General features: G+C 74.1%; 87 protein-coding genes (2 of these 87 running past the window's edge). 52 read left to right on the top strand and 35 right to left on the bottom strand.

Annotated elements, in window-relative coordinates; all coding sequences use genetic code 11:
- From AC0OLQ_RS10850 to AC0OLQ_RS10835, 4 genes are all read left to right on the top strand, one after another.
- On the top strand, positions 1-223 hold the 3' end of the coding sequence (locus tag AC0OLQ_RS10850; RefSeq protein WP_484531208.1) for a 4'-phosphopantetheinyl transferase family protein. 443 nt of this gene lie to the left of the window's left edge; only the last 223 of its 666 coding nucleotides appear in the window; its start codon lies off the left edge, out of view; the stop codon is at positions 221-223.
- 82 nt (positions 224-305) lie between these two features.
- Entirely contained in the window at positions 306-1,397 is a 1,092-nt protein-coding gene (locus AC0OLQ_RS10845) for an L-dopachrome tautomerase-related protein (protein ID WP_484531207.1), read from the top strand.
- Positions 1,398-1,489: 92 nt separating this feature from the next.
- Positions 1,490-3,868 (top strand): galactose-binding domain-containing protein, encoded by a 2,379-nt coding sequence (locus AC0OLQ_RS10840; protein WP_484531206.1) that lies wholly within the window; start codon positions 1,490-1,492, stop codon positions 3,866-3,868.
- Positions 3,869-4,026: 158 nt separating this feature from the next.
- Positions 4,027-5,406 carry a glycosyl hydrolase family 18 protein gene (locus tag AC0OLQ_RS10835; RefSeq protein WP_484531205.1) on the top strand — a complete coding sequence of 460 codons (1,380 nt, stop codon included), beginning with the start codon at positions 4,027-4,029 and terminating at the stop codon, positions 5,404-5,406.
- A 52-nt stretch (positions 5,407-5,458) separates the two neighbouring features.
- On the opposite strand, the gene AC0OLQ_RS10830 is transcribed toward AC0OLQ_RS10835, so the two are convergent.
- The 3 genes from AC0OLQ_RS10830 to AC0OLQ_RS10820 form a co-directional block, all read right to left on the bottom strand.
- The gene (locus AC0OLQ_RS10830; RefSeq protein WP_484531204.1) at positions 5,459-6,439 is read right to left on the bottom strand and encodes a DUF2804 domain-containing protein; all 981 of its coding nucleotides are present in this window, start codon (positions 6,437-6,439) and stop codon (positions 5,459-5,461) included.
- Between the two features lie 38 nt (positions 6,440-6,477).
- Complete coding sequence (locus tag AC0OLQ_RS10825; RefSeq protein ID WP_484531203.1) at positions 6,478-6,891, bottom strand: hypothetical protein; 414 nt, start codon at positions 6,889-6,891, stop codon at positions 6,478-6,480.
- 87 nt (positions 6,892-6,978) lie between these two features.
- Positions 6,979-8,865 carry a P-loop ATPase, Sll1717 family gene (locus tag AC0OLQ_RS10820; RefSeq protein ID WP_484531202.1) on the bottom strand — a complete coding sequence of 629 codons (1,887 nt, stop codon included), beginning with the start codon at positions 8,863-8,865 and terminating at the stop codon, positions 6,979-6,981.
- A gap of 162 nt (positions 8,866-9,027) precedes the next feature.
- On the opposite strand from AC0OLQ_RS10820, the gene AC0OLQ_RS10815 reads away from it, so the two are divergent.
- The gene (locus AC0OLQ_RS10815) at positions 9,028-9,594 is read left to right on the top strand and encodes a snapalysin family zinc-dependent metalloprotease (protein ID WP_357333181.1); all 567 of its coding nucleotides are present in this window, start codon (positions 9,028-9,030) and stop codon (positions 9,592-9,594) included.
- Positions 9,595-9,653: 59 nt separating this feature from the next.
- Here AC0OLQ_RS10815 and AC0OLQ_RS10810 read toward each other — a convergent pair whose 3' ends face one another.
- Positions 9,654-10,412, bottom strand: coding sequence for a peptidylprolyl isomerase (locus AC0OLQ_RS10810; protein ID WP_484531201.1), 759 nt, complete (start codon positions 10,410-10,412; stop codon positions 9,654-9,656).
- 152 nt (positions 10,413-10,564) lie between these two features.
- Here AC0OLQ_RS10810 and AC0OLQ_RS10805 point away from each other — a divergent pair, with 152 nt between their 5' ends.
- Both AC0OLQ_RS10805 and AC0OLQ_RS10800 read left to right on the top strand, forming a co-directional pair.
- Positions 10,565-10,891: an STAS domain-containing protein gene (locus AC0OLQ_RS10805; protein ID WP_357333183.1), complete on the top strand. Its 327-nt coding sequence runs from the start codon at positions 10,565-10,567 to the stop codon at positions 10,889-10,891.
- Between the two features lie 30 nt (positions 10,892-10,921).
- On the top strand, positions 10,922-11,311 hold the full coding sequence (locus tag AC0OLQ_RS10800) for an ATP-binding protein (protein WP_357333184.1): 390 nt from the start codon (positions 10,922-10,924) through the stop codon (positions 11,309-11,311).
- A gap of 6 nt (positions 11,312-11,317) precedes the next feature.
- Here AC0OLQ_RS10800 and AC0OLQ_RS10795 read toward each other — a convergent pair whose 3' ends face one another.
- Positions 11,318-12,877 carry a PP2C family protein-serine/threonine phosphatase gene (locus AC0OLQ_RS10795; protein WP_484531200.1) on the bottom strand — a complete coding sequence of 520 codons (1,560 nt, stop codon included), beginning with the start codon at positions 12,875-12,877 and terminating at the stop codon, positions 11,318-11,320.
- Between the two features lie 219 nt (positions 12,878-13,096).
- Between AC0OLQ_RS10795 and AC0OLQ_RS10790 the strand changes: the two genes are divergently transcribed.
- From AC0OLQ_RS10790 to AC0OLQ_RS10755, 8 genes are all read left to right on the top strand, one after another.
- A complete protein-coding gene (locus AC0OLQ_RS10790; RefSeq protein WP_484531199.1) occupies positions 13,097-14,269 on the top strand; it encodes an RNA ligase RtcB family protein in 1,173 nt (390 codons plus the stop codon).
- Positions 14,266-14,943: a peptide chain release factor H gene (gene prfH, locus AC0OLQ_RS10785; protein WP_484531198.1), complete on the top strand. Its 678-nt coding sequence runs from the start codon at positions 14,266-14,268 to the stop codon at positions 14,941-14,943. Before AC0OLQ_RS10790 ends, prfH begins: the two co-directional genes overlap by 4 nt.
- A 68-nt stretch (positions 14,944-15,011) precedes the next feature.
- On the top strand, positions 15,012-16,295 hold the full coding sequence (locus AC0OLQ_RS10780; protein WP_484531197.1) for an erythromycin esterase family protein: 1,284 nt from the start codon (positions 15,012-15,014) through the stop codon (positions 16,293-16,295).
- Between the two features lie 181 nt (positions 16,296-16,476).
- A complete protein-coding gene (locus tag AC0OLQ_RS10775) occupies positions 16,477-17,517 on the top strand; it encodes an ATP-dependent DNA ligase (protein ID WP_484531196.1) in 1,041 nt (346 codons plus the stop codon).
- The gene (locus tag AC0OLQ_RS10770; protein WP_484531195.1) at positions 17,514-18,017 is read left to right on the top strand and encodes a DUF421 domain-containing protein; all 504 of its coding nucleotides are present in this window, start codon (positions 17,514-17,516) and stop codon (positions 18,015-18,017) included. The genes AC0OLQ_RS10775 and AC0OLQ_RS10770 overlap by 4 nt, the downstream gene beginning before the upstream one ends.
- Before the next feature lie 87 nt (positions 18,018-18,104).
- Positions 18,105-18,263, top strand: a complete 159-nt coding sequence (locus AC0OLQ_RS10765; protein ID WP_357333190.1) for a hypothetical protein — start codon at positions 18,105-18,107, stop codon at positions 18,261-18,263.
- A gap of 266 nt (positions 18,264-18,529) precedes the next feature.
- Positions 18,530-19,522, top strand: coding sequence for a GGDEF domain-containing protein (locus AC0OLQ_RS10760; RefSeq protein WP_484531194.1), 993 nt, complete (start codon positions 18,530-18,532; stop codon positions 19,520-19,522).
- A 117-nt stretch (positions 19,523-19,639) separates the two neighbouring features.
- The gene (locus AC0OLQ_RS10755) at positions 19,640-20,467 is read left to right on the top strand and encodes a DUF72 domain-containing protein (protein WP_484532321.1); all 828 of its coding nucleotides are present in this window, start codon (positions 19,640-19,642) and stop codon (positions 20,465-20,467) included.
- Between the two features lie 15 nt (positions 20,468-20,482).
- Here the strand turns inward: AC0OLQ_RS10755 and AC0OLQ_RS10750 are convergent, their stop codons facing one another.
- From AC0OLQ_RS10750 to AC0OLQ_RS10740, 3 genes are all read right to left on the bottom strand, one after another.
- Positions 20,483-21,907 carry an ATP-binding protein gene (locus AC0OLQ_RS10750; RefSeq protein ID WP_357333192.1) on the bottom strand — a complete coding sequence of 475 codons (1,425 nt, stop codon included), beginning with the start codon at positions 21,905-21,907 and terminating at the stop codon, positions 20,483-20,485.
- A gap of 114 nt (positions 21,908-22,021) precedes the next feature.
- A complete protein-coding gene (locus tag AC0OLQ_RS10745) occupies positions 22,022-23,680 on the bottom strand; it encodes an NAD(P)/FAD-dependent oxidoreductase (RefSeq protein WP_484531193.1) in 1,659 nt (552 codons plus the stop codon).
- A gap of 58 nt (positions 23,681-23,738) precedes the next feature.
- Complete coding sequence (locus tag AC0OLQ_RS10740; RefSeq protein ID WP_484532320.1) at positions 23,739-24,269, bottom strand: DUF3152 domain-containing protein; 531 nt, start codon at positions 24,267-24,269, stop codon at positions 23,739-23,741.
- 385 nt (positions 24,270-24,654) lie between these two features.
- On the opposite strand from AC0OLQ_RS10740, the gene AC0OLQ_RS10735 reads away from it, so the two are divergent.
- From AC0OLQ_RS10735 to AC0OLQ_RS10715, 5 genes are all read left to right on the top strand, one after another.
- Positions 24,655-25,158, top strand: a complete 504-nt coding sequence (locus AC0OLQ_RS10735; protein WP_357333193.1) for a SigE family RNA polymerase sigma factor — start codon at positions 24,655-24,657, stop codon at positions 25,156-25,158.
- Complete coding sequence (locus tag AC0OLQ_RS10730; RefSeq protein WP_357333194.1) at positions 25,155-25,883, top strand: hypothetical protein; 729 nt, start codon at positions 25,155-25,157, stop codon at positions 25,881-25,883. Before AC0OLQ_RS10735 ends, AC0OLQ_RS10730 begins: the two co-directional genes overlap by 4 nt.
- Before the next feature lie 81 nt (positions 25,884-25,964).
- Positions 25,965-26,432 carry a DUF5709 domain-containing protein gene (locus AC0OLQ_RS10725; RefSeq protein ID WP_484531192.1) on the top strand — a complete coding sequence of 156 codons (468 nt, stop codon included), beginning with the start codon at positions 25,965-25,967 and terminating at the stop codon, positions 26,430-26,432.
- A 138-nt stretch (positions 26,433-26,570) separates the two neighbouring features.
- Positions 26,571-28,643, top strand: a complete 2,073-nt coding sequence (locus AC0OLQ_RS10720) for a phosphocholine-specific phospholipase C (RefSeq protein ID WP_484531191.1) — start codon at positions 26,571-26,573, stop codon at positions 28,641-28,643.
- 179 nt (positions 28,644-28,822) lie between these two features.
- Positions 28,823-29,578 (top strand): alpha/beta fold hydrolase, encoded by a 756-nt coding sequence (locus AC0OLQ_RS10715; RefSeq protein WP_357333197.1) that lies wholly within the window; start codon positions 28,823-28,825, stop codon positions 29,576-29,578.
- A 14-nt stretch (positions 29,579-29,592) separates the two neighbouring features.
- On the opposite strand, the gene AC0OLQ_RS10710 is transcribed toward AC0OLQ_RS10715, so the two are convergent.
- The 10 genes from AC0OLQ_RS10710 to AC0OLQ_RS10665 form a co-directional block, all read right to left on the bottom strand.
- Positions 29,593-30,402, bottom strand: a complete 810-nt coding sequence (locus AC0OLQ_RS10710) for a class I SAM-dependent methyltransferase (RefSeq protein ID WP_484531190.1) — start codon at positions 30,400-30,402, stop codon at positions 29,593-29,595.
- Positions 30,383-31,207, bottom strand: a complete 825-nt coding sequence (locus tag AC0OLQ_RS10705; protein WP_484531189.1) for an ABC transporter ATP-binding protein — start codon at positions 31,205-31,207, stop codon at positions 30,383-30,385. Before AC0OLQ_RS10705 ends, AC0OLQ_RS10710 begins: the two co-directional genes overlap by 20 nt.
- Entirely contained in the window at positions 31,207-31,950 is a 744-nt protein-coding gene (locus AC0OLQ_RS10700) for an ABC transporter ATP-binding protein (protein WP_484531188.1), read from the bottom strand. The genes AC0OLQ_RS10705 and AC0OLQ_RS10700 overlap by 1 nt, the downstream gene beginning before the upstream one ends.
- On the bottom strand, positions 31,947-32,957 hold the full coding sequence (locus AC0OLQ_RS10695) for a branched-chain amino acid ABC transporter permease (RefSeq protein WP_484531187.1): 1,011 nt from the start codon (positions 32,955-32,957) through the stop codon (positions 31,947-31,949). The genes AC0OLQ_RS10700 and AC0OLQ_RS10695 overlap by 4 nt, the downstream gene beginning before the upstream one ends.
- Positions 32,954-33,847, bottom strand: coding sequence for a branched-chain amino acid ABC transporter permease (locus AC0OLQ_RS10690; protein WP_484531186.1), 894 nt, complete (start codon positions 33,845-33,847; stop codon positions 32,954-32,956). Before AC0OLQ_RS10690 ends, AC0OLQ_RS10695 begins: the two co-directional genes overlap by 4 nt.
- Positions 33,844-35,037, bottom strand: coding sequence for an ABC transporter substrate-binding protein (locus tag AC0OLQ_RS10685; RefSeq protein ID WP_484531185.1), 1,194 nt, complete (start codon positions 35,035-35,037; stop codon positions 33,844-33,846). Before AC0OLQ_RS10685 ends, AC0OLQ_RS10690 begins: the two co-directional genes overlap by 4 nt.
- Before the next feature lie 52 nt (positions 35,038-35,089).
- Positions 35,090-35,494: a roadblock/LC7 domain-containing protein gene (locus tag AC0OLQ_RS10680; protein ID WP_121398599.1), complete on the bottom strand. Its 405-nt coding sequence runs from the start codon at positions 35,492-35,494 to the stop codon at positions 35,090-35,092.
- Positions 35,495-35,510: 16 nt separating this feature from the next.
- Positions 35,511-37,931, bottom strand: a complete 2,421-nt coding sequence (locus tag AC0OLQ_RS10675) for a sensor histidine kinase (protein WP_484531184.1) — start codon at positions 37,929-37,931, stop codon at positions 35,511-35,513.
- A gap of 202 nt (positions 37,932-38,133) precedes the next feature.
- Entirely contained in the window at positions 38,134-38,583 is a 450-nt protein-coding gene (locus AC0OLQ_RS10670) for a helix-turn-helix transcriptional regulator (protein ID WP_357333205.1), read from the bottom strand.
- A 161-nt stretch (positions 38,584-38,744) separates the two neighbouring features.
- Positions 38,745-40,028: a cytochrome P450 gene (locus tag AC0OLQ_RS10665; protein WP_484531183.1), complete on the bottom strand. Its 1,284-nt coding sequence runs from the start codon at positions 40,026-40,028 to the stop codon at positions 38,745-38,747.
- A 436-nt stretch (positions 40,029-40,464) separates the two neighbouring features.
- Here AC0OLQ_RS10665 and AC0OLQ_RS10660 point away from each other — a divergent pair, with 436 nt between their 5' ends.
- Positions 40,465-41,514, top strand: a complete 1,050-nt coding sequence (locus AC0OLQ_RS10660; protein WP_484531182.1) for a zinc-dependent alcohol dehydrogenase family protein — start codon at positions 40,465-40,467, stop codon at positions 41,512-41,514.
- A gap of 66 nt (positions 41,515-41,580) precedes the next feature.
- On the opposite strand, the gene AC0OLQ_RS10655 is transcribed toward AC0OLQ_RS10660, so the two are convergent.
- Positions 41,581-44,820, bottom strand: a complete 3,240-nt coding sequence (locus tag AC0OLQ_RS10655; protein ID WP_484531181.1) for a phage tail protein — start codon at positions 44,818-44,820, stop codon at positions 41,581-41,583.
- 249 nt (positions 44,821-45,069) lie between these two features.
- Positions 45,070-45,975 (bottom strand): NAD-dependent epimerase/dehydratase family protein, encoded by a 906-nt coding sequence (locus AC0OLQ_RS10650; RefSeq protein WP_484531180.1) that lies wholly within the window; start codon positions 45,973-45,975, stop codon positions 45,070-45,072.
- 717 nt (positions 45,976-46,692) lie between these two features.
- Between AC0OLQ_RS10650 and AC0OLQ_RS10645 the strand changes: the two genes are divergently transcribed.
- The 7 genes from AC0OLQ_RS10645 (at position 46,693) to AC0OLQ_RS10615 (ending at position 71,052) form a co-directional block, all read left to right on the top strand.
- Positions 46,693-58,560 carry an amino acid adenylation domain-containing protein gene (locus tag AC0OLQ_RS10645; RefSeq protein ID WP_484531179.1) on the top strand — a complete coding sequence of 3,956 codons (11,868 nt, stop codon included), beginning with the start codon at positions 46,693-46,695 and terminating at the stop codon, positions 58,558-58,560.
- Positions 58,557-61,736: an amino acid adenylation domain-containing protein gene (locus AC0OLQ_RS10640; protein WP_484531178.1), complete on the top strand. Its 3,180-nt coding sequence runs from the start codon at positions 58,557-58,559 to the stop codon at positions 61,734-61,736. The genes AC0OLQ_RS10645 and AC0OLQ_RS10640 overlap by 4 nt, the downstream gene beginning before the upstream one ends.
- A complete protein-coding gene (locus tag AC0OLQ_RS10635) occupies positions 61,729-62,793 on the top strand; it encodes a TauD/TfdA family dioxygenase (RefSeq protein WP_484531177.1) in 1,065 nt (354 codons plus the stop codon). The genes AC0OLQ_RS10640 and AC0OLQ_RS10635 overlap by 8 nt, the downstream gene beginning before the upstream one ends.
- Positions 62,790-63,806, top strand: a complete 1,017-nt coding sequence (locus tag AC0OLQ_RS10630; RefSeq protein ID WP_484531176.1) for a TauD/TfdA family dioxygenase — start codon at positions 62,790-62,792, stop codon at positions 63,804-63,806. The genes AC0OLQ_RS10635 and AC0OLQ_RS10630 overlap by 4 nt, the downstream gene beginning before the upstream one ends.
- Positions 63,803-69,079, top strand: a complete 5,277-nt coding sequence (locus AC0OLQ_RS10625) for an amino acid adenylation domain-containing protein (RefSeq protein ID WP_484531175.1) — start codon at positions 63,803-63,805, stop codon at positions 69,077-69,079. The genes AC0OLQ_RS10630 and AC0OLQ_RS10625 overlap by 4 nt, the downstream gene beginning before the upstream one ends.
- Complete coding sequence (locus AC0OLQ_RS10620) at positions 69,076-70,248, top strand: trans-sulfuration enzyme family protein (protein ID WP_484531174.1); 1,173 nt, start codon at positions 69,076-69,078, stop codon at positions 70,246-70,248. Before AC0OLQ_RS10625 ends, AC0OLQ_RS10620 begins: the two co-directional genes overlap by 4 nt.
- Positions 70,249-70,335: 87 nt before the next feature.
- Complete coding sequence (locus tag AC0OLQ_RS10615) at positions 70,336-71,052, top strand: DUF1223 domain-containing protein (protein WP_484531173.1); 717 nt, start codon at positions 70,336-70,338, stop codon at positions 71,050-71,052.
- A 14-nt stretch (positions 71,053-71,066) separates the two neighbouring features.
- Here the strand turns inward: AC0OLQ_RS10615 and AC0OLQ_RS10610 are convergent, their stop codons facing one another.
- Positions 71,067-71,954 (bottom strand): redoxin family protein, encoded by an 888-nt coding sequence (locus AC0OLQ_RS10610; RefSeq protein WP_484531172.1) that lies wholly within the window; start codon positions 71,952-71,954, stop codon positions 71,067-71,069.
- A gap of 163 nt (positions 71,955-72,117) precedes the next feature.
- Between AC0OLQ_RS10610 and AC0OLQ_RS10605 the strand changes: the two genes are divergently transcribed.
- Entirely contained in the window at positions 72,118-73,308 is a 1,191-nt protein-coding gene (locus tag AC0OLQ_RS10605) for an MFS transporter (protein WP_484531171.1), read from the top strand.
- A gap of 185 nt (positions 73,309-73,493) precedes the next feature.
- Positions 73,494-75,689 carry a catalase/peroxidase HPI gene (gene katG / locus AC0OLQ_RS10600; protein ID WP_484531170.1) on the top strand — a complete coding sequence of 732 codons (2,196 nt, stop codon included), beginning with the start codon at positions 73,494-73,496 and terminating at the stop codon, positions 75,687-75,689.
- 36 nt (positions 75,690-75,725) lie between these two features.
- Here katG and AC0OLQ_RS10595 read toward each other — a convergent pair whose 3' ends face one another.
- Positions 75,726-77,366 carry a glycoside hydrolase family 10-like protein gene (locus AC0OLQ_RS10595; protein ID WP_484531169.1) on the bottom strand — a complete coding sequence of 547 codons (1,641 nt, stop codon included), beginning with the start codon at positions 77,364-77,366 and terminating at the stop codon, positions 75,726-75,728.
- A 161-nt stretch (positions 77,367-77,527) separates the two neighbouring features.
- The gene (locus AC0OLQ_RS10590) at positions 77,528-78,730 is read right to left on the bottom strand and encodes a S1 family peptidase (RefSeq protein WP_484531168.1); all 1,203 of its coding nucleotides are present in this window, start codon (positions 78,728-78,730) and stop codon (positions 77,528-77,530) included.
- A gap of 483 nt (positions 78,731-79,213) precedes the next feature.
- On the opposite strand from AC0OLQ_RS10590, the gene AC0OLQ_RS10585 reads away from it, so the two are divergent.
- Together AC0OLQ_RS10585 and AC0OLQ_RS10580 are read left to right on the top strand one after the other, a co-directional pair.
- Positions 79,214-80,560, top strand: coding sequence for an MFS transporter (locus AC0OLQ_RS10585; protein WP_484531167.1), 1,347 nt, complete (start codon positions 79,214-79,216; stop codon positions 80,558-80,560).
- Positions 80,499-80,939: an ATP-binding protein gene (locus tag AC0OLQ_RS10580; RefSeq protein ID WP_484531166.1), complete on the top strand. Its 441-nt coding sequence runs from the start codon at positions 80,499-80,501 to the stop codon at positions 80,937-80,939. Before AC0OLQ_RS10585 ends, AC0OLQ_RS10580 begins: the two co-directional genes overlap by 62 nt.
- Before the next feature lie 127 nt (positions 80,940-81,066).
- Here the strand turns inward: AC0OLQ_RS10580 and iolD are convergent, their stop codons facing one another.
- From iolD to iolC, 4 genes are read right to left on the bottom strand one after another with little or no spacing between them, the layout of a single operon-like run.
- Entirely contained in the window at positions 81,067-82,911 is a 1,845-nt protein-coding gene (iolD, locus tag AC0OLQ_RS10575) for a 3D-(3,5/4)-trihydroxycyclohexane-1,2-dione acylhydrolase (decyclizing) (protein ID WP_484531165.1), read from the bottom strand.
- Positions 82,911-83,807 carry a 5-deoxy-glucuronate isomerase gene (gene iolB, locus AC0OLQ_RS10570; protein WP_484531164.1) on the bottom strand — a complete coding sequence of 299 codons (897 nt, stop codon included), beginning with the start codon at positions 83,805-83,807 and terminating at the stop codon, positions 82,911-82,913. Before iolB ends, iolD begins: the two co-directional genes overlap by 1 nt.
- Entirely contained in the window at positions 83,804-84,691 is an 888-nt protein-coding gene (locus AC0OLQ_RS10565; protein ID WP_357333225.1) for a Cgl0159 family (beta/alpha)8-fold protein, read from the bottom strand. Before AC0OLQ_RS10565 ends, iolB begins: the two co-directional genes overlap by 4 nt.
- Complete coding sequence (iolC, locus tag AC0OLQ_RS10560) at positions 84,688-85,671, bottom strand: 5-dehydro-2-deoxygluconokinase (protein ID WP_484531163.1); 984 nt, start codon at positions 85,669-85,671, stop codon at positions 84,688-84,690. The genes AC0OLQ_RS10565 and iolC overlap by 4 nt, the downstream gene beginning before the upstream one ends.
- Positions 85,672-85,861: 190 nt before the next feature.
- On the opposite strand from iolC, the gene AC0OLQ_RS10555 reads away from it, so the two are divergent.
- The 9 genes from AC0OLQ_RS10555 (at position 85,862) to AC0OLQ_RS10515 (ending at position 97,116) form a co-directional block, all read left to right on the top strand.
- On the top strand, positions 85,862-86,599 hold the full coding sequence (locus AC0OLQ_RS10555) for a GntR family transcriptional regulator (RefSeq protein ID WP_357333227.1): 738 nt from the start codon (positions 85,862-85,864) through the stop codon (positions 86,597-86,599).
- A 154-nt stretch (positions 86,600-86,753) separates the two neighbouring features.
- Positions 86,754-88,151 (top strand): extracellular solute-binding protein, encoded by a 1,398-nt coding sequence (locus AC0OLQ_RS10550; protein ID WP_484531162.1) that lies wholly within the window; start codon positions 86,754-86,756, stop codon positions 88,149-88,151.
- Positions 88,126-89,073, top strand: a complete 948-nt coding sequence (locus AC0OLQ_RS10545) for a carbohydrate ABC transporter permease (protein ID WP_357333229.1) — start codon at positions 88,126-88,128, stop codon at positions 89,071-89,073. Before AC0OLQ_RS10550 ends, AC0OLQ_RS10545 begins: the two co-directional genes overlap by 26 nt.
- Positions 89,070-89,948 (top strand): carbohydrate ABC transporter permease, encoded by an 879-nt coding sequence (locus AC0OLQ_RS10540; RefSeq protein WP_484531161.1) that lies wholly within the window; start codon positions 89,070-89,072, stop codon positions 89,946-89,948. Before AC0OLQ_RS10545 ends, AC0OLQ_RS10540 begins: the two co-directional genes overlap by 4 nt.
- A complete protein-coding gene (locus AC0OLQ_RS10535) occupies positions 89,948-91,114 on the top strand; it encodes an ABC transporter ATP-binding protein (RefSeq protein WP_484531160.1) in 1,167 nt (388 codons plus the stop codon). The genes AC0OLQ_RS10540 and AC0OLQ_RS10535 overlap by 1 nt, the downstream gene beginning before the upstream one ends.
- Before the next feature lie 2 nt (positions 91,115-91,116).
- The gene (locus AC0OLQ_RS10530) at positions 91,117-92,325 is read left to right on the top strand and encodes a CehA/McbA family metallohydrolase (RefSeq protein ID WP_484531159.1); all 1,209 of its coding nucleotides are present in this window, start codon (positions 91,117-91,119) and stop codon (positions 92,323-92,325) included.
- A complete protein-coding gene (locus tag AC0OLQ_RS10525) occupies positions 92,316-93,227 on the top strand; it encodes a sugar phosphate isomerase/epimerase family protein (RefSeq protein ID WP_484531158.1) in 912 nt (303 codons plus the stop codon). The genes AC0OLQ_RS10530 and AC0OLQ_RS10525 overlap by 10 nt, the downstream gene beginning before the upstream one ends.
- Positions 93,224-94,369, top strand: coding sequence for a Gfo/Idh/MocA family protein (locus AC0OLQ_RS10520; RefSeq protein ID WP_484531157.1), 1,146 nt, complete (start codon positions 93,224-93,226; stop codon positions 94,367-94,369). Before AC0OLQ_RS10525 ends, AC0OLQ_RS10520 begins: the two co-directional genes overlap by 4 nt.
- Positions 94,369-97,116 carry a glycoside hydrolase family 38 N-terminal domain-containing protein gene (locus AC0OLQ_RS10515; RefSeq protein WP_484531156.1) on the top strand — a complete coding sequence of 916 codons (2,748 nt, stop codon included), beginning with the start codon at positions 94,369-94,371 and terminating at the stop codon, positions 97,114-97,116. Before AC0OLQ_RS10520 ends, AC0OLQ_RS10515 begins: the two co-directional genes overlap by 1 nt.
- A gap of 19 nt (positions 97,117-97,135) precedes the next feature.
- On the opposite strand, the gene AC0OLQ_RS10510 is transcribed toward AC0OLQ_RS10515, so the two are convergent.
- The gene (locus tag AC0OLQ_RS10510; protein WP_484531155.1) at positions 97,136-98,062 is read right to left on the bottom strand and encodes an SCO6745 family protein; all 927 of its coding nucleotides are present in this window, start codon (positions 98,060-98,062) and stop codon (positions 97,136-97,138) included.
- A 440-nt stretch (positions 98,063-98,502) separates the two neighbouring features.
- Here AC0OLQ_RS10510 and AC0OLQ_RS10505 point away from each other — a divergent pair, with 440 nt between their 5' ends.
- Positions 98,503-99,300 carry a zinc metalloprotease gene (locus AC0OLQ_RS10505; protein WP_357333237.1) on the top strand — a complete coding sequence of 266 codons (798 nt, stop codon included), beginning with the start codon at positions 98,503-98,505 and terminating at the stop codon, positions 99,298-99,300.
- An 86-nt stretch (positions 99,301-99,386) separates the two neighbouring features.
- Here the strand turns inward: AC0OLQ_RS10505 and AC0OLQ_RS10500 are convergent, their stop codons facing one another.
- Complete coding sequence (locus AC0OLQ_RS10500) at positions 99,387-99,566, bottom strand: DUF397 domain-containing protein (protein ID WP_357333238.1); 180 nt, start codon at positions 99,564-99,566, stop codon at positions 99,387-99,389.
- Positions 99,567-99,786: 220 nt separating this feature from the next.
- Between AC0OLQ_RS10500 and AC0OLQ_RS10495 the strand changes: the two genes are divergently transcribed.
- The 3 genes from AC0OLQ_RS10495 (at position 99,787) to AC0OLQ_RS10485 (ending at position 102,617) form a co-directional block, all read left to right on the top strand.
- Positions 99,787-100,203, top strand: coding sequence for an SCP2 sterol-binding domain-containing protein (locus tag AC0OLQ_RS10495; protein WP_484531154.1), 417 nt, complete (start codon positions 99,787-99,789; stop codon positions 100,201-100,203).
- Positions 100,204-100,207: 4 nt separating this feature from the next.
- Positions 100,208-102,277, top strand: coding sequence for an amylo-alpha-1,6-glucosidase (locus tag AC0OLQ_RS10490; protein ID WP_484531153.1), 2,070 nt, complete (start codon positions 100,208-100,210; stop codon positions 102,275-102,277).
- Between the two features lie 97 nt (positions 102,278-102,374).
- A complete protein-coding gene (locus AC0OLQ_RS10485) occupies positions 102,375-102,617 on the top strand; it encodes a CPCC family cysteine-rich protein (protein WP_357333240.1) in 243 nt (80 codons plus the stop codon).
- Between the two features lie 108 nt (positions 102,618-102,725).
- Here the strand turns inward: AC0OLQ_RS10485 and AC0OLQ_RS10480 are convergent, their stop codons facing one another.
- The 3 genes from AC0OLQ_RS10480 to AC0OLQ_RS10470 are packed head-to-tail and all read right to left on the bottom strand — an operon-like array spanning position 102,726 to position 104,495.
- Positions 102,726-103,409, bottom strand: coding sequence for a DUF3618 domain-containing protein (locus tag AC0OLQ_RS10480; protein ID WP_484531152.1), 684 nt, complete (start codon positions 103,407-103,409; stop codon positions 102,726-102,728).
- 22 nt (positions 103,410-103,431) lie between these two features.
- Positions 103,432-103,827: a phage holin family protein gene (locus AC0OLQ_RS10475; protein WP_484531151.1), complete on the bottom strand. Its 396-nt coding sequence runs from the start codon at positions 103,825-103,827 to the stop codon at positions 103,432-103,434.
- Complete coding sequence (locus tag AC0OLQ_RS10470; protein WP_484531150.1) at positions 103,824-104,495, bottom strand: hypothetical protein; 672 nt, start codon at positions 104,493-104,495, stop codon at positions 103,824-103,826. The genes AC0OLQ_RS10475 and AC0OLQ_RS10470 overlap by 4 nt, the downstream gene beginning before the upstream one ends.
- A 581-nt stretch (positions 104,496-105,076) precedes the next feature.
- Here AC0OLQ_RS10470 and AC0OLQ_RS10465 point away from each other — a divergent pair.
- Positions 105,077-107,284 carry a hypothetical protein gene (locus AC0OLQ_RS10465; protein ID WP_484531149.1) on the top strand — a complete coding sequence of 736 codons (2,208 nt, stop codon included), beginning with the start codon at positions 105,077-105,079 and terminating at the stop codon, positions 107,282-107,284.
- Positions 107,285-107,374: 90 nt separating this feature from the next.
- Here AC0OLQ_RS10465 and AC0OLQ_RS10460 read toward each other — a convergent pair whose 3' ends face one another.
- Entirely contained in the window at positions 107,375-108,115 is a 741-nt protein-coding gene (locus AC0OLQ_RS10460; protein ID WP_484531148.1) for an SDR family oxidoreductase, read from the bottom strand.
- Positions 108,116-108,246: 131 nt separating this feature from the next.
- On the opposite strand from AC0OLQ_RS10460, the gene AC0OLQ_RS10455 reads away from it, so the two are divergent.
- Positions 108,247-108,756 (top strand): RrF2 family transcriptional regulator, encoded by a 510-nt coding sequence (locus tag AC0OLQ_RS10455; protein WP_484531147.1) that lies wholly within the window; start codon positions 108,247-108,249, stop codon positions 108,754-108,756.
- Positions 108,757-108,796: 40 nt separating this feature from the next.
- Here AC0OLQ_RS10455 and helR read toward each other — a convergent pair whose 3' ends face one another.
- Positions 108,797-110,941, bottom strand: coding sequence for an RNA polymerase recycling motor ATPase HelR (gene helR, locus AC0OLQ_RS10450; RefSeq protein ID WP_484532319.1), 2,145 nt, complete (start codon positions 110,939-110,941; stop codon positions 108,797-108,799).
- Between the two features lie 428 nt (positions 110,942-111,369).
- Here helR and AC0OLQ_RS10445 point away from each other — a divergent pair, with 428 nt between their 5' ends.
- From AC0OLQ_RS10445 to AC0OLQ_RS10435, 3 genes are all read left to right on the top strand, one after another.
- Positions 111,370-111,996, top strand: coding sequence for a TMEM175 family protein (locus tag AC0OLQ_RS10445; RefSeq protein ID WP_484531146.1), 627 nt, complete (start codon positions 111,370-111,372; stop codon positions 111,994-111,996).
- Between the two features lie 61 nt (positions 111,997-112,057).
- Positions 112,058-112,768 (top strand): DNA alkylation repair protein, encoded by a 711-nt coding sequence (locus tag AC0OLQ_RS10440; RefSeq protein WP_484531145.1) that lies wholly within the window; start codon positions 112,058-112,060, stop codon positions 112,766-112,768.
- 153 nt (positions 112,769-112,921) lie between these two features.
- Positions 112,922-113,416 carry a nitroreductase family deazaflavin-dependent oxidoreductase gene (locus tag AC0OLQ_RS10435; RefSeq protein WP_484531144.1) on the top strand — a complete coding sequence of 165 codons (495 nt, stop codon included), beginning with the start codon at positions 112,922-112,924 and terminating at the stop codon, positions 113,414-113,416.
- Here the strand turns inward: AC0OLQ_RS10435 and AC0OLQ_RS10430 are convergent.
- Positions 113,372-114,622: a YbfB/YjiJ family MFS transporter gene (locus AC0OLQ_RS10430; RefSeq protein ID WP_484531143.1), complete on the bottom strand. Its 1,251-nt coding sequence runs from the start codon at positions 114,620-114,622 to the stop codon at positions 113,372-113,374. The genes AC0OLQ_RS10435 and AC0OLQ_RS10430 overlap by 45 nt on opposite strands.
- Positions 114,623-114,706: 84 nt before the next feature.
- Here AC0OLQ_RS10430 and AC0OLQ_RS10425 point away from each other — a divergent pair, with 84 nt between their 5' ends.
- Both AC0OLQ_RS10425 and AC0OLQ_RS10420 read left to right on the top strand, forming a co-directional pair.
- Positions 114,707-115,306 carry a TetR/AcrR family transcriptional regulator gene (locus AC0OLQ_RS10425; protein ID WP_484531142.1) on the top strand — a complete coding sequence of 200 codons (600 nt, stop codon included), beginning with the start codon at positions 114,707-114,709 and terminating at the stop codon, positions 115,304-115,306.
- On the top strand, positions 115,303-115,343 hold the 5' portion of the coding sequence (locus tag AC0OLQ_RS10420) for a serine hydrolase domain-containing protein (protein ID WP_484531141.1). Its footprint extends 1,102 nt past the window's final position; the window shows 41 of its 1,143 coding nt (coding positions 1-41); it begins with the start codon at positions 115,303-115,305; the stop codon falls past the right edge of the window. Before AC0OLQ_RS10425 ends, AC0OLQ_RS10420 begins: the two co-directional genes overlap by 4 nt.

Below are 115,343 nucleotides of genomic sequence, written 5' to 3'. Positions count from 1 at the left end.
CAAGGAGTCGGTCTACAAGGCGTGGTACCCGCTGACCGGGCGCTGGCTCGGTTTCGAGGACGCGGAACTGGCGGTCGACCCGGCCGCGGGGAGCTTCACGGCCCGGGTGCTGGTCGACGCCACCCGCGCGGACGGCGGCCCGCCGCTGGCCACGCTGCACGGCCGCTGGCTGGTCGCCGACGGGCTGGTGGTCACGGCCGTGGCCGTACCCCGGAAGCCCTGAAGCCGCTCCGCGCCGCGCCCGGGCCGACGTTTGCGACCGGCGGAGCCGGGAACGACGCTGGCCTCACGGTCAGGAGCAGCGGATGAACGGGCCCATGGGCGACGAGCCGATCGGCGACCTCGAACTCGTGCACACCTTCACCGGGCCGATGCCGACCGGGGTGAGCGTGTCGCACACCGGCCGGGTCTTCGTGAACTTCCCCAAGTGGGGTGACGACGTGTCGGCCACCGTCGTCGAGCTGCGCGACGGCCGGGAGGCGCCCTTCCCGGACGAGGCCTGGAACAGCCCGTCCGGGGACGACGACCCGAACGCCTTCGTCTCGGTGCAGAGCGTCGTGGTCGACCCGGCCGACCGGCTCTGGGTCCTGGACACCGGCAGCCCGATGTCCCGGCCGACCCAGCCGGGCGGGCCGAAGCTGGTCCGGGTCGACCTGGACAGCGACAGGGTCGGTCAGGTGATCACCTTCCCGGCCGACGTGGCGCTGCCCACCACCTACCTCAACGACGTCCGCTTCGACCTGCGCCGCGGTGACGGCGGCATCGCCTACATCACCGACTCCGGGTCGAACGGCATCGTCGTGGCGGACCTGGCCACCGGCGCGTCGTGGCGGCGGCTGCACGACCACCCGTCCACCAGGCCCGAGCCGCTGGGCTCCTTCCGGCCGGTGGTGGAGGGCCGGCCGTTCCTGGAGCGCCCGCCCGACGGCCCGCCGAAGCCGGTGGCCAGGGGCTCGGACGGCATCGCCATCTCCGCCGACGGCGCCCGGCTCTTCTACTGCCCGCTCGCCTCCCGCCGCTGGTACAGCGTGGCGACCGAGGCCCTCGCCGACCGGACGCTGAGCGAGGAGCAGGTCGCGGCCACGGTGGTGGACGAGGGCGACAAGGGCGGCGGCTCGGACGGCCTGGAGACCGACGACTCGGGGGCGTTCTACCTGACCTCCTACGAGCACAACGCCGTGCTGCGCCGCCGGGCGGACGGCGAGTTCGAGACCGTGCTGCACGACCCGCGGCTGCTCTGGCCCGACACGATGTCCGTCGCCGCCGACGGTCACCTCTACGTCACCGCCAACCAGCTGCACCGGCAGGCGAAGTACCAGGGCGGCCGGGACCTGCGGCGCAAGCCGTACGCCCTGTTCCGCACCCGCATCGACGCCGGCCCGGTCCGGCTGCGCTGACTATTTCATTGATTTGTTTAAGTATTGCGATCGCATGTCCGACACTGCCATGATGACCGTCAATTTCTTCCTTCCCCGAAGGAGCGGTCGTCATGGCGCTCACCCGCCGTACCCTGATCCGGTCCGTGGCGGCGGGGTCCGCCCTCGCCGCGCTCCCCGACCTGGTCCCCACCCTCACCCGGGCCGCCGCGGCGGCCAGTCCCCCCGGCGACGTGGTCGGCAAGGTCTCCGTCGGCTACCAGGGCTGGTTCAGCTGCCCCGGTGACGGCGCGCCGATCGGCGGCTGGTGGCACTGGAGCCGGGACCGGTTCCAGTCCCCCTCCCCGACCAACACCACGATCGTGTCCTGGCCCGACATGCGGGAGTACGCCCGCGGCTACCCCACCGCCTACCCGAACCTGGGCAACGGCCAGCCGGCCACGCTCTTCTCCTCCTACGACCAGCAGACCGTGGACACCCACTTCCGCTGGATGCAGGAGTACGGCTGCGACACCGCCGCGCTGCAACGGTTCAACCCGTTCGGCGACGAGGGCCCGACCCGCGACGCGATGGCCGCGAAGGTCCGCTCCGCCGCCGAGCGCTTCGGCCGCAAGTTCTACGTCATGTACGACGTCACCGGCTGGACCGCGATGCAGTCGCAACTCAAGGAGGACTGGACGACCCGGATGTCGGCGCACACCGCCTCACCGGCGTACGCCCGGCAGAACGGCCGGCCGGTGGTCTGCGTCTGGGGGTTCGGGTTCAACGACGACGGCCGGCCGTTCACCCCGGCGGCCTGCCTGGACGTCGTGCAGTGGCTCCGGGCGCAGGGCTGCTACGTCATCGGCGGGGTGCCCACCTACTGGCGGCAGGGCATCAACGACTCCCGGCCCGGCTTCGCCGACGTCTACCACGCCTTCCACATGCTCTCGCCGTGGATGGTCGGGCGCACCGGCACCCTCGACGGGCTGGACTGGTTCTACACCAACGTCAACGTCCCCGACCTGACCGACTGCGTGGCGCACGGCATCGACTACCAGCCCTGCGTGATGCCCGGCGACCTCTCCGCCGGCCACCGCCGGCACGGCGACTTCTACTGGCGGCACCTCTACAACATGGTGCGGCTCGGCGCGCAGGGCCTCTACGTCTCGATGTTCGACGAGTTCAACGAGGGCAACCAGATCGCCAAGACCAGCGAGACGGCGGCGACCACCCCGGCCGGCGTGGGCATCCGGGCGCTCGACGAGGACGGCACCCTCTGCTCGGCCGACTACTACCTGCGGATCACCGCCGACGGCGGCCGGATGCTCAAGGGCCAACTGGCGCTGACCGCGGTGCGGCCGACCCCGCCGGTCGCCGAGAGCGGGCAGCCGCCCGGCGGCAACCTGGCCGCCGGCCGGCCGGCGTCGGCGAGCAGCCAGAACGGCCCGTTCGTCGCGGGCAACGCCGTCGACGCCGACCGGGGCAGCTACTGGGAGTCGGGCAACAACGCCTTCCCGCAGTGGTGGCAGGTCGACCTGGGCGCCGCCCAGCCGGTGGCCCGCGTCGTCCTCGCCGTACCGCCGGGCTGGGAGGCGCGGACCCAGACGCTGTCGGTGCAGGGCAGCACCGACGGCAGCACCTTCACCACCCTGGCGGCGCCGGCCGCCGTCCGGTTCGACCCGGCGTCCGGCAACACCGCCACCGTCGCCGTGCCGACCACCACGGCCCGCCACGTCCGGGTCACCGTCGCCGGCAACACCGCCTGGCCGGCCGCCCAACTCGCCCAGGTCGAGGTGTACGCGGGCACCGCCACGAGTGCCCCGCCGACCGCTCCGGGCAGCCTGACGGTGACCGGGCGGACCGCCACCAGCGTGTCGCTGGCCTGGACCGCGGCCACCGACGCCGACGGGATCGCCGGCTACCAGGTACGCCAGGGCGGCGGCACGGTCGTCTCGGTCATCGGCACCTCGGCCACCGTCACCGGGCTCAGCCCCGCCACCACGTACACCTTCACGGTCGTCGCCCGGGACACCACGGGCGCCGTCTCGGCGCCCTCGAACGCGGTCACGGTGACCACCGACCCGGCGGCGCAGACCGACCTGGCCCGGGGCCGGCCGACCACCGAGAGCAGCCACACCCAGAGCTACGGCAGCGGGAACGTGGTCGACGGCAACCCCGACACCTACTGGGAGAGCGCCAACAACGCCTTCCCCCAGTGGGTCCAGGTGGACCTCGGCGCGGCCAACCCGGTCGGGCGGGTGGTGCTCCGGCTGCCGCCGTCCACGGCCTGGTCGGCGCGGACCCAGACCCTCTCGGTGCTGGGCAGCACCGACGGCGGAAGCTGGAGCACCCTGGTCGCCTCCGCCGGCCGGGTGTTCGACCCGGCGACCGGCAACCAGGTGGCGCTGGCCTTCGCCGCCACCCCGGCCCGGTACGTGCAGGTCCGCTTCACCGGCAACACCGGCTGGCCGGCCGGCCAGCTCGCCCAACTGGAGGTCCACTCCGGCTGAACCATCGAAAGACATCGTTGACGGCTTAGTTAATGCTCTTTAATATTTGGCCTACCTCGAGGAAGACCGTCCCTGTCCGACCCGTACGCCCGACCGCCGCTGGCCCCTGACCAGCGCGGTCGGGCGGCACGGCGCCCCCTGCAACGGGAAGGCCCTCGATGTCCGCACCGCACCCCCGCCGCCGTTCCTCCGTGGCCGCCGGCCTGCTCGCGCTGGCCACCGCCACCGCGACACTCGCCCTCACCCCGACCGCCGCCGAGGCCGTCGTCCTGCCCAACAACTTCAAGAGCGTGGGCTACATGCCGTCCTGGAGCGGGAGCGTCAACAGCATCCAGTACGGCAAGCTCACCCACATCAACTACGCGTTCGCGCTGCCCAACAACGACGGCAGCCTGCGCCCGGTGGAGAACCCCAGCAAGCTCTCCTCGCTGGTGTCGCTCGGACACGCCAACAACGTCAAGGTCTCGATCGCGATCGGCGGCTGGAACGACGGCGACGACTCCGCGTTCGAGGCGCTCGCCGCCAACTCCGGCGCCCGCGGCGCGTTCGTCACCAACGTGGTCAACTTCGTCAACCAGTACAACCTCGACGGCGTCGACATCGACTGGGAGTATCCCGACCCGGGCGCCTCGGCCAACAACTACACCCTGCTGATGCAGCAGCTCGGCAGCGCGCTGCACAGCCGCGGCAAGCTGCTCACCGCCGCCGTGGTCTCCGAGGGCTACTACGTCGACGGCGTGCCACCGGCGGTCTTCGGCTCCGTCGACTGGCTCAACATCATGGCGTACGACGGCGGCAGCCCGCACGCCAACTATGACTGGTCGATCAACAGCGTCAACCTGTGGAAGTCGCGCGGCCTGCCCGCCGCCAAGGCGGTGCTCGGCGTGCCCTTCTACAGCCGGCCCGGCTACTACACCTATGCCGCGCTGGTCGGCATGGACCCGGCCAACGCCAACCGCGACTGCACGACGGTCAGCGGCGTGCAGCAGTGCTACAACGGCGTACCGACCGTCAAGCGCAAGACCCAGTGGGCGCTGGCCAACGCCGGCGGGATGATGAACTGGGAGCTGTCCCAGGACACCACCGGCGCGACCTCGCTGGTCAGCGCGATCTACGACACCGTCATGGGCGGCGGCACACCGCCGCCGAGCGGGCGTACCGGCCCGATCACCGGCATCGGCGGCAAGTGCGTCGACGTCGCCGCCGCCAGCACCGCCAACGGCACCGCGATCCAGCTCTACACCTGCAACGGCACCGCCGCGCAGAGCTGGACCGTGGCCGGCGACGGCACCCTCCGGGCGCTCGGCAAGTGCGCCGACGTGACCAGCGGCTCCACCGCCAACGGGGCGAAGGTGCAGCTCTGGGACTGCAACGGCACCGGCGCCCAGGTCTGGCAGGCCCAGTCCAACGGCACGCTGCGCAACCCGCAGTCGAACAAGTGCCTGGACGCCACCGACAACAGCTCCGCCAACGGCACCCGGCTGCAGATCTGGGACTGCTTCGGCGGCGCCAACCAGGTCTGGCGACTGCCGGCCTGACCGCCGGGCGTGAACCCCGCCGCGCCGGCCGGGCGCGGCGGGGGCTCCGCCGTCACCAGCGGTTGCGGGCCGCCTCCGCCCAGCCGACCAGGCCGTCGAGGTCGACCCGCTCGCCGTCGTCGGTGGCGGCCCACCCGGTGAAGTGCCCGAAGCACTGGTGGGTCTCGCCGGCCAGCACGCCGAGATTGGTGCGCGCCACGCGCTCGTGGAACGGGTGGAACGTCACGTCCACCCGGTCACCGGTGATCCGCCACGGCCGCAGCCAGTCGGCGCGGTCGTAGCTCCAGGCCAGGTCGGCGCCGATCTTGTGCAGCCGCCCGTCGACGAAGACCGCGTTCTCGGTCGAACCCGTGCCGTCGGTCCACTTGCCACCGAGCTGGACGGCCCGGCCCGGTCCGCTGCCGGCCGCCCAGTTCCAGCGCACCGCGTACCGCCACTTGCCGCGACCGTGGTCGAGCACCGCGAACGACTCCCCCGTGTCCACCGGGTACGCCGTGCCGTCCACCCGCAGCGTGCCGCGCACCGGCCGGCCGACGTCCTTGACCGTGTACTGGAACCGGCGGGTGCTCCACGGCACCACCACGCCCAGCGACTCGTGCCCGGGCCGCAGCGGCGCCACCAGGTCGACCTCGACACCGGGCGCGGTGGCCCGGATGGTGCTGCCGTCGGGATGCTGGTCGACCTGGACGACCAGGCCGCCGCCGCGGGCCCGCACCGCGCCCGCGCCACTGACCGGCGGGAGCACCGCGCCGCGGGCGAACGGGACCACCGCCTCGGTGGTCCGGTCGACTCCGGTGCGGCGGTCGAGCAGGTAGACGCTGTGCACGCCGGCGTAGTCCAGCGACGAGGCGACCAGGCCGACGATGTGCGTCGGGGTGACGATGCCCCAGTGCTCCCAGCGCTTGGCCCGGCCCCAGCCGCGCAGGTTCGCCCGGTGCAGCGGCCGGCGGCTAAAGCCCACCGCCGCCGGGTTCAACCGCCCGTCCGGCCGGCACAGGTCGACCGGCTCGGTGATCTCCCGCTCGTGCGTCATCGCGGCAGGCTACCGGCTGGGGCGCGGCGCGTGCCCCGTCAGCCGACCCGGCTCATGTTCGGCCGGCCGGTGCGGGTCCGCTGCCGGTCCGCGGGCACCCGCGGGCTGTCCGTGGCCAGCAGCCGGTCGGCCGCCGCCAGCCCGGTCAGCGCGGCGCCGTAGGCGGCCAGCTCGCGCTGGAAGTGCTCCACCTTGGCGTACCAGAACTTCAGCTGCGGGTTCATGGCCTTGGCGTTGATGTAGCCGACGATGTCGGTGTCGGGGGTGATGCCCCGGCGGGCGTAGCAGCGGTCGAACCCGGCCTTGGTCCGCTCGTACCTCTCGGTCATCGCGGTCAGGCCCGCCTCGGCCTCCAGCAGCCGCTCGCGCAGGTAACGCACGTACATGGGCGGGACGCCGGTCGGCGCGCAGGTGGCCGTCCGTCGACCGTCCGGTCCGTTGGGGGACGCCATGACCGCCTCCTTCCTGCGGTCGGAAGTGCAGAGACGTTCTTCTACCCCGGATCGGCCCCGAATATGCCGGGAGCAGGACGATCGGCGTCAGGTGTCGCTGGAGCGGGACACCGCGCGGCGCACCCGGGTCGCCTCGTCCCGCAGGGTGCGCACCAGGGCGGCGCCGGTCGTGCTGTCGGCCAGCCCGTTGTCGGTGACGGTACGGGCGATCTGCTCGAAGAAGTCGGCGACCTCGTTGGCGGTCCCGATGGCCCGGGCGACGTTGGACGGCGTAGCCGCGTACTCGATGTCGGACAACCGCTCGGAGATCTCCCGACGGGCGCTCTCCGGCAGCTCCGCCGCGCCCAGCGCCGCCCGGACCCGCTGGTACGCGAGCCGGACCTCGCGGATCACCGCGATCTCGCGGCTCGGCCGGGCGCCGACCACGTTGCCGATGACGCCGAGCTGGTAGCCCACGTTTCCGGTGACCGACCGGGTGCGCTGCGGCGGCACGAAGTGGCCCAGGTTCACCGGTGCCTGGGCGTTGAGCCCGGCCCGGAAGCACGGGTGGACGTGGAACTCGTTCTCGTGCGGCTCCAGCACCTCCCGCCGGGTGCCGCCGTAGACCGTGTCGCCGCCGCGCCGCACGCCCAGGAAGCCGAGGCCGAACAGGATGTCGATCACCGTGTCGGCGTCCAGCACGTGCGCGTACTCGGGGAACTGCTCGACCAGGCTGTCGCGCACCTCGGCGAAGCGGGCCCGCAGCGCCTTGCGGGTGACCAGGTAGCCGGTGTTCTGGAACAGCGCGTAGAGCCGGGTCAGGAAGGGATAGCTGACGAGGTATTCGTTGCCGAGGTCCTGAAGCTTCCAGCGGGAGAAGTCGCGGGCCGCCTCCCGGACGTCCGTCGTCCAGATCGTCGGGTGGCTGTTTCGCAGCGCCGTGTCCCGGCACAGCGTGACGAACTGGATGACGTCGCGCGGGCGCAGCAACGTCCGCGAGGTCAGGTAGTCCAGGATCGGCTCCCCGTCGACTTCCTCCGGCAGCACCCGTCCCCACAGCTCATCGGCCGGCACGGGGCGGCCCAGCGACGCCGAGGCGCGCCGCAGCAGCACCTCGCCGAGCAGTTCCGGGGTCCAGTCGATGCGCTCCTCCTCGCCGCGGAACTTGTCGCTCTCGGTGAACTGGAGCGAGTCGTAGATGTCGCTGCGCAAGAAAAGCGTGCAGCGGACCGTGCCACCGAACAGGCTGCGGACCTGCTTGCTGGCCAGCAGCAGCCCGACCACCATGGCGTCGGAGGCCGGGTCGTTGGACCAGATCTGCTCCACCTGGTCGACGGCGAGCAGCAGGGCCGGGTGGTCGGCCGGGCAGTCCAGTTCGGCGATGGCCCGCCCGATCACCTCCTCCAGCACGTCGAGCTGCCGCGCGGCCCGGGCCCCCTCGGACGCCTGCACCTCGACCGAGCCGTTGACGCCCAGCGCCCCGACCGCGATCGACGAGGCACGCAGCCGGCCCATGCCGGACAGCACCCGGTCGTAGAGCCGCTGGTCGCCGCTCTCGTGGTGCCGGCGGAGGAAGCGCCGAAGCCGGCGGACGTTCGCGGGCGCGCGGCGCAGCCGGCGCCGGTGCTGCTGCCGGGCGTGCCCGACCAGGTGCCGGCTGACCTGCACGGCGAAGACGTACCGCCAGACCAGGGACTTGGCCGTCTCCGGGTTCAGCCCCTGCAGCTCGAATCGGCGCAGCTCCTCGCCGGTCGCGTCGTCCGGGGTGATCAGGCTGGTCACCACGCCGCCGTCCGGGCCGCCGTCGAGCAACCGGCAGATGGCGCTCTTGCCGGCTCCCTTGCGGCCGATGACCAGGCTCTTGCGCCCGTGCAGGGCGGCCTCGTACGCGGCGGTCGGCAGGAAACCCTGCCGGAGCAGGCCGCTGGCGATGTCGGACTCGGCGTCGTCGCGGCCGAAGGCCAGCCGGGTCAGGTCGATCGGCGAGTCGTCCATCGTGGAGCTCCCCTCAGCCCGGCCACGTTCCGTCCGTCACGGCACACGGTAGGCAGTCGACGCCGGGAGCGCCAGGTCGCCGGGAGCGCTTGATATCGATGTATCTAAATACTTAAGCTGGGCCGGTCCCCGCTCGACCCCGCCCCACAAGGAGAGTGAGCGATGCGTCTGCCCAAGGTCACCCGGTTCCTCGCCACCGTCGCCACCGCGGCACTGGCCGCGCTGGGCGCCGTCACCGTCGACGCGGCACCGGCCGCCGCCGCCGTCCGCAACGTCTGCTACAACACCAGCCAGGCCGGGCCGTTCGCCAGCTACGCCGTCCAGGCCGCCTCGATCTGGAACAACGCCACGAACAACATCAACATGGCGCAGTGCGGGTCGAACCTGATGATCTACTACACCTACGGCGGCGGCTCGTACGCCCAGCGCACGAGCCTCGGCAACGGCCGCGTCGTCATCGACTACTACCAGGCGCAGCAGTACTCGCCGCTGCGCATCATGACCCACGAGATCGGGCACATCCTCGGCCTGCCGGACAACTACAACGGCAACTGCGCCATCCTGATGTCCGGCGGCAGCGCCGGCACCAGCTGCACCAACCCGTACCCGAGCTCCACCGAGGCCGCCCGGGTCGACTCGCTGTTCGGCTTCGCCGCCCGCAGCGCGACGACGCCGCAGGTCTTCACCGGCAGCTGGCCGGCCCCCGTCACGGCGGGCGCCCAGCGCTGACCGGCGCGAACGACGGCGCCCGGCCGGGCCGGCGGAGACGCCGACCCGGCCGGTGCGCGTCAGCGGCCCCGGGTGGCCCGGCAGATCACCACCGGCAGGGCCGGTGCGCCGTCGACCGGCGCCGGGTCCTCCGGCGTGGCGGCGATCCCGCCGGCCGCGATCCGGTCCAGGGTGGCCAGCCCGGCCTCGTCGATCGTGCCGAAGACGGTGTAGTTGGGGCGCAGCGCCGAGTCGGACTGCACGAGGAAGAACTGGCTGCCGTTGGTGTCCGCACCGGCGTTGGCCATGGCCAGGGTGCCCCGGGCGTAGAGGCGGCGGACCCCGGTCGGGTCGGTCGGCGCCGGGGGCAGGTCGGTGGGCAACTCGTCGGCGTACCGGTAGCCCGGGCCGCCCTCGCCGGTGCCGGACGGGTCACCGCACTGGAGCACCTTCAGCGTCGGGTACGCGGTGAGCCGGTGGCAGGGGGTCCGGTCGTAGAACCGGTGCCGGGCCAGGTGCAGGAAGCTCTGCACGGTGCACGGCGCCTGCTCGCGGTCGAGGGTCAGCCCGATCGGGCCCTGGTTGGTCCGCAGCGTGACCCGGACCGTACCCCGGTCGGGCGTGTGGCGGGGGTCCGGCGGCAGCGGCACCGGCCGGGCGGCCGGCTCGTCCGGCGTCGGCGTGTACGCGCACGGGCCCTTCGTCGGCCCCGGCTCGGCGGCGGGCGCCGCGGTCGCGGCGGCACCGCTGGCGGCGACCAGCGCGGCGGAGACCAGCGCCACCCCGGCGAGGCGGGCCAGCAGCGGCGGTGCGGCGTGCGGTCGGGTTTCGCTCGGCACGTGGGTCCTCCCTGGACTCGTGGTACCAGAAAGACCGGAGTCTATGGATGCGGTGACCGGATGTCGATGCGCACGTTCCCGTCGTGCGCCCCGCAAGGTGACATGATGGCGCCACCAGGCCGGTGCTCCAGGTGAGAAAGTGTGGGCTGCCCATGGCGTCCTTCCAGGCGAGGACCTCCCGCGAGCCGGGACGGACGATGATCCGGCTGGCCGGCGAGTGCGATCTCGCCGCCCGGGAGCGGCTGACCGGCACCCTGCTGGCCGCCGTGGACGCCGCGCCCGTGGTGGTGGTCGACCTGGCCGCGGTCGAGTTCCTCGACTCCACCGGCATCCATGCCCTGGTGGCCGCGCACCAACGGGCCCGGGCGGCGGACGGCCGGCTCTACCTGGTCAACGCCACCGGCGCGGTGGCCGCCCTGCTGGAGCTGACCGGCGTCGGCGACCTGCTCCGGCACCCCGGGGACGGGGCCGGCTCATGACCGCGGCGCCCGACGCGCGGGAGCGGTCCCGTGACTGACCACCTCGCCGTTCCACCCGACACCATGCCCTACCTGCGCGCGGCGGACCTGGCCGCCGTCCGGGCGTTCGTCTCGGCCCGCGCGCTGGCCGGCGGGCTGGCCGCCGCCCGGGTGGCTCTGCTCGCGCTGGTGGTGAGCGAGCTGACCACCAACACGCTCCAGCACACCGAGGCGGGCGGCTCCGTCCGGGTGTGGGTCGAGGCCGGGCAGCTGTGCTGCGACGTCGTGGACCAGGGCGGACCGCGTCCGGTGGCCGGCCCGATGCCGGCGGCCGAGGCCGTCCGGGGCCGGGGGCTGGCCATCGTGGCGACGTTCTGCGACGAGGTCGACGTCCGGCCGGGTCCGGCGGGGACGGTGGTGCGCGTCCGGTTCGACCTCTGAGGACGGTCAGGGCAGCACGCGGACGGCGAGGGTGCAGGTGTCGTCGTACGGGCTGGGCCGGTGCAGCGCGTGGCGCAGCCGGGCCAGCGGTCGCGCCCCCGGCTGACCGGAGAACTCCGACAGGGCCGACCGCACCGCCGCCAGCTCGTCCTCCGGGTTCCCGGCGCGGCGTTCCACCAGCCCGTCGGTGTAGAGGAGCAGCACGTCGTCGCCGCGCAGCTCGGTGGTGACCACCGGGTAGCAGGTGGCAGGGTCGGCGCCCAGCAGCATCCCGACGGGCCGGCCGAGGTCGCCGGTCCCGCCCGCCCGGGACAGCAGCGGCACCGGGTGCCCGGCCCGCGCCCAGGTCAGTCGCCGGGTCGCCGGGTCGAAACCGGCGATCACGGCGGTGCCGGTGATGGCCAGCTGGCCGCAGAGCCGGTTCATGTGCCCGAGCAGCGCCGCCGGGTCGCGAAGGCCGATCGAGAGCCACGCGACCAGCCCGAAGCGCAGGTGGGCCATCCCGCTGGCCGCCTCCAGCCCGTGCCCCGCGACGTCGCCGACCGCCAGGACCACCGAACCGTCCGGCAGCGTCTCGGCGTGGTACCAGTCGCCACCGACCCGCAGCGCGCTCTCCGCCGGCTGGTAGCCGACCAGCACCTCCAGGCCGGCCAGCGGCACCGGCTCGCGCGGCACCGGTTGGATGAGGTTCTGGAGCTGGGCGGCGAGGCGGTGCTCGGCCAGCGCCGTCGTCTCCCGGGTGCGCAGCCGGTCACTGAGCTGCTGGATGGCGCTGCGGGAGTCCTCCCGGGCGGTCACGTCCTGGACCACCGCGTAGACCTTCACCGGCGCGCCGCCCTCGTCGCGGGCCGCGTCCGACAGGACCCGCAGGTACTTGACGGTCCCGCCCGCGCGGAACCGCACCGTGACGTCGGACGCGGCGCCGCTGTCCAGCGTCTGCCAGGCCGCCTCGCGCAGGCCCTGGTCGTCGGGGAGGAGCGCGGCGGACTGCTCGGCCCGGGACATCGGCCCCAGCGCCGGATCGCGCTCGAAGATGCGGTACATCCCCGGGGACCACTCGCTGCGGCCGGTGACCAGGTCGTACTCCGCCCAGCCGAGGCTGCCCAGCAGCTCGGTACGCGCCAGCCGGCGCCGGTTCTCGTCCAGCCGCTCCCACCAGACCAGCAGGCCGCCCAGCACCCGGTACACGCTCACGTCGAAGACGGAGTCGGCGACGACGCCCGCGCCGTGACCGGCGTACCGGAAGTCGGGCAGGCGGGCGGGCTCCCCGGTGGCCAGCGCCTCCTGGTACGCCTGCCACAGCGGGCCGGCGACCATGCCGGGATACAACGTGCTGAGCAGTTGCCCGACGCGCCCGGCGCCCCGGCCGTGGACGTCGCGCCCCTCCGCGCTGGCGGCGGCCACCAGGAAGTCGACGACCGCGCCGTCCGGAGCCCGTACCGGCAGCAGCCAGGTGCAGCCCGCCGGGATCACCGCCAGCACCTGCCGGATCGCCGCCACCATCGGGTCGGCGGCCGACGGGGACGCCACGTCGGCGGGCGCGTCCGGCACGGCCTCGTCTGCCATGCCGGCAGCCTAGCCATCCCCGGTCCGCCGCGGCGGGCCCGCTGGCGGCCGTCGCCGGGAGCGGATCGGCGGAAAGTCGGTTGCCGCCCACCGTGGACTCCGGGAGGGTGTTGCCCATGACGTTCTGACGGACCGCACCAGAAGCTCCTGAGGGCCGCGCCGCACCGACCGCGCCGCCCTGCCGTCCGCCCTTGCCTCCTTCGCGAGAAACGAGCGTCCTTGTCCGCGCACCTCTCCCGGCGGGAGTCCCTGCCGCCGGCCACCGTCTCCGTCTTCGCCTCCCCCGGCAGCTGGATCGAGTCCGCCGCCGTCGACCAGTGCCGCCAGGTCGCCGACCTCCCCGGCATGGTCCACGTCGCCGGCATGCCCGACCTGCACCCGGGCAAGGGCGCCCCGATCGGCGCCGCCATGGCGTCGACGGTGCTCTACCCGTTCCTGGTCGGCTCCGACATCGGCTGCGGCATCGCCGTGTTCCCCCTCGCGCTACGGCGCGCCGTACCCGAGCGGCTCGCCGCCCGGTTCCCGGACCTGGACCGGGCGCTGGACCCGGAGCGTGACGCCGACGACCCGGCCTGGGCCGTGGTGGCCGGCGAGATCCCCGCCGGCCACCTCGAGGGCCTCGGGACGGTCGGTCGGGGCAACCACTTCGTCGAGCTGGCCCGGATCGGGACCGTGCTCGCGCCGGACCACGCGGCCCGGCTCGGGCTCGACGCCGGCGACCTGGTCCTCGTGGTGCACAGCGGCTCGCGCGGGCTGGGCGAGCAGATCCTGCGGGCACACACCGAACTGCACGGCCCCGGCCCCGCCCCCGACCCGGCCGCCTACCTGACCCGGCACGACGCCGCCGTACGCTGGGGTTCGCTCAACCGGCGGCTGCTGGCCGCACGGGTCGCGCACGCCCTCGGGGCGGAGCCCACCGCACCGATCGTCGACCAGTGCCACAACCTGGTCGAGGTCCGCGACGGCCAGTACCTGCACCGCAAGGGCGCGGCACCGGGTGACGGCCGGGACGTGCTCGTCGCCGGCACCCGGGGCACCCTCTCCTATCTGGTGGCCGCGCACGCCGGGCCGGCGGCCAACCATTCGGTGGCGCACGGCGCGGGCCGGAAGATGTCCCGTGCGGACGCGCTGCGCCGCGGCCGGGCCAAGCACACCGTCGAGGAGCTGCGGCGCACCCCGCTGGGCTCGGTCGTGGTGTGCGGCGACCGTCAGTTGCTCTTCGAGGAGGCGCCCACCGCCTACAAGCGCATCGAGCAGGTGATCGGTGACCTGGTGGCGCACGACCTGGCCACCCCGGTGGCCACCACCGTCCCGCTGGTCACCTACAAGACGCCCGACCTCGGCACCCGGGCGGGGCGCCGGGACGACCGCCGCGGGCGGGGCCGGCCGTGAGCGTCCACCTGCTCGTCTCCGCCGGGCGGGGCCCGCAGGAGTGCGCCTGGGCGCTGGGCCGACTGCTGCCCCGCCTGGAGGCCGACGCCGCCGGGCGGGGTCTGACCACGCGCCGGGTCGAGACCGTGCCCGGTGACCGGCCCGGCACCTACCGGTCGGTGCTGGTGCGGATCTCCGGCGCCGACGCCGCGGCGTTCGCCGCCGGCTGGACCGGCACCCTGTGCTGGCAGGCGCCCAGCCCGTACCGGGCCGGCAGCGGGCGCAAGAACTGGTACGTCACCGCCCGGCCGTGCCGGGTCGACGTCCCGGCCTCGACGTTCAGCGAGGCGGACGTCGAGGTGGTGGGCGTGCGCACCGGCGGCCCGGGCGGCCAGCACCGGAACAAGGCCAGTACGGCGGTCCGGGCCACCCACCGCCCCACGGGCAGCGTGGTCGTGGTCGACACCGAGCGGCAGTTCAGCCTGAACCGCCGGATCGCCGTCGAGCTGCTGCGCCGGCGGGTCGAGCAGGCCGACGAGGCGGCCAGCCGCGCCCTCACCGCCGACCGGTGGCGGGTCCACGACGAGCTGGTCCGCGGCAACCCGACCCGGGTCGAACGCCCGGAACAGTCCGGGCCGGAGCCGGCCTCCCCTCGGCGACGAGGGCGGGGCACCCGGCCCCGGGCCGTGCGGTAGCGCCGCCGACGCCGGTCCCGCTCCCCCTCGGGCGGCATGCCGACCGCGGCAACGGGTACCGCGCCCGGATGGGACGCTACGACGACGAGGTGACCGCGCTGGCGACGCCGCTGACCGGCCCGGACAGCCTGGATGCGCTGCTGGAGCGGGTCGGCGACGCCCGGGTGGTGATGCTCGGCGAGGCCACCCACGGCACGCACGAGTTCTACACCTGGCGGGCGGCCATCACCCGCCGGCTCGTCGAGGAGCGGGGCTTCTCGTTCGTCGCCGTGGAGGGCGACTGGCCCGACTGCGACCGGGTGGACCGCAGCGTCCGCCGCCGCCCCGACGCCCCGGCGGACCCGCGCGCGGCCCTCGCGGCGTTCGAGCGGTGGCCGACCTGGATGTGGGCGAACGAGGAGGTCGCCGACTTCACCCGCTGGCTGCGCGACCACAACGCGCGGGTGGACGAGGCCGACCGGGTCGGGTTCCACGGCCTGGACGTCTACTCGCTCTGGGAATCGCTCCGCGAGATCCTCACCTGGCTGCGGGAGCACGACCCTGACCAGGTGCCGGCCGCGCTGGCGGCGTACCGCTGCTTCGAGCCGTACGACGAGGACCCGCAGCAGTACGCGCTCGCCACCCGTCTCGTCCCGCACCGCTGCGAGGACGAGGTGGTCGCGCTGCTGGCCGGGCTCCGGGAGCGGGCCGCCGCCGACGGGCCGGGCCGCTTCGGCACCTGGCAGAACGCCGAGGTGGTGGCCGGCGCCGAGCGCTACTACCGGGCGATGGTCAGGGGTGGACGGGAGTCGTGGAACGTCCGCGACCGGCACATGGACGACACCCTCGACCGGCTCCTGGACCACTACGGCCCAGGTGCCCGGGCGGTGGTCTGGGCGCACAACACGCACGTGGGCGACGCCCGGGCCACCGACATGACGGACGCGGGCGAGGTGAACATCGGCCAACTGGCCCGGGAGCGGTACGGCCCGGAGCGGGTGGTGCTGGTGGGATTCGGCACCCACGCGGGCACGGTGACGGCCGGCGCCGCCTGGGGTGCGCCGATGGAGACGATGACCGTGCCGCCGGCGCACCGGCACTCGCTGGAGGAGGCCCTGCACGCCGCCGCGCCGGACCGGGCGCTGCTGGTCTTCCCCCGCGACGAGCGGCCCGACCTGCTGGCCCACGAGATCGACCACCGGGCCATCGGCGTGGTCTACCGTCCGCAGCCCGAGAGCCGGGGCAACTACGTGCCCACCGTGCTCGGGGAGCGCTACGACGCCTTCTGCTGGTTCGACACCTCCCGGGCGGTCCGGCCGCTGCCCACCCGGCCGGTGCCCGCCGAGCCCGAAAGCTGGCCGTCCGGCGTCTGATCCGCCGCAGCGGGTGGTTCCGGCCGGGCCGTCCCGGGCCGTCCGGTGAGGTGGGCCCGCCGGCCGCGCCGGACGTTCGCCGGGCCGCCGCCCGGGTAACCGCGCCGGAGCCGACCGGGGGTCCGCACGGGCCCCCCGCCCGGGCCGACCGCCGGGGCCGGAGCCGCGCCACGGAGACCCCATGCTGCGTCCACCGCTCAGCCCGATGCTCGCCGCGCCGGTGGCGGACCTTCCCACCGGCCGGCAGCTGGCGTACGAGCCGAAGTGGGACGGCTGGCGGACCCTGGCGTTCCGTGACGCGGACGGGGTGCACCTGCAGTCCCGCGCCGGCCGGGACCTCACCGGCTACTTCCCCGACGTCACCGCGACGCTGCGGTCCCTGCCCGCCGGCACGGTGCTCGACGGCGAGCTGATCGTCTGGGCCGAGGGCCGCACCGACTTCGCCCTGCTCCAGCAGCGGGTGACCGCCGGGCGTCGGCTGGCCGCGCTGGCGGACCGCCATCCCGCGCACTTCGTGGCCTTCGACCTCCTCAGCGCCCCGGACGGGGAGCCGCTGCTCGACCTCCCGCTGGCCGAGCGGCGGCACCGGCTGGCGGGACTGCTCAGCGACGCGCCCGCGGGACTCGTCCTCTGCCCGCAGACCGGGGACCCGGCCGAGGCCCGGGAGTGGCTCCGGACCTGGACCGACGCCGGTGTCGAGGGGATCGTGGTCAAGCGGTGCGACGGCCGGTACGAGCCGGGACGGCGGGGCTGGCAGAAGCTGCGCGCCCACCGCACCGTGGAGACCCTCGTCGGCGGGATCACCGGCCCGGTGACCGACCCGGACACCCTCCTCGTCGGACGGTGCGACGACCGTGGCCGCCTGCGCTACCTGGGACGCACCCACCCGCTGCACCGGCAGCAGCGCCGCGAACTGGCCGGGCTGCTCCGGCCCACCACCGCGCCGGAGCACCCGTGGCCCCAGCCGCTGCCCGGCGGGTGGACCGGCCAGCTGAACCCGGCACCGCCGCTGCCGTACACGCCGGTGCGCCAGGACCTCGTCGTCGAGGTGGAGGCCGACACGGCGTACGAGCACGGGCGCTGGCGGCACCGCGTCCGGCATTTGCGGCCCCGGCTCGACCTGGCCCCCGACGACCTGCCCGTGCTGACCGACGGGCCGGAGGCGCTGGGCGGTGGCCCCGGCCGTGTAGCCGCGGACCGCCCGGGTAGGCGCACCGGGTGAGCGACTGGCAGAAGCTGTTCGTCCCCGACACACCCCTGTGGGAGATCGTGGTGCGGGGCAGCGTGATCTACCTGGCGCTGTTCTTCCTCCTGCGGGTGCTGCTGAAGCGGGAGAGCGGCAGCACCGGCGTCACCGACCTGCTGGTCATCGTGCTGATCGCCGACGCCGCGCAGAACGGCATGTCGGACGGCTACACCTCGATCACGGACGGCGTGCTGCTGGTCGCCGTGATCATCGGATGGGCGTACCTGCTCGATCTGCTGTCGTACCGCTGGGCCGCCGTCGCCCGGATCATCCAGCCGGGCTCCCTGGTGCTGGTTCGCGACGGCCGCATGCTGCGCCGCAACATGCGCCGCGAGCTGATCACCGAGGAGGAGCTGTACAGCCAGCTCCGTCAGCAGGGCGTCGAGGACCTCACCGACGTCAAGGAGGTCCGGATGGAGTCTCAGGGCCAGTTCAGCGTGATCACCCGCGCGGGTGGCCGGTCCCGTCGGAGCTGAGCCAGTTTGCTCCCGGCCCGCCCGGGAACGCGAGGTGGGAAGTGGCGCGCGGAGCCGCCCGCGCCATACCCACGAGGGGAGCTCGACATGGGTGACCGCGATCGGTTGCACGAGATGCGGCAGCAGGCCCACAACGCGGGCATCGAGGGGAACTCCAAGATGTCCGAATCCCAGCTGCGCGACGCGCTGCGGCGGGTCGGCAAGGGCGAGAAGCCGGAGATGGCCAAGCAGAACGCCAGGCGGTGACCAGGCACGGTTCGGCGTCGGCGCCCATCGGTGCCGGCGCCACCGTCAGCTCATCGTGACCTGGGCATTCCCCACGGTGATATGAACAGATGGTTAACGACTCCTCTCTTGACTGCCGGTTGATACGCGCCATTGAATTTCGACGTGGTGAGCTGCCTCATCCGAGTGGCGTCCACACCGGCGGTCGGCGCGATCGCGCCGGCTGAACGACGTCGTGCCCGCACCGGCGCGCTCGACCGAGGGTCGGGGGCACGGTGGACAGTGGGATGAGGGAGCGCCGCCGCCGCACGCTGGTCAGCGCAGCCCTGCACGCCGTCTCGCACGCCGTCGCCGTCGTCTACTGCCTCCTGTCCCTCGCCGGGCCGAACCGGCCGCTGATGCTCACGGGATACTGCTGCGGCCTGGCGGCGGGCGTCGCGGGTTCGTGGGCGGCGACCCGGGTGACCACCAAGGCGTCCGGCTACCGGGTCTCGTTCACCCTCCTGATGATCACGCTGGTGGCCGCCGCGCTCGGCGCGTACTGGGACGGCGGCGTCACCTCGCCGGCGGCGCTTGGTTTCGTCACCACGGCCGTTTTCGTCGCCGGCTACACTCCGCACCCGAGGCTGATGTGGGGGCTGGAGGCGCTCACCCTCGGGTCGTACGTCGTCGTCGCCGTCGCCGGTCCGCCGGCGCCCGCCGGTCACGTGTTCGTCTACCTGGCCGGCATGCTGATCCTGGCCTCGGTGTGCTCCACGCAGACACGCACCCTCGCCCGGCAGCGGTCCCAGCTACGGGCCCTGGCATCCCTGGACCCGCTCACCGGCGCGTTGAACCGGCGCGGCCTGGCCGAGCTGGCGACGTTCCTGTTCCACGCCGGCTGCCGCCCCGGCCCCTCCCTGCTCTGCCTCGACCTGGACGACTTCAAGCTGGTGAACGACCGCCTCGGGCACGCCGCCGGCGACGACCTGCTCCGCCGGGTGGTCGCGGTGACCCGGGACGTGCTGCGGGCCGAGGACGCCATCGCCCGGCTCGGCGGCGACGAGTTCGTGGTGGTGCTGAGCGACGCGGACCGGGAGTCGGCACGGGCCGCGGCGGCCCGGATCGAGGCGGCGGTGCGGGCGCTGGCCGGCGTCAGCGTCGGCTCGGCCACCGCCCCCTACGACGGCGACAGCCTCGACCGGCTGCTGCACGTCGCCGACCAGCGGCTCTACCTCGTGAAGCAGCAACGCCGCCGAACCGCCGGCCCGCTGCTCGCGGACGGCACCGGTCGCGGCTGACCGGGCGGCCGCGGCGGTAGCGGCCCGGCCGGGATACCGTGGCCCCGGCGCGCGCGGGGCCGCGCCGGGCGGTCGAACGGTGGGAGGGGTCGGATGCACCTGCACGTGGGCTGCGCCATGTGGACGCACCGGGCCTGGCAGGGGCGGTTCCTGGCGCACCCGCTGCCGGCCCACGAGCGGCTGCGCGCCTACGCCGAGTGGTGCACCGCGGTCGAGGGGAACACCACCTTCTACGCGACCCCGACCCGGGAGACGGTGGCGTCCTGGGCCGGGCAGACCGACCCCGGTTTCCGCTTCGTGCCCAAGCTGCCGAAGGTCGTCACGCACGAACGCCGGCTCACCGGCGCCGACGCGGAGCTGCGGGCCTTCCTGGACGCCGTCGAGCCCCTCGGCCCGCGGGCGCACGCCCTCTGGATCCAGCTGCCGGGCTCGTTCGGCCCCGGCGACGTGCCCGTGCTGGCCCGCTTCCTGCGCGGGCTGTCCACCACTCACCGGTACGCCGTCGAGGTCCGCCACCCCGCGTTCTTCACCGACCCCGGCGCGGTACGCGCCCTGGAGGACACGCTCGCCCGGGTCGGCGCGGAATGGATCCCCTTCGACACCACCGCGTTCTTCCGCACCCCGCCGACCAGCGACGCGGAGCGGGAGGCGTGGCTGAAGAAGCCACGCACCCCGCTGCGGACCCGCGCGCTGACCGACCGGCCGATCGTCCGCTACCTCGGCCGGGACGATCCGGCGCGGACGGTCGAGGGCTGGCAGCCGTGGCTGGACGTGGTGACCGGCTGGCTGCGCGAGGGCCGTTCGCCGACCGTGTTCGTGCACACCCCGGACAACGCCGGGGCGCTGGACCTCGCCCGCCGCTTCCACGACCAGGTCCGGGCCCGCCTGCCCGAGGTCGCGCCGCTGCCCGAGCCGGCGCCGGTCGCCCCGTCGACGCTGTTCTGACGCGACCGCGCCGGGTCACGCCGGCGTCAGTGGCAGCAGCACGACGAACCGGGTGTCGCCCGGCTCGGACTGCACCCGGATGTCCCCGTGGTGCTTGTTGACCACGATCCGGTAGGAGATGTCCAGCCCGAGGCCGGTCCCCTCGCCGACCGGCTTCGTGGTGAAGAACGGCTCGAAGATGCGCGGCCGGATCTCCGGCGGGATGCCGGTGCCCGTGTCGCGGACCTCCACGATCAGCCGGTCCTCCTTGCGACCGGTCCGGATGGTCAGCGTGCCGCCGTCGGCCATCGCGCCGAGCGCGTTGTCGATGAGGTTGGTCCAGACCTGGTTCAGCTCGGCGGCGTACGCGGGAACCGGCGGCAGGGCCTGGTCGTACTCCTTCACCACCCGCACGCCGGGCGGGATCTTCGCCTGGAGCATGACCAGGGTGGCGTCGAGCAGGTCGTGCACGTCCACCGTCTGGTAGGGCGCCCGGTCCAGCTGGGAGTACTGCTTGGCGGCGCCGACCAGCCCGGAGACGCGGGTGACGGCGTCGTCGATCTCGCCCATCAGCAGTTCGGTGTCGATGCTGTAGGTGATCCAGTGGATCGCCGACTCCAGGTCGTCGGCGCCGACCGCGGCGTCGACCTGGCTCAGCCACCCACTGTCGATGCCCCCGGCGATCAACGTCGGGGCCAGCTCCCAGGCGCCCCGGACGCCGCGGTCGTCGAGCCAGTCGGCCAGCTCGTCCTCGGCGTCGCTGGCCGCCAGTGGGCTGAGCTGGGGCGCGGCGGCGGCCCGCTTCACCGCCTCCTCCTGCAACGCCACGAGATCGTGCAGGCGCCGGCCGTCGAGCCGGCCGTCGGCGATCATGGCGAGCTTGTGCCGCATCTTGGCGACCCGGCCGCGCAGCGCCGAGGTGGCCCGCACGGCGGCCGCGGCCGGGTTGTTGAGTTCGTGGGTGAGCCCGGCCGACAGGGCGCCCAGGGCCAGCAGCCGTTCCCGCTCACCGACGATCGTCTGGCTGTTGCGCATCCCGATGAACAGCCCCTCTAGCAGGTGGGTGGCCATCGGGAACCAGCTGCGCATCGCGTCGGCGATGATCTGGGCGGGGAGCGCGAAGACGGCGCAGTCGGTCACCGCGAAGAGGCTGTTCAGGTAGCGCTGCTCGGCCAGGTCGCCCACGTACGCCTGCATGGCGCCGCCGTAGACGCCGGGCTGGCTGGTCCGGCTGATCTCCACCTCGTCGCCCTGGACCCGGCGGTGCAGGGTCACGGTGCCGTCGAGCAGCACGTAGAAGCAGCTCGCCGGCTCGCCCTCGACGTAGACCGCCTCGCCGGCGGCGCGCCGCTCCACCCGGCCGTGCTCGGCCAGGTGCGCGAGCTGCTCCGGGCTCAGCGACTCGAAGAGGAAGAGGCGCCGCAGGTCGTCCGGGGTGAGCCGGTCGGGTTCGGTGGTCACTGCGCCTCCCTGGTTCGCGACTGCGGGGCTCGCAAACCCGGCTCACTCCTCGCGCTCACTGTGCCTCCCTGGTTCGCGACTGCGGGGCTCGCAAACCCGGCTCACTCCTCGCGCTCACTGCGCCTCCAGGTAGCGGTGCACGAGCGAGACCGCCATCGCGCCCTCGCCGACGGCCGAGGCCACCCGTTTCACCGATTCGGCCCGCACATCACCGGCGGCGAAGACGCCGGGCATGCTCGACTCCAGGTGGTACGGGTCGCGGGGCAGCGCCCACCCGGCCGGCCGGCGGCCCCCGCGGGTCAGGTCCGGCCCGGTGAGCACGAACCCCCGGCTGTCCCGGGCGACGGCGCCGTCGAGCCAGTCGGTGTACGGCTCCGCGCCGATGAACACGAACAGCCACGAGGTGTCGACGCACCGGGTCTCGCCGGTGCGGGTGTCGCGCAGGGTCACCTGCTCCAGGTGCTCCTGCCCGGCCCCGCCGACCACCTCGGTGTGCGGGTGGACCTCGATGGTGTCGATCCGGGCGATCTGCTCGATCAGGTAGCTGGACATCGAGCGGGTCAGGTCGGCCCCGCGGATCAGCAGGTGGACCCGGCGGGCGTACCGGGAGAAGTGCACGGCGGCCTGCCCGGCCGAGTTCGCCCCGCCCACGATGTAGACGTCCTGCCCCGAGCAGCTCGGCGCCTCGCTCGCCACCGAGCCGTAGAAGCAGCCCCGGCCGGTCAGCTCGGCCAGCCCCGGCGCGGGCAGCATCCGATAGGACACGCCCGTCGCGAGCACGACCGTGTGCGCGGCGACGCTGCTGCCGTCGGCGAACCGCAGCACCCGCGCCGCCCCGGCGTCCTCCAGGGACACCACCTCACGGGCGCTGAGCAGCTCGGCGCCGAACCGCAACGCCTGCCGGCGGGCCCGGTCGGTCAGCTGGGCGCCGGAGACGCCGTCCGGGAAACCGAGGTAGTTCTCGATCCGGCTGCTCTGCCCGGCCTGGCCACCGGTGGCCCGCCGCTCGATCAGCACCGTCCGCAGCCCCTCCGAGGCCCCGTAGACGGCGGCGCCCAGCCCGGCCGGGCCGGCACCGACCACCACCAGGTCGTAGAAGTCGGCGGCCGGCGTCGTGGTCAGCCCGACCTGCGCGGCCAGGTCGGCCGTCGTCGGCTGCACCAGCGACTTGCCTTCGGCCGTCACGACCAGGGGTACGTCGTTCGCGGTCACCCCTGCCGCCGCCAGCAGCTCGGCGCCCTCCGGCTCGTCGGCCGGCACCCAGCGGAACGGCACCAGGTTGCGGGCCAGGAAGTCGCGCGCGGCGAACGACGGGGCCGACCAGCGGTGCCCGACCACGCGCAGCTCGGCCGTGGCGGTGGCCGCGCCGGCCGTCCACGCCTCCAGCAGCTGGTCCAGCACCGGGTAGAGCTTCTCCTCCGGCGGGTGCCACGGCTTGAGCAGGTAGTGGTCGAGGTCGACCACGTTGATCGCGTTGATCGCGGCGTCGGTGTCGGCGTACGCGGTGAGCAGGACCCGGCGCGCCGTGGGGAAGAGGTCCATGGCGGCCTCGAGGAACTCGATGCCGTTCATCTGCGGCATCCGGTAGTCGGCGATCAGCACCGCCACCTGCTCGCCCCGGAGCTTCAGCTCGCGGAGCGCCTCCAGCGCCGCCTCGGCGGAGTCGGCCCGCACGACGCGGTAGCGGTCGCCGTAGCGGCGCCGGATGTCGCGGGCGACCGCCCGGGAGACGGCCGGGTCGTCGTCGACGGTGAGGATCGCGGGGTTGGGCATGGCGTCTACTAAAGCACCATCGCCCGTCGACCCCCACCACGCGCCGTCCCCGCCCGGCTCAGTCGGGCCGGCCCCGCTCCCGGGGCGGCACCGGATCGGCGTACGCCCCGGGCGATCCCGCGTACCGCCGGCCGTGCGGGTACGGCAGCGCGTTCGGCGTGCAGCCGTGCAGGCCCAGGGTCTGCTGCTGCATCACCGGCGCCGGCCGGCCCCGCCCCGGGCACCGTTCGTGCCCGTGGCCGAGCCGGTGGCCGACCTCGTGGTTGACCATGTACCGGCGGTAGGTGGCGAGGCTCGCCCCGTAGCCCGGCACGCCCTCGACCCAGCGGGCGACGTTGAGCACCACCCGGTTACCGGAGCGACACGAGGTGTAACCGTCCGGCGCGTCCCCGCACAGCTCGTCGCGGGTGCCGGGGGTGGCGAGGTAGACGGTGAAGTCGGCCGGTTGGTCCCGCCCGACCCGGCGCAGGGCGATCGTCCCGTCCGCGGTCCAGCCCTGCGGGTCGGCCAGCGTCCGGGTGACCTCCGCGGCGAAGTCGGCCGCGGGCAGCCCGCGGATGTCGCGCTCCACCGCGACCCGGTAGCGCAGCAGTCGGCCCGTACCCCTCGGGGTGGCCGGCCCGGGGGCGGCGAACCCGCCACTGGTTGCCGCCGTCCGCGGGATAGCCGATCGGGGCCGGCCGTTGCCGGGCGGGCGCCGGCGCCGGCGCGGCGGCGGCCGGGCCGGCGGACGGGGTGGCGGGCCGGCCGGCGGCGGGCGCCGCGCAGCCGGACAGCAGCGCGGCCAGCAGTAGCATCGTCCCGCCGCCGCGCGCCCGGCCCACGGTCGTCGTCATCTCCGTCTCCCCTCGCCGTCGCTGGTGGTGCGGCAGCGAGGAGGACGGGTGACCCGGTGACAAAGTTGGTCCGGCGGCGACTCAACCTTTCACCCGCCTCACCCGTCCTGACCCAGGTGGGATGTGGAGAGGGCGGGCATGGCCCGGGGTGACGCGGAGTTCGTCGAGTTCGCCACGGCGGCGTCCGCGCGGCTGGTGCACGCCGCCTTCCTGATGACGGGCAACCATCACCAGGCCGAGGACGCGGCCCAGACGGCGCTGGTCCGCACCTACGCGTCGTGGTCCCGGATCCGCGGCGGCGACGCCTACGGCTACGCCCGGTCGGTGCTGGTGAACCATCTCGTCGACAACTGGCGGCGGCCGATCCGGGAGTACCCGACCGAGGACCTCCCGGAGCAGCGTCGCGGCGACGTGGCCGACGAGGTGGCGACCCGGCGCTGGCTGCTCGGCATCCTCGGCACGCTCACCGCGCGCGAACGGGCCGTCGTCGTCCTGCGCTACTACTTCGATCTTCCGGAGGCACAGGTGGCCCGCGAACTCGACGTCTCGGTGGGGACGATCAAGAGCACCGGCTCCCGCGCCCTGGACAAGCTGCGCACCGCGGGGCTCGCCGCGCCGGAGCCGCAGGGGACGCGCCGATGAACGAGGTGGACGAGCTGCGCCGGGCCATGCGGGCGACCGAGCGGGCCGACCGGAACGGTCTCGACCTGGCCGGGATCATGCGGGAGGGCAGGCGGGTGCGTCGCCGCCGGCGGGTCGCCGGGACCGGCGCGGTGGCGGTGGCGGTGGCCGCGTTGCTCGTCGGCGTCGGCGGGATCGTGGCGCGGACCCGTCCGCCGGAACCCCCGGCGGCGGTGGTCACCGTGCCCGCCGTCACCCCGGCGGCGACCGCCGACCCCGCGACCCCGCCGGAACCCCGGCCCCGACCGGTCGGTGCCGTGGTGGGCAGCGGCATCCGGTACGGCGCCGACGAGCGGGTGTTCTACCTCGTCCCCGTCGACGTGCCCGAACTGCCCGGGGTGGCGATCGGCCTGGCCGCCGGCCGGCGTTCCCCCGCCGGCGAGCTGACCACCGACTATCTGGTCAACGACGTGACCGGCAGCGACCGCCGGCCGGGGTTCCACCAGATCGGCTACGACCAGCACGGACGGCTGCCCGCCGACGCCCCGGTGCCCACCTTCGGGTACTTCGTCGGGCCGGCCGCACGGATCGTCGGCACCGTCGACGGCCGCCAGGTCGAGGCCCGGCTCGCCCGGTGGAGCGAGGATCCCCGACTGGTGATCTTCTGGTTCGACCCGGCGGTGCTCGCCCCCGGGACACCGCTGGACGGGATCGTCGCCCGCGACGGCCGGGGGCGGAGGCTGTGACCGGTCCCCCGCGGTTGTCGTCGGCCCGGGCGGCTCTAGGCTGGGGTGGCAGTGCCGGGCGTTGACCAGGGAGGAATCGCCATGAGCCAGACCGAGCGGACCGACTTCGCGGACGAGTGGAACGTGGCCGAGGACGACGGTGTCCTGGACGCCTCGGACACCCTCGACGACGACCGGACCGGTGATCCTCTCGACACCGGCATCGTCGCCGCGGACCACTGGACGGCGGCGAACCGGTTCGGCACCACGGCCGCCGAGGAGCGGGCCGGCGAGTCCCTCGCGCAACTGCTCGCGCAGGAGGAGCCGGACATCGACCCGTACGCCGAGGTGGCCGACGACGAGGACGAGGACGAGCTGACCCGCCGGGGCTACGACCGGGAGGCCCGGACGGGACGTCTGGTCGCCGACGACGAGGGCCTCGGCGAGGACCAGCAGGCGGAAGCGGTCGCCTGGGACGTCGGCATCGACGGGGGCGCGGCCAGCGCCGAGGAGGCCGCCATCCACCTGGTCGACGACCCGAACGGCCCGGGAGACGGCCCGCTGCGCTGACGACGGGCGGCCGAACGGCACCACCACGGCTCGACCGGCGTTGGGGCGACGCTCGCGTTCCGGACACGTCCGGTCCATCTGGCGCCGATAGCGTGCACCCGCCAGTTGTTCGGCGTCAGTCAGGTGGTGCTCTCTGTCATGGCAAGTGTCGACCGTCGAAAATTCCTGAAGATGATGAGCGTTCCGGTGGCGGCGGCCGCCCTGCCGGTGGACTTCAGCAAGGCCCTCGCCATCCCGGCGAACAACCGGACCGGTTCGATCGAGGACGTCGAGCACGTCATCTTCCTCATGCAGGAGAACCGTTCCTTCGACCACTTCTTCGGCACCTTGCGCGGTGTCCGGGGCTTCGCGGACCCGCACCCGGTGACGCTGCCCTCCGGCCGCAGCGTCTGGCACCAGCCGAACGGCTCCGCCGACCTGCTGCCCTTCCGGCCCGAGGTGCCCGACCTCGGGCAGACCTTCCTGCCCGACCCGCCGCACGGCTGGGCCGACACCCACGGCGCCTGGAACGGCGGCCGGTACGACCGGTGGGTGCCCAACAAGGGCGTGGTCACCATGACCCACCACACGCGCGCCGACCTGCCGTACCACTTCGCCCTCGCCGACGCCTTCACGGTCTGCGACAACTACCACTGCTCGGTGCTGGCCTCGACCGACCCCAACCGCTACCACCTGTGGACCGGCTGGGTCGGCAACGACGGCAGGGCCGGCGGCCCGGTGATCGACAACGCCGAGGCGGGCTACGACTGGTCGACGTACCCGGAGCGGCTGGAGCGCGCCGGGGTCTCCTGGAAGGTCTACCAGGACGTCGGCCTGGGGCTGACCGCCGAGGGCTACTGGGGCTGGACCGGGGACCCGTTCATCGGCAACTACGGGGACAACTCGCTGCTCTACTTCCACCAGTACCAGAACGCCCGGCCCGGCACCCCGCTGGCCGACCGGGCGAAGACCGGCACCGAGATCTCGAAGCAGGACCGTTCCCCGGAGGCGCTGCTGGCCGACTTCCGCCGGGACGTGGCGAACGGAACGCTGCCGCAGGTGTCCTGGATCGTCGCGCCGGAGGCCTACAGCGAGCACCCGAACTGGGGTCCCGACTACGGCGCCTGGTACATGTCGCAGGTCGTCGACATCCTGGCCAGCCACCCCGAGGTCTGGAGCAGGATGGCCCTGTTCATCACGTACGACGAGGAAGGCGGCTTTTTCGACCACCTGGTGCCACCGACGCCGCCGCAGAGCCGTGCCGAGGGCCTGTCCACCGTGCCGACGACCAACGAGGTCTTCCCGGGCGACGCCCGCCGCGCCGCCGGCCCGTACGGCCTCGGCATCCGGGTGCCGATGATCGTCGTCTCGCCGTGGACCCGGGGCGGCTGGGTCAACTCGCAGGTGTTCGACCACACGTCGCTGATCCGCTTCCTGGAGGCCCGGTTCGCCAAGGGCAACGCCGACCTGGTCGAGTCCAACATCACGCCGTGGCGCCGCGCGGTGGTCGGCGACCTGACCACCGCGTTCGACTTCCGGACCCCGAACGCCTCGCCGCGGGTGACGCTGCCGGACACCGCCGACCTCAAGCCGGTCGACCTCACCCGCCAGCCCGACGAGGTGCCGGTGCCGCCGGCCGACCCGCGCCTGCCCGGCCAGGAGCGCGGGGTACGGCCCGCGCGGGCCATCCCGTACACCCTGCACGTGGACGGCCGGGCCGCCGGCACATCGTTCCAGCTCGACTTCCGCAACTCCGGGGGCGCCACCGGCGTCTTCCAGGTCCGCTCGGCCGACCCGGCCCAGCCGCCCCGCACCTACACGGTCGAGCCGGGCACGCAGGTGAGCGACACCTGGGACGCCACCGCCGGGTACGACCTCGAGGTGCACGGCCCCAACGGCTTCTTCCGCCGCTTCACCGGCGGCGCGGGCGCCGGTGTCGACGTCCGGGCGCGGTACGACGAGCGCGACCACGAGGTCGGCCTGGCCCTGGTGAACCGGGGCGCGAAGCGGGTCGAGGTGACCGTCGCCGACCGCTACTCGTCGCGGCGGACCCGGCTGTCGTTGAAGCCGGGCGAGACGAAGTCGCCGTCGTGGTCGCTGTCGCGGGCGCACGGCTGGTACGACCTGACCGTCACGGTCTCCGCCGACGCCGCCTTCGCGGCCCGGTACGCCGGTCACGTCGAGAACGGCAGGCCCAGCATCAGCGACCCGGCCATGGGTGGCCTGGTCTGATCCGTTCCGCTCGAACGGCCCGAGGTGACCGTCCACCCCCAAACCGGGGGCGGGCGGTCACCTCGGCGCGCGCCCGGCGACCCGCCGGTCCGGGTCGCCTTTCCGACGCCGATGTTCCCCTGGTGGGCCGTCAGGCCGTTCACTGTCGCCACACCGAAGCAGCGGAAGGGGTCGCCGTCATGACGATCAGCCACGTCAGCGTGGGTCACGGGCCGCACCGGGTGCTGGCCCTGCACGGCTGGTTCGGGTCGGCGCACGGCTGGGGCTGGCTGCCGGAGCTGATCGACGTCGAGCGCTTCACCTGGGCGTTCCCGGACTACCGGGGCTACGGCGCGCGCACCGGCGTCGCCGGCGAGCACACCATCGCCGAGATCTCCCGCGACGCCCTGGCGCTGGTCGACTCCCTCGGCTGGGACACCTTCTCGGTGGTCGGGCACTCCATGGGCGGCAGCGCCGCCCAGCGCGTCCTCGCCGACGCGCCCGGGCGGGTGGCCCGCCTGGTCGGCATCAGCCCGGTCCCGGCCGGCGGGGTGCCGTTCGACCTGCAGGGCTGGACGCTGTTCGACGGCGCCGCCGCCAACCCGGCCAACCGGCGCGCGATCATCGATCTCACCACCGGCAACCGGCTGTCCGGCCGCTGGCTCGACGAGATGGTGCGGTTCTCCCTGACCCACTCCACCCCGGAGGCGTTCGGCGCGTACCTCACCGCGTGGGCGCGGACCGACTTCACCGACGAGGTGAAGGGCAACCCCGTGCCGGCGCTCGCCGTGGTCGGCGAACACGACCCGGCGCTGGGCGCCGACACGATGCGCGAGACCTGGCTGCGCCACTACCCCAACGCCCGGCTGGAGGTCCTCGCCAACGCGGGGCACTACGCCATGTACGAGACCCCGGTGCGGTTGGCCACCGTGGTCGAGGAGTTCCTCGGGCAGTGAGGCAGGGCCGGCCCTCAGCGCGCCGCAGGCCGCCGGCCCCGGGTCGACACGAACTGGTACGACATCACGGCGAACCCCGGGTCCCGCAGCAGCTTGCGGAACGCCTCCAGCTGGCCCGGCGACAGCCCCGCGTCGAGCAGCTCCGGCTCCAGCTGCCGGGAGTTCGTCCCGTACAGCGACGCCCCGAGGGAGCCCCCGGGCCAGCTCTGCGAGTGGGTGACCGTGTCGACCTCGACCAGCCCGGCCGCCACCAGCTCCCCGTGCACGTCCTGCGCCCAGGCCAGGTCCGCGCCGTGGCTCTGCAGGATGTCGAGCATCGCGTCCGTCACCTGGGCGAAGAGCTTCGCCGCGTCGTCGCTCGGCGCGGTCAGCACACGCAGCGGCGCGGTGCAGTCGAACTCCTCGACCAGCAGCCACCCGCCCGGGGCCAGCGCGCCGGCCAGCGAGGCCAGCACGCGCCGCCGCTCCGGCAGGTGCACCAGCACCAGCCGCGCGTGGATCAGGTCGAAGGCGTCGCCGGGCGGCGGCTCGGTGCGCACGTCGTGCCGGCGTACGTCCAGGTTGCCGGTCGGGGTGAGCTGCGTGGTGTCGAGGTCGGTGGCCAGCACCCGACCGCCGCGGCCGACCGCGCGGGCCAGGCTGCGGGCGACCGAGCCGCCACCGGCGCCGACCTCCCAGCACACGCCGCCCGGGGCGAGCACCGGCGGGGCCATCCGGCGCGCGGTGATCGGATCCAGGAAGGACTCCAGCGCCCGTAGCTGGGGCACGGCCTCCGGGGAGCCGGTGTCGAAGGCGTAGTCGGTGTCAGGCACGTGGGTCGGCATCGTTCCTCATCCCTGTCGCAGCGGGTCGGGTCAGGTGCCCGGCGTCGGACCAGAGCCCGGGCACCGGTCGGGGAGCCGGCGGCTCCGGGACCGCGGCGACGCTGAGCATCGCCGCCAGGACGTCCGGGTCGGCCCGGACCTCGTGCACCGGCCGGTCGTAGACCACCCGGCCGTACTCCAGCACCGCGATGCGGTCCGCCACCTCGACGGCGTGCCGGAGCTGCTGTTCGACGAGCAGCACGGTCAGCCCGGACCGGGCCAGCGTGCCGATCAGCTCCCGCACCCGGGCCGCCAGGTCGGGGGCGAGCCCCTCGCACGGCTCGTCGAGCAGCAGCAGCCGGGGCTGGCCGAGCAGGGCCCGGGCGATGGCCAGCATCTGCTGCTCGCCGCCGGACAGCTGGTCGCCGCGGTGGCGCAGCCGGGACCCCAGGCGGGGCAGCAGCTCCAGGATCCGGGCCACCGTCCAGCCCTCGCCGCCGGGCGTCGCGGCCCGCCACGGCGCGGCCGCCAGGACCAGGTGTTCGGCCACCGTCAACCGGGAGAAGACCCGCCGGCCCTGCGGGACCAGGCCGACGCCGGACCGGGCGATCCGGTGCGGCTGCCGCCCCGCCACCTGCACGCCGCCGATCTCGATCCGCCCGGCGTACGGCCGCACCAGGCCGGCCACACTGTGCACCAACGTGCTCTTGCCGGCGCCGTTGCGGCCCACCACCGCCTGGACGGTGCCGGCCCGCACCTCGAGGCTCACCTCGTGCAGCACGGTGCCGCCCGCGTAGCCGGCGCGGAGCCGGTCGATCCGCAGCATCAGGCCACCCCCTCGGCGTACGCCTCCCGGACCGGGCCGGAGGCGCGGATCTGGGCCGGCGTCCCGGTGGCCAGCGTCCGGCCGTCGCGCAGCACGGTCACCGCGTCGCAGAGCGCGTAGACCAGGTCCAGCCGGTGCTCGACCAGGAGCACCGCGACCGCGCGAGGCAGCGTCCGCAGGAACTCCACGAGCCAGCCGACCTCGACGGTGGACAGCCCGGCGGCGGGCTCGTCGAGCAGCAGCAGCCGCGGCCGGCCGGCCAGCCCCATGGCGATCTCCACCTGCCGGCGCTGCCCGTGGGCCAGTTGCCCGGCGGGGATCGCGGCGATCTCGCCCAGGCCCACCCGCGCCAGCAGCGCGTCCGCCGTCCGCTCGGCCGCCCGTCGCCGTGCGGACGGGTGCCACCGGCCCGGCCGCACCGCCCGCGGCAGCGCGGCGACCAGCACGTTCTCCCGCACGGTCAGCGTCGACCAGACGGCGGGGCGCTGGTGGACCCGGCCGATCCCCCGGCGGGAGCGGGCGGCCGTGCCCAGCCGGGTGACGTCCCGGCCGGCCAGCAGCACCCGGCCGCCACCGGCCCGGGTGGACCCGCCGAGCACGTCCAGCAGGGTCGTCTTGCCGGCGCCGTTCGGCCCGATCAGCGCGTGCCGCTGGCCGGATTCGATCCGCAGATCGACGCCGTCCAGCGCGGCCAGCGACCCGTAGCGGACGGTGATCCCGTGGGCGGACAGCAGCGGGGTCATGCGCGTACTCCCGTCGGCGTCGGTCGGTCCGGGGCGGGACGGCGGGCCGGGACGGCCGGCAGCAACCGGCCGCGTACCGGTGGGCGGCGCCCGCCGTCGGGGAGCAGGTACACGGCGGCGACGAAAGCCAGCCCGAGCACCAGGGGCGCCTGCCCGGGGAGCACGCCGAAGAGCCAGTCCCGGGCGGCCACCACGAGCACGGCGCCGACCAGGGCGCCGCCGACCGAGGCGGTGCCGCCGATCACCACGCCGAGCAGCAGCAGGGCGGAGGCGTCGAAGCCGAAGTCGGCCGGTGAGGCGTACCGCTGGGCCACCACCAGCAGGGAGCCGGCGGCGCCCGCGACCGCCCCGGCGGCGACGTGCACGCCGGCGACGTGGACCGGCACCCGGTGGCCGCTGGCCCGCAGCCGGGCCTCGTCGTCCCGGCCGGCCCGCAGCAGCAGCCCGACCCGGGTACGCAGGACCAGCAGCACCACGCCAACCAGGGCCGCGACGACCACCAGGGTGTACAGGTAGCGGGCCCGGTCGGTGGCCAGCACCGGCAGCCCCCACAGTGGACGGGCCGCGGCGACGCCGGCCAGCCCGTCGGTGCCGCCGGTCACCGACCGCCAGCGCCCGACGACGGTCACGGCGAGTTCGCCGACCGCCAGGGTGATCATGAGGAGCACCACTCCCCGCGCGGAGACCACCAGCGGGACGGTCACCGCGGCCAGCGCCGCCCCGGCCGCCGCCGCGACGCCCAGGTGCACCAGGCCGACGTCGGAAAGGTGGCCGCCGACGACGGCGCTGGCATAGGCACCCGCCGCGTAGGGGGCGGTCTGGCCGAGGGTGGGCAGCCCGGCGACGCCGGTGAGCAGGGCGACGCTCACCGCCACCAGGCCGAGCGCCAGGGTGCGGGCGAGCAGCGCGACGGTGTAGTCGTCGACCGCCCACGGCGCCAGCACCAGGGCGGCCACGACCACCGCGGCGACACCGCGACGCAGCGCGCGGACGGCTCGCTGCCTCATGTCGTCTTCCGGGCCGTGGCCAGGCCCCGCGCCCGTACCGCGAGCACCGCCGCCATGGCGGCGAAGAGCAGGAACGGGGCGGCCGACGGGGCGAGCGCGACGCCCAGGGTCTGGATCTGCCCGACGGCCAGCGCGGCGAGCAGGGTGCCGGTCATCGAGCCGAGGCCGCCGAGGACGACGACCACCAGGGAGAGCAGCAGCACGGCGTCGGCGGTGTCCGGCCCGGGACCGATGATCGGCGCGCCGAGCACGCCCGCGGCGCCGGCCAGCGCCCCGGCGGCCGCGAGCACGCCGACCCGGATCCGGGCCGGGCTCACTCCGAGGACGGCGACCATCTCGGCGTCGTCGACGGCCGCGCGGACCAGCATCCCGGCCCGGGTGCGGCGCACCACGAGGTGGAGCAGGCCGGCGAGCAGCGCGGCCACGACGATGAAGACCAGCCGGTACGCCGCGTAGCGGTGGCCGGCGACGGCCACCGACCCGTCCAGCGCGGCGGGGACACGCACCGGCGGGTCGTCCGGCCCGAAGGCGCCCACGAGCAGGCTCCCGCCGGCCAGCGCCACCCCGAAGGTCAGCAGCGCCTGGGTGAGGTGGCTGCGCGCGGCGACCCGGGTGAGCAGCCCGGCGACCAGCGCGCCGGAGGCGGTGGCGGCGACCACGCCGACGGCCAGCGCCAGCGCCAGGCTCGGCCAGCCGCCGTCCAGCAGCGCCGCCGCGGTGTAGCCGCCGATCGCGTAGAGGGTGCCGTGCGCCAGGTTCAGGATGCCGGCGACGCCGAAGCAGAGCACCAGCCCTGCGGCGGCGACGAAGACCAGCAGCCCGTAGGCGACCCCGTCAAGGGCGGGGACGACGTACGGGTCGAGCCGGAGGCCGGCGGCCACCCCGATCATCCGCCGACGGTGGCGAGATCGCCCACCACGGTGTTGGACAGCGCCCGGCCGTCCTGGCGCACCTGGCGCAGGTACCACTTCTGCACGGGTGCGTGGGTGGTCGGCGAGAACTGCCAGGTGCCGCGCGGGCTGGCGATCTGGCCGAGCTGGCCGATGACCGCGTTCACCCGTTCCGGGGTCGGGTCGTCCCCGGCCGCCGCGATGGCCCGGTCCAGCACGGCCGCCGCGTCGTAGGAGGCCATGGCGTACGTGGTCGGGGAGCCGTCGTGCTCGGCCTTCCAGGCGGCCACGAACGCGCGGTTCTCCGCGTTGTCGAGGTCCGGGGAGTAGTTGAGCACCGAGTAGATGTTCCGGGCGGCCTCGCCCTGCGCGTTGAGCACCCCGCCCTCGGTCAGGAAGCCGGCCGCGTAGAGCGGCAGGTCCTTCACCTCCGACTGGGCGTACTGCTTGACGAAGTCGACGGCCGCGCTGCCGGCGTAAAACGTGTAGACGGCGTCCGCCCCGGAGGCCTTGATCCGCGCGAAGTACGGGGTGAAGTTGGTGGTCGTCGGGAACGGCGTGAAGGTGGTTCTCCCGTCCGGGTTGGCCAGCTTGCCGCCGACCTTGGCGAAGGCCTCGGTGAAACCGCGCAGCTCGTCCCAGCCGCCCTGGTAGTCCGGGCCGATGGCGTAGACGCTGCCCTTGACGTCGTCGCGCACGTGCTGGGCGACGGCCTCGCCCGGCTCGTCGGACAGGTAGGAGGTGTGCCAGACCCGGGACACGTCCTTGAGCTCCGGCCGGCCGTTGGAGCCGACGAACGGCACCTTCGCCTCGTTGAGCAGCGGGTAGACCGCGGCCACCGAGCCGCCGCCGACGACGCCGGTCAGCGCCACCACCCGGTCCTGCTTGAGCAGCTTCGTGGCGGCCGGCACCGCGGTGGCCGCCCCGTTGCCCTCGTCGGCGACCACCAGTTCCACCCGCCGGCCGCCGAGCCTGCCGTCGTGGGTGGACAGGTAGAGCTGGAAACCGTCGCGGATGTCCTTGCCGACCGCCTGGTACGTGCCGGAGAGCGACGCCAGCAGGCCGATCTTGACGGATCCGCCGGAGCCGGCGGCGCCCTGGTCGTCGGCGCACGCGGGCGCGGCGAGCAGGACGAGGGCGAGCAGCGCCGCGGTGCGGGCACGGCGGCGCCGGGGCATGGTCAGGGACATGTTCGCTCCTACGTGAGGGGGTGGGGGTGTTCGGCGTGGGGGCGCCGGGAGGTCAGCGGCTGCGGCTCAGGGCCGCCCGCGCCGCGGGGGTCAGGGCGTCGCCGATGCGGTTCGCCAGCTCGGTCATCTCGTAGGAGACCTTGCCGACGTCGCACTGCGGGTCGGCGAGCACGAGCAGCGAGGCGCCGTCGTTGAAGGCCATGGAGAACATGAACCCGCCCTCGAGCTGGGTGACGTTGGAGATCACCGCGCCGGCGTCGAAGAAGGCGGCCGCGCCGCGGAGCAGGCTCACCAGGCCGCTGCCGGTCGCCGCCAGCTGGTCGGCCCGGTCGGGCGGGAGCCCTCGGGTGGCGGCCACCATGAGGCCGTCGCTGGAGATGGCGATCGCATGGCTGACCTCGGTGGCGCGCTCGGCGAAGGCGTCCAGCAGCCAGCCGAGATCCTGGTGGTCGGTCACGTGCACTCCCTGTCGATCAGTTGTTGATCAGATTGGGCCGGCGGCCGGCGACGCCCCGGGCGTACGCGGCCATCGCGGTGGCCACCCGGGCCGGGTCGCGGTGCTCGGAGCGCTGCCGCGGCACGGTGACGCCGCCCGGCACCAGGTGCTGCTGCGGCTGGCGCATAGGCAGGCCGGAGGTGGTGGTGCCGGCGACCTCGGGCGCGTCGGCCCGGGCCGCCGTACGCCAGGCGTCGTCGGCGGGGCCGGCCCACGGCGTACCGTTCCCGCCGTCCGGCCGGTCGGCCTGGAACCAGTGGTTGACCTGGTGGAAGATGACGAGCTCCTCGGCGGGCGCGGCACCGCGGTCCGGCGCGGGCGCGGGCCGGTAGACCGGCGCCACCGGCAGCACCGGCTCGGCCGGCGGGCTGCCCGCCCAGGGCTCCGGCGCCGCCCGGTACGGCGTCGCCACGGCGGTCCGCGCCGCCCGCCGGGACGGCCGGGCGGCGGTGAGCAGGAACTCCTCCGGCGGCAGCGGCCGGATGATCGTCCCCGGCAGCGCCACCTCGGCGATGGTGCCGCGGCGCGGGCCGGGGCGGAGCTGCACGGCCACGCCGAGCCGCGCGGCGAGCTGTCCCACCACGACCAGTCCCATCGCCCGCACGGCGGCGACGTCGACGGCGGGCGGGCGGGCGAGCAGGTCGTTGAGCTGTTGGCGGCGCTGCGGGGACAGCCCCACGCCCTCGTCGCTGATCTGGACGATCACCCGGTCGCCCAGGCTGCGGCCGGTCACCCAGGTCTCGGTCGCCGGCGGCGCGTAGCCGGTGGCGTTCTCCATCAGTTCGGCCAGCAGGTGCACGACCTCGTCGACGGACTCGGCGGCGACGGCGACGTCCCCGTCGATCAGGCCGAGGCGGATCCGGGCGTAGTGCTCGATCTGGCTCTGCGCCGCCTGGAGCACCTGTTGCAGCGGCACGTCGTGGTGGCGGACCCGCCCGACGCCGACCCCGCCGAGCACCAGCAGGCTCGCGTTGATCCGCCCCATCCGGGTGGCCAGGTTGTCCAGCGTGTAGAGCTGGTGCAGCCGGTCGGGATCGGTCTCGTCCCGCTCGACCTTGTCGACCTGGGCCAGCACCGCGTCGACCAGCCGCTGCTCCCGGCGGCTGAGGTGGATGAAGATCTCGGCGGTGTTGGCCCGCATCACCGCCTGCTCGACCGCCGTCCGCACCGCCGCCCGGTGCACCGCGGTGAAGGCCTGCCCCACCTCGCCGATCTCGTCGTCGCTGGAGGGCTCCAGCGCGTCGGCGGCCTGTCGCCGGGCCAGCTCGTCGGGGTCCACGGAGGAGCTGTCCGGCTCCTGGAGCCGGGCCACGACCTGCGGCAGCCGCTCGAACGCGACGGCGTTGGCCGCGTCCCGCAGCCGGCGCAGCCGCCGGGTGATCTGCCGGGCCACCGCCCAGGTGACCAGCGTGGTCAGCAGCAGGGCCACCACGGCGGCCGCCGCCTCCACCGCCGTGCGCCGCCGCTGGTCCGCGTGCGCGGCGCGGACGTCGTCGAGCACCGCCGCGTCGACCCGCTGGCGCAGCTCGGCCAGGCGCACGGACCACTGCCGGGTGGCGGTCACCCAGGTGTCGAGGTCCAGCTCCAGCCGGCTGCCCGCGACGCTCCGGGACACCTGGTCCTGCATCCGTTGCAGCAGCAGCGCGCTCTCGCCGCTGCCGGCCTGCTCCCACCAGCCCCGCCAGGCGGGCCGGGCGAGGGCCAGGAAGGCGAGGCTCGACTCGGTGAAGCCGGTCCGGGCGGCGGTGATGTCCTGCTGCATGGCGGGCGTCAGCTGGTCGGCCGCGACCGCGCGCAGGACGGCGACCTGCTGCTGACCGACCGCCTCGGCCACCTTGGACAGCGCCGCCGAGGCCCGGATCCCGTCGGCGATCCGGGCGTTGACCACGCCCAGGGTGACGCTCTCGCGGAGGCTGAGCAGGTCGGCGATCGCGATCCGGTAGCTGAAGGTCATCGCCGACACCGAGGCGCGCTCCGCGGTGCGCACCTGGGCGCGCAGCGGCGGCAGGCCGGCCAGCGCCGCGTCGATCCGCGGCAGGACGGCCTGGCCGGCGGCGGAGCCGGCGGGCAGCTTCGCCCGCTGCCGGCGGTAGTGGGCCACGGCCGCGTCGGTGGCGGTGGTGGCGTCGGCGAAGGCGTCCTGCTGCTCCGGTGCGCCCCGGGTGAGCAGGTCGGCGGCGACGATGCGCTCGTTCTGCAACCGGTGGGCCAGGTCGCCCGCCTCGGCGCCGAGCTGGGCCAGCAGGCCGAGGTCGCTGGCGCGGGTGGTCTGCCGGGCGCTCTCGGTCAGCGCCAGGCCGGCGAAGCCCAGCACGGCGACCAGCGGCGCCGCGACGATGAGACGCATCCGGGCGGCGATCTTCCAGCCGCGGCGGCGGGTCGGGTAGGGTCGGGCCACGTGGGACCTCGTGCTCGACGCCAAGGCTGACTCCCCGCACTCATCTACAAAGGTCATCTGCATTTGCGGATTGCACGTCTCATTGCGCCGGAAGCCGTGCGCCCAGACCAGCCCTCGCGGTGGTACAAACAGGCCGTACCAGCATCTGTACCCAGAGTTGCCAGCACCGACGGGCCGCGCCGGCCGGTGCGGGCCGCGGCGGTCAGGACCGGCCGGGCGACGGCGGGTGGCCGTCCACCTCCGGCTGGCCGAGCACCTGACCGATCAGCTCCCGCAACTCGTCGATGGCGGCCACCACCGCCTCCGGATCGCGCGCGTCGCGCCGGGCGGGCGGCACCGCGTCCAGCCGCGCCACCTCGCCGAACCGGGGACCGCGCCGACCGTCCGCGGCTAACTGCTCCGCCGCCACCTGGGGCCACAGCGCCGCCAGCCGGCCACCCGTGCCGAGCACCTCGTCGCATCGGACGGCGAACTCCTGGCTGCCGAACCGGCGACCGGACTCGACCGCGGCGACCGTCTCCCGGCTGAACCGCACCCGCTCCGCCAGCGCCCGCTGGGTCAACCCTTGGCGCGTCCGCCACCGGCGCAACTCCGCACGGAACCGGTGACTGGCAGCGCAGTGAGCGGCGCTCGACGGGGGCGTGCGATCCATGTGCTCACCTTCGCGACGCCGGGTCGGCATCGTCATCAGATCGGGGTGGGGTGATGACTGGGCATTCGCAAGGGACAATTCTTAACCCATCGGCCGACGGGTGTGAAGACATGACTCCGCTCTGTGACGGCGTCCGCAGGTCAACGCCTCGCATGGCGCGGTCAGGCCGCCGGTCGCTCGACGGCGGGGGCCGCCCGGCCGCCGGACGGCACCTTGGTGTCGATGACCACCGGTAGGCCGCGGTGCGCCCGGAACGCCACGTTGGCTTGGTAGGACCGGCGGTGCCCGGGGGCCAGCCGCAGCCCCGGTACGGCCACGGCGAGCCGGGTGAGCGCCATCCCGGCCTCGAGCCGGGCCAGTGCCGCGCCGATGCAGAAGTGCGGCCCGTGCCCGAAGGAGAGGTGTTCGTTCGCGTCGGTCCGCCCCGGGTCGAACCGGTCCGGGTGGGCGAACACCGCCGGGTCCCGGTTGGCGGCGCCGATGAGCAGCAGGCAGCGCGCCCCGGCCGGGATGGTGACTCCGCCCAGCGTGATCGGCCGTTTCGTCACCCGCAGCCACCCGTCGATGGCCGGCGCGAAGCGCAGCGTCTCGGTGAGGAACGCGGGCACCCGGTGCGGCTCCGCCGCGATCATCGGCCATCGGCCGGGGTCCGAGAGAACCTGGTCCAGCGCGTGGGCGAGCAACCCGGCCGTGGTCTCGTGCCCGGCGACCAGGAGGTTGAACACGATGCTCGACACCTCGGCGACCGTGAGCACCTCGTCGTCGCCACCCCGGTACGCGAGCAACTGATCGACGTAGCCGTCGCCGGGCCGGCCACCGTCGAGCCGGTCCCGCACGAGGTCCTGGCAGTAGCGCCAGAACTCCAGCAGGCCCCGGGCCAATCGGACCTGTTCCGCCGGATCCGGCCGCCCCCAGACGAGGGCGATCTGGCCGTCCGCCCAGGCCCGGACGCGGCCGATGTCCCGCTCCGGCACGCCGAGCAGGTCGAGCAGGACCAGCAGGGGCAGCTCGGTGGTGAACTCCCGGACGAGGTCGACCTGTTGCCCGGCACGGGCGGCGAGGCGGGACACCAGTTCGTCGACCCGCCGCCGGACGATCGCGCCGTACCGCTGCTCGACCCGGTCGGCCGTGTTGGCGAAGGTGGCCCGCAGCGCCCGGCGGGTCCGCGGATGCACCGGCGGATCGGCGGCGGCGGTGGTGGGCGGGGCGTCGATCTGCATGATGACGGCCAGCGCCTCCGGGCAGACGTCGTAGACCGGCGCGAGGGTGAGGGCGTTGCCGAAGCTCTCGGTGTCGCCGAGAGCGCGCCGCACGTCGGCGTGCCGGGTGATCAGCCACAGCCCGAGGTCCTCGTCGTGGTGCACCCCGCCCGGGGAGTCGAGGAGCTGCCGCCACACCTGCGCCGGGTCGGCGAGATACGCGCCGGCGAACCGATTCCACCGCATGACCGCCTCCTGAAATGGCGACCCGGCGACCCCTCGGGTGCCGGCACCTTTCACGGTGCGCCCCTCGACGAATCAAGTCAAGATTTGCCGACGTCAATGGGATTGGCCTGGTAATTGCATTCTTGCGGTCTCGTCAATTCCTGGCTCATATGCAACTTGCGGCCCGCTCATTGCGCACCGATTCTCGCGATGAGCAGCGTGAACGACCTTACCGTGAGACGTGGCTAAAGATGTTTGCCACCCGCTCATTCCATTTGCGCTCTCGAAAATACGCTGACCGGCCGTCAAGAGCGCGGAGCAGTCCCACGCCGCCCGCACCAGATACCAGCCGGGCGCTGTCACGCTCCCATCGTGGCAACCTTCGCGCGCCGAAGCGGTGGTATGCGCCGGCCGGCCCGGCTCCGGACGGAACCTCGCCCGTGTGAGGATGCGGGTCATGCGTGCGGTGATCTTCGACCAGTTCGGTGCCCGACCCGAGGTCCGTGAGGTGCCGGACCCGGTGGCGCCGCCCGACGGCGCGGTCGTCCGGGTCGAGGCGACGGGGTTGTGTCGCAGCGACTGGCACGGCTGGCAGGGACACGACCCCGACATCCGCCCGCCGCACGTCCCCGGGCACGAGTTCGCGGGTGTGATCGCGGCGGTCGGCGCGGACGTCCGTGGCTGGCGGCCCGGCGACCGGGTCACCGCGCCCTTCGTCTGCGCCTGCGGGCGGTGCCCCGCCTGCCTCGCGGGCGACCAGCAGGTCTGCGAGCGGCAGACGCAGCCCGGCTTCACCCACTGGGGCTCGTTCGCCGAGTACGTGGTGGTGCGGCACGCCGACGTCAACCTGGTCGGGCTTCCCGACGAGTTGGACCACCCGACGGCGGCGGCGCTCGGCTGCCGCTTCGCCACGGCGTTCCGGGCCGTGGTGGGCCAGGGGCGGGTGGCCGCGGGCGAGTGGGTGGCGGTGCACGGCTGCGGCGGCGTGGGCCTGTCGGCCGTGATGATCGCGGCAGCCTGCGGGGCTCGGGTGGTGGCGGTCGACATCTCCCCCGGCGCGCTGGAACTCGCCCGGCGCTGCGGGGCGACGGTCTGTCTGGACGGCGGCTCGCTCACCGGGCCCGGCGCGGTGGCTGCGGCCGTCCGGGAGGCGACGGGCGGCGGCGCCCACCTGTCGCTCGACGCGCTGGGCAGTCACGCCACCTGCGCGGCGTCCGTCGAGAGCCTGCGGCGGCGCGGCCGGCACGTGCAGGTCGGCCTCCTCCCCGTCGCGCAGGGCCGTCCGGCGCTGCCGATGGAGCTGGTGATCGCGTACGAGCTGGAGTTGCGCGGCAGCCACGGCATGGCCGCACACGCCTACCCGGAGCTGCTCCGGCTGGTCACCGCCGGGGTGCTGCGCCCCGGCGAGCTGATCACCCGCACCATCGGCCTCGATCAGGTGCCGGACGCGCTGACCACGATGGACCGGCCCGCAGCGGCCGGAATGTGCCTCATCGAGCCGCGCTGAGCGGACCGCCCGACCGGCCGCGGACCGATCCGCCCCGAGGGCTGGACCGGTCCGCGGCCGAGCCGCTCAGCTGACGGTCACCGAGACGGTCCGCGGCGGCTGCTGGAGCTGCCCGTAGTTGTCGACGCCGCGGATCGAGACGGTGTAGGTGCCCGCCGGAATCACCGGCGAGGTGTACGCGAAGTTCGATCCCGGGGAACCCGGGCTGGTCAGGAAGGACGCGATCCACGGGAAGTTGCCGGGGGTGCCCGGCGTGCTGAAGGTGCCGGCGGCGTTCATACCCTGACCCGCGCTGTTGGAGATCTGGATCTCCACGCGGAGCATCCCGAGGTCGTCGACGGCCCGTCCGCTGACCACGATCCGGCCGCCGGTGTAGGCCTGACCCTCCACCGGGGTGATGCTCGGCTCCAGCCGCGGATCGAGGTCACCGGGGTACACGAGGTACCGCGCGGTGGCGCCGGAGGTGGAGCCGTCCTGCTGGCCCGCCGTGTCGACGGCCCACGCCTCGACGCTGTACTCGCCCTTGGTCGGCAGGTCGATCGACAGGCTGAACGCGGTGCTCGTCGCGCCCGGCGCGGCCAGCGTGGCGTTGACCGTGGCGAAGGCGGCGGCCATGGTGCCGTTCGGCTGCACGTACCGGCCGGTGTCCAGGTCGCGCAGCGCCACCCGGACGCTCTGCACGCCCCTGTCGTCGGTCGCCGTGCCGGCCAGGTCGAGGTGCAACCGGTCGACGTTCTGGTCCACCCCGGTGAAGCTCAGCAGGCCGTTCGGGAACGCGTCGCCGGGCACCTGCGCGGTGACGCTGAGCCGGCCCAGGTTGGTGCTCGACGTGGTCAGGCCCAGGCTGTCGGTGGCCCGTACCCGGAAGTCGTAGACACCGGGGGTGAGCGGCACGGTGGTGAAGGACCACGAGTAGGACGCGGCGTCGAGGTTGGTCGGCGAGATCCGGTGGTAGGCCGCGACCGAGTCGGCGCCCCAGATGCCGTCGGCGGCCAGCGCCTCCCGGGTGGTGTTGTTGCGCAGGTAGATCTCGACCGACTTCAGCGCGTCGTCGTCGTTGGCCGTGCCGGCGAAGGTGATCGCGGCGCCGGGCGCGACGGTGATCGGCGCGGCCGCGGTCGGCGGGGTCATCGGTACGGGCGCGCTGATGGCCACCGTCGGCGGGACACCGGTCGACGAGACGGTCCAGTCCCGGGTGTCGCCGCGCAGGTCGCTCTGGCCGGCGGTGTCGACCGCGGTGGCGCTCATCTTCCACTGGCCCTCGATCGGCAGGGCCACCTCGAACTGCCAGGTGGTCGACAGCGCGCCGATCACGTCCGGCTCGCCGCGGAAGGTGTTGTAGACGGGGGCGACCGTCCCGTCGTCCTGGAGGTACCGGTTGTCCGAGGTGCGGAACGAATAGATCAGCGAGCCGACGCCCTTGTCGTCGGTGGCGGTGCCGGTGGCGACGAAGCTCTTCGTGGCCAGCAGGCCGCCGGGCGGCGAGTCGATCCGCGTCGACGGCGGCAGGTCGTCGAAGCGGAAGGCCTCGATCTTCTTGACGGCCTTCGTGGCGTCACCGACGCCGTCGCGGCCGAACGTCTTCGCCTGGATCTGGTAGACGCCGGAGGGCAGCGACACCGGCAGCGTCCACGTGGTCGAGGCGGTGTTCACCGCGGCGACCGTGGCGTTGATGGTGTTGGCGGATCCCCAGGTCTTGAGGTCGTCCTGCAGGTACTGCTTGGTGTTCCGGTTCTGAATCTCGATCTGGACGCGGCTGACCCCGGCCGGGGTGAGCGCCTGGCCGCCGAGCGTGAACGACTCGTTGGCCGGCTTCACGGCGCCCTCGATGGGCGTGACGATGGTGGTGTCCACCGCCGCCGGCGCCGGCGCCTTGGACAGGTCGAAGAAGCCGACCCGGCCGACCGTCTTGCCGCCCTTGACGTTGCCGTCGCCGCCGACGAGGAGACCGCGGGAGGTGGCCAGCATGGCTTTCTCGCCCTCGTACGAGTTGGAGCCGGGGTTCCACTCCAGGGCGGTGCCGGTCTTGGGGTCGAGCGCGCCGAGGTGGTCGCGGCGGACCACCTGGTCGCCGAGGCCGTAGCCGCTCAGGCCCTGGCCGGTGCCGTACCCGACGTTGTCCAGGCCGGGCCAGGGCACGTTGGAGGTCGGCGACTCCTGCCAGCTGAAGTGGCCGCCGACGTACACCGCGGTGGCGGTGATGGCGACCGAGTAGACGCTGTCGAAGTGCCGCGACACCCAGAGCGGCTGGACGTTGTCGGCACCGGTGAGCGGATACGCGATGGCGGTGTCGTTGATCGGCGGGCGGTCGCCGCCCGAGCCGCTGGTGACGACGAAGTAGGAGTCGTCCGGCGCGATGTCACCGGCGAACACCCGCTGGATGCCGCCGACGAAGGAGAGGTTGTCCTCCCACAGCCGGGTACGCCACGGCAGCAGGGCCTTGGTGGCGGTGTTGACCAGGGCGACGCCGTAGCGGTCCTGACCGGCGATCTGCCGGCCGGTGTGGACGACGAGCAGCTTGCTCCGGTCGTGGGTCAGCTTGAGCTGCTGCACGGTGAGCATGCCGCCGACGCCGATGCCGCCGGTGAGCGGCAGGTTGAAGCCGGTGTCCACCGCGCCCGTGGTCGGGTTGAGCGCGACCAGGCCGCTGCGACTCACCCCGTTGACCGTGCTGAACTGGCCGCCCACGTAGACCGCGGTGCTGCTCACGGCCAGCGCGGTGGCGCGGGCGTTCGCGGTCGCGGTGAACGCCGCGATCGGCGCGCCGGTGGTCGGGTTGAGCCGCACGATCTTCCGCTTGGTGACGCCGCCGACCGTGTTGAAGGATCCCGCGACGTAGAGCGACGACCCGTCGGGCGACGCCTCGACGGCCTCGACGGACCCGTCGAACGTCGGCTTGAAGCCGGTGTCGACCTTCCCGGTGTCCAGGTTGTACGAGGCCAGCGACTTCTGCCCGATCGTCGTCCCGCCGACGTTGGCGATCGAGGTGAACGTCCCGGCGATGAAGACCCGGTTGCCGATCACCTCCAGGTCCTTGATCTCGCCGTTGGTGATCCTCGGCGTGTCGGTACGCGGCGCGCTCGGCACCAGCCGGGTGTCTCCCGGCACCACCTGCGCCGTGGTGGCGACCGTACGCGCCGCGCCGAGCGCGGCGCCGCCGCTCATCGCCGCCGCGCCGGTCCGTACGGTGGTGCCGGCGTTCGTGGCGGTGAGCTTGGTGGCCACGGTGCCCGCGACCGCCGGTACGCCCATCACCACGACGGCCCCGGCGACCAGACCCGCGACGGTGCGACTCCAGACCTGCATCCAGTCAACTCCCTGTGAACGCCCGAGACGGCACCACCGGGTCGGTCCCCGGCAACGTCCACCCGCCCGCGTGCCGGACGTCACCGTAGAAGGCAGGGTCTTTGCGCGGTACCGCGCCGCACCGGATTCCACCGCACGACACCAATTCCGGCCGCACCGGCTGGCCGCACCACCTACGGATCCAGACCCGCTCCCCCGATCGGACGGCGGGGCCCTGCTCAGCGGAGCCGCGGCCCGCTGATCGGCGGATCAACCCGCGGGATCGACGTGGTCCCGCCAGGAGTGTCGCGGCTCGTAGCCCAGCACCTGCCGGGCCTTGTCGATGCTGAGCAGGGTCTCGTGCTGGCCGAGTTCCCGGCGGACCTCGACGTCCGGGTAAACCTCGGCCATCAGGCTGGCGCTGGACCTGGTCATCACGGTGTCCGCGTTGGCGATGACGAAGACGTCGGCGCCAGGACGGTCGTGGGCGAGCGCCCGCTCGACCGCCTGGGCCCCGTCGCGGGCGTCGATGTAGCCCCAGAGGTTCCAGCGGCGCAGCCCCGGGTCGGCCTGGAAGGCGGGGAACCCCGCGTAGTCCTCGACGTCCATCACGTTGGAGAAGCGCAGGCCGACCATGACCAGCTCCGGGTCCCAGCGGCAGAAGTGCCGCGCCATCTCCTCCTCGAGGGCCTTGTTCAGCGAGTAGGTCGACTCCGGGCGCGGCGGGTACTCCTCGTCGACCGGCGCATACGGCGGCGGGGTGTCGAACGGCAGCCCCAGCACCGTCTCGCTCGACGCCCACACCACCCGCTTGATCCCGGCCGCCCGGGCCGCGGCGAAGACGTTGTAGGTGGCGGCCGAGTTGTTCGCGAAGGTCACCGCGTTGGGCAGCAGCCCGGGCGCCGGGACCGCCGCGAGATGCACCACCGCCTCGACGCCGCCGGCGTGCTCGTCGGCGCCGCCGGTGAACGCCTCCACCACCTGCCCGTAGTCGGTGAGGTCGACCAGGAGGAACTCGCCGTCGACGTCGCGCGGGTCGCGCCCGCCGGCGCGGTCCACCGCGAGCACGTCGACGCCCGCCGCGCGCAGGTGCGCGACCACGGCGCGACCGAGCTTGCCGGCGGCGCCGGTGACGACGACACGCCTGGGGACGGTGGGCGGCACAGGGTCGGTCATGACCACATCCTTTCCTGCCGCGCCGCGTGCCGCACGCGCGGCCCCGCACTTCCCGCGTCCGGTCGGGTGGAAACGGGGCCATGCGCACTATCCGCGCCCATTACAAAAACTGCCTCCGAAATGGAGATAGGGGCGGCGCAGATACGTAGAAGAGGCCATCACCCATCGATCCGGCCAATCGTCCGCCTCCGGACATTCACCGGCCCCGGCCCCCTTCCCACCCGACGGGCGGGCCACCCGAGGATGCCGGAGGATCCGGCGAAGGCGCAGGTAGCGGGCGGTGCGACGGCGAGGCTGGGCAGGCCGTGACGCGTTGCGCAGTCAGAAAAGTTGCTGCCCATCGAGAAATAGACGAACGTGCGACCGGGCTGGCCGAACGCATCGACGACCGGCACGATCCGGGGATCCGATTGAAGATCACCGGTGCCATGATGTGGGCAGGCATTTCCCATCGAGGGATCTGCACCTGTCGCATGGACGAGCTGATCACGAGGGCCGGGGCGGCAATTTCTGAACTGCGGATCCGATCCACCGGTCGGCCGCGTCCCCGCCGCCCCGCACCGTGCCCACGGCTGTGCTCCACCGGGCCGGCCCGACCGTACGTCGGCCGGCCGTCAGCGACAGGTGTCCGATACCCGATCACGAGCAACTGGTGGACCGGGCCGGCGCGTGAGCGGCGCTCCTCCGGCCGGTGCGCGAGCAGAGGAGGCGGACGCGATGACCGACGTCCTGAGATCCCGGCGGACCACGCCGGACACCCCGCTCCGGGACGACCCGCCGGGCGGCGTTCCGGCACCGGCCTCGGCCGCGCAGCGCCAGATGTGGCAGCTCTGCCGCCTCGACCCCGGGGCGACCAGCTACCTGGTGCCGCTGGCGTACCGGCTGCACGGTCCGCTCGACGTGGCGGCCCTGTCGGCGGCGCTCGACAGGCTGGTGGCCCGGCACACCGCGCTGCGCACCACCCTGGCGCCGGCCGCGGACGAGCCGGCCGGAGAGCCGGGCGACGACCCGGCGCGGCGCCTGGTCCAGGTGGTCCACGAGCCGCGCCCGGGGCTGCTGCGGGTGCACGACCTCAGCGGGCTGCCCACCTGGCAGCGCGACCAGGAGCTGCGGGCCCGGATGCACGCCGAGGCGGGCACCCCGATCGACCTGGAACACGGGCCGGTGGTGCGGGCCCTGCTGCTGCGCTGCGGGCCGGAGGAGCACGTCCTCCTGCTGACCTTCCACCACGTCGCGGTCGACGAGTGGTCGCTCGGCATCCTCCACGACGAGTGGGAACGCCTGTACGCCGCACACCGGGCGGGGCGGCCGGCCGGCCTCGACCCGGTCGACGGCGACCACCGCGAGCACGCGGTCCGGCAACGGGACTGGCTCGCCGGTCCGGAGGCGGCCGCCCAGCTCGACTACTGGCGCGGGCAGCTCGCGGACGCGCCGGCCGTGCTGGAACTGCCCACCCGCGGCCCGCGCCCCGCCGTACCGTCCAGCGCGGGAGCCACCCTGTCGGTGCCGCTGGACGTCGACGCCGACGCGCTGACCGCGCTGTGCCAGCGGATGCGGGTGTCCCCGTACATGGTCATGCTGGCCGCGCTGCACGTGCTGCTGGCCCGCTGGACGGGGCAGCGCGACATCGTGGTGGGCACGCCGGTGGCCAACCGTCGGCGGGCCGAGACGCAGCGGCTCGTCGGGCTGCTGCTGAACACGGTCGCCGTCCGGGCCCGGCTGGACGACAACCCGTCGTTCGAGACGCTGCTGGGGCGGGTGCGTACCGCCGCCCTGGAGGGCCTGAGCAGGGAGGAGCTGCCCTTCGGGACGGTGCTCGAGGCGCTGCGTCCGGCGCGCCGGCCCGGCTTCACCCCGCTCTTCCAGGTGATGTTCGTCTACGGCCGGGAGGCGACGCCCCCGCGCCTGGACGACCTCGAGGTCACTCCGGTCGAGGTGCCCGTCGACACCGCCAAGTTCGACCTCACCGTCTCGGTCCGGGAGAACGCCGACGGCCTGCGGACCGCGCTGGAGTACCGCACCGACCTGTTCGACTCCGACGCGATGGTCCGCCTCGCCGGACACTTCCAGACGCTGCTGCGGTCGCTGGTGGCCGATCCGGGCGCGCCGGTCGGCTCGGCCGCGATGCTCACCCCCGACGAGCACCGGCAGCTTGTCGGGGACTGGAACCGCACGGCCACCCCGGCCGAGCCGGACGACCTGGTCCACCTGCTGATCGAGCGGCAGGCGCGGGAGACCCCCGCCGGCGTGGCGGTGACCGACGGCGACGGCGCACTGAGCTACCACGAGCTGCACACCCGGGCCGAGGCGCTGGCGGAGACGCTGCGCGGGCGGGGCGTCGGCATCGGCAGCCTGGTGGGGGTGCTCCTGCCGCGCGCGGCCCCGTTCGCCGTGGCGGTGCTCGCCGTGCTGAAGGCCGGTGCGGCCTACGTACCCATGGACCCGGCCAACCCGCCGGCACGGCTGCGGTATCTGGTCGAGGACACGGCCGCCCCGGTCGTGCTCACCTGCGCCGAACTGGCGCACCTGGTGCCCGACGGCACGGCGCTGCTGGTGCCCGGGCCGGACGCGCCGGTCCCGCCGGTCGAGCCCGGCCGCGGCGCCGGCGGCGGGCCGCGGCGGCGGCCGCGGCGCCGGCCCCAGCCGTCGGCGGACGACCTGGCCTACGTCATCCACACCTCCGGCTCCACCGGCCGGCCCAAGGGCGTCATGGTCACCCACGGCGGCGTGTGCAACTACGTGCGCTGGGCGGCTCAGGCCTACCGCCTGCGGCCGGGGGACACCGTGCCCCTGCACTCGTCCATCGGATTCGACCTGACCGTGACGAGCCTGCTGGTCCCGCTGGCCGGCGGGGCCACGGTCCGGATGATCGGCGAGCACCTCGGCCCCGAGGCACTGGGCGAGGCGCTGCGCGACCAGCGGACCCCCTTCGGGCTCGTCAAGATCACCCCGGCCCAGCTCGACCTGGGCCGCCACCAGCTCCGCCCCGCCGGGCTGGCCGGCCGCACCCGGTGCTTCGTGATCGGCGGCGAGAACCTGCGCGCCGACCAGGTGGCGCCGTGGCGGGCCCACGCGCCCGGCACCGCGCTGGTCAACGAGTACGGGCCGACCGAGACCGTGGTCGGCTGCGCCGCGTACGAGGTCGACCCGGGCTCGCCGGCCGACGGTTCCGTCCCAATCGGCCGGCCGATCGCCAACACCCGGCTCTACGTGCTGGACGGGTGGCAGAACCCGGTCCCGGCGGGCGTGGTCGGCGAGCTGTACGTCGGCGGGGCCGGGGTGGCGCGCGGCTACCTGCACCAGCCGGGCCTGACCGCCGAGCGGTTCGTCCCGGACCCGTTCTCGGGCGTCCCCGGCGCCCGGCTCTACCGCACCGGCGACCTCGTCCGCCTGCGCCCCGACGGGCACCTCGAATACCTGGGCCGCACGGACCAGCAGGTCAAGCTGCGCGGCTACCGGGTGGAATGCGGCGAGATCGAGGCGGCCGTCCGGCGCTGCCGGCCGGAGCTCGACGTGACGGTGCAGCTGCGCCGGGACGACCCCGACGACCCGCGGCTCGTCGCGTACCTCGGGGGCGGGGCGGAGACCGATGTGGCGGCCCTGCGGGCGGCGCTCGCCGCCGAGCTGCCGTCCTATCTGGTGCCCGCCGCGTTCGTCCGGCTCGACGCGCTGCCGCTGACCCGCAACGGGAAGGTGGACGCCGCCGCGCTGCCCGCTCCCGGACGCGCCGCGGACGTGCCGCGGCAGCGGTCCACGCCCGAGCCCGCGGCCCCCGAACCGCCGGTGGCCGCGCCCGCTCCGGCCCGCTGGGACGTCGCCCGGGTACGCCTGGAGCGGCTGGTCGTGGACGTGTGGCGCGAGGTGCTCGGCGTCGACCGGGTCGGGGTGGCGGACAACTTCTTCGACCTCGGCGGCCACTCGATGCGGCTGCTGGCCGTCCTCGACCGGCTGCGCGACCGGCTCGGCGACGTGCTCACGGTCACCGACCTCTTCCGGCACCCGACGGTCGACGCCCTGGCCACGTTCCTCGCCACCGCCACCATCGGGACGACCGCGCCGGCCCCCGCACCGGAACGGATCGTCCGGCCCCGCGCCGGCGGGCGCGACGACACGGGGCAGCCGGGCGGCCTGATCGCCGTCGTCGGCATGGCCTGCCGCTTTCCCGGCGCGCGGACCGTCGACGAGTACTGGCGGAACATCCGCACCGGGGTGGAGTCCGTCCGCGAGTTCAGCGTCGAGGAGATGCTCGCCGACGGGGCGGATCCCGGCCGGCTCGACGACCCGGCGTACGTCCGGGCCGGCACCTGGCTGCCCGGGATCGACGAGTTCGACGCGGCCTTCTTCGGGATCACGCCCCGGGAGGCGCAGACCCTCGACCCGCAGCACCGGCTGCTGCTGGAGTGCGCCTGGCACGCACTGGAGCACGCCGGCCACGACCCGGCCGGCCATCCCGGCCGGATCGGCCTCTTCGCCGGGTCGGGCCGCAGCAGCTACCTGCTCGACCACCTGAGTGGTCACCCCGAGCTGGCCAGCGCCATCGGCGAGCACCAGCTGTCGATCAGCAACGACAAGGACTTCCTGCTCAGCCGGGTCGCCTACAAGCTCGATCTCACCGGGCCGGCGGTCACCGTCGCCACGGCCTGCTCGACCTCGCTGGTGGCCGTGCACCTCGGCCGGCAGAGCCTGCTGACCGGCGAGTCCGACCTGGTGCTGGCCGGCGGGGTCAGCATCTTCCCGGCACAGCGCCGCGGCTACCTCTACCACGACGGCGGGATCTACTCCCCCGACGGGCACTGCCGCCCGTTCAGCTCGGACGCGCGCGGCAGCATCGAGTCCAGCGGGGTCGGCATCGTCGTGCTGAAGCGGCTGGAGGACGCGGTTGCGGCCGGCGACACGGTCTACGCGGTGATCCGCGGCTCCGCGGTCAACAACGACGGGGCGCGCCGCACCGGCTACACGGCGCCCGGCGTCGCGGGTCAGGTCGAGGTGGTCAGCAGCGCGCTGGCGACGGCCGGAGTGGACCCCCGTTCGGTGAGCTACGTGGAGGCGCACGGGACGGGCACCAGCCTCGGCGACCCGATCGAGGTGGCCGCGCTGACCGAGGCGTTCCGGCGCGGCACCGACGACCGCGGCTTCTGCGCCCTCGGCTCGGTCAAGGCCAACATCGGGCACACCGACGCCGCCGCCGGGGTCGCCGGTCTGATCAAGACGGTCCTGGCGCTGCACAGCCGGACGCTGCCCCCGACCATCAACGTCAGCCGGCCCAACCCGGCCATCGACTTCGCGGGCAGCCCGTTCTACCTCAACGACAGCGCCCGCCCGTGGACCGCCGACGGCCCGCGCCGGGCCGGCGTCAGCTCGTTCGGCATGGGCGGCACCAACGCCCACGTGGTGCTGGAGGAGCCGCCGACCACGCCGGCCGAGCCGAAGGCCGCGCCCGCCGCGGGGCCGCACCTGCTGGTCGTCTCGGCCCGCTCGGTCGAATCGCTGGAGCGGCAGACGCGCCGGCTCCGCGACTGGCTCGACGCGCGGCCCGAGGTGGACCTCGGGGACGTTGCGGCCGGCCTGGGCCGGCGCCAGTCGATGACCCACCGGCGGTTCCTCGTCGCGGCGGACCGGGCCGACGCGCTGGCCGCCCTCGACGCGCCGCAGCGGCAGTTCACCGGCACCCATCCCGGCGGCCGGCGGCCGCTGGTGTTCGCCTTCCCGGGGCACGGCGCCCAGCACGTGGCGATGGGCGCCGGCCTGTACCGCGCGGAGCCGACCTACCGGGCCGTGGTGGACGAGTGCGCCGACCTGGTCCGCGACGACCTGGGGCTCGACCTGCGTACCCTGCTCTGCCCCGCACCCGGCGGTCACGCGGAGGCCGAGCGGCTGCTCGCGGAGCCCCGGCTGGTCCAGCCCGCGCTCTTCGTCACGAGCTACGCGCTCGCCCGGTCGCTGCTCGCCCGGGGCGTGACCCCGGACCTGATGGTGGGGCACAGCCTCGGCGAGTACGTCGCCGCCTGCCTCGCCGGGGTCTTCTCCCTGGCCGACGCGCTGCGCCTGGTCTGCGCCCGGGGCGCGCTGGTCGGCCGGACCCCGGCCGGGGCGATGCTCGCCGTGAGCCTGCCCGAGACGGCGGTGGCCGCGCTGCTGGACGACCGGGTGTCGCTGGCCGCGGTCAACGCCCCGGAGCTGTGCGTGCTCTCCGGCGACCCGGAGGCGATCGGGGCGCTGCGCGAGCGGCTGACCGGCGACGGGGTCGACTGCCGGCCGCTGCGGGTCGCCCGCGGCTACCACTCCGCCCTGCTCGACCCGGTGCTCGACGAGTTCGCCGAGCAGGCCGGCCGGATCACCTACCACGAGCCCGAGCGCCCCTACCTGAGCAACCTGACCGGCGGCCCCGTCGTTCCCGGGCAGGTCACCGATCCGGCGTACTGGGTGCGGCACATGCGCGAGCCGGTGCGGTTCGCCGAGTCGGCCGCGCTCCTCGCCGAGCAGGACGTGGTCCTCGTCGAACTGGGCCCGGGGCACGCCCTCAGCGGCCTGGCCCGGCTGGCCGGCCTGCGGCCCACCCAGGCGGTGGCGGCCATGCGGCATCCGCGCACCGACGCCGACGACCTCACCACGTTGCTCGACGCGGTCGGCCGGCTGTGGCTGGCCGGCGCACCGGTGGACTGGACCCGCTTCCACGGTGGCGGGCGCCTCCGGCTGGTCCTGCCGGGCTACCCGTTCGAGCGGCACCGGTACTGGGTGGAGGCGGCGGCACGTCCGGCCGCGGCCCTTCCCGCGCCCACCGCACCGGACACGCCGGCCGAGCCGGACGCCGCCGAGCCGGTCGACGCCGGCAACCGGCCGGCGCTCAGCACGGCCTACGTCGCCCCGGGCACCCCGGCCCAGGAGTGCGTGGCGGAGATCTGGGCCGAACTGCTCGGCATCCGGCCGATCGGGGCGCACGACAACTTCTTCGAGCTGGGCGGGCATTCGCTGCTCGCCACCCAGGTCGTGGTCCGGCTGCGGGCCCGGCTCGGCGTGGCGCTGCCGCTGGAGACGGTCTTCGCGCAGCCGACCGTCGCGGGCATCGCGGCGGCGCTGCCCGCCACTGCCACCGCACCCGCCGCGCCCGCCGTGGTCGAGCCGGCCGCCGCCGCGCCGGCCGAGCCGGCCATCCCCCGCGCCGACCCCGGCGCCGGACCGGCGCCGCTCTCCTCCGGGCAGCACCGGCTCTGGTTCCTCGACCAGGCGTACGCGCAGAACGCCTACACGGTCGCCACGGCGCTGCTGCTGGACGGCGAACTCGACCTCGACGCGCTGCGCGGGGCGCTGGCCGAACTGGTCCGGCGGCACGAGTCGCTGCGTACCGTGTTCCCGCTCGGACCCGACGGCGACCCGGTCCAGCAGGTGCGGCCGGCCGGCCCGGTCGAGCTGCCGGTCGTCTCCGCGCCGGCCGGGGCGGACGACGCGGCTCCGCGGAGCATCGTGGAGTCGGCGGTCGCCGACGCGGTGCCCGGGTGGGTGCACGCGACGCTGGCCGCCGACGTGCGGCGCCCGTTCGACCTGGCCGACGGGCCGCTGTTCCGGGCCGTGCTGCTCCGGGTCGCCGACGACCGGCACGTGCTCTCGCTGAGCATGCACCACAACGTCTCCGACGGGTGGTCGCTCGGCATCATCGCCGGCGAACTCGCCACCCTCTACGCGGCCGCCCGCGACGGCCGCCCGGCGCCGCTGCCCGATCTGCCCGTCCAGTACGGCGACTACGCGCGCTGGCAGCGCGGCCGGCTGGCCGACCCGGACAGCGACGACCTGCGTTACTGGCGCCGGCAGCTCGACGGGGTGGCGAACGTGCTGGAGGTGCCCACCGACCGGCCCCGGCCGCCGGTGCAGACCTTCGACGGCGCGGTCAGCACCCGGGTCCTGCCCCCGGAGACCGCCGACGAGCTGCGCCGGTTCAGCCAGACCCGGGGCGCCACGCTCGCCATGACCGTGCTGGCCGCGCTGAAGGCCCTGCTGTGGCGCTACACCGGCCAGCGCGACATCTGCGTCGGCACGCCGGTCGCCGGGCGGGTCCGCGCCGAACTCGAGCCGATGGTCGGCTTCTTCGTCAACATGCTGCCGCTGCGCACCGTGCTCGACGGCGACTGGACCTTCGCGGAACTGCTCACCGAGGTGCGCCGCACGGCGCTGGGCGCGTACGACCACCAGGAGGTGCCGTTCGAGCGGCTGGTGGACCTCGTCGACGCGCCCCGGGACCTCAGCCGGAACCCGCTGTTCCAGGTGATGTTCAACCTGCTGAACGTGCCCGAGCAGCGGGACCTGGGCACAGCCGGGCTGCGGATGGTGCCGTTCGCCGTCGAGCCGGGCATTGCCCAGCAGGACCTGGCCCTGTACGCGTACGAGGTGGACGAGGGGCTGCGGTTCCGGCTGGAGTACAACACCGCGCTGTTCGACGCGGAGACCGCCGAGCGGATGATGGGGCACCTCGAGACGCTGCTCGCCGCGGCCGTCGCCGACCCCGGCGTCCGGCTGGCGGAACTGGCCGTGCTCACCCCCGCCGAGCTGTCCCGGGTCGCCGAGTGGAACGACACCGCCACCGATCCGGGCTGGCCGGTGCCGGGCCGGCCGACCCTGGTCGAGCTGATCGCCCACCAGGTCGCGACGCGCCCCGACCGGCCCGCCGTGACGTTCGGCGCCACCACGCTCAGCTACGCCGAGCTGAACGCCCGGGCCAACCGGCTCGCGCACCGGCTCCGCCGGGCCGGCGTCGGCCCGGACGTCACGGTGGCAGTCTGCCTGCGCCGCTCGCCCGAACTGCCGGTCACCCTGCTCGGCGTGCTCAAGGCCGGCGGCGCGTACGTCCCGGTGGATCCCGACTACCCGATCGAGCGGCAGCGGTACGTGCTGGCGCACAGCGACGCCCGGGTGCTGGTCACCGAGGCGGATCTCGCCGGCCGGTTCGCCGACTTCGCCGGCGAGGTGGTGCCCGCCGGCACGGCGCTGGACGCGGAGCCGGAGACCGACCCCGAGCCGCTGGCCGGGCCGTACGACCTCGCGTACGTCATCTACACGTCCGGCTCGACGGGCCGCCCCAAGGGCGTCCGGGTGACCCACGGCGCTGTGGTGAACACCCTGGCGACCATGCGGGAACGGCCGGGCCTGACCGGCGACGGCACCATGCTCGCGATGGCGAGCTTCGCCTTCGACATGTCGGTGCCGGAGCTGTTCCTGCCCCTGGTGGTCGGCGCCCGGATGCTGCTGGCAGGTCGCGACGTCGGCTACGACGCGCCCCGGCTGGCCGGCCTGCTGCGCGCGGAGCGGGTCACCCTCGCCCAGGGCACCCCCGCGACCTGGCGGCTGCTGATCGAGTCCGGCTGGACCGGGACGCCCGGCCTGACCGCCGTCTGCGGCGGCGAGGCGGTGTCCGCGCCGCTGGCCCGGCAACTGGCCGAGCGGGTGGACGCGTTGTGGAACCTCTACGGCCCGACCGAGGCCGCCGTCTGGGCCACCATGGACCGCGTCGAGCCCGGCTTCACGCACCTCACCATCGGCCGCCCGATCGGCAACATGCGCGTCCACGTGCTCGACGGGCAGCTGTCCCCCAGCCCGGTCGGGGTGCTGGGTGAGCTGTACCTCGGCGGCGCCGGGCTGGCCCGCGACTACCACGGCGACCCGGCACTGACCGCGCAGCGGTTCGTGCCGGAGCCGGGCGGCTGCGGCCGGCTCTACCGCACCGGTGACCTCGGCCGGCGCCTGGCCGACGGTCGCATCGAGTTCGTCGGCCGCAGCGACTCGCAGGTCAAGGTGCGCGGGTTCCGCATCGAACTCGGCGAGATCGAGGCGGTGCTGCGCCGCCACGAGTCGGTGCGCGACGCCGCCGTCGTGGTCCGCGAGGACGAGGCAGAGAAGTCCATCGTGGCCTACCTGACGCTGGCCGGGCCCGACGGCGGCGCCGACCCGGCGCAGCGCGCACCGGAGGTCACCGCCGACTTCGACGCCGACCCGGCGCCGTGGCGGGCCTTCGCCCGCACCTACCTGCCGGACTACATGGTGCCGTCGGCGTTCGTGGTGCTCGACCGGATGCCGCTCAACGCCAACCGCAAGGTCGACCGGGCGGCCCTGCCCGCGCCCCGCCGCGGCGGCGCCGCCGTCGGCGCCACCCCGCCGGACACCCCGCTGCGCAAGGCCCTTGCCGAGCGGTGGGCGGCGGTGCTCGGGTACGACAGCGTCGGCATCGACGACGACTTCTTCGACCTCGGCGGCGACTCCTTCAAGGCCATCAAGGCGCTGGCCGGCAGCGACCCGGCGATCAGCGTCCTCGACCTGTTCCGCCACCCGACGATCCGGGGGTTGACCGAGCACCTGGACGCGACCGGAGGATCCGTCGGGCGGCTGCTGCACGAGCTGACCCCGGCCCGGCCGGGTACGCCGACGACGCTGACGCTGGTCTGCGTACCGTTCGGCGGCGGCAGCGCGATCACCTTCCAGCCCCTCGCCGACGCCCTCCCGCCGGGCGTCTCGCTCTACGCCCTGGAGCGCCCCGGCCACGACCTGAACCGCCCGGACGAACCCCTGCTGGACCTGGACGAGCTGGTGGACCGCTGCGTGGCCGAGGTGGTCGAGGGCATCACCGGCCCGGTGGCGGTGTACGGGCACTGCGTGGGCGGCGCCGAGGCGGTCGAGCTGGCCCGCCGGCTGGAGGCGGCCGGCGTCGAACTGACCGCGGTGGTCATCGGCGCCCACTTTCCCGCCCCACGGCTGCCCGGCCGGGTGTTCTCCTGGCTGCGGCGGTGGTTCCCCATGGAGCGCTGGATGTCGAAGCGGCGGACACTGGAGTCGCTGCGCGCCATGGGCTTCTTCACCGAAGTCTTCGACGAGAACGAGAAGGACTTCGTGATGCGCGTGGTCCTGGCCGACGCGGCGAAGGGTGAGGACTACTACACCGACGTCTATGCCGGCGGCCTGCCCCGGAAGCTGGCGGTGCCGCTGGTCTGCGTCGTCGGCAGCGGCGACCGCGCCACGGAGCTGTACCAGGAGCGGTACCTGGAGTGGGAGTTCTTCGCCGACCGGGTCTCGCTGGAGGTCATCGAGGGCGCCGGGCACTACTTCGCCAAGCACCAGCCGGCCGACCTGGCGAGCATCATCCTGGCGCACTGCGCCCCGCCGGTGGAGCAGCCGGCCGAGCCCGCCCGCCCGGCGACCGAGGCGGCGCCCACGCCACCGCGCGAACAGCCGGCGGTCACCCGCCGCGCGATGCCCAGCCTGGCGGTGTTCTACCTGGTCGCGATCGGTCAGCTGGTCTCGCTGATCGGAAGCGGGCTGACCGGCTTCGGCATGAGCCTCTGGGTCTACCAGCGCACCGGGTCGGTGTCGCTGTTCGCCACGGCCACCGTGCTGGCGCTGCTGCCCGCCGTGGTCCTCTCCCCCATCGCCGGCGCGCTCGCCGACCGGTGGGACCGAAGACGCATCATGATCCTCGCGGACTGCCTGGCCGCCACCGGCACGGTGAGCCTCGCGCTGCTGCTCTGGCTCGGCCAGCTCCAGCTCTGGCACGTGTTCACCGCGATCACCGTCACCGCGGTGGCCACCGCCTTCCAGCAACCCGCCTACCTGGCGGCCGTCACGCAACTGGTGCCGAAGCGGTACTACGGGCGCGCCAACGGCATCGTCTCCCTCGGCACGGCGACGAGCACCGTGCTGGCGCCGCTGGTCGGCGGCGCGCTGGTGATCGCGGTCGGGCTGCGCGGCATCGTCGTCATCGACCTGCTCACCTTCGCGGTCGCGGTGCTCGTCACCCTGTCGGTCCGCTTCCCGGACACCCTGTTCGTCAAGCGGGAGGAGCCGTTCCGGCGGGAGGTCCTCGGCGGCTGGCGGTTCATCGTCCGCCGACACGGCCTGGTCGCCCTGGTCGTGCTGGTCGCCTCGCTGAACTACTTCTTCGCCATGGTGGAGGTCCTGGTCACCCCGCTGACCTTGTCGTTCGGCGACCCGGCGGTGCTCGGCCGGGTGCTCGCCGCCGGCGGCGCCGGCATGGTGGTCGGCTCGGTGGTGATGGGCGTGTGGGGCGGCACGGCCCGGCGGACCACCGGCATCCTGGCCAGCGTCGTGCTGCTGGGCGTCTCGCTGCTCACCGTCGGCCTGCACCCGAGCCCGCTGTTCCCGACGCTCGGCCTGTTCGGGATGGGCCTGGCCACCGCGCTGGTGAACACCCACTGGCTGGCCATCGTGCAGGCCAAGGTGGGGCTCGAACTCCAGGGCCGGGTGCTGTCCATGGGGCAGATGCTGTCCTGGCTGATGGTGCCGGCCGGTTTCCTCACCGCGGGCCCGCTCGCCGAGCACGTCTTCGCTCCGCTGGTCTCCTCCGGCGGCGTGCTGGCCGGCGTCGTCGGCACCGGACCGGGGCGGGGCATGGCCCTCGCGGCGATCGTGGCCGGCGTCTGCGCCCTCGCCCTGGCCGCCGCCGGCATCGCGTACCGGCCGATCCGCGACGTCGAGGACGAACTACCGGACAACGACCCGGGCAGCGTCATCCTCGCCGACAAGGACCGCCTCCAGGAGGCGGCCGACCGCCAGCTCACGCTGCACCGCGGCGGAGGGTCACGCCGGTGAGCGCCCCCACCCGACCCGCCGGCCCGAGGCGCCGGAGCACCGGCCCGCGCGCGAGCGGCGGTCCGGCCACCGTGGACTGCCTGCACCGGATGGTGGCGGCGCAGGCGGCCCGCACCCCGAAGGCGGAGGCGGTCCGGCACGGCGACCGCACGCTCTCCTACCGGGAACTCGACGAGGCGGCGAACCGGCTCGCCCGGGTGCTGCTCCGGCGGGGGGTCACCCGGGAGGACCGGGTCGGTGTCTGCCTTACGCGCACGCCCGAGCTGGTGGTCGCCCTGCTCGCCGTGCTCAAGGCCGGCGCCGCCTACGTGCCGCTGGACCCGGCGTACCCGCCCGCTCGGGTGGCGTTCATGACCACCGACTCCGGGGTCCGGCTGGTGCTGACCCGCGCCGACCTCGCCGACCGGTTCCCCGACACGGCCGTCCCGGTCGACCGGCTCGACCGGGACGGGGACGCCACCGACCCGGCCGTGCCGGTGACGCCCGCGGACCTGGCCTACGTCATCTACACCTCCGGCTCGACCGGGCGGCCCAAGGGCGTGGCCATCGAGCACCGCTCGGCGTCGGTGCTCATGCACTGGGTCCGGCAGAGCTTCGACGACGCCGAACTGGGCGGCCTGCTCGCCGCCACGTCGATCTGCTTCGACCTGTCCGTCTTCGAGATCTTCGGCCCGCTCTGCTGGGGCGGCCGGGTGCTGCTGGTCGACGACGTGCTGGCCCTCGCCGCACCCGGGGCGGAGCGGCTGCCCGTCACCCTGGTCAACACCGTGCCCTCCGCGATGGGCGAGCTGCTCACCGCGGAGGCCCTGCCGGCGAGCGTACGGACGGTCTGCCTGGCCGGCGAGCCGCTGACCGCCGCGCTGGCCGCCCGCGTGTGGTCCCGCCCGCACGTCCGCCGGCTCTGCAACCTCTACGGACCGTCGGAGGACACCACCTACTCCACCTGGGCGGAGGTGCCGCCGGACAGCGGAGACCCGCCGATCGGCCGGCCGCTGCCGCAGACCCGCGCCTACGTCCTCGACCCCGACGGGCGGCCGGTCCCGCCGGGCGAGCCGGGCGAGCTCCACCTGGCCGGGGCGGGCCTGGCCCGGGGGTATCTCGACCGGCCGGAGGAGACCCGGGCCCGGTTCCTGCCCGACCCGTTCCGGCCCGGCGAGCGGATGTACCGCACCGGCGACCGGGTCCGGCTGCGGCCGGACGGCCAGCTCGCCTACCTGGGCCGGCTCGACGACCAGGTGAAGCTCCGCGGCTACCGGATCGAGCTGGGCGAGGTGACCGCCCGTCTCGCCGCCCTGCCCGGGATACGCGAGGCGACCGCCGCCGTACGGCCGGGACCGAGCGGGGACCCGCTGCTGGTCGGCTACCTGGTGGGCGAGCGGCGCGACGACGTCCGGGCTCGGCTGGCCGAGGTGCTGCCGGCGCCGCTGGTCCCCGCGACCCTGGTCTGGCTGGACCGGCTGCCCACCCTGCCCAACGGCAAGGTGGACCGCGCGGCCCTGCCCGCCCCCACCCTCGGCGACGGCGCCGCGGCCGACGACGCGCTCGACGGCACGGCCGGCACGGTGGCCGCGGCCTGGCGCGAGCTGCTCGGGGTGCCGGTCACCGGCGTCGACAGCGACTTCCTCGCCCTGGGTGGCGACTCCCTGCTGGCGGTCCGCTGCGCCACCCGGCTGGCCGCCGCCACCGGCCGGCCGGTCCGGCCGGGCGACCTCTTCGCCCACCCGACGGTCGCCGCGCTGGCCGCCCACCTCGACGGGCTGGCCGCCGACCCGGAGCCGGTCGCGAAACCGGCCGGCCCGGAGTCGACCGGGCCCGCCCCGCTCTCGGCCGCGCAGACCCGGCTCTGGTTCCTGCACCGGCTCGACCCGGCCGACACCTCCTACCTGCTGGCCTTCGCGGTCCGGTTCGGCACGCCGCTGGACCCGGACCGGCTTGCCCGGGCGCTGCGCCGGGTGGTCGACCAGCATCCGGCCCTGCGTACGGTCTTCCCGTCCGGCCCGGACGGGCCGGTGCAGCACGTCCGCCCCGTCGCCGACCCGGCGCCGGTCCTCGCGCCGGCCGATCCGGGCACGCCGCTCGACGAGCGACTCCGCCGGCTCGCCGCCGACGCCACCCGGGCGCCCATGGACCTGGCCGCCGGCCCGCTGCTCCGCGCCCACCTGGTGCCGGACGACACCGGCCGCGCGCTGGCGCTGCTGCTGGTCGTGCACCACATCATCTGCGACGACTGGTCGTTCGGCGTGCTCGTGCGGGACCTGGCCCGGGCGTACGACCGCGAGCGCGACCCCACGGCGGCGCCCGAACCCCCGGCGGCAGGCCCGGCGGCGTTCGCCGTGGCCCAGCGGGACTGGCTCGCCGGGCCGGCCGGGCGGCAGGCGGTGGCGGACGTGGTGGCGGAGCTGCGCGACGCCCCCGACCTGCTCGACCTGCCCGCCGCCCCGGCCCGGCGGGACCGGGCCGCCGCCCCCACCCGGCCGGACCCTGGCCACGGCCCGCCGCCCGGTGGGGCGCTGCGGACCACGCTGGACGGGGCCACCGCCCGGGCGGCGCGGGAGCTGGCCCGGGCCGAACGGGTCAGCCTGCACATGGTCGGGCTGGCCGCGTTCGCCACCCTGCTCGGCGCCGCCACCGGCCGGCGCGACCTGCTCGTCGGCGTCGCCTTCGCCGGCCGGACCAGCCTCGCCGCCGAGGAGAGCGTCGGCTGCCACGTCAACACCCTGCCGCTACGGCTGCGCCCGGCGCCCGACCGCCGCTTCACCGACCTGCTCGCCGAGGCCCGCCGGGTCACCCTGTTCGCCGCCGCCCATCAGGACGTCCCCTTCGACCTGCTGGTGGAGCGGCTGCGGCCCGCCCGCCGACCGCGGCGCAACCCCCTCGTCCAGGTCGCCTTCGGGGTGCAGAACGCCCCGCCGGCCCGGCACCGCGACGCGGCCGGCGTCGAGTTCACCGGCGTGGAACTCACCCCGGACACCGCCCGCCTCGACCTGACCCTCTGGCTCGACGAGCGGCGGGACGGGCTGGCGGCGCTCTGGACCTACCGCACCGACCTGTTCGACCACGACGGCGTGCTCGCGTGGCACCGCCGGTTCACCGGGGTGCTGCGTACCGCCGCCGCCGACCCCCGGCGCAGTCTCGCCGACTGCGCCGACACCGCTGGGAGTGAGAGAGATGACTGAGCAGAACCGGGTCGCGCGGACCATCCGCCGTCGCGGCCGCGAGCGGAACCTCGTGGACGTCCGACCGGACTGGCCCGGGGGCCCGCTGCCGGCGCTGGTGCGGGCCAACGTGCCCGACGTCGACCTGGCCGGCTGGCTGGCCGGCCACCGCGACCAGGTCGACGAGCTGGCCCGCCGCGCCGGAGCGGTGCTGTTCCGCGGCTTCGCCGTGGCCGGCGCCGACGACTTCCGCACCGTGATGGCCGCGCTCTCCGACGACGTACTCTCCTACGGCGAACGCTCCTCACCCCGCAGCCAGGTCACCGAGGGGGTGTACACCTCCACCGAACACCCCGCCGACCAGCCGATCGTGCTGCACAACGAGCAGTCGTACACGGTGAACTGGCCGCTGCGCATCGTCTTCCACTGCGAGGTCGAGCCGGGCGCCGGCGGGCGTACCCCGCTCGCCGACAGCCGCCGGGTGCTCGCCCGGCTCCGGCCGGAGACGGCCGCCGAGTTCGAACGGCGCGGGGTGCTCTACCGGCGCAACTACCTGCCCGGCATCAGCCTCTCCTGGCAGACCGCGTTCCAGACCGAACGGCGGGAGGAGGTCGAGGCGTACTGCGCCCGGGCGCTGATCGACGTGGAGTGGGTGGGCGACCGGCAGCTGCGTACCCGGCAGGTCCGCCCGGCGGTGCGCCGCCACCCGGTCACCGGAGAGCGGACCTGGTTCAACCACGCGCTGTTCTTCCACGTCACCTCGCTGCCCGACGACGTCAGCGCCGGCCTGCGGGCCGCCCTCGGCGAGGAGGACCTGCCCTACCAGACCGCGTACGGCGACGGCACGCCCATCCCCGAGGAGGTGCTGGCCGAGCTGCGCGCCGCGTACGCCGCGGAGACCCGCGCCTTCGCCTGGCAGCGCGGCGACGTGCTGCTGGTGGAGAACATGCTGGCGGCGCACGCCCGGGAGCCGTTCACCCCGCCCCGCCGGATCCTCACCGCGATGTCCGACCCGGTCGCCGCCCCGGAGCTGACCGAGGCGGCGGCGAGCACCGTGCCGGCGGGAGGCCGGGCATGAGCGGGCCGGCGCCCCGGCGGCGCGCCACCGGCACCGTCACCGCACCGGTGACCCGGCGGGTGCTCGTCGACGAGCGGTTCGTGCTGCTCGTCGAGGCCGCCGTGCCCGACCTCGACCTGGCCGGCTGGCTCGCCGGGCGCCGCGCGGAGCTGCTGGCGGACCTGGACACCTACGGCGCGGTGTTCTTCCGCGGCTTCGAGGTGCGCACCCCCGACGACTTCAGCCAGGCCGCCCGGGCGGTCAGCCCGGACCTGCTCGGCTACCTGGAACGGGCCGCCCCCCGGCACGAGGTCGCCGACCGGGTGTTCACCTCCACCGAGTTCAACGCCGAGCAGTGGATCCCGCTGCACCACGAGATGTCCTACTCGCACAACTGGCCCACCCACCTCTACTTCTGGTGCGCACAGCCGGCCACCGGCAGCGGCGGGGCCACCCCGCTGGCCAGCGAGCGGGTGATTACCCCGCTGATCCCCGCCGACGTGCGGGAGCGGTTCCTCCGCGCCGGCGTCAGCTACGTACGCAACTACGGCCCGCACCTGGACCTGCCCTGGCAGGAGGCGTTCCAGACCACCGACCGGGCGGAGGTGGAGGCGTACTGCGCCGCCTCGGCGACCGAGTTCGCCTGGCTGGGCGGGGACGGGCTGCGCACCCGGGCCCGGCGGCAGGCGGTCGCCACGCACCCGCGTACCGGGGAGACGGTCTGGTTCAACCACGCCCACCTGTTCCACGTCTCCAACATGCCCGCGGAGGTGTCCGGCGCGCTGCTGCGCGAGTACGGCCCGGACGGGCTGCCCCGCAACGCCTACTACGGCGACGGCGAGCCGATCCCCGACGAGGTGGTGACCGGCATCCGCGAGCTGTACCGGCGGCACGCCGTCTCGGTGCCCTGGCAGCGCGGCGACGTGCTGGTGGTGGACAACTTCCTGGCCACCCACGGCCGGGAACCCTTCCGCGGCGACCGGCAGATCCTGGTCGCCATGTCCGACCTCTACGTCAACCGGAGTGTGTTGTGAACGGATACCGTCTGTCGCCGATCCAGCGCCTGGCCTGGTCCGGGAAGCAGGACCTGGTCCGGGCGCGGGTCCGGCTCGACCGGCCGCTGGACCGGGCGCGGTTGCAGGCCGCCGTCGACACGGTGGTGGCCCGGCACGAGGCGCTGCGGCTGGCCCTGGTGCACCACCCCGGGTTGCGGGTGCCGTTGCAGGACGTGGACGACAGCCGGGCGGTGACGGTCGGCGCGCAGGGCGACCTGTCGGTCACGCTGACCGACGAGGCGCTGGAGCTGGCCGCCACCCCGCTGATCGCCGACCCGGCCAGCCTGCGGCTGGTCCTCGCCGACCTGGCCCGGGCCTACGCCGGCGAGGCGCTGCCGGAGGACCCGGAGGCGCTCCAGTTCCTCGACGTCGCCGAGTGGCAGCTCGAGGAGCGGGAGCAGGCTTCCGCCGCCGAGCCCGCCGCGCCGGCCGCTCGGCTGGTCACCCCGCACGGCGACGACCCCAGCGCGGTGGTCACCGCGACGGTGCCCGCCGCCACGCTGGCCCACGCCGCCCGGGCCGCGGACGTCGAGCCGGCCAGCGTGCTGCTCGCCGCCTGGGCCCTCGCGGTGTCCCGCCGGGCCGAGGCGCCGGACGGGGCCGACGAGGCGGACCTGGTGCTGGCCCGGTGGAGCGACGGCCGGCAGGCCGACGGCACCGCCGAGGTGGTGGGCCCGCTGGGCGGCTACGGCCCGCTGCGGCTGGCCCTGCCGCTGCCGGCCGCCCCCGCTGACCTGCTGGCCGGGGTGCGCGCCGCCGAGGCCGCCGCCGAGGAGACGTTCCACCTGGTCGACCCGGTGGACGAGCAGACCGGGGCGGTCGCCGGCTTCGCGCTGCTGCCGGCCGTGGACCCGGCAACCGTGGCCGGCCTCGGTGGCGCCACGGTGACGGTCGCCGACCCGCCGCCCACCGCCGGTCCGCAGCTCACCGCGCTGACCGACGGCGACCGGGTCACCCTGCGGGTGGTCGGCGGGCAGTGGCTGCTCGACACGCTGCTGGCGATCCTGCGCACCCTGCCCGCCGCCCTCACCGGGGACGCCGCGCTGGCCGTGCTCGGCGACGGGGAGGCCGGCTGGCTGGCCGACGCGGCCGGCACGGCGTCCGGGGTGCCGGGGCGTACCCTCGTCGACCTGCTCGACGCGGGCCTCACCGGGATGGACCAGGACGCCCCGGCGGTGGTCGCCGCAGACGGCGCGTACACCGTCGGTGAGCTACGGGAACGGGCCGCGCGGGTGGCTGGCGCGCTGGCCGCGCGCGGCCTGGCCGGCGCCCCGGTCGGGGTGCTGGCCGCCCGCTCCCGGGACACCGTGGTGGCCTTCCTCGGCGTGCTGCGGGCCGGCGCGGTGTTCGTGCCGCTGGACCCGGACGCCCCGGCGCCGCGCCTCGCCGCCCAGCTCCGCGCGATCGGTGCGGAGGTCGTGGTCGGCGCCGGCGGCCCGGCGACCGTGACCGCCGAGGAACTGGTCGCGGCCGGAGGCCCGCCGCCCCCGCCGCCGGCCCCGGCGGACCCGGCGTACGTGATCTTCACCTCCGGCTCCACCGGCACGCCTCGGCCGGTGCAGGTGTCGCACGGCGCCGCCGCGCACCTCGCCGGCGCGCTGGAACAGACCGTGTACGCGGGCAGCCACCCGGGGCTGCGGGTGGCGGTGAACGCCCCGCTCACCTTCGACGCCTCGGTGAAGCAGCTCGTGCAGCTCGGCCACGGCCGCAGCCTCTACCTGGTGCCCGAGGAGGTCCGCCGGGACGGGGCGGCGCTCGCCGCCGCGCTGGCCGACCACGACGTGGACGTGCTCGACCTGACCCCCTCCCAGCTGCGCATCCTGCTCGCCGGGGCCGGCAACGTCCGGCTGCCCGGCCTGCTGCTGCTCGGCGGCGAGGCCGTCCCGTCGGACCTGTGGGAGACGGTTGCGGCGCTGCCCGGCGTCCGCGCGGTCAACCTGTACGGCCCGACCGAGTGCACGGTGGACACCAGCGTGGCGGAGATCCGCGCCGGCGACGCCCCGACGATCGGCCGGCCGCTGCCCGGCGTGGCGGTCCGGGTGCTCGACGAGCGGTTGCGGCCGGTGCCGCCGGGCGTGGCCGGGGAACTCTGCGTCAGCGGCCCCCAGCTCGCCGACGGGTACCTGGGCGATCCGGAGGCCACGGCGCGCCGGTTCGTCGAGGTGACCCTGCCGTCGGGGCGCACCGAACGGGTGTACCGGACCGGCGACCGGGTCCGCTTCGACGCCGATCGGCGGCTGCGCTACCTGGGCCGCTTGGACGACCAGGTGAAGATCCACGGCTTCCGGGTGGAGCCGGGCGAGGTCGCCGCCGTCCTGCGCGGGCACCCCGAGGTCGCCGACGCCGCCGTGGTCGCCCGCGACGACGACGGGTACGGCGACCGGCTCGTCGCCTACGTCCGGCCCGGCAGCAGCCCGGCGACGACGGTCGACGTCGAGCGGATCGCCGGGGTCAACCCGCACGAGACCCGCTACCTGTACGACGAGATCTTCGTCCAGCAGGTCTATCTGCGCGACGGCATCGTGCTGCGGCCCGGGGCGACCGTGCTCGACGTGGGCGCGAACATCGGCATGTTCTCGCTCTTCGTCCACTCCGTCTGCCCGGACGCCACGATCCACGCGTTCGAGCCGGTGCCGTCGGTGGTCGACCTGCTGCGGCGCAACGTCGCCGAGTTCGGCGTGCCGGCCACGGTGCACGGGTTCGGGCTGTCCCGGGCGGCCGGGGAGGTCTCCTTCACCTACTACCCGGGCTACTCGATGATGTCCGGCCACGCCGCGTACGCCGACCCGGACGCCGAGGTGGCGGTGATCAAGCGGTACCTGACCAACGAGCGGGACGCCGGCGCCGACGAGCGGGACGTGCTGCTCGACCGGGTCGACGAACTGCTCGCCGAACGCTTCGCCGGCCGGCAGCTCACCGTGCCGGTCCGGCCGCTCTCGGCCGTCCTCGACGAACTGGCCCCGGCGCGGGTCGACCTGCTGAAGATCGACGTGCAGCGCGCCGAGGCGGACGTGCTGGCCGGGCTGGCGGACCGGCACTGGCCGCTGATCGCGCAGGTCGCCATGGAGGTGCACGACGCGCCCGGCACCGACACGGCGGGCCGGCTGGCCGAGCTGGTCGCGTTCTTCGAGGGTCGCGGCTTCACCGCGGTCACCCGCCAGGACGACCTGCTCACCGGCACCGACCGGCACACCCTGCACGCCGTGCGCCCCGAGTACGCCGCCGACCCGCGCCCGGCGGTGGTCACGGCGGCCCCGCCGGCGACCGGCCCGCTGGCGGAGCGGCTCTCCGGCTGGCTCGCCGACCGGCTCCCCGCCCACCTGGTCCCGGCCGCGGTGGTGCTCCTCGACGAGCTGCCGCTGACCCGCAACGGCAAGCTCGACCGGGCCGCGCTGCCGGCGCCCCGGCTCGACCGGCCGGCCGCCGGCGCGACGGTCACGCCGGTCAACCGGGCCGAGGAGATCCTCGTCGAGGCGTGGCGCGAGGTGCTCGGGGTGGCCGACTTCGGGGTCACCGACAGCTTCTTCGCCCTCGGCGGCGACTCGATCCGCAGCATCCAGATGCAGGTGGCGGCGCAGAAGCGGGGGCTGTCCTTCCAGCTCAACGACATCTTCACCCACCAGACGATCCGCGAGCTGGTCGAGCACGGGCAGCTCACCGTGGACGGTGTCGGGACCGGGCCGGCGGACACCGGGCGGTTCGCGCTGGTGACCGCCGCCGACCGGGAGCGGCTGCCCGACGGGCTCGCCGACGCGTACCCGATGACGGTCCTCCAGCAGGGCATGGTCTACCACGGCGAGCTGACCGGCGACCCGGCCATGTACCACAACGTGACCGCGCACCGGGTCGCCGCGCCGCTGGACGTGGCGGCGCTGCGCCGCGCGCTGGCCGGTCTGGTGGCCGCCCATCCGGTGCTGCGGACCGGGTTCGCGCTGGGCGCGTACGCCGAGCCGTTGCAACTGGTGCACGCGGAGGTGCAGGTCGAGGTGCCGGTGACCGACCTGGCCGGCGCGGACGCGCAGACCCGCCGGGCGCGGATCGACGACCTCGTCGCCGAGGAGCGGGTACGCCCCTTCGACTGGGCCCGCCCGCCGCTGCTGCGCCTGCACGCCGTCCGGGAGGAGGCCGACGCGTTCACCCTGATCGTCGCCGAGTACCACGGCATCCTCGACGGCTGGAGCCTGCACCGGTTCCTCACCGCCCTGCTCGCCGGATACGACCGGGAGCGGGCCGGCGAGCCCCGCCCGGCCGACCCCGGCCTGCCGTTCCGGGAGTACGTGGCGGCCGAGCGGCGGGCCCTGGCCGACCCGGTCACCCGCCGGTTCTGGCTGGACGGCGCGGGCGCGGTGCCGCCGCTGCTGCTCGGCGGGGCGCAGCCGCGGACCACCACCACCCAGCGGGTGCCGCTGAGGGCGGGCAGCATCGAGACGGTCACCGAGGCGGCCCGGGCCGCCGGGGTGCCGGTCAAGTCCTGGCTGCTCGCCGTCCACCTGCGGCTGATCGGCGAACTCGCCGGCCGGGACGACGTGGTCAGCGGCCTGGTGGTGGGCGGCCGGCCGGAGGGCGAGGGCAGCGACGCCACCCTCGGGCTGTTCCTCAACACCCTGCCGGTGAGCGTGGCCCTGGGCACCCGCTCCCCGGCCGAACTGGCCGCCGAGGTGTGGCGGGCCGAGCGGGAGCTGATGGGCCACCACCGCTTCCCGCTCGCCGAGATCGTTCGCGCCGGCGGGGCCGGTCCCCGCTTCGACCACTTCTTCAACTGGACCCACTTCCCGACCGGCCCGGCCGACGGCGGCAGCCGGATCGTGGACAGCCGGGGCGTCACGGTCGACGTGGCGTTCAGCCTGGCCGTCGACGCCGAACTGGACGCCGGAACCGGCCGCCTCGCGCTCACCGTCCAGTACGACCACCGGCACGTCCCCGCGGAGCGGGTGGACGCCTTCGCCGACGGCTTCCGCCGGCTGCTGGCCGCCGACCCGACCGCGCCGCTGCCGCCCGTCGCCCCGACCGGGCCGGCGGCCGGCGACGCGCGGAGCGAGTGGGCCGCCCGGGTGGCCGGGGCCTGGCAGGAGGTGCTCGGGTCCGCGCCGCGCGACCCGGCCGCCGACTTCCTGGCCGCCGGCGGGGACTCGCTGCGCGCCCTGCGGCTGGTCACTGTGCTGCGGCAGCGCCACGGCAGCGACCTCACGCTGCCCGAGTTCGCGGCGCTGGGCAGCTACGGCGCGCTGGTGGACCGGGTGGCGCGCTCATGACCGGCCTCGGCACGGCCGCCGTGCACGGCGACGACGGCCTGGTGCCCGGCGGGGCGGTGGCGCCGCCGATCGTGCAGAGCGCGACCTTCAGCGCCGAGTCCGACGAGCGGTTCACCGAGATCGCCACCGAGGCCCGGGGCAGCGCCTTCTACACCCGCTACGGCAACCCCAACCACGCCCAGGTGGCCGCCGTGGTCGCCGAACTGGAGGGCGCGGAGACGGGCCTGGTCACCGCCTCCGGCATGGGGGCGATCAGCACGGTCGCGCTGGCCCTGCTCTCCGCCGGTGACCACGTGGTGGTGCAGCGCAGCACGTACGGGGGCACCACCTCGCTCGCCACCGGCCTGCTGCCGCGCTTCGGGGTCTCCTGCACCCAGGTCGACCAGACCGACAGCGGGGAGTTCGCGCGGGCGCTGCGCCCGCAGACCCGCCTCGTGCTGGTGGAGACGCCGAGCAACCCGCTGCTGGAGCTGACCGACCTGGCGGCCGTGGTCGCGTCGGCCCACGCCGCGGGCGCGCTGGTGGTGGTCGACAACACCTTCGCCACACCGGTCAACCAGCGCCCCCTCAGCGCCGGGGCGGACCTGGTCTGGCACAGCGGCACGAAGTTCCTCGGCGGCCACTCCGACGTGTCGGCCGGGGTGGTCGTCGGCCCGGCCGGGCTGGTCGAGCGGGTGTGGCAGACGGCGATCGTCACCGGCAGCACCCTCGGCCCGGTCGACGCCTGGCTGCTGCTGCGCGGCATCCGCACGCTGCCGCTGCGCGTGGAGCGGCACAACGCGAACGCCCTGGCCCTGGCCCGGGCCCTGGAGGGGCACCCGGCGGTCGCCCGGGTCCGCTACCCAGGGCTGCCGTCGCACCCCCAGCACGCCCTCGCGCGCCGGCAGATGACCGGCTTCGGCGGGGTGCTCGGTGTCGAACTGGCGGCCGGGCGGGCGGGGGCCGCCGCGCTGCTGGCCGGGCTGCGGCTGGCCAAGCGGGCGGCCAGCCTGGGCAGCGTCAGCACGCTGGTGGTGCATCCCCGGTCGATGTGGGCGGGGATCGTGGACGCGGAGCAACTGGCCGCCGCCGGCATCGGGGACGGCCTGGTCCGGGTCTCCACCGGCATCGAGGACACCGCCGACCTGGTGGACGACTTCCGCGCGGCGCTGGACGGGGCGCCGGCCTGACGCTGGAGGCCCGCCCTCAGGAATGGTCCCGACGCCAGCGGGAATCGGAGTGCCGCCAGCAGGACCGACGGACGAAGGAGCCAGGCCATGACGGACCCCTCGCCCACCGGGTCGCCGCCACCGTCGGGCAACGGCGGCTTCGCCGTCGTGGAGCTGTTCACCTCGCAGGGCTGCGAGAGCTGCCCGCCCGCCGAGGAGGTGCTGACCGAGATCGAGCGGGACGCCCGGAAGCGGGGCGAGCCCGTGTTCGCCCTCGGCTTCCACGTCGACTACTGGGACCACCTGGGCTGGCCCGACCCCTACGCCGCCGGGGCCTATACCGCGCGGCAGGAGGCGTACGCGCGGGCCTTCGGCACCGGACACCTGTACACGCCGCAGATGGTGGTCAACGGCACCACCGAGTTCGTCGGCTCCGACCGCCGGCGGGCGGGCGAGGCCATCGCGTCCGCGCTGTCGGTGGGGGCCACCACGCCGCTCGCCCTGTCGGTCGGGGACGCGGGCGACGGGCACGTGGTGGTGGACTACCAGGCCGAGCGGCCACCGGCGCGGGGCATGTTGCACGTGGCGGTCGTGGAACGGGGCCTGGAGAACGACGTCCCGCGGGGCGAGAACGCCGGGCGCCGGCTGCGGCAGGACAACGTGGTGCGGGCCTTCACCTCGGTGGGCCTCGGCGCCGAGCAGGGGCGGGTGGACCTGGCGGTGCCGCCGGGCCTCGATTCCCGGCACGCCTCGGTGGTGGGTTACGTGCAGCAGGAGGGCGAGCGGGCCGTCGTCGGCGCCGCCGCCGTCGACCTGTCGGCCTGAGCCGCGGCGCCGCGTCACGGACCGAAGGTGAAGACGTACGCGCGGAAGCCGGGCCGGTCGGTGAGCAGGTTCAGCAGGTGGTCGTCCCGGGACGCGCCGGCGACCAACCGGAACATGGCCGGCCGGTCGATCCGCGCGATCGCGTCCGGCCCCACGTCGGCGCCCCGCTCCGCGCCGATCGGCATCCCGTCGAGCAGCACCTGGACCGGCGCCTGCCCGGTGGGTCCCGGATCGACGACGAGGTTCACCTCCCCGGCGTTGAAGGGCAGGGCGAGTTCGCCCCCGCCGCTGCTCAGCTCGACGTACTCGCCGCCGCTGCGCCAGTCACCGGCCAGGCTGAACGTGCCCGGCACACCCCGGTCGGCGCCGAGGTACGTCTCGGGCGTGATGCCGACGTAGGAGGGCTGGCCGGCCGTGACGAACGCCGAGACCTCGGGGCTGACCGGCGGCAGCGCGGTGCCGGGCGCCCTGATCTCGAGGAGTCGCCGGATCTCCGACTCGACCCGCTCGTAGTCGCCCTCCCCGACCCACCGCTCGACGAATCGCCCGTCCGCGTCGAAGAGGTACTTCGCCGGCCAGGCGTCGTTGCCGAGGGCCCGCCAGAGGGTGAAGTCGTTGTCGAGCGCGACGGGATAGGTGAGCCCGTGGTCGCGGATCGCCCGGTCGATGTGCTCCGCGTGCCGGCCGAACTCGAACTCGGGCGCGTGCACCCCGATGACGGTCAGGCCCGGGTCCGCGTAGTCGCGGTGCCACGCCTTCACATACGGCGCGGTGCGGATCCAGTTGACGCAGGTGTACTCCCAGATGTCGACCAGAACCACCCGGCCGTGCAGCGCCTCCGGGGTCAACGGGGGCGAGTTCACCCACCGCTGGACGTCGAGAGCGGGGATCTGCCGCGCCATGTCCAGCACGCTAGCCGCGGGCCGGACCGGGCGAGACGGAACGCGGACTTCGCGCCGGGCCCCGTCGGTGTCGCGTGCGACGGGCCGGACGGGGTACTCCGCTGCGCCGGCCGGCAGGGAGGGCGGCCAGTCGTCCCCGCCGCTCACCCGAGGAGCAGGCCTGATGAGCATCGACCAGTCGAGGCGCCCCGCGCGGAGCGGCGCCCTGTTCCTGCTCGCCTCGATCATCGTGTCCTTCGTCGCCGCGTCGACGGCCCCGAGCCCCCTGTACGGGATCTACCAGGCGCGCTGGCACTTCTCGCCGATCACCACGACGGCGGTGTTCGCCGTCTACGCCGTTGCGGTGCTGGCCACCCTGCTCACCGTCGGCAAGCTCTCCGACCATGTCGGCCGGCGACCGGTCCTGCTCGCCGCGATCGCGGTCCAGATCATCTCGCTGGTCATCTTCGTCCTCGCTGGCGGCGTACCCACGCTGGTGGCCGCCCGCGTCGTGCAGGGCGTCGCGGCCGGCGCCGCCACCGGCACGGCGGCCGCCGCCATGCTCGACATCGACCGGGCTCGCGGCACGCTCGCCAACTCGATCGCCCCGGGCATCGGCACCGGGGTGGGTGCCCTGCTCTCCGCGCTGCTCGTCCAGTACCTGCCCGCGCCGACGCGCCTGGTGTACCTCGTCCTGCTCGTCGTCCTGCTGATCCAGGGCGTCGGGGTGGTGCTCATGGCGGAGACGGTCACGCCGATGGCGGGGGCGCTACGGAGCCTGCGGCCGGAGATCACGCTGCCCCGCGCGGTGCGCGGGCCCCTGCTGGTCGTCGCACCGGTCGTCTTCGCCGTCTGGGCGCTGGCCGGGTTCTTCGGCGCGCTCGGCCCGGCGCTGGTACGCGCCCTCATGAACTCGTCGATCGTGGCCGGGGGTCTGAGCATCTTCGTCTTCGCCGTCTTCGGGTCCGTCGCCATCCTCGTGCTGCGCGACCGGGGCGCGCGGACCGTCATGCTCACCGGCATCACCGCGCTCGTCCTCGGCATGATCATCACGCTGGTGTCGGTCTCCGCCGATTCCATCACCGGCTTCTTCGTCGGCCTCGCGTTCGGAGGCGTCGGCTTCGGCGGCGGCTTCCAGGGCAGCCTCAAGACCGTCACGCCGCTGGTCGAGGCGCACGAGCGCGCCAGCGTGCTCTCCCTGCTCTACATCGTCTCCTACATCGGCTTCGGCCTGCCGACGGTCATCGCCGGCTTCCTGGTGGTCCACGGCGGCGGCCTGCGCCGGACCGCCGAGGAGTACGCGGTCGCCGTCATCATCCTCGCCGTGATCGCCCTGCTCGGGCTGCGCGGAACGAGCCGGACGCGACCCGGGTGAGCCACGTCCTCAGCGCCGGGCTTGATCCCTTCCGCGGCCTTCTCGGCCCAGCCCTCCGGAGCGAACGACGAGCCCGTGCTATTCCGGCGAATCGCCACAACCAGAAGAAATTGGCGCATACTGCCCTGCGTGGTCACGAACTGGAGTTGACGGACGAGCCAGCACGGCAGGGAGGAAGAATCGACGTGCCCGAGCACGGTAGCGAGAGCGAGAACCCGGCAATCCCGGCCCCGACTCCCCGGCCGAGTCGACCGAGGACCAACCAGGACTGGTGGCCGAACCAGCTGAACCTGCAGGTGCTGCGCCAGCACTCGACCCGGGCCGACCCGATGGGCGAGGACTTCAGCTACCGCGAGGAGTTCCAGTCCCTCGACGTCGACGCGCTGAAGCGGGACCTCTTCGAGGTCATGACGACGTCGCAGGACTGGTGGCCGGCCGACTACGGCCACTACGGGCCGCTCTTCATCCGGATGAGCTGGCACGCCGCCGGCACGTACCGGATCGAGGACGGCCGCGGCGGTGGGGGCGACGGCGCACAGCGCTTCGCCCCGCTGAACAGCTGGCCCGACAACGCCAACCTCGACAAGGCGCGCCGGCTGCTCTGGCCCGTCAAGCAGAAGTACGGGTGCCAGATCTCCTGGGCCGACCTCCTGGTCTTCGCCGGCAACTGCGCCCTGGAGTCGATGGGCTTCAAGACCTTCGGCTTCGGCTTCGGGCGGGAGGACGTGTGGGAGCCCGAGGAGATCTTCTGGGGGCCCGAGGACACCTGGCTCGGAGACGAGCGCTACAGCGGCGAGCGGGAACTCGCCGGCCCGCTCGGCGCCGTACAGATGGGCCTCATCTACGTCAACCCGGAGGGCCCGAACGGCACGCCGGACCCGCTCGCGTCCGCCCGGGACATCCGCGAGACCTTCCGCCGGATGGCCATGGACGACGAGGAGACGGTCGCCCTGATCGCCGGCGGCCACACGTTCGGCAGGACGCACGGCGCCGCCGGCGCCGAGTACGTCGGCCCCGAGCCGGAGGGCTGCCCGGTCGAGCAGCAGGGCCTCGGCTGGCAGAACTCCTTCGGCAGCGGCAAGGGCAAGGACACCATCACCAGCGGGCTGGAGGGCGCCTGGACCCCCACCCCCGTCACGTGGGACAACAGCTTCTTCGAAACCCTCTTCGGCTACGAGTGGGAGGTCACCGAGAGCCCGGCCGGCGCCAAGCAGTGGCGGCCGAAGGGCGGCGCCGGGGCGGACGCGGTGCCCGCGCCGCACGACCCGTCGGTCCGGTATGCCCCGATGATGGCCACGACGGACCTGGCGCTGCGCCTCGACCCGACCTACGAGCAGATCTCCCGGCGCTTCATGACGAACCCGGACCAGTTCGCGGAGGCGTTCGCCAGGGCGTGGTACAAGCTGCTGCACCGCGACATGGGGCCGGTCACGCGCTACCTCGGCCCGTGGGTACCCGAGCCGCAACTGTGGCAGGACCCCGTCCCGGCGGTCGACCACGAGCTGGTCGGGGACGTGGACGTCACGGCCCTCAAGAGCAAGCTCCTGGCCTCCGGGCTCTCCGTCGCCCAGCTGGCCCGGACCGCGTGGGCGTCTGCGGCGAGCTTCCGCGGCACCGACATGCGGGGCGGGGCCAACGGGGCGCGGATCCGCCTCGAACCGCAGCGGAACTGGGAGGTCAACGAGCCGGCCGAGCTCGCCACGGTGCTGCGGACGCTGGAGCGGATCCAGCAGGAGTTCAACAGCTCACCGTCCGGCGGGAAGCGGATCTCGCTGGCCGACCTGATCGTCCTCGGCGGGTGCGCGGCCGTCGAGCAGGCGGCGAGGAACGCCGGGCACGACCTGACGGTCCCGTTCGCACCGGGGCGCACGGACGCCGCCCAGGAGCAGACGGACGTGGAGGCGTTCGCCGTGCTCGAGCCGAAGGCGGACGGGTTCCGCAGCTACCTGCGCGCCGGACAGAAGCTGCCGCCGGAGACCCTCCTGCTGGACCGGGCCAACCTGCTCACGCTGACCGCACCCGAGATGACGGTGCTGATCGGCGGCATGCGGGCCCTGGACGCCAACGTGGGGCAGGCCCGGCACGGCGTCCTCACCGACCGGCCCGGGGCGTTGACGAACGACTTCTTCGTCAACCTGCTCGACATCGGCACGGAGTGGAAGCCGGCCGCCTCGGCCGAGAACGTGTTCGAGGGCCGGGACCGCGTCACGGGAGAGATCCGGTGGACCGCCACCGCGGTCGACCTCGTCTTCGGCGCGCACTCGCAGCTCCGCGCCATCGCGGAGGTCTACGCCAGCCGCGACGGCCAGGAGAAGTTCGTCCGGGACTTCGTCGCGGCCTGGGTCAAGGTGATGAACCTGGACCGGTACGACCTGGCCTGACCGAGGCCCCGGCGCGCCCGTCGGGCAGCCGGAGGGTCAGGCGACGGACGCCGGAGCGCTGAGGCCGCCCTGGTTCCCGCTGCGATCCAGGCCGGCGACGCAGTAGGTGAGCGGCTGACCGGCCGGGGCGGTGCGGTCCACCCAGTCACCACCGCGGGTGGTGCCCACGAGCCGGGCCGCGCCGCCGTCCACCCGGTAGACGGCGAAGCTCACCGCGTCGTCGCCACGCCAGGTCAGCAGCACCCCGGCGGCGTCCTGACGCCGCGCGCCGGTGAGCGCGGGTGCGGGCGGGGGCGCCGCCGGCAGCTGAGCCATCGTGGGCAGCAGCGCGGGCGCGGCGTAGTGCGCGTCGCTGTACCGGCTGACCGCCCCGAGCTTGTCGGCGCGCACCTGCCGGGCGCTGAAGTGCACGCTTCCGCTCACCCCGTGCTTCCGGTTCAGCGCGAGCTGACGGTCCAGCTCGGCCGGGTCGCGCCAGGCGCCGCGCTCACCCACCCGGTAGTCGGCCTGGCCGATGTAGAGCTGCACCCGGGTGCCCCGCACCGCGGCCGCCCACCACGGCAGCAGCTTGGCGTAGTCGGCCTTGCCGAACCCGATGTGCCAGTAGAGCTGCGGCACGACGTAGTCCAGCCACTGCCGGCGTACCCAGAGCCGGGTGTCGGCGTAGATGTCGTCGTAGCTCTGCAGGCCGGCGGTGGCCGAGCCGGCCGGGTCGGTGCGCTTGTTGCGCCAGATCCCGAACGGGCTGATGCCGAACTTCACCCACGGCTTGATCGCCTTGATCCGCTCGCTCATCTCCCGGACCAGCGTGTTCACGTTGTCCCGCCGCCAGGCGTGCTTGTCGGCGAAGCGCCCGCCGTAGCGGGCGAACGCCGCGTCGTCCGGGAAGTCCTGTCCCGCCTCGGGGTACGGGTAGAAGAAGTCGTCGAAGTGGACCCCGTCGACGTCGTACCGCTGGACCGCCTCCAGCATCGCGTCCTCGACGAACCGGCGGGCCTCCGGGATGCCGGGGTTGAAGTAGAGGCGGCTGCCGGGCCGGTCGGCGCTGGGATAGGTGACCACCCAGTCGCGGTGTTGCCGCAGCGGGTGGGTCGGCGCGAGCTGGTCCAGGCGGGGACCCGGTCCGCCCACCGTGGCCGGTTGGCCGCCCCGGTAGGGGTTGAACCAGGCATGGAACTCCAGGTTGCGGGCGTGCGCCTCGGCGACCATGAACTCCATCGGGTCCCAGCCCGGGTCGCGGCCGTCGCGGCGCCCGGTCAGCCACTCCGACCACGGCGCGTAGCTCGACGGCCAGAGCGCGTCCCCGCTCGGCCGCACGTGCACGAAGACCGCGTTGTGGTTGCGCCGGACCGCCAGGTCCAACCAGCCCCGGAACTCGGCCCGCGCCGCCTCGGCCGGCAGCCCTCGCCGGCTCGGCCAGTCGATGTTGTTCACCGTCGTGATCCACATGCCGCGCAGTTCGCGGGTCGCCCGGGCCGGCCGGCCGGCGCAGTCCGGGCCACCGCCCGCGGCGCCGGTGGCCCCGGCAACGTCGCCCGGCGGCGGCGCGCCACCGTCGCCGACGACCCGGTCCCGCAGCGACCAGGCGCCGACCGCGCCGGCCACGGCGAGCGCGACGACCACTGCGACGAGTGTGCGGGTACGACGGCGGGGAACGGGCGGATCGACGGAGGGCATCGCCCCAGTCTGCCAGCGCGCCCGGTGGGGGAACCGGCCGGAACCGCTTCTTAACGGTCACCTAAGGCCGGCCGGCCCGGGGCGGCGGCGTGGGCCGGTCCCGTCGCGGACCGGCCCACGCTGCTCGCATCTGCGGTACGCCGACTGTGGGGCGCGGAGCCTCAGCCCTGGATGAGCGAGGCGCCGTAGTAGGTCAGCGAACCGATCTGCGCGTCACCGACCGGCCGCAGCAGCGGGGCGTACCAGACGGTGCTGGAGCCGTTGGCGACCACGCCGGGGCAGACCGCCGTGCCGGTCACCCCGGCGGAGACGGTGCCGCGAGCGTCGATCCGCCCGTCCGACCGGTATGAGTACACCGGCCCGCCGCTGTCGCCCGGCGCGGCGGCGCAGCCCCCGGCGACGATGTGGTTGGCCTGCGTCACCGGCCCGATCACGTAGCCGACGTTGACGAACTGGTTGACGACGCTGACCCGCAGGCTGCAGTGCTCACCGCTCGAGGCACCGCCGGTGCACACGTAGTTGCCGACGTAGTCCGACGCGGCCCCGCCGACCCCGATGCTGGTGGCGGCGTTGTACGGTCCGGTGTAGATCCGGCCGCCCGCCGCGACCCTGATCATCAGGGTGTCCCGCGGGTTCCAGTCGTTGATGATCGGCCCCATCGTGTTGGTGGGGCCACCACCGTCGTACGCCACCTGACCGTTCGCGCCGCAGTGCCCGGCGCTGAGGATCTGGCGGGCGTCGTTCCAGTACACCCCGAAGCCGGTGCTGCAGCCGCCGGCGGCGTAGTAGCGCGCCCCACCCCAGTAGGGGGCGAAGTCGTTCTGCCGGTTGAGCAGCGTCGGGCTCGACGCGGTGCTCACGCTGAGCGGCAGCCGCGCGGTACGCAGGAGGTCCCGCTTGCCCGCCGCCAGCGCCTTCCCGGTGACGGTCACCGCGAGCCCGCTGCCGTCGACCTTGGCGGCCACCGAGACCGCCCGCGGGTCGGCGGCGAGCCGCTGCGCCTCGGCGACCATCTCGCGCTGGTGGAACCGGGCCGGCTTGAACTTCACCGGTACGGAGAGCTGCTTGGCCAGGTCCCGGACGGACCCGGGCACCGAGCCCTTCCAGTAGACGGTGAGCTTGCGGTCCTCCGGCGCGGCGACCACGCCGGCGAACCCTTCGCCCCGGGCGGCGGTGATCTCACCGGCGGCCGCGTTGAGGCGGTCCTGCGCCGCGAACAGCTCACGCCAGCTGGAGAACCCGCCCGGCACGGCCTCGGCCGGCTGGGTCGACGGCGTGACGGGCTTGCCGTCGGCCACCGCCGGGGTGCCGAACGCTCCGGTGGCGACGATCGCGGCGGCCAACGCGAAAAGGGTGCGGCGCATGACCGTCCCCCCCGCGTCCGCCGGATGTCATTTGACTCATGGGGATTTACCTCCTGAGGTGAGAGCCGCCGGGGCGACAATTTCCCCGGTCGCACTCGAATTCTGAAGCGGTGAATCCCATTCACCAGGCTCCTGCTACCAAACGGACTCAGCCATTTACCCGACCCGGGTCGGCGTGCGACCATTGCCGGTTCCCCGCCTGCTCGCTCGAACCTCTGACCAGGAACGACACCGCCCAATGCGCAATTCCGAGCGGCCGTCTGAGAAGAACACGAGACGGCATGTGCGCTCGCTTTTCCGGCCGCCTCTCCGTGCATATTCCACCGCTTTTCACGAAGAAAAATCCGCTCGGCGCTCGCACCATGTCGAATGGCCGACATTGGGCGATCGGGGGAACCACGTGAGGGTCGGCCCGGCAGGTTCGCCTTCTGCCCTCAGGCGATTTCGTTGTGGTAGGTGGCCCACGTCGTGTCGGGTGGCGACATGCCGCCCGACACCATGACGCGCCGCTTTCCGCGTTCCTCGCCCTACTGGCCGGTGGTGAGCCATCCGCTGCTGCGACGGGTCCTGCCCGGACTCGCGGTGTCCGCCCTGGGCAACGGCATGGCGCTGGTCGCCGTGACCTGGCTGGCGTTGCAGCTCGCGCCCCCAGGTCAGCGCGGCACCTGGACGGCGCTCGCGGTGGCGGCGTACACCCTGCCCAGTGCCGCCGGAACCCTGGTCTTCGGCCGGTTCCTGGCCGGTCGAAGCGGCGCCCAGCTCGCCGGCTGGGACGCCGTCCTGCGCGCCGCCGCCCTCGCGGCGATCCCCGTCGCCCACCTTGCCGGCGCGCTCAGCATCGGCCTGTACGTGGCCCTGCTCGCGGCGTCCTCACTGCTGCACTCGTGGGGTTCAGCCGGGCGCTTCACCCTGATCGCCGAGCTCCTGCCCGAGCGCCATCACCTGCCGGCCAACGCGGTGCTCGCCATCCTGGGACAGACCGCCACCATCATCGGCCCCCCGCTGGCGGGCGTGCTGATCGGTGCGGCCGGTCCGGTCTGGGTCATCGCGCTGGACGCGGTCACCTTCGCCGTCCTGGCCCTGACCTACCGCCTCGCCCTTCCAGGAGGCGGGCGAGCAGACCCGACGGAGAACGCGCCGTCCCGCACGGCCGGCTTCGGCATCATCCGCCACCACCGGGCCCTGCGCGGCCTGCTGGCGTTGACCTTCGCGTTCTTCCTCCTCTTCGGCCCGTTCTACGCGGCGATGCCCGTCCTGGTCACCGAGGACCTGCACGGCTCCGCGACGACCCTCGGGCTGTACTACACGGCGTTCGGCGCCGGCTCCCTCCTCGGCGGGCTCGCCACCGGCTACCTGCACCGCTGGCGGCTGTGGCCCACCACCATCGGCATCGTCGTCGGGTTCGGCGTCGCCATGCTGCCGCTCGGCCTGGCCGCGCCCGTCGGTCTGTCGCTGCCGGCCTTCGCCCTGGCCGGCCTCGTCTGGGCGCCCTACCGGTCCACGTCGATGGCGCTGTTCCAGCGCAGCACCACCACGGCGGCACTTCCGCAGGCCCTGGCCGCCTACGGCGCGGTCATCGTGCTGGCGGTGCCGCTGGGCACCATGCTCGGCGGGCCGCTGACGACCGGCATCGGCCCCCGTCACACGCTGCTGCTGTGCGCGGTGGCGACCATCGCCCTCGGCGTGGTGGCCGCCGGGCTCGCCGTCCTGCCCGGGCGTCGGCCGGGGCAACGCGGGCGGATATTCGGAATCCGGGTAACCTCTTTTCATGGGCGGTTTCGGGCCACCGGCCGAGAGCAACTGGACCGGGGCCGGACACGCGCGAGGTGAGTCGCCGCCGCTTCTCTCCCGTGAGTTCACCGCCGCCACCATCACGGAGTTGCGGCATGCCGTCGCCGCGCGGGTCGCGGCGGTGGGGCTGACCGGCGAGCCCGCCGAGGACTTCGTGCTGGCCGTCCACGAGCTGGCCACCAACGCGGTACGCCACGGCGGCGGGACGGGCTACCTGCACCTGCGGCGGCAGGGCGACATCCTGAGCTGCGACGTCGTCGACCAGGGCGCACGCGCCGACTCGCCGCCGATCCAGTTGTCCGCCGGCGACGTGGCCGGTGGCCGGGGCCTCTGGCTGGCGGATCAGCTGGCCGACTCCCTGAGCCTGCACCGTCGCGCCGACGGCATGACCGCCACCGTCAGCATCGGGCTGCGCTGACGCACCCGCTCGTGACGTCCAGGAGACTGCGCGCTCAGTCGGTCGGCAGCAGTGCCAGCAGCGGCTCGAAGCCGGCGGCGTGGACGCCGATCGTGACCGGCCGGGGACCAGAGGATCGCGGGACCGGTCAGCCGGGACGCAGGTGGGTGCGCCGGCTCTTGCGCCCCGCCTCGTACGCGGCCCGGGCGGTCCGCCCCTCCGCGGTGGTCGACACCTCGGCCACCGGCACGTCCCACCACGCGCCGGCGTCCGGGCCGGCCTCGAACCGGTCGGTCCGCACGTGCACCACGGTGGTCCGGGTGGCCGCCTTCGCCGTCGCCAGGGCCGCCCGTAGTTGCGCCATGGTGGACACCTGGATCAGGTCGGCGCCGAGGCTGGCCGCGTTGGCGCCGAGGTCGATCGGCAGCGGCGCCCCGGTGCGGTCGACGTAGGCGGTGCCGAGCCGGTGCGCGCCGACGCTCTCCGACAGGCGGCCGATCGAGGCGAAGCCGGAGTTGTCGACCAGCACCACGACCAGCTTGACGCCCTCGGCGACCGCGGTGGCCAGCTCGCTCGGCAGCATCAGGTAGGACCCGTCGCCGACCAGCACGAACACCTCGCGCTCCGGCGCGGCCAGCTTCACCCCGATCCCGCCGGCGATCTCGTAGCCCATGCAGGAGTAGCCGTACTCGACGTGGTAGCTCTTCGGGTCGCGGCTGCGCCACAGCCGGTGCAGGTCCCCGGGCATCGACCCGGCCGCGCACACCACCACGCCGCGCGGGCCGGCGGCGTCGTTGACCGCGCCGATCACCGCGGTCTGGGTGGGCGGCGCGTCCGGGGCGGCGTGCCGGGCGCGGTCCGCCACGGCCGTCCACCGCTCGCGGAGCCGGGTCACCGATTCCCGGTACGCCGGCTCGGTGGCCCAGCCGGCGCAGGCCTCGTCGAGGGCGGCGAGGCTCTCCCGCGCGTCGCCCACGACCTGCGTGCCGGACAGTTTCGCCGCGTCGAACCCGGTGACGTTCAGGTTCACGAAGCGCACGTCGTCGCCGAACAGCGTGCCGGAGGCGGTGGTGAAGTCGCTGTAGCGGGTGCCCACCCCGATCACCACGTCGGCGCCGGCCGCGATCTCGTTGGCCGCGGTGGTCCCGGTGACGCCGACCGCGCCGAGGGCGAGCGGGTGGTCGTGCCGCAGCGCGCCGGTGCCGGCCTGGGACTCGGCCACCGGCACCCCGTGCTCCTCGGCGAACCGGCGCAGCGCCTCGGTGGCCCCGCTGTAGATCACCCCACCGCCGGCCACCACCAGCGGCCGCCGGGCCGCACGCACGATCCCGGCCGCCCGGGCCAGCGTCGCCTCGTCGGCGCGGGGGCGTTGCACGTGCCAGACCCGTTCGGCGAACAGCTCGTCGGGCCAGTCGTAGGCCTCGGCCTGCACGTCCTGCGGCAGGGCGAGGGTGACCGCGCCGGTCTCCGCCGGGTCGGTGAGCACCCGCATGGCGGCCAGCAGCGCCGCCGGGAGCTGCTCCGGCCGGTTGATCCGGTCCCAGTAGCAGGAGACCGGCCGCAGCGCGTCGGTGACGCTGATGTCGTAGGAGCGCGGGTCCTCCAGCTCCTGCAGCACCGGGTTGGCCACCCGGGTGGCGAAGATGTCGCCGGGCAGCAGCAGCACCGGCAGCCGGTTGATGGTGGCGCCGGCGGCACCCGTGACCAGGTTGGTCGCGCCGGGGCCGATCGAGGTGGTGCAGGCCAGGGTGCTGAGCCGGTCGGTCATCCGGGCGTACGCTGCCGCCGTGTGCACCATGCCCTGCTCGGTGCGGCAGAGGTGGTACGGCAGGTCGGGGCCGGCGGTGGCCAGCGCCTCGCCGATCCCGGCGACGTTGCCGTGGCCGAAGATGCCGAAGCAGGCCGGGATGAGCCGTTGCCGCCGCCCGTCGCGTTCCGACCACTGCCGGGCCAGGAACGCCACCACCGCCTGCGCCACCGTCAACCTGGGCATCACGCCTCTTTCGTTCCGGGCCGGGTCAGCGGCAGCCGCGGGTCGACCGGCTGGCCGGCCCAGCTGCCCCGGATCCAGCCGTGCCGGGGGTCGTCCACACAGGCCATGGTCCGGGCGGTGCCGGGTCCGGCCAGCACGTTGAGGTAGTAGAGGTCGTAGCCCGGGGCGGCCATCGACGGCCCGTGGTAGCCGTACGGGACGAGCACCACGTCGCCGGTGCGCACCTCGGCGAGCACGTCGATCGGCCGGTCGGCGGTGCCGTAGACCCGCTGGTAGCCCACCGGGCCGTCGCCCGGCTCGCCGCCGGCCACCTCGAAGTAGTAGACCTCCTCCAGTGCCGCCTCCACCCGCCCGTCGTCGTACGCTCGGTCCTGCTCGTGCTTGTGCGGCGGGTAGGAGGACCAGTTCCCGCCGGGGGTGAGCACCTCCACGGCGACCAGCCGGTCGCAGTCGAAGGCGTCCGGCGCGCAGAAGTTGTTGACCTGCCGGCTGGCCGGCCCGGCGCCGCGCAGTTCCACCGGCACGTCCCGGGCCGCGCCGTAGCGGGGCGACAGCCGGCGGGCGGCCCGCGCCGACGGCAGGGCGAAGCGTCCCGCGCCCCGGATGGTCACGTCGGCGTCCCGGGGCAGGTAGGCGAAGTCGGTGACCGCGGCGAACACCGAGGTGCGTCCGGTCAGGGTGAGCCGCAACCCGTCGCAGTGCACGGTGGCGGCGCCGGCCAGCGGCAGGACCAGCATCTCCTCGTCGCCGGTGGTGAAGCTGACCGCCCCGCCGGCGGGCAGGGTGAGCACCCGCAGCCCGGCGTAGGTCCAACCGGCCCGTTCGGGGGTGACCTCCACCGCCCAGGGCGCGCGGGCGGCGCCGCCCCAGGGCAGGTGGGCGTCGCCGGTCCTCACGCGTCCTGCCCGGTGGGCAGCAGCGAGCCGGCCACGTCCACGGCGGCGGCCACGTCGTCGTCGGGCGGGTAGAGCAGCGCCCGGCCGACCACCAGGCCGCGCACGCCGGGCAGCCGCAGCGCCCGCGCCCACCGCGCGTAGACCAGGTCCGGCGCCTCCACCGGGTCGCCGCCGAGCAGCAGGACCGGCAGCGTGGTCGCGGCCATGACCCGCTCCATCTCGTCGACGGCCGGCAGCTTCAACCAGGTGTACGCGCTGGTCGCGCCGAGCGCCTGGCCGACGCTGACGCCCTTGATGACCGCCTCCGGGCGCAGGTCGGCGCTGACCCGGCCGCCGTCGCGGGTCACCCAGAGCGGCTCGACCAGGGCCACGGTGCGGTGCCCGGCGAGGGCGGTGACCGCCTGGGCGCAGGCCTGGAGGGTGGAGGCGGTGCCCGGGTCGTCCGGGTCGATCCGGCAGAGCATCTTGCCGCCGTCGTAGCGCATCGCGGCGATGCTGTCGGCGTCGTAGGCGGTGAACCGGTCGTCGAGCTCGAAGGTGGCGCCGGAGAGGCCACCGCGGTTCATCGAGCCGATGGCCAGGCGGTTCTCCAGCGCACCGAGCAGCAGCAGGTCCTCCAGGATGTCGGGGGTGCCGAGCACACCGTCGACGCCCGGTCGGGACAGCGCCACGCGCAGCCGGTCGAGCAGGTCCACCCGCCCGGCCATGGCCATCGGCCGGTCCCGCACCCCGAGGGCGCCGCGGGCCGGGTGGTCGGCGGCGATGACGAACAGCGGCCGGCCGGGTTCCGGCCAGGGCCGACGGGTACGGCGGGCGGCGGCTTCGGCGATCGCCTGCGGCCGGTGCGCGCGGGTGCGGGTCAGCGCGTCGTACTCGGTGCTCACCGGTCTTCTCCTGTCAGGACGGCGGTCGACGACGCCGGACGCGGCGCGGCGTCCCCGGCCAGCGCCACGGTCTCGGCGTAGTCGGGCATGGCGGCGGAGCAGGCCAGGCGGGAGGCGACGATCGCCCCGGCGGCGTTGGCGAAGCGCAGTGTCCGCTCCAGCGGCCAGCCGCGCAGCAGCCCGAGGCAGAGCGCGCCGCCGAACGCGTCGCCGGCGCCGAGCCCGTTGACCACGTCCACCGGCACCGGCGGCACCCGTACGCTCTGCTCCGCGGTGCGGGCCAGCACCCCGGCCGGGCCGAGCTTGACCACGGCGAGCCGGGGCCCGCGTTCGAGCAGCAGCTCGGCCGCCCGGTCCGGGTCGCGGGTGCCGACGGCGATCTCCACCTCGTCGAGGTTGCCGACGGCGACGGTGACCCGCGGCAGCACCTCGGCGACGGCCGCGGTGGCGGCCGCCGGGTCGGGCCAGAACATCGGCCGGTAGTCCAGGTCCAGCACGGTGTGCGGGCGGCCGGCCCGGGCGGCGAGCGCGGCGGCGTGCGCGTCGCGGCTGGGCTGCTGGCACAGGCCGGTGCCGGTGAGCCAGAAGACGCGGGCCGAGACGATCGCGTCGAGGTCCAGCTCCTCGGGGCGGATCTGGAGGTCCGGGGCGGTGGGGGTGCGGTAGAACCAGAGCGGGAAGTGGTCCGGCGGGAAGATCTCGCAGAAGGTGATCGGGGTGGGCAGCCCGTCGACCGGGCGGACCTGGCTGTCGTCCACACCGAACTCGCGCAGCGCCCGGTGCACGTAGTCGGCGAACGCGTCGGCGCCGGTGCGGGTGATGACCCCGGCGCGCAACCCCTGCCGGCTGGCCGCGACCGCCACGTTGGTGGGGCTGCCGCCGAGAAACCTGCCGAACGTCTCCACCTCGGCCAGCGGCGTGGCGACCTGCAACGGATAGATGTCCACCCCGACCCGGCCGATGGTGAGCACATCGAGCATGCGGCGCCCTCCGTCCCGGCCGGCGTCGGCGTGTCCGCCAGCTCGATTCCGTCCCTGATTGGTAACAGTGCTCTACGAGTTGTGTCAATGTGTTGTCATGACATCCGTGCTCTGCTCTCGGTGATCGCTTCGGTACAGTGGCGGCCAGCAGCACGCCCCCATCCCGCTCAGCCGCAGCGAGGAGGTTTCCGTGACCGGTCCCGAGATCGCGGTCGACCGCAGCAGCCCGGTCCCGCTCTACTTCCAGGTCGCGGAACAGTTCGCCGCGGCGATCCAGCGCGGTGACCTGGCCCCGGGCGACCGCCTGGACAGCGAGTTGCAACTGGCCGACCGGCTGGGGCTGTCCCGGCCCACCGTGCGGCAGGCCATCCAGCATCTCGTCGACAAGGGACTGATCATCCGCCGGCGCGGCGTGGGCACGCAGGTGGTCCGGGGTGAGGTCCGTCGGGCCGTCGAGCTGACCAGCCTGCACGACGACCTGGTCCGGGCCGGCCAGCGGCCGTCCACCTCGGTGCTGGAACTGGCCACCGTGTCCTGCCCGCCGGCGGTCGCCGCGGCGCTCGGCGTGCCACCCGGCGGCGAGGTGCAGCACCTGCGCCGGCTGCGCTTCTCTGACGGGGAACCCCTGGCGCTGATGGAGAACTGGCTCCCGGTCGACCAGCCGCGGCTCACCATGGCGGCCCTGCAGGCCGACGGCCTCTACGCGATCCTGCGCGCCGGCGGGCGGCGGATCCGCGGCGCCCACCAGCGGATCGGGGCGCGGGCGGCCACCGCCGCGGAGGCGCAGATGCTCGGTGAGCGACGCGGCGCGCCGCTGCTCACCATGACCCGCACCGCGTACGACGACCAGGGCCGCTACGTCGAGCACGGCGCCCACATCTACCGGGCCAGCCGCTACTCCCTCGAGGTGACCGTCGCCGAGCGGTGACGGTGGATGTTTCGCGCTCATTTCAGTGACAGGTATTTACGTCGTCAGGCTGTCATGACATTGTGGCCGCAAGCACCGCCGGCGGCGGACGCGCGGCCGGCGGGGCGACCTCGCGAGTCTCTTCGAAGTCTCTCCTTGCGAAGGGAAACAGCCCATGTCAGCCAAGCCGAGACACGCGGCAGGCGTGCTCGCCGCGCTCACCGCCGTCGCCCTCACCGCCACGGCCTGCGGCGGCTCGGACGAGCCCGCCGGCAAGGACGCCAAGAACATCACCCTCACCATTTCCGCCAACTCCATCGTGGGCGGCAAGAACTCCGCCGGCGCCGAGTGGATCGAGAAGTGGGTCATCCCCAAGTTCGTCGAGGCGCAGAAGGCCAAGGGCGTCACCGCCAAGGTGACGTTCGTGCCCAGCGGCGTCGACGACGAGCAGTACAAGACCAAGCTGGCCCTGGACCTGCGCTCCAAGGGCGGCGCCGACGTGATCGCCGTGGACGGCATCTGGGTCGGCGAGTTCGTCCAGGCCGGCTACCTCAAGCCGCTGAACGAGGTGGCCGGAGACCAGGTCGACTCCTGGGAGGGCTGGTCCCAGATCCCGGAGACCGTGCAGGGCCTCGGCTCGTTCGAGGACAAGCGCTACGGCATCCCGCTCGGCACCGACGGCCGGGTCCTCTACTACAACAAGAAGCTCTTCGCCCAGGCCGGCCTGCCCGCCGACTGGCAGCCGAAGAGCTGGCAGGAGATCCTCGACGCCGGCGCCAAGCTCAAGACGCTGCCCGGGGTGACGCCGATCCAGATCAACGCCGGCACCGCGATGGGCGAGGCCACCTCCATGCAGGGCGCGCTGCCGCTGCTGGTCGGCGCGGGCGGCGAGATCTACAAGGACGGCAAGTGGGCCGGGGCCAGCCAGCCGGTCAAGGACATGCTCGACTTCTACACCAAGGTCTACGGTGGCGGCCTGGGCGACCCCAAGCTCCAGCAGGAGGCCAAGGGGCGCGACAAGTCGTTCGCCGAGTTCGCCGCCGGCAAGATCGGCATTCTCGCCGAGGGTGACTACTTCTGGCGCAGCGTCGTCAACCCGACCACGGGCATCGCCAAGATGGCCGACCGGGACACCAGCGTCGGTTACGCGATGATTCCGGCCAAGCAGCCCGGCGCCGGCATCCGCGGCCAGGACTTCGTCAGCATGTCCGGTGGCGGGGTCCGGGTGCTCAACCCCAACTCCAAGTTCCCCTCGCAGGCGTGGGAACTGCTGTCGTTCATGCACTCGGCGGAGGGCGTCAAGGCCGAACTCGCCGGCGACAAGCGGATCACCGCGCGGAGCGACGTCAACAAGGAGGTCCTCGCGGGCGACCCGATGCTGAGCTTCATCACCGAGAAGGTGCTGCCGGTGACCGCGTACCGGCCGCCGCTGGCGGTGTACCCGCAGGTGTCGGTGGCGCTGCAGGAGGCGACCGCCGCGGCCGCCTCGGGCAAGAGCGCCGACGAGGCGGCCACCGCGTACCAGAAGAAGGTCGAAGGGATCGTCGGTGGCCCAGGTAACGTCACCTCCTGACCAGGTGGTGGAGGGGAGGCGCCCGGACCCGGGCGCCTCCCCGGCCCCCGACGCCGCCGGCCTCGGCCGGGCCCGGGCCACCGGGTTCCTCGTCCCGGCCATGGTGCTCATCCTGGTCTTCCTGGTGGTGCCGGCCGCCTGGACCATCTACCTGGGCGTGACCAACTACCGGCTGACCGGCCTCGCCGCCGCCCATCCCGAGGTCGTCGGCCTGGACAACTACACCCGGGCCCTGGGCGACGAGCGGTTCACCAGCTCGCTGCTGCTCACCCTGCAGTTCGTGCTCGGCTCGGCGGTCATCGGCCAGGCCGGGCTGGGCTTCGCCATCGCGTTCGCGCTGCGCGACCGCCGCGGCCCCCTGCGCCGGGTGGTCGAGGGCTTCGTGCTGCTCTCCTGGATCCTGCCCAGCTCGGTGGTCGCGTTCCTCTGGATCGCCCTGCTCGACCGGGACGCCGGCACGCTCAACGCGCTGCTCGGCATCCCCGGGACGGCCTGGCTGCTGGACCACCCGATGCTGTCGATCATCGTCTTCAACACCTGGCGCGGCACCGCGTTCTCGATGATGCTCTACGCCGCCGCGCTGGAGAACGTCCCCCGCTCGCACCTGGAGACCGCCCGGCTGGCCGGCGCCTCGACCTGGCAGCAGCTGCGCGACGTGGTCTTCCCCCGCATCCGCGGGCACGTGCTGACCAACCTGCTCCTGATCAGCCTCTGGACGTTCAACGACTTCGCGCCGTTCCTGATCACCGCCGGCGGGCCCGAGCAGCGCTCGGAGATCCTGCCGGTCTACGTCTACAAGGTGGCGCTCTCCGGCGGCGAACTCGGCTTCGGCGCCGCCATCTCGTTCATCATGCTGCTGATCAACCTGGTCATCGCGCTGGTCTACCTGCGCATGCTGGGCCGGCGGAAGGAGCCGGCGTGACCACCACCGCGGCGCCCGCACCCACCACCGAACCGACCGGCGAGCGGCCCACCGCCGCGGTACGCCACCTGCTCGCCCAGATCGGCCGCTACACGTTCCTCTGCGCCGTACTGGGCTTCTTCGCACTGCCGCTGCTGTGGCTGGCCACCGCCCCGTTCGACGACAACCCGACCATCACCGCCTCGCTGCCGCGGTTCACCCTGGACAACTTCCGTGCCCTGCTGGACAACCCGTACGCGCTGAGCTCGCTGCTCAACTCGGTCTACCTGGCCGCCGGCACCGCCGCGCTGGTGGTGACCTTCGCGGCGCTCGCCGCGTACGCGCTGAGCCGGGTCCGGGTGCCCGGCCGCGACGCGCTGCTCTATGGGCTGCTGCTGCTGTCGTCGATCGTCACCGGCACCGCCACCATGGTGCCGCTGTTCGAACTGGCCTTCCGGCTCAACCTGATCGACTCCCGGCTCGGCGTCGTTCTGATCCTCAGCGGCGGGCTGCTGCCGGCGGCCATCTTCATCCTCAAGGACTTCATGGACTCCACCCCGACCTCCTACGAGGAGTCGGCCCGGGTCTTCGGCGCCAGCCCCTTGCAGATCATGCGGCACATCGTGGTGCCGCTGGTCCGCCCCGGCCTGGCCACCGTCGGGGTCTGGGCGGTGGCCAACGTCTGGGGCAATTTCCTGGTGCCGTTCCTGCTGCTGCGCGGGCCGGACAAGGCCCCCGCCGCGGTGATCATGTACACCCTCTACACCGAGGGCGGGCAGGCCGACCTGCGGCTGCTCTCCACCTTCTCGCTGCTCTACTCGCTGCCGGTGGCGCTCATGTTCGTCTTCGTCAGCAGCCGATACGGGTTCCGCTTCCACGGAGGGATCAAGCGCTGATGTCCGCCATCACCATGCGCGAGCTGACCAAGGTCTACCCCGGCGGGGTACGCGCCCTGGACGCCCTCGACCTGGAGATCGCCGACGGCGAGTTCTTCGCCCTGCTCGGCCCGTCCGGCTGCGGCAAGACCACCCTGCTGCGCACCATCGCCGGCCTGGAGGTCGCCTCCGGCGGCAGCGTGCGGATCGGCGAGCGCGACGTCACCAACCTGCCGCCGGGCAAGCGGGACGTGGCCATGGTCTTCCAGGACTACGCCCTCTTCCCGCACATGACCGTGCGGGACAACATCGCCTATCCGCTGCGGATCAAGAAGGTCGACCGGCGCAGCCGCGGCAGCAAGGCCGCCGACACCGCCGACGAGCTCGGCCTCGCCGGGCTGCTGGAGCGCCGTCCCGGGCAGCTCTCCGGCGGGCAGCAGCAACGCGTCGCCCTGGCCCGGGCGATGGCCTGCCACCCGCAGGTGTTCCTGCTCGACGAGCCGCTGTCCAACCTCGACGCCCGCCTGCGGCTGGAGGCCCGGACCTTCCTCAAGCGCCTGCAGCGGGAACTCGGCGTCACCACCGTCTTCGTCACCCACGACCAGGCCGAGGCGCTCGCCCTGGCCGACCGGATCGCGGTGATGGAGGGCGGCCGGATCCGCCAGGTGGGCACCCCCACCGAGGTGTTCCGCCGCCCCGCCAACACCTTCGTCGCCGGCTTCATCGGCTCCACCCCGATGAACCTGGTCGACGCGCGGGTGCACGGCGACGAACTGGCCGTGGGCGGGGTCCGGCTGCCGCTGCCCGACGACGCCCGCGGGCAGGTCACCGACGGGGAGCGGCTGGTCTACGGGATCCGTCCCGAATACCTCGACTACTCCCCCACGGCGGTACCCGGCGCGCTGACCGGCGAGGTCGTGGTCGTGGAGAACCTGGGCAGCGTCTCCCTGGTGTCGCTGGACGTACCCGGCGACAGCACCGGCGCGGGCGACGGCTCCGCCCCGGTCGCCGCGGAGCGGACCAGCGTGCAGGTCGTCGTACCCGAGGGTGGCGAACCCGAACCGGGCGACACCGGCTGGGTGACGCCGCGCCCCGGCCGGTCGCTGCTCTACCGCGACGGGAACCTGGTCACGGCCGCCACGGCGGCCGTGCCGGCCCCCCGCGCCGGCGCCGCCGTGCGGAGCTGACCATGGTCGTGCACCGCGGTAAGTGGACCCTGCAGGACCGCGCTGACGACGTGCTGCGGACCCTGCCGGTGACCGTCGCACCCGGCACCGCCGCGCTCACCGTCCGGCTGGACTACCCGCGCCAGGCCGGGGTGCTCGACCTCGGCTGCGTCGGGCCGGACGGCTTCCGGGGCTGGTCGGGCGGCGCCCGCGACGGCTACACCATCGCCGCCGACTGGGCCACCCCCGGCTACCTGCCGGGCGAGCTGGAACCCGGCGAGTGGCAGGTGCTGCTGCGGTTGCACCGCATCCCACCCGACGGGCTGGACTACGACGTCACCGCCACCACCAGCGCGGCCCGGCTGCCGGCGCCCCCGGCACCGGCGGCGCCACCCCGGCCCGACCGCCCACCCCGCCGCGACCTGCCCGGCCTCGACGGCCGGCGCTGGCTCGCCGGTGACCTGCACGCACACACCGTGCACAGCGACGGCGCGCAGACCATCGACGAGCTGGCCGCGCTCGCCGCCGCCCGGGGCCTGGACTTCCTCGCCGTCACCGACCACAACACCGTCAGCCACCACCCGTGGCTGCCGGACGCCTCCGCCCGTTACGGCATCACCCTGCTGCCCGGGCAGGAGGTGACCACCGACCGGGGGCACGCCAACGTGTTCGGCCCGGTGGGCTGGGTCGACTTCCGCCGGCCGCCCGACGAGTGGCTGGCCGCCGCCCGGCGAGACGGCGGGCTGATGTCGGTCAACCATCCGCTCGGCGGCGACTGCGCCTGGCGCCAGCCGCTGACCGACCGCACCCCGCTGGTCGAGGTGTGGCACTCCGGTTGGTGGGATCGCACCTGGGGCGCCCCGCTGGCGTGGGCCCGGGCGTGGCGGGCGGACGTCGTGGCGATCGGCGGCAGCGACTTCCACCGCCCCGGCGCCGACGCGCCGCCCGGCTCCCCCACCACCTGGGTGCTCGCCGACGGCGACAGCGCACCCGGCGACGCCGTGCTGGACGCGCTGCGCGGCGGGCGTACCGCCGTCTCGGCCGACCCCGACGGGCCGCTGCTGCTGCGCCTCGGTGACGAGCTGCTGGCGCTCGACGCCGACGGCGCGCTGCTGGCCTACCCGGACGGGCGTCACCGGCTGGTCCGCGGCGACCGGTGCCTGCTGCCGGCCGGCGACGGGCTGCACGTCCTGGAGTCCCACCGCATGGAGGTGATCGCACTGTGCAGCTGACCGGACGCACCCGGGTGGCCGGCGCCCCCGTCAACTACGGCATCTACCAGCCCACCGACGCACCCGTCGGCCCCGACGACCTGCTCGCGGCACTGGCCCGCGACGGCTACACCGGAGTGGATTCCGGCCCGATCGGCTACCTCGGCACCGGCGACACCCTCGCGCGGCGGCTGGCCGCGGCCGGCGTCGGGCTCGCCGGCGGCTGGGTCGACCTGCGCTTCGCCGACCCGGCCGGCTTCGCCGCGGACCTCACCCAGCTCGACGCCGCGCTCGACGTGTTCACCGCCGCGCCGGTCGACGACGACCGGTTCGCGCCCCGGCCGACCCTGGCCTGCCCCGGCAACCCGGCCCGGATGGCCCGGCCGGGCACCCCGACCGACCTGGCGTCGGCGCTGCCCGCCGCGGCCTGGCCGGACTTCGCCGCCCGGGTGCAGCAGGCCGCCGACCGGTGCCGCGACCGCGGTCTGGAGCCGGTGTTCCACTACCACCTCGGCACGGACGTGGAGACCGAGGCGGAGGCCGATCGGCTGCTCGAACTGACGGACATCGCCATCTGCCTGGACACCGGGCACCTGGCGCTGGCCGGCGGCGACCCGGTGGCCGCGGTACGCCGCTGGGCCGGGCGGATCGGCCAGGTCCACCTGAAGGACGCCGACCTCGCCGCCCACGCCCGGGTCCGGGCGGCCGGTGGGGGCCTGATGGACATGGTCGCCGCCGGCGGCTTCTGCGCGCTGGGCCGCGGCGACGTCGACCTGGCCGGGGTGCTCGCCGGTCTCGACGACATCGGCTACACCGGCTGGCTGGTCATCGAGCAGGACGCGCCCGAGGACGGCCGGGACCTCGACCGGATCCGCGCCGACCAGCACGCCAACCGGCGGTGGCTCGAGGAGGCGCTGGGATGACCGAGCCGGGCAAGCGGATCCGCATCGCGGTGGCCGGGCTGGGCATCATCGCCCGCGCCGTGCACCTTCCGTTGCTGCAACGTCGCGGCGACCTGTTCGAGATCGTCGCGCTGGCCGACCTGTCCCCGTCCCGCGTGACGGAGCTGGGCGAGCGGTACGGCGTCGAGCCCGCCCGCCGCTACATCGACGCGACCCGGATGGTGTCCGACGGCGGTTGCGACGCGGTGCTGCTGGCCACCTCCGGCTCGCACGGCGAACTGGCCGCGCTGGCGCTGCGCGCCGGTCTGCCGGTGCTCTGCGAGAAGCCGCTGGCCTACACGCTCGCCGAGACGGCCCGGCTGGCCGAGCTGGGCGCCGGTGGCCCGGCGCTGATGGTGGGCTACATGAAGCAGTACGACCCGGCGGTGGCCGAGGCCGCGCGGCTGCTGGCGGAACTCGGCGGCGCCGAACGGGTGCACGCCGTGGAGGTGACCGTGCTGCACGCCGGCGGCGACCGGCAGTTGCGCTTCGCCAACCTGCCCCCGGCCGCCGGCGACGTGCCGGCCGCGGAGCTGGCCCGGCTGTCCGCCGCCGACCACCGGCTGCTCGACGCCGCCGTCGGCGCCGACCCGGGCGCCCGCACCCTCTACCAGATCCTGATCAACAGCATCTCGCACGACCTGTCCCTGCTGCGGCTGTTCACCGGCGCGCCGGCCACCGTGGAGCAGGTCGCCACCTGGCCGCTCAGCCCCGACGGCCCGGCCGAGCCGTCGGTGGAGATCAGCGGGCGGCTGCCGGACGGCGCCCGCTACGGCATCCGGTGGCTCAACCTCCCGGACTACCCCGCCTACCGGGAGACGGTCACCCTGCACCACGCCCGCGGCTCGCTGGAGCTGGTGTTCCCCTCGCCCTACCTGCTGAACGCGCCGACCACGCTGACCGTGGTGGACGAGCACGGCGGCGGCGAGCGGCGGGCCGCGTACCGGTCGGTGACCGAGGCGTTCGAACAGGAGCTGGTCGCGTTCCACGCGATGGTCACCGCGGGCGCCGCGCCGCTGACCGGCATCGCCGAGGGCGCGGCCGACGTACGAACCAGCCAGCAGGTGGTACGCCGCTACGGTGAGCTGACCGGGGCGGCGATCGGCGGAGAGGCGGCGAGCTGATGACGCGACCGACCGAGATCATCGTGGTGCCACACACCCACTGGGACCGGGAGTGGTACGAGCCGTTCCAGCGGTTCCGGCTGCGGCTGGTGGCGCTGCTGGACGAGGTGTTCGACCGGATGGAGCGCGACCCGCGGCAGCGGTTCACCCTCGACGGGCAGCTCGCCGCGGTCGACGACTACCTGGAGGTGCGCCCGGAGCGGCGGGAGCAGGTGATCGACCTGGTCCGCGCCGGCCGGCTGTCGGTGGGCCCCTGGCAGATCCTGCTCGACGAGTTCCTCTGTTCCGGCGAGAACATCGTCCGCAACCTGGAACGCGGGCTGGCCCGCAGCGCCGACCTGGGTGGCGCCATGCCGGTGGGCTACCTGCCCGACATGTTCGGCCACATCGCCCAGATGCCGCAGATCCTGGCCGGGGCCGGGCTGGCCCACGCCTGCGTGTTCCGCGGCGTACCGGAGCGGGTGCACCACCACGCCTTCGCCTGGCAGGCGCCCGACGGCACCACCGTCCGCACCCAGTACCTGCCCGGCGGCTACGGCAACGCCGCCGGCCTGATGGACGACGCCGCGCAGGTCACCCGCCGGGCCGGTGACCTCGCCGACCGGCTCGCCGGCTGGCGGCCGGCCGGCGACGACACCCCGGTCCTGGCGATGTACGGCACCGACCACGCCGCCCCGGCGCCGGACGCCCCCGACCTGCTGGCCACCGCCGACCTCGCCGGCACCCGGCTGCGGCTGGGCACCCTCAGCGAGTACTTCGCCACCCAACCGGCCACGGTGGACGGCCTGCCCGTGGTCCGCGGCGAGCTGCGCTCGCACGCCCGGGCCAACATCCTGCCCGGCGTGATCTCCGTCCGCGCTCACCTCAAGCGGGCGATGAACCGCGCCGAGCGGCGCGTCGAACGGTACGCCGAACCGCTCGCCGCGCTGACCCACGACGGGTCCGTGCAGCGCTTCCTCGACATGGCCTGGACCCGGCTGATCGACGCCAGCTGCCACGACTCGGTGACCGGCTGCGGCTGCGACGAGACCGCCGAGCAGGTCGCCGCCCGCCTCGCCGAGGCCGACCAGCTCGGCCGGGCGGTCTGCGACCTGGTCGGCGCCCGGCTGGCCGCCGCCGTGCCCCGGGACGCCTACCTGCTGTTCAACCCCACCCCCGCGGCGCGTACCGCCCTGGTGTGCCTGGACGTGGCGGCGCCGGCCGACGGCACCGTGGCGCTCGCCGACGCCGGCGGCCGCAGCGTGGCCGCCCAGGTCCTCGACCGGGGCCGCACGCTGCTCGCCGACGACGTGGTGCCGGCGGCCGACCTGCCGGCCGTGCTCACCCGGGTGCACGGCCGGGAGCTCTACGGCCAGGAGGTCACCGCCTGGTCGGTGTCGCCCGACGACGCCACACTCACCTTCCAGGTGGCCCGGCACGGCGACCCGGCCTTCGACGTGGCGGACGTCCGGCTGGCGCTCGCCGCCGCCGGGCAGCCCGACCGGTGGCGGGTACGGATCGTCGCCGAGCCCCGGGCAACCGTCGCCGCCCTGGTCGAGGTGCCACCGCTCGGGCACGCCGCGGTCCGGCCGGTGCCGCTCCCGGCGACCGCGACGCCCGCGTCGGACCCGGTCACCGTGGCCGGCCGCAGCCTCGACAACGGCCTGCTGCGGGTCGACGTCGCCGAGGACGGCACCCTGACGCTGGCCACCCCGGACGGGGTGACCGTGGACGGGGTCGGCCGGATCGTCGACGGCGGCGACGTGGGCGACAGCTACAACTACGCCCCGCCGGCCGCCGACGAACTGGTCGACAAGCCGCGGGCGGTGCGGACCGTGGTGCGCCACGACGGGCCGCTGCTCGCCGTGCTGGAGGTGGTGCGCGAGTACCGCTGGCCGGTGGCCGCGGACGTGGACGCCGGCTCCCGCGCCGTGGACCGTGAGCCGATCACCGTGACCACCCGGGTCGAGCTGCGCCGCGGCGAGCCGTTCGTCCGGCTGCGCGTCGAGTTCGACAACCGCTGCGACGACCATCGGGTCCGGCTGCACCTGCCGCTGCCGTCACCGGCCGACACCTCGTACGCCGAGGGCCAGTTCGCCGTCGTGGCGCGCGGCCTGACCGCGGAGGGCGGTGGCGGTGAGGTGCCGTTGCCCACCTTCCCGGCCAACGGGTTCGTCGCCGCCGGCGGTCCGGACGGCGCGCTGGCCGTGCTGCTGACCCAGCCCACCGAGTACGAGCTGACCGACGCCGGCCGCGAGCTGGCCGTCACCGTGCTGCGGTCGATCGGGATGTTGTCGCGCAACCGGCACGCGCTGCGCGACGAGCCCGCCGGCCCGCAGTTGCCGACCCCCGAGGCGCAGTGCCGCGGCACCCGCACCGTCGAGCTGGCGGTGCTGCCGTACCGGGGCGCCTGGCACGAGGCCGGGGTGCTGGCGGCGGCCGAGGCGTACCGGCACGAGCTGTTGGCGTTCGCCGGCACGGCCGATCCGGACACCGCGCTGCCGGCGCCGGCGGTCGGCCTCGCCGTCGACGGCCCCGGCGTCGCGTTGACCAGCGTCCGGGACCGGGCCGGCCGCACCGAGGTGCGACTGGTGGCGCAGACCCCGATGGACACCACCGCGGTGCTCGGCGGCCCGACCGTCCGCGGGGCGTGGCGGGCCGACCTGCTCGGCCGGGCGGGCGAGCCGCTCGCGGTCGGCGGTGACGGGCTGGTCCGGCTGCCGCTGCGGGCCTGGGAGATCGCCACGGTGCAACTCGACCTGACCTGACGGCGGGACCGGGCCCGGCTCAGCTCGGGCGGGACGACACCCGGTCGGCCCGCGGCGGCACGGCGTTGTCGACGTTGAGTAGTCCGGCGTCGACCACGGCCCGGCTCATCGGCCGGGTCAGCTCGGCGAGGCGGGCGCACCCGTCGGCGCCGAGCACCGCGTACGCGGGCGTGGCGAGCCCGTCGGTGGCCGCCTCGATCCACGCGCGCTGCGCCCGCCCGTTCTCGGTCAGTGTCGGCTCGTCGCCCTCGATCAACCCTCGCCCGCGCAGCCGCTCGACCGCGTCCGCCCACTGCTCGCCGCTCCAGCCCCGCGTTCGGCGCAGGAAGCGGACCGCCACCTCGCCGGACGCGGCGTGCAGCACCAGCGCCTCCAGCCCGGTCAGGCCGGCGAGCAGCAGGGCGGCGACGTGCCCGTCGCCGCGGAACTCCCGCAGGACCGTCTGGGCCTGCCAGAGGATCAGGTGCGGCTGCTCCGGCCACGGCAGCGCGGCGTGCGCCGCGGACAGTGGCCGCCCCTCGGGGTGGGCGGCGGCCGATTCGGCGGCGCGACGGGCCAGGTCGGCGGCCTCGGCCAGCTCCGGGCCGTGCACCGCGTCGCCGAGCGCTCGGGTCAGGGCCGCGCCGGCGGCCTCCAGCCGGGCGGCCAGCACGGCGGCCGGCGTGGTCCGCTCCCAGGCGGCCGTCAGCACCCGGGCGACGAGGTCCGGGTTGAAGTTGAAGAAGGTGGCGACCACCGGGCCCGGACCGACGGGGCCCATCGCGGCGGCACGGGAGACGAAGTAGCCGGCCGGCTCCGGGATGCCGAGGGCGGCGTACCGCTCGTGCGCCTCCGGCACGAAGTAGATCATCGCGTGCAGGGGCTCGGTCACCCGCCAGGCGCGGCGCACGAGGGCCGGTTCGAGCGCCGTCGGGTTCTGCCAGCCGGGGTGCGCCAGGTCCGCCATGTCGCTGCCTTCCGTCGAGGACGTTACCGACCGGTAGGTTCCCATGCCGGCGGCGGCCTGTCACCCGCCGGTCCCCGCCGCGCCTCCCCGGGGCCGCCCCACCGGGCAGGAGCGAGCTCCGATGAGTCGGGAGTCCGCCGAAGGATGCCTGTTGGGTCCTGTTGCTCAGGTCAACGACGTGTTCTTATACCGGAACGACGAGTCACCGGCCTGCTCGCGGCGGGCCTCGTCCATCCCGCTCGGTGACTCAATCCCCTGGCGTGAAAGGTGCAAAGATGCACAGAAGATCGACGTTCCAACTTGCGGTCCTGACCGCTACCGCGGCGACATTCCTGGCGGCCGGTGGCGCATCCGCGGCGGCGGGTACGGCGGCGTCCCTGACCGCCTCCGCGGCTGTGACGGCGTGCCAGCCGGGTGCCGAGGGGCACAGCGCGGCGCGGGTGAGCGAGGGCGCCACCGCGCAGGAGCCGGAGCTGTACTCGAAGAACGAGGCGAACGCCTACGGCGTGATCAAGGATTCGCCGCGCCTGCCCAACGGCAGCGTCACCATTCCCACGGTCTTCCACATGGTCTCCGACCACGCCCTCAGCGCGGCCGAGACGACCAGGTGGAAGACCCTCATCGCGGCGCAGATGAAGGTGCTCAACGACTCGTACGCCGGCCGCACGGCGGCGAACGCCTCGGACACGCCGTTCCGGTTCTCCCTCGTCGACACGACGTGGACGGTGAACAGCGACTGGTACACGGTCGTGCCCGGCAAGAACGAGCGGGACATGAAGCACGCGTTGTACACCGGGGACGCCCGCACCTTGAACGTGTACGCGGCCAACATCGGCGGTGGGCTCCTCGGCTGGGCGTACTTCCCGAAGGGCTACAACAACGGCCGGGACTACATCGACGGCGTGGTGATGCTGGACGAGTCGATGCCGGGCGGCACGGCGGGCAAGTACGCCCTGGGTGACACGCTGACGCACGAGGTCGGGCACTGGCTGATGCTGGAGCACACGTTCGCGCACGGCTGCTCGGCCTCCGGCGACTACGTCGCGGACACCCCGCGGGAGGCGGCGCCGCAGTTCAACTGCCCGGTCGGGGCGGACACCTGCACGGCGCCCGGGCTGGACCCGATCCACAACTTCATGGACTACACGCAGGACTCCTGCATGGACATGTTCACGGCCGGACAGGCCGACCGGATGAGCGACGCCTGGGTGGCGTTCCGGGCCGGTGGCGTGAAGTAACCGAGGTCCGTCGGGGTTGACGGGCCGCGACCAGCGGCCCGTCAACCCCTTCCCGTCGGCCCGGGCGGACCGAACCCACCGACCGGTCAGAAGCTCTGGCCGGCCCGCACCGAGTCGACGAACGCCGACCATTCCTGCGCGTCGACCTTGATGGTGATCTCCGGTCGCTGCGAGTTCCGCAACACCCGGTCGCCGTCCGGGGTGACGGCGACCTCCAGGCAGTTCGGGCCGGAGTTGTCGCATCGGATCGGGCGGATCCACCGCATGGTGTTCTCCTGTCGTCAGCCGGCCGTGGACGGCCGGAGCGGAACAAGCGTCATCTGGTCTAATCGGCCAACCGGGTGGGAATGTCACATTCCCTCCGCACCGGCTTCACGAAGCCGCCGCGAACGGCCCTGACGACGCGGGCCGACCCCCGCGCCAACCTGCGAAAACGTCATTCCGGGCAGGTCGGGTGGCCTACGCTGCAATCGGGCGGGGGCTGGTATGAACGATGAGATTCGGGCTTTCTTCGTGGCGCTGCCGTCGCGGGGGCGGGCGATGCTGCCGCCGCGAGTTCGGGGAACGCTCCGGGTCGACCTGGTGAACCACGGCTCGACCGACCATTGGTACGTGGACCTGACCGCATCGGATCAGGTGGTGGTGAACCGGGACGTCGCCGCGGCCGACGCGGTGCTGACGACCACCCCCGCGGTGTTCGCCCGGCTGGTGCGGGGCGAGTCGCCCGCGACGGCGGTGCTGCTCCGCAACGAGGCGACGCTCGCCGGCGACGCCCGGCTGATCCTGGCCTTCCGCCGGTACTTCCCGTCGGCGGCGGGCACCGTCGATCCGCGCGAGAGCGCGCGACGGCGATCTCCCCATGGGCAGGCGTGGCGCGAGCGGCGGCGAGCCGGGACGTCGTGACGACATGGCGATCAGAAAGTCGATCAGCATCCTCGACGGCAACACCTTCCTGGTGTGCGACGACCGTGGCGACGTCGACCCGTCGCCGAGCGTGCCGACCGGGCTGTTCTCCTACGACACCCGCTTCCTGTCCACCTGGCGGCTGAGTGTGAACGGAGAACGGCTGCACGCGTTGTCGGTGGACGACATCCGCTACTACGAGAGCCGGTTCTTCCTGGTGCCCGGCGAGCCCACCCACTATGTCGACGCCACGGTGTCGGTGATCCGCGATCGCAGTATCGGCGGCAGCTTCACCGAGGAACTCTCGGTGCTCAACCACACCGACGCCGAGATGATCATGACGGTACGCATCGACATGGGCGCGGACTTCGCCGACATCTTCGAGATCAAGAATCCGCAGGCCAAGAAGGCGCCGGTGCAGGCCATCGTGGAGGAGGGGCGGTTGCGGCTGCGCTACCGCCGTGACCACTTCCACCGGGAAACCGTGATCTCCAGCTCGGCGCCCGCCCAGGTCGACGCGGAGGGCATGACGTTCGAGGTGCGCGTACCCCCGCAGTCGGAGTGGCAGACCCGGTTGCAGGTGCGCACGCTCGTGCTGGGCGCACACGAGCGCGACTTCCGCGACAGCATGCGGCTGCGCCAGGCCCGCTCGCCGGACGAGCTCGACGAGCAGCTGCGGCGCTGGACGGCGGCGGCGCCCCGGCTGAAGTGCGACAACGCGTCCATGGCCACCGCCTACCGGCAGAGCCTGGTGGACCTGGCCGCGTTGCGCTACACCTCCATCACGATGGCGGAGGAACTGGTGGCGGCCGGCCTGCCGTGGTTCATGACCGTGTTCGGCCGGGACAGCATCTTCACCTGCCTCCAGGCCCTCCCGTTCACCCCGCAGCTGGTGCCCGCGACGATCGGCACGCTCGCCTACGGCCAGGGCAGCCGCGTCGACGACTTCCGGGACGAGGAGCCCGGCAAGATCCTCCACGAGCTGCGCTACGGCGAGTCCGCCGGGTTCGAGGAACAACCCCACTCGCCGTACTACGGGGCGTCCGACACCACTCCCCTGTTCGTCGTCCTGCTCGACGAGTACGAACGCTGGACCGGCGACGACACTCTGGTGCGGGCCTACGAGTTCGAGGCCCGCGCCGCGCTGGACTGGGTCGACACCCACGGCGACCTGCTGGGCACCGGCTACATCTGGTACGAGACCCGCAACCCCGACAGCGGCCTGGTCAACCAGTGCTGGAAGGACTCTCCGGACTCGATCTCCTATCGCGACGGGCGCCTGCCACCGTTCCCCCGGGCCACCTGCGAACAACAGGGCTACGCCTACGACGCCAAGATCCGCGGCGCTCGCCTGGCCCGGCTGTTCTGGAACGATCCCGCCTACGCCGACCGGCTCGAGCGCGAGGCCGCCGACCTGAAGGCCCGGTTCAACGAGGAGTTCTGGATCGCCGACGGCGAGTACTACGCCCTCGCGTTGGATGCCGAGGGCGGCCAGGTCGACGCGCTCTCCTCCAACATCGGGCACCTGCTGTGGAGCGGAATCGTCGAGGAGTCCCGCGCCGGTCGGGTCGCCGAGCTGCTGCTCAGCGAGCGGCTCTTCTCCGGCTGGGGGGTGCGCACCCTGGCCACCGACTGCGCCCGCTACAACCCGCTCGGCTACCACGTCGGCACGGTCTGGCCGTTCGACAACTCCATCATCGCCTGGGGCCTCTGGCGCTACGGCTACCGCCGCGAGGCCGCCACCATCTGCCAGGCCATCTTCGACGCAGCCGAATACTTCCAGGGCCGGCTGCCCGAGGCCTTCGCCGGATATCCGCGAGCCCGGACCACCTACCCGGTGGAGTACCCGACCGCCTGCAGCCCCCAGGCCTGGTCGGCGGGAACTCCCCTGCTCCTGCTTCGGGTGATTCTCGGTCTGCAGCCCCACGACGGGCACCTCATCATCGACCCGGCACTCCCACCCGGACTGGGGCGGGTGGAACTGCTCGACATACCCGGGCGGTGGGGCAGGATCGATGCGCTGGGGCGCAGTCGCACCACGACCGACGGCTCCCCGGCCGAGTCGACCGACTAGGTCGACGGCCGCGCCACCGCAAGCCCCCCATCAACACACTGTCCCAGCGGCCGGGTGGGTGGGCGCGTTGCCCCGTCAACTGTGAAATGCTGCACCGGTGGGTGATCATTCGGTTCAGGCGGCCTGTCCCTGCTGCGCCTCGCTGACCGGTGGTGGCACCTGCCCCGTGTGCTTCTGGACGGACGACGGTCAGGGCGACGCGGACGCCGGCGCGGTGCGCGGCGGCCCCAACGGCGACCTGAGCCTGTCGCACGCCCGGCTCAACTTCGCCATCTACGGGGCCAGCCACCCCCGCTACCAGGACATGGTCCGGTCGGCCCGCCCCGACGAGCGTCCCTGACCCGCGCGCCCGCAGCCACGGCAGATGACCCGAGCGCACGGCCTGCTGCCCGGTGGACAGCAGGCCGTGCTCACGCCGCGGGTCGGAGCCCGAACCGGCTCGACCGGCTCAACGGCGCCGCATTTCGCCGGCGGCCTCCTGCGTCTCCTCCCGGACCTGGTGCGCGGCCGATCGGCCCTGGTCCCGGACGGCGGACACGCCCTGGGCGGCGGTGGACTGCACCGACTGGGCCGCCTGCTGCGCGGGTTCGCGCATGTTGTCCCGGAGCTGGTTGCCGACCTGGCTCGCCTGTTCGCGAAGCCCGGCGGAGTGCTCGCTGACCATGCCCCGGGCCTGCCCGGCCCACTGCCGCTCGGGGCGGCTGGGCGGGATCAGCGAGGAGACCAGCAGCCCGGCGCCGAAGGCGATCAGGCCGACCGCGAGGGGGTTGCCCTCCGCCTGCGCCCGGGACTGCTGCCCGAGCGACCGCGCCTCCTCCCGGACCGAACCGGCGGCGTGCGACATCCGCCCGCCGGCGTGCGACATCCGCTCGCCGGCGTGCGACATCCGCTCGCTGGCGTGCGACATCCGCTCGCCGGCGGCGTGCGACATCCGCTGGCCGGCGCCGTGCCCGTCCATCTGTGCGCCCATCACCTTCTCCTTGACCCGGGTCAGCGCGCCTCGCGCCTGCCCGACCCGGTCGCCGGCGATCCGACGCGGGTTCACCTTGTCGGTCAGGGCATCCACGTCGCTGCTCAACTCGCTCCGGGTGTTCTCGATCTCTGATCGGATCCGATCCGGATCACTGGACATGATCCGCTCCCTCCTGGCTCGTTCAGCGGCCTCGCATGGCCTGCGGCATCTCCCGCGCGGTCTGTTTCGTCCGTGGGAAGACCGCGCGGAGCTGCTGCATCTTCTTCCGCGCATTGGCCAGCAGTACGGCAGTGACAACCGCCCAGATGACCGCCACGATCAGCGCGGCCCAGCCCTCGTCCATCACGTTCGACAGACCCCACCAGACCGCGTACGACACGAACAGCACGGTCAGGAAACCGGCCAGCGCCGCCCCGCCGAACATCCCGCCGGCCTTGCCGGCCTGGCTCGCCTCCTCACGCAGCTCCGCCTTGGCCAGCTCGACCTCCTTGCGGACCAGCGTGGAGAGATCCCGGGTCACGTCGCCCAGCAGCTCGCCGACGGAGGACTGACTCCGCTCCTTCTCCGGGGCGCTCACGGCGCCACCCCGCCCGGGACCTCCGGCTCCGGCCGACCGGCCGGCGACACGTTCTGCGCCCGGGCCACCCCGCTGTACGGCTGCTCGCCCGTGTAGGGCGTCGCGACCGCGCGCTCAGGCGGGAGCGCCGCCGTCGCCGGCTGCGTGGACTGGGCCGGCTGAGCGCCGGAGCCCGCCCCGTCGGAGGCGGTCAGGTTCCGGGTGAGCCGGCCGACCAGCAGACCGGCCACCACGGCGCCGGCGAGGAAGGTGCCCGGGTGCTGCCGGGCGTATCCCCGCACCTCGTCCAGCACCTCACCCGGCTCCCGCTGGTCGAGCCACCCGGCGGCCCGCTGCGCCGCGTCGGCCGCTCGCCGGACCGCCTCGCCGGCCATCCCGGACTCCCCGCTCTGCTCGGCCATCGAGCCGAGCCCACGACCCAGGTCGCGCAGCCCCTCGGCGGCCCGCTGCTGCTGCGTCCGGGCCTGGTCCCGCAGTTGCGTGGTGGCCTGCCCGGTCAGGTTCCGGGCCTGCTCCCGCGCCTCGGCGGCCACGTGCCCGCCCTGCTCCGTCGCGGCGTGCGCGACCTTGCCACCCGTCTGTGCGGCGTGCTGCCCGACCCGGGACGCCTCCTGCCGGGCCTGCTCCCCCGTGCCGCCCGGGGGCCGGCTCTGGTTGGTTGCCGTCATGGCCCTACTTCCTCCCTCGCTCCCGGCCGACGAAGCCCTTCTGCGCCGTCCGCCACATAGGCGTGCGCCGGCGGTGTGGACCACGCACTCTTCGACCTGCCTGGAATTCGCCCGCTGAATGCCCACGTGACCGGCCGTTATGCCCGACCGCGTCCACGTCGGGAACCGGCGGCGGCGAAGGGCGGGGGATGCCGTCGCGCAGGCCGCCGGAAACAGCCCGAACGTGTCAACTGCGCCGAATGGCCGGGCACTGCCGCTCTGACCCGGTCACCATGAGGCGACGTGGCCCGAATGTGAGGGGATCGGCATGAAGCGTGGACGTGGCAGGAGAGGCCGGCTGCTGCAGGCGGCGGTGTTGTCGCTGACAGCACTGGTGGCGGGGGTGGCCGTGGTGCGAGCGGGGCGTCGGAAGATGAGCGAGGCGTCTGTCGGGGATCCCAGTGCCCTGGCGGGTGGCGCGATCGCCTCCGGGCGTGGGGGTCCTTCGGCGCTCAGCGGCGCCGCGACGGGTTCGGAACGCGAAACAGCGTCGAGTCGCTGACAGGCCCTGGTTGAGCGGGCCGGGGACGTCCGATGACGTGGTGGCGCTGCGCGTACACGGGGCCGCGGGCGCGAGCGCCGGCCAGGTGTTGAACCTGCCGCAGGCCGAGCAGGTCGCGGGCGACCGCAGTGGGGGCTTCTACCGCCGCCGCCGTTCAGAGGTCGCCGACGGCCGGGTGACGGTGGAGGCGTACCGCTGGGGCGACCTGCCCTCCGGAACGATGGCCCGGACCCTGTCGCTGGTGTTCCTGCTGCCGTTCATGCTGGCCAACCTGGCGATCTGGATGCGCCCGGCGAACCATGGCTCCGATGCGGTGATCAGATCCCTGTGCCGGCTGCTGGCGCTCACCCTCACCGCGTTGTACGTGCTCGCCGTCGCCGGCGTCGCGCTGGACCTCGTCGCGTGGCAGTGCATGGCCTCGCCGGACTGCCTGGCCGGACGCAGTTGGTTGTCGTGGTTGGGTGGGCGCCCCGTCGGGCTGCGGCTGGCGGCCCTGACGCTGGTTCCGGCCGCTGCCATCGGGCTGGTCTGGCGGGCCAGCACCCGCCCGGGGAGGGTGTTCGAAGCGTTTCGCGCACCCGAGACGGAGGTCTCCGGACACGGGCTCAGCACGATCGGTCAGTGGGACGCCGAGCCGCTGGTGGGTCGGCTGCGTTCCATCCATGTCGCCGCGGCGTTCGCGACACTGGACGGCGCGCTGCTCGCCGCCCGGGTCCCCGGCGGGGCGTCGGCCGTCACGATCGCGCTGGTGGTCGTCACCGGGGCCGTCCTGGCCACCTGTGTGGTCCTGCTCTGCACGCCCGCGCTGATCGACCGGGCCCCCGCGGATCGCCGGCTCGACCGGATCACCCGCACGCTACGGACGATCGCCGTCGTCCTGACCGTCGTGGTCACGGCCCACGTCCTGGCCGGGTCCGCGCGATGGCACGACGGGGGCGGCCTACCCGGTTACGAATCGATCCTGACCTGGCTGTTCGCGACCCAGACGGCCCTGCTGGCCGCGCTGGGAGCCGCACTGCTCTGGCGCCGGCCGCTCGCCACGCCGCTCCTCGGGCTGGGGGCGCTGGCGATCGCGGCCGCGGCGATCAGTCTGGCGGTGGTGTACTCCGCCGAGCTGATCTACCGGGCGGCGGACTTCCTGGACCGGGACGCCCCGATCGACGCGGGCCTGGCCGCCGGTCCGCCGCGGGCGTACACCTGGGCGATCTTCGGCTTCTTCCGCGCGGTACTGATCACGCTGGTGGTCGTGGGCCTGGTGATCGTGTCCTCCCGACGCGGCCGCTTCCGTGCCGCGGCGGCGATCGTCGCGCACGACCACCCGGACCCGCCGGCGGAGGCCGAGCCGCGACTGCGGCAGGTGCGAAAGACGATAGCCCAGGCCCGGTTCACCGAATGGCTGATCCCGTTGGCCGCGGTCTACGCCTGCCTCGCCGGACTCGGCACGGCCACCACCACCATCGGTCTGCTGGGGCTGTCTCCGGGCGGCGTCGTAGAGCGGTTCGCAGGGGTGCCGGCCGACCTGGTCACCTTCGGCATCGCCTTCGGCAGCTGGGTCATCGCCGCGCTTATCCTCGGCCTGGTTCTCGGCGGGGTCTTCGCCTACCGGACCGTCGAGTTCCGGCGCCACGTCGGCGTCCTGTGGGACCTGGGCACGTTCTGGCCCCGGGCCGCCCACCCGTTCGCGCCGCCCTGCTACGCCGAACGTGCCGTGCCGGAGCTGACGCGACGCATCACGTACCTGGTCGGACGCGGCAACGCGGTGCTGCTCGCCGGGCACAGCCACGGTTCGGTCCTGGCCGCCGCGGCGGTGCTCCAGTTGCCACCCCGGGTCAGCAGCCGGGTCGCCCTGCTCACCCACGCGTCACCGCTGCGCCGGCTCTACGCCCGGCTCTTCCCCGCCTACATCGACGACGAGGTGCTGCACGAGATCGGCGCCCGGGTCGGCTGGCGGTGGATCAACCTGTGGCGCGACACTGACCCCGTCGGCGGCTGGGTCTTCTCCTCCCACCGGCCGGGCGGGACGGTTGCCGTCGGCCGGCCGGCGGCGACGGTGGACCGCCGGCTGCGAGATCCCGTCGACGTGGTGGCTCCGCCGGGCGACAGCGTCCCGCCGCCGATCCAGGGGCACCGGCCCTGCGAGTCCGACGAGCGATTCGCCGCGGCGGCGCGCGAACTGGTCCAGCGCCTCCGCGAGCCGACGGACCCGGGGGCGGGCGGACCCGGCGCCGGAGATCCCGCCCCCCACTGACCGGGACCTGTCGCCGGCACCTTCGGCCAGGCCGGCCGCGGGAACTCCGCGGCCGGCCACCCTGGGGTCATCTAGTACGACCCATCCGGGTCAGCGGGCGGACTGGAGCCAGTCCCGGTAGTGCGTGGGCGCGAGGTGCGCGTCCGGGCCCCCGATGAGCACGTCGCCGGTGGCGGCCGCGAACATGCCGGCCTTGTCGTCGGTGACCACGCTCCGCTTGTCCTGCTGCGCGGCGAGGGTCATCCGGCCGAGGTCGTCGAGGGCGAAGACGTCCGGGCCGGCGACGTTGCGGATGCCCTGCAGCGGCGTCCCGGTGGCGACGTCGACGACCGAGTCGACGACGTCCGCGGCGGCCATCGGCTGAATCCGGGTGGCGGGCAGGCGAACCGTGCTGTCGTCGGAGGTCATGGCCAGGGCCGCGTTCATGAATTCGAAGAACTGGGTGGCCCGCACGATCGAGTACGGCGTCGGCCCCTGCCGGAGCAGGTCTTCCTGCAGGGTCTTGGCGCGGTAGTAGTCGAGCTGCGGCACCTTGTCGACACCGACGATCGAGAGGACCACCTGGTGCCGGACGCCGGCACGCTCCCCGGCGGCCAGCAGGTTGGTCATGGTGGTACGGAAGAAGTCGATCGAGGCCGCGTCGAAGGTCGGCGAGTTCGCGACGTTGACGACGACCTCGGCCCCCTCCAGCGCCCGGTCCAGGCCCTCTCCCGTGAGCAGGTCGACACCGGTCGACGGCGCCGCGGGGACGGCCTCGTGCCCGGCTGCCTTCAGCTTCTGCACCACCTGCGAGCCGATCAGGCCGGTACCGCCGATGACTGTGAGCTTCATGGCTCTCACCCTTCCACGGCGTGCCGCAGGGCACGCCGGCTTCGTCGAGGACGCTGGCCCCGAACTCGGATAACTCTTGTCCGAGACAGTAATCGGATAGTCTTTGTCCGAGTCAAGTGGGGGGGGGTCGCGTGAAGCTGTCCGGTGGGGTCGAGTGGGCACTGCACTGCTGCGTGGTGCTGACCACCGCGACGGAGCCCGTGCCGGCTGCCCGGCTGGCGGAACTGCATGACGTCTCCGGGAGCTACCTGGCCAAACAGCTCCAGGCGCTCTCCCGCGCGGGCCTCGTGACCTCCGTCCAGGGCAAGGCGGGCGGATACGTCCTGACCAGGGCGCCCGAGCTGATCACCATCCTCGACGTCGTCGAAGCGGTCGACGGCGCTCAGCCCACGTTCGTGTGCACCGAGATCCGCCAGCGCGGCCCCCTGGCGGCGGCGCAGGAGGCCTGCACCCGGCCGTGCCCGATCGCACGCGCGATGGCCGGCGCCGACGCCGCGTGGCGCGCCGCCCTCCAGGCGACATCCATCGCGGACCTCGCCCGCGGTGTCGACGACGACTACGGCCCCACCGCGCTCGCCGGCATCCGCACCTGGCTCACGGGGCCGGACGAGGGCGGCATCGCGACCGGCGAGCGGGCGTAGCCGCAGAGGGCGGTCGATGTTCCCGTTGGCCCGGCTGGCGTCAGGGGCTGGTGAGGATGACGAGCTGCCGGGTCGCCCGGGTCATCGCGACATATCGGTCGACCGCTCCTTCGACGCCCGTGCCGAACGTCTCGGGGTCGACGAGGACGACCAGGTCGAACTCGAGCCCCTTCGACAGCTCCGGGGTCAGCGACCGGACGCGGGGCGTCGACCGGAACGTGGGAGCGCCGATGACGCAGGCGATCCCCTCGGCGTGCGCGGCGAGCCAGGAATCGAGGATCGGGTCCAGGTCCGCGGCAGATCCGTGTACGACGGGGACGCCGCTGCCGCGGATGGAGGTGGGCACGTTGGCGTCCGGGAGCACGGCCCGGATGACCGGCTCGGCTTCCGTCATGACCTCCTGGGGTGTCCGGTAGTTGATGCTCAGGGTGGCCAGGTTGACCCGGCCGAGCCCGATCCGCTCGAGCCGTTCCTGCCACGACTCCGGGAACCCGTGCCGGGCCTGGGCGCGGTCCCCGACGATGGTGAAGCTCCGGGACGGGCACCGCAGCAGCAACATCTGCCACTCCGCGTCGGTCAGTTCCTGAGCCTCGTCCACGACGATGTGCGCGAACGGGCCGGCCAGCGGGTCCCGAGCGGCGCCGGACAGTCCGGTCTCGTCCACCAGGGCGTCCCGCAGGTCCTGTTGGCGCAGCATGGTCATCAGGCCTTCGCCGTCGTCGTACGCGTCGGACGCGATCAGGTCGTCGACGACCCTGGCCAGGTGCTCGCGCTGGACGGCGACGGCGGCGTCGCGCCGAAGCCGGCGTCGTGACGCCTCCGCGTCGCCGAGCCGCTGCCGTGCCGCGTCGAGGAGAGGCAGGTCGGACACCGTCCAGGCCCGCGCGTCGGCGCGCTGCAGCTTCCGGACCTCCTCAGGGCTGAGCCAGGGAGCGCACCTCCGCAGGTAGGCGGGGACCGACCACAGGTCTCCGACGAGGTCGGCCGGATCGAGCAGCGGCCAGGCGCGGTTGAAGGCGGTGAGCAGATCCCGGTTCCGCGCCAGCGACCTGCGGACCAGCTCATCCGGCTCGTCGCCGACGTACTTCCCCATCAGGATCGTGAGCAGTTCCTCCCAGATCTCGTCCCGCGCCTCGTTGTGCGGTGTGCCGGGCCCCGGCGCCTCGAAAGCCTCGGCCCAGTCGTCGGCGCTCAGCCGGATGTCGGACTCGTCGGTCGTGACCGTCATCCCCTTGGCCGGCGGCTCCTCGTAGAACCGGACGGCCGCCTCGATCGCCTTCACCAGGTCCGCGGAGGACTTCAGCCGGGCCACGTCCGGGTCGGTCTCGATGGTCGCCGCGGCGCCCTCGGGGACGAGGTCCCGCAGGGTGCAGGTCTGCACGTCCTCCTCGCCGAGGCTGGGCAGGACGTCGGCGACGTAGGCCAGGTAGGGCTGGTGCGGGCCGACGAACAGGACACCGCCCCGGCGGTGACCGAGGCGAGGGTCGGCGTAGAGGAGGTAGGCGGTGCGGTGCAGAGCGACGACGGTCTTCCCGGTGCCCGGACCGCCGTCGACGACGAGCGCGCCGCTCGATCCCGCGCGGATGATGGCGTCCTGGTCGGCCTGGATGGTGCCGAGCACGTCCCGCATCCGGGCCGACCGGGTGCCGCCCAGGCTGGCGATGAAGGCGGACTGGTCGTCGAGCGCGGCGTGCCCTTCCCACCCGTCCGAGGTGAACACCTCGTCCCAGTAGTCGCTGATCCGGCCGCGGGTCCAGCGATACCTGCGGCGGCTTGCCAGGCCCATCGGATTGGCGTGGGTCGCCCCGAAGAAGGGCGCAGCCGCGGGAGAGCGCCAGTCGAGCAAGAGCCGACGCCCGGCGCCGTCCGTGAGGCCGAATCGTCCGACGTACACGGGCTCGGAGTCGTCCGCGCCGACCATCCGTCCGAGGCACAGGTCCAGGCCGAAGCGCCGCAGGGCGCGCAGACGAGCGGTCAGCCGGTGGATCTCCTCGTCCCGGTCCATCGCACGCCGGCCCATCCCGCCGGGCGCCCTGCGCGCGGCGTCGAGGCGGCCGGACAGGTCGGCGATCGACCGTTCGAGGCTCTCCGCGATGGCCGCGAAATGCTGCTCGTCGGCGGCGATCAGCCTTGGGTCGGCCTTGGCGGAGAGGTTGTCGGGGAGGTCAAACGCGCTGGTGGTCAGCGGGTTCACGTGATCAGCTCCGATCTGGGGCCGCGCGCAACGACTGCGCGGCAGGGCGTTCGAACCGGCATGACGAACCTGGGGGCCGCGGCGGGCATCGACTTGGCGGATCCCCCGTTTCCGCAGGTCCTGGCCTCGGCCGACGATTGTGCGGCACGACCCGGGTCTTGCCGCAAGCCCCCCGGTGCGCTATATGTTGAGAGTGGCGGGGAGTAGGTACTCCCCCTTTTCTTGCTTCGTGGTTGTCGCGGACTCCCAGCGGACGCGTGGTGTGGTCCCGCCACCGCCGGTCCGGGCATCGACACGTCGACGGCCTCCAGCCGGCGGGATGACACGCCGCCCGGCTCCCCGCGAGCCGGCGTCCGGTGCTTGACGCTTGGACGGTGACAGAACCTGTTCGCGGGCCCGGAAGGTCAGCGCCGTTCGGCATGGAACGCGATCCGTCGCGGGTCGTCGCGTTCAGCGACGCGGTCATCGCCATCGCGGTCACGCTGCTCGTCCTGGAGATCCGCCCGCCGCGGGACACCGAGCAGCTGTTCCACGGCCTCGCCACACTGTGGCCGTCCTACCTGGCGTACGTGGTCACCTTCATGCTGATCGGGCAGGTGTGGGCCAACCATCACGTCATGTTCGACCAGATCCGCACCGTCGACCGGGCCATGCTGTTCCTCAACACGGTGCTGCTGATGGACATCGCGTTCCTGCCGTTCGCCGCCTCCGTGCTGGCCGAGGCGTTCCGTGGGGGGCACGGGCAGCGCACCGCGGTCGTCTTCCACGGCATCGCGTTCGGATTCGCCGCCATCCTGTTCAACGCCATCTGGGCGCACGCACGCCGCAACCACCGGCTGCTCGTGACCACCATCGACGCCGCCGGCGTACGAGCCATCGGCCGCCGCTTCCGGCTCGCCCTTGTCTGGATCGCCGTCGGAACCCTGCTGGGCGCCCTGCTTCCCGCCCTCGGCGTGGCGGTGATCGCCGCCTTCATCCCCTTCTACTGGTTGCCGATCCGGGGCGAGATCGCGAAGCCGCGGCGCGACGGGAGCGGCAGGGCGTGAGCGCGCTCGGCGTCGGCGCGCTGCACAGCAGGCACCGGCGTTCGCGGTAGGTTGCACAGCCATGGTCACGACCGCGGACGTCCGCAGGGAACTCGCCGGCCTCGCCGACCCGCGCCGGGCGGAGAGCGTGAGCCGATTCCTGCAGATGGTTCCGGGCGGGTACGGCGAAGGCGACCGGGCCATCGGCGTCTCCGTGCCAGAGCAGCGCAGGGTGGCCGGCCGCTACTGGCGCGACCTCTCCCTGGCCGAAACGGCGAAGCTGCTGACCAGCGGCGTGCACGAGGAGCGGCTGACGTCGCTGTTCATCCTGGTGCGGAAGTTCGCCAAGGGCGACGAGGTGGAACGGGGCAGGATCTTCGCCACGGTCCTGGCCAACACCGGCCACATCAACAACTGGGACCTGGTCGACTCGTCCGCGCCGTACATCGTCGGCCCCTGGCTGATGGACAAGGACCGTAGCGTGCTGGATCGGTTGGCCGGGTCCAGCCTGCTGTGGGACCGGCGGATCGCCATCATGGCAACCTTCGCCTTCATCAGAGCCGGCGACTTTCAGTGGACCTTCCGGCTCAGCGAACGGCTCCTGCGCGACCCGCACGACCTCGTCCACAAGGCGGTGGGCTGGATGCTGCGCGAGGTCGGCAACCGCGACAGAGCGGCGGCGGAGGAGTTCCTGACCCGACACCACCGCGCCATGCCACGGGTCATGCTGCGGTACGCGATCGAGAAGTTCGAACCGCAGCGACGTAGGGAGTACCTCGCCGGCACGGTCTGACTCTCGCGGTGACCTGGTTCGTGCTCGACCGGCTGCGCCAGCACGCGGCCGGTGCGGCCGGGGCATCGACTGGCCATTCGGCTCTGCTGGTCCGCCTGACGATGCGGCTAGCGTCGTGTTCGTACCATCGCCAGCGAGCCATGGGAGGTCGTCATGTCTGTCGAAGACCGGGAGAAGACACCGTGGCTTCCGCCGCGCTGGTTCATCCGTCTCGCCTGGCACGTGCACCGGGGTTTGTACCGGGTCTTTCGCGGCCGCGTCGGGCTTTGGCGGCCACGCGCCGACCGCTGGGGCACCCTACGGCTGACCACCACCGGGCGCCGCAGCCGCCAGCAGCGCAGCGTCATCGTCGCGTACCTCGAGGACGGGCCGAACCTGTTCACGCTGGCGATGAACGGGTGGGGTGAGGACGAGCCCGCCTGGTGGCTCAACCTGCAGGCGCATCCGGACGCGACCGTCGACCTGGTCGACGGGCGGCGGCTGGTGCGTGCGCACGCGGCGACAGGCGACGAGCGGTCGCGGCTGTGGGCCCGCTGGCGCGAGATCGACAAGGACCTCGACGCCTTCGCGGCACTGCGGCCGTCCGAGACCGCGGTGGTGGTTCTAGCGCCCGGAACCGGCGCGTCGGCCACGTCGCAGGGGAGCTGAACGGCCGCGTACGGTTGCGGCTCCGTCGGCCGCTGACGTGCCTGGCACCCCCTCACACTTCTCGCGCGCGAGAGACCGGCCGCTGACCAGCGCCGCCGCGAGCGCGCACAGGAGCGCGGCGACGGTCAGGGTCGTGCCGGCACCGGTGCGGTCGGCGAGCACGCCGGAGACCCATGGTCCGGCCGACTGCCCGATCGCGAACAGCACGGTGAACACTCCCAGCGTCGCGCTGAGCGCGTGGGGCGGCACAGTACGGCCGATGTACGTGGTGACCGCGGCCGGAACCATCATGAACGCCAGCCCGAACAGCAGCGCCGATGCGATCATCCCGGCCGGTGTGGGGACCAGCCGGGCCAGTGCGGCCGCGGTGGCGATGCCGAGCAGCATGAGACGCAGCGCCCGGTTGCCGGGCCAGGCCGCGATCGGGCGGTTCCAGAGGACGGGTGCGGCCATCGCGCTCACCCCGATGAGGATCCAGGTGACGCAGACCAGTGGTAGCGGCGCCTGCCGGTCGGCCAGGTACGCCGACAGGAACGTCAGGTATCCGATGTATCCGGCTCCGAACAGCAGGTAGGAGGCGGCGATGCGCCAGTGCCGCGACAGCCGTCGCTCGCCCCGGTCGGCGTCGGCGACCGGAGCCGGGGCGAGAGCGGCTGCCCGCCAACTGCCGACGGTGGCCAGGGCAGCGGCCGCAGCCAGGAGCCACCACCCCGCGGCCCACCGGTCGGCGTGAGCGTTCAGCAGGATCGGGACGGCCCCGCCGGTGATCGCGATGCCGCCACCCGCCCCACCGAAGTAGACCGCGACCGGAGTCAGCCTGCCGGTGAGCGTCGCCAGCCGGGTCGCGAGCGCCGCGCCGGCGACGAAGGTCAGCGCCCCGCCGAAGCCCGCTGCCGCCCGGGCTGCCAACAGCAGGCCGAGACCCGTGGCGGCGAGGGACATCGCGGTCAGGATCATGCCGGCGCGAAAGGTCGCGGTCAGGCCGATGCGGCGGATGACGGCGGCGGCGAGCACCGCACCGAGCAGGTAGCCCACGCCGTTGGCCGTGGTCAGCCGGCCCGCCTCGGCCAGCGTCCAGCGCAGGTCCTCAGACATCGCGGGAACGAACAGCCCGTATGCGAAGCGGCCCAGGCCGAGCACGGCGGCGGGGCCGAGGGCGAGCCCGAGCTGACGCCACGGTGTCGGCGGAGGGGTGGCGGGATTCATGCGGCTCCCCGGGAGAGATGGTACCGGTCGTCACGATGACGCTAGCGGAAGATCGAACCGACCGTTACCATCTCGACTGTGCCAGTGGCCAAGGGAACTTCACTCGACCCCGCCCGTACGCGGGAGGCGATCCTCGCCTCCGCCACGCGACTGCTCTACGAGCGCGGACTCGACGGGATCGGGGTCGCCGAACTGTGCGCCGCGGTCGGGGCGTCGAAGGAGACGCTCTACCGTCACTTCGGCTCCAAGGACGGGCTGGTCGACGCCGTCCTCGCCGCCCGCAGCGAGCGGGTCCTCCGATGGCTGGCCGACGCGGCCGAGGCGGCCGGGCCGGACCCGGCGGCACAGCTCGCGGCGGTCTTCGACGCGCTCGGGAACTGGTACGCCGAGCCGGGCTTCCGCGGTTGCGCGATCGTCAACGCCGCCACGCAACACCACGGTGACCCGGCACGCGCGGTGGCCGTCCGGCATCTCGACCGCTATCTCGACCTGCTGACCCGCATCGCGCAACGGGCCGGGGCCGCCGATCCGTCGGGGCTGGCCCGGCAGCTGCTCATCCTCATCGAAGGCGCCACCGTCGTCGCCGACCACCACGAGACCGGCGCCGCCGCGGCCGAGTACGCCAAACACGCGGCGCTGGCGCTGCTGGCCGCCGCCGCACCCACAGAAAGGACAACCCGGTGATCGAAGGATTCACCGCACCCGGCTTCGAACCGGTCGC

Source organism: Micromonospora sp. Utrum1, assembly GCF_057197805.1.
Note: the sequence above shows the minus strand (reverse complement) of the source record. Positions and strands in the feature narration are given on the sequence as shown.

Bases quoted from the DNA above. Each gene is read 5' to 3' on its own strand.
- AC0OLQ_RS10845 (WP_484531207.1), top strand. From the start codon at position 306: ATGAACGGGCCCATGGGCGACGAGCCGATCGGCGACCTCGAACTCGTG.
- AC0OLQ_RS10840 (WP_484531206.1), top strand. From the start codon at position 1,490: ATGGCGCTCACCCGCCGTACCCTGATCCGGTCCGTGGCGGCGGGGTCC.
- AC0OLQ_RS10835 (WP_484531205.1), top strand. From the start codon at position 4,027: ATGTCCGCACCGCACCCCCGCCGCCGTTCCTCCGTGGCCGCCGGCCTG.
- AC0OLQ_RS10830 (WP_484531204.1), bottom strand. From the start codon at position 6,439: ATGACGCACGAGCGGGAGATCACCGAGCCGGTCGACCTGTGCCGGCCG.
- AC0OLQ_RS10825 (WP_484531203.1), bottom strand. From the start codon at position 6,891: ATGGCGTCCCCCAACGGACCGGACGGTCGACGGACGGCCACCTGCGCG.
- AC0OLQ_RS10820 (WP_484531202.1), bottom strand. From the start codon at position 8,865: ATGGACGACTCGCCGATCGACCTGACCCGGCTGGCCTTCGGCCGCGAC.
- AC0OLQ_RS10815 (WP_357333181.1), top strand. From the start codon at position 9,028: ATGCGTCTGCCCAAGGTCACCCGGTTCCTCGCCACCGTCGCCACCGCG.
- AC0OLQ_RS10805 (WP_357333183.1), top strand. From the start codon at position 10,565: ATGGCGTCCTTCCAGGCGAGGACCTCCCGCGAGCCGGGACGGACGATG.
- AC0OLQ_RS10795 (WP_484531200.1), bottom strand. From the start codon at position 12,877: ATGGCAGACGAGGCCGTGCCGGACGCGCCCGCCGACGTGGCGTCCCCG.
- AC0OLQ_RS10780 (WP_484531197.1), top strand. From the start codon at position 15,012: ATGGGACGCTACGACGACGAGGTGACCGCGCTGGCGACGCCGCTGACC.
- AC0OLQ_RS10775 (WP_484531196.1), top strand. From the start codon at position 16,477: ATGCTGCGTCCACCGCTCAGCCCGATGCTCGCCGCGCCGGTGGCGGAC.
- AC0OLQ_RS10765 (WP_357333190.1), top strand. From the start codon at position 18,105: ATGGGTGACCGCGATCGGTTGCACGAGATGCGGCAGCAGGCCCACAAC.
- AC0OLQ_RS10760 (WP_484531194.1), top strand. From the start codon at position 18,530: ATGAGGGAGCGCCGCCGCCGCACGCTGGTCAGCGCAGCCCTGCACGCC.
- AC0OLQ_RS10755 (WP_484532321.1), top strand. From the start codon at position 19,640: ATGTGGACGCACCGGGCCTGGCAGGGGCGGTTCCTGGCGCACCCGCTG.
- AC0OLQ_RS10745 (WP_484531193.1), bottom strand. From the start codon at position 23,680: ATGCCCAACCCCGCGATCCTCACCGTCGACGACGACCCGGCCGTCTCC.
- AC0OLQ_RS10735 (WP_357333193.1), top strand. From the start codon at position 24,655: ATGGCCCGGGGTGACGCGGAGTTCGTCGAGTTCGCCACGGCGGCGTCC.
- AC0OLQ_RS10730 (WP_357333194.1), top strand. From the start codon at position 25,155: ATGAACGAGGTGGACGAGCTGCGCCGGGCCATGCGGGCGACCGAGCGG.
- AC0OLQ_RS10725 (WP_484531192.1), top strand. From the start codon at position 25,965: ATGAGCCAGACCGAGCGGACCGACTTCGCGGACGAGTGGAACGTGGCC.
- AC0OLQ_RS10720 (WP_484531191.1), top strand. From the start codon at position 26,571: ATGGCAAGTGTCGACCGTCGAAAATTCCTGAAGATGATGAGCGTTCCG.
- AC0OLQ_RS10715 (WP_357333197.1), top strand. From the start codon at position 28,823: ATGACGATCAGCCACGTCAGCGTGGGTCACGGGCCGCACCGGGTGCTG.
- AC0OLQ_RS10710 (WP_484531190.1), bottom strand. From the start codon at position 30,402: ATGCCGACCCACGTGCCTGACACCGACTACGCCTTCGACACCGGCTCC.
- AC0OLQ_RS10705 (WP_484531189.1), bottom strand. From the start codon at position 31,207: ATGCTGCGGATCGACCGGCTCCGCGCCGGCTACGCGGGCGGCACCGTG.
- AC0OLQ_RS10700 (WP_484531188.1), bottom strand. From the start codon at position 31,950: ATGACCCCGCTGCTGTCCGCCCACGGGATCACCGTCCGCTACGGGTCG.
- AC0OLQ_RS10695 (WP_484531187.1), bottom strand. From the start codon at position 32,957: ATGAGGCAGCGAGCCGTCCGCGCGCTGCGTCGCGGTGTCGCCGCGGTG.
- AC0OLQ_RS10690 (WP_484531186.1), bottom strand. From the start codon at position 33,847: ATGATCGGGGTGGCCGCCGGCCTCCGGCTCGACCCGTACGTCGTCCCC.
- AC0OLQ_RS10685 (WP_484531185.1), bottom strand. From the start codon at position 35,037: ATGTCCCTGACCATGCCCCGGCGCCGCCGTGCCCGCACCGCGGCGCTG.
- AC0OLQ_RS10670 (WP_357333205.1), bottom strand. From the start codon at position 38,583: ATGGATCGCACGCCCCCGTCGAGCGCCGCTCACTGCGCTGCCAGTCAC.
- AC0OLQ_RS10665 (WP_484531183.1), bottom strand. From the start codon at position 40,028: ATGCGGTGGAATCGGTTCGCCGGCGCGTATCTCGCCGACCCGGCGCAG.
- AC0OLQ_RS10660 (WP_484531182.1), top strand. From the start codon at position 40,465: ATGCGTGCGGTGATCTTCGACCAGTTCGGTGCCCGACCCGAGGTCCGT.
- AC0OLQ_RS10655 (WP_484531181.1), bottom strand. From the start codon at position 44,820: ATGCAGGTCTGGAGTCGCACCGTCGCGGGTCTGGTCGCCGGGGCCGTC.
- AC0OLQ_RS10650 (WP_484531180.1), bottom strand. From the start codon at position 45,975: ATGACCGACCCTGTGCCGCCCACCGTCCCCAGGCGTGTCGTCGTCACC.
- AC0OLQ_RS10645 (WP_484531179.1), top strand. From the start codon at position 46,693: ATGACCGACGTCCTGAGATCCCGGCGGACCACGCCGGACACCCCGCTC.
- AC0OLQ_RS10635 (WP_484531177.1), top strand. From the start codon at position 61,729: ATGACTGAGCAGAACCGGGTCGCGCGGACCATCCGCCGTCGCGGCCGC.
- AC0OLQ_RS10630 (WP_484531176.1), top strand. From the start codon at position 62,790: ATGAGCGGGCCGGCGCCCCGGCGGCGCGCCACCGGCACCGTCACCGCA.
- AC0OLQ_RS10620 (WP_484531174.1), top strand. From the start codon at position 69,076: ATGACCGGCCTCGGCACGGCCGCCGTGCACGGCGACGACGGCCTGGTG.
- AC0OLQ_RS10615 (WP_484531173.1), top strand. From the start codon at position 70,336: ATGACGGACCCCTCGCCCACCGGGTCGCCGCCACCGTCGGGCAACGGC.
- AC0OLQ_RS10610 (WP_484531172.1), bottom strand. From the start codon at position 71,954: ATGGCGCGGCAGATCCCCGCTCTCGACGTCCAGCGGTGGGTGAACTCG.
- AC0OLQ_RS10605 (WP_484531171.1), top strand. From the start codon at position 72,118: ATGAGCATCGACCAGTCGAGGCGCCCCGCGCGGAGCGGCGCCCTGTTC.
- AC0OLQ_RS10595 (WP_484531169.1), bottom strand. From the start codon at position 77,366: ATGCCCTCCGTCGATCCGCCCGTTCCCCGCCGTCGTACCCGCACACTC.
- AC0OLQ_RS10590 (WP_484531168.1), bottom strand. From the start codon at position 78,730: ATGCGCCGCACCCTTTTCGCGTTGGCCGCCGCGATCGTCGCCACCGGA.
- AC0OLQ_RS10585 (WP_484531167.1), top strand. From the start codon at position 79,214: ATGCCGCCCGACACCATGACGCGCCGCTTTCCGCGTTCCTCGCCCTAC.
- AC0OLQ_RS10580 (WP_484531166.1), top strand. From the start codon at position 80,499: ATGGGCGGTTTCGGGCCACCGGCCGAGAGCAACTGGACCGGGGCCGGA.
- iolD (WP_484531165.1), bottom strand. From the start codon at position 82,911: ATGCCCAGGTTGACGGTGGCGCAGGCGGTGGTGGCGTTCCTGGCCCGG.
- iolC (WP_484531163.1), bottom strand. From the start codon at position 85,671: ATGCTCGATGTGCTCACCATCGGCCGGGTCGGGGTGGACATCTATCCG.
- AC0OLQ_RS10550 (WP_484531162.1), top strand. From the start codon at position 86,754: ATGTCAGCCAAGCCGAGACACGCGGCAGGCGTGCTCGCCGCGCTCACC.
- AC0OLQ_RS10535 (WP_484531160.1), top strand. From the start codon at position 89,948: ATGTCCGCCATCACCATGCGCGAGCTGACCAAGGTCTACCCCGGCGGG.
- AC0OLQ_RS10530 (WP_484531159.1), top strand. From the start codon at position 91,117: ATGGTCGTGCACCGCGGTAAGTGGACCCTGCAGGACCGCGCTGACGAC.
- AC0OLQ_RS10520 (WP_484531157.1), top strand. From the start codon at position 93,224: ATGACCGAGCCGGGCAAGCGGATCCGCATCGCGGTGGCCGGGCTGGGC.
- AC0OLQ_RS10515 (WP_484531156.1), top strand. From the start codon at position 94,369: ATGACGCGACCGACCGAGATCATCGTGGTGCCACACACCCACTGGGAC.
- AC0OLQ_RS10510 (WP_484531155.1), bottom strand. From the start codon at position 98,062: ATGGCGGACCTGGCGCACCCCGGCTGGCAGAACCCGACGGCGCTCGAA.
- AC0OLQ_RS10500 (WP_357333238.1), bottom strand. From the start codon at position 99,566: ATGCGGTGGATCCGCCCGATCCGATGCGACAACTCCGGCCCGAACTGC.
- AC0OLQ_RS10495 (WP_484531154.1), top strand. From the start codon at position 99,787: ATGAACGATGAGATTCGGGCTTTCTTCGTGGCGCTGCCGTCGCGGGGG.
- AC0OLQ_RS10490 (WP_484531153.1), top strand. From the start codon at position 100,208: ATGGCGATCAGAAAGTCGATCAGCATCCTCGACGGCAACACCTTCCTG.
- AC0OLQ_RS10480 (WP_484531152.1), bottom strand. From the start codon at position 103,409: ATGTCCAGTGATCCGGATCGGATCCGATCAGAGATCGAGAACACCCGG.
- AC0OLQ_RS10470 (WP_484531150.1), bottom strand. From the start codon at position 104,495: ATGACGGCAACCAACCAGAGCCGGCCCCCGGGCGGCACGGGGGAGCAG.
- AC0OLQ_RS10460 (WP_484531148.1), bottom strand. From the start codon at position 108,115: ATGAAGCTCACAGTCATCGGCGGTACCGGCCTGATCGGCTCGCAGGTG.
- AC0OLQ_RS10445 (WP_484531146.1), top strand. From the start codon at position 111,370: ATGGAACGCGATCCGTCGCGGGTCGTCGCGTTCAGCGACGCGGTCATC.
- AC0OLQ_RS10440 (WP_484531145.1), top strand. From the start codon at position 112,058: ATGGTCACGACCGCGGACGTCCGCAGGGAACTCGCCGGCCTCGCCGAC.
- AC0OLQ_RS10435 (WP_484531144.1), top strand. From the start codon at position 112,922: ATGTCTGTCGAAGACCGGGAGAAGACACCGTGGCTTCCGCCGCGCTGG.
- AC0OLQ_RS10430 (WP_484531143.1), bottom strand. From the start codon at position 114,622: ATGAATCCCGCCACCCCTCCGCCGACACCGTGGCGTCAGCTCGGGCTC.